This is a genomic window from Microbacterium sp. CFBP9023, from assembly GCF_034045055.1.
Lineage (GTDB): Bacteria > Actinomycetota > Actinomycetes > Actinomycetales > Microbacteriaceae > Microbacterium.
This window is the reverse complement of sequence record NZ_JAXCWI010000001.1, coordinates 904119-1018935: the sequence shown is the minus strand read 5'-3', so window position 1 is coordinate 1018935 and position 114817 is coordinate 904119. Positions and strand designations below refer to the sequence as shown.

The 114817-nt window shown below is 66.9% G+C and carries 107 protein-coding genes, 3 tRNA genes and 1 pseudogene (1 of these 111 running past the window's edge); 83 read left to right on the top strand and 28 right to left on the bottom strand.

The window, feature by feature from the left end; translation table 11 throughout:
- The first annotated feature begins 133 nt into the window (after positions 1-133).
- Both trpD and SOM10_RS05000 read left to right on the top strand, forming a co-directional pair.
- The gene (gene trpD / locus SOM10_RS05005; protein WP_053096699.1) at positions 134-1198 is read left to right on the top strand and encodes an anthranilate phosphoribosyltransferase; all 1065 of its coding nucleotides are present in this window, start codon (positions 134-136) and stop codon (positions 1196-1198) included.
- A gap of 8 nt (positions 1199-1206) precedes the next feature.
- Entirely contained in the window at positions 1207-2193 is a 987-nt protein-coding gene (locus tag SOM10_RS05000) for a PHP domain-containing protein (protein WP_320488731.1), read from the top strand.
- A gap of 1 nt (position 2194) precedes the next feature.
- Here SOM10_RS05000 and SOM10_RS04995 read toward each other — a convergent pair whose 3' ends face one another.
- Positions 2195-3130 carry a 5'-3' exonuclease gene (locus SOM10_RS04995; RefSeq protein ID WP_320488730.1) on the bottom strand — a complete coding sequence of 312 codons (936 nt, stop codon included), beginning with the start codon at positions 3128-3130 and terminating at the stop codon, positions 2195-2197.
- A gap of 203 nt (positions 3131-3333) precedes the next feature.
- Between SOM10_RS04995 and rpsA the strand changes: the two genes are divergently transcribed.
- The 12 genes from rpsA (at position 3334) to SOM10_RS04935 (ending at position 16747) form a co-directional block, all read left to right on the top strand.
- Complete coding sequence (gene rpsA / locus SOM10_RS04990; protein WP_053096692.1) at positions 3334-4788, top strand: 30S ribosomal protein S1; 1455 nt, start codon at positions 3334-3336, stop codon at positions 4786-4788.
- A gap of 133 nt (positions 4789-4921) precedes the next feature.
- Positions 4922-5773: an ABC transporter ATP-binding protein gene (locus tag SOM10_RS04985; protein WP_320488729.1), complete on the top strand. Its 852-nt coding sequence runs from the start codon at positions 4922-4924 to the stop codon at positions 5771-5773.
- A complete protein-coding gene (locus SOM10_RS04980; protein WP_056278943.1) occupies positions 5770-6816 on the top strand; it encodes an aliphatic sulfonate ABC transporter substrate-binding protein in 1047 nt (348 codons plus the stop codon). Before SOM10_RS04985 ends, SOM10_RS04980 begins: the two co-directional genes overlap by 4 nt.
- Positions 6813-7673, top strand: coding sequence for an ABC transporter permease (locus tag SOM10_RS04975; protein ID WP_414683565.1), 861 nt, complete (start codon positions 6813-6815; stop codon positions 7671-7673). Before SOM10_RS04980 ends, SOM10_RS04975 begins: the two co-directional genes overlap by 4 nt.
- A 2-nt stretch (positions 7674-7675) precedes the next feature.
- On the top strand, positions 7676-9676 hold the full coding sequence (gene acs, locus SOM10_RS04970) for an acetate--CoA ligase (RefSeq protein ID WP_320488728.1): 2001 nt from the start codon (positions 7676-7678) through the stop codon (positions 9674-9676).
- Positions 9673-10977, top strand: coding sequence for an O-acetylhomoserine aminocarboxypropyltransferase/cysteine synthase family protein (locus SOM10_RS04965; RefSeq protein WP_320488727.1), 1305 nt, complete (start codon positions 9673-9675; stop codon positions 10975-10977). The genes acs and SOM10_RS04965 overlap by 4 nt, the downstream gene beginning before the upstream one ends.
- Complete coding sequence (locus SOM10_RS04960) at positions 10974-11564, top strand: CoA-binding protein (protein WP_320488726.1); 591 nt, start codon at positions 10974-10976, stop codon at positions 11562-11564. The genes SOM10_RS04965 and SOM10_RS04960 overlap by 4 nt, the downstream gene beginning before the upstream one ends.
- A 32-nt stretch (positions 11565-11596) precedes the next feature.
- On the top strand, positions 11597-12196 hold the full coding sequence (gene coaE, locus SOM10_RS04955) for a dephospho-CoA kinase (RefSeq protein ID WP_056278940.1): 600 nt from the start codon (positions 11597-11599) through the stop codon (positions 12194-12196).
- Positions 12193-13404 (top strand): MFS transporter, encoded by a 1212-nt coding sequence (locus tag SOM10_RS04950; RefSeq protein ID WP_082298029.1) that lies wholly within the window; start codon positions 12193-12195, stop codon positions 13402-13404. Before coaE ends, SOM10_RS04950 begins: the two co-directional genes overlap by 4 nt.
- A gap of 67 nt (positions 13405-13471) precedes the next feature.
- Entirely contained in the window at positions 13472-14257 is a 786-nt protein-coding gene (locus tag SOM10_RS04945) for a GNAT family N-acetyltransferase (protein WP_320488725.1), read from the top strand.
- Between the two features lie 65 nt (positions 14258-14322).
- Positions 14323-16395, top strand: a complete 2073-nt coding sequence (gene uvrB / locus SOM10_RS04940) for an excinuclease ABC subunit UvrB (RefSeq protein WP_053096678.1) — start codon at positions 14323-14325, stop codon at positions 16393-16395.
- Between the two features lie 19 nt (positions 16396-16414).
- On the top strand, positions 16415-16747 hold the full coding sequence (locus tag SOM10_RS04935) for a TfoX/Sxy family protein (protein ID WP_320488724.1): 333 nt from the start codon (positions 16415-16417) through the stop codon (positions 16745-16747).
- A gap of 59 nt (positions 16748-16806) precedes the next feature.
- On the opposite strand, the gene SOM10_RS04930 is transcribed toward SOM10_RS04935, so the two are convergent.
- Positions 16807-17049, bottom strand: coding sequence for a hypothetical protein (locus tag SOM10_RS04930; protein ID WP_320488723.1), 243 nt, complete (start codon positions 17047-17049; stop codon positions 16807-16809).
- Between the two features lie 45 nt (positions 17050-17094).
- On the opposite strand from SOM10_RS04930, the gene SOM10_RS04925 reads away from it, so the two are divergent.
- From SOM10_RS04925 to SOM10_RS04850, 16 genes are all read left to right on the top strand, one after another.
- Positions 17095-17538, top strand: coding sequence for a MarR family winged helix-turn-helix transcriptional regulator (locus SOM10_RS04925; protein ID WP_053096674.1), 444 nt, complete (start codon positions 17095-17097; stop codon positions 17536-17538).
- A gap of 20 nt (positions 17539-17558) precedes the next feature.
- Positions 17559-18290, top strand: a complete 732-nt coding sequence (locus tag SOM10_RS04920; protein ID WP_072591434.1) for a DUF4129 domain-containing protein — start codon at positions 17559-17561, stop codon at positions 18288-18290.
- The gene (locus SOM10_RS04915) at positions 18287-18814 is read left to right on the top strand and encodes a hypothetical protein (protein ID WP_157538214.1); all 528 of its coding nucleotides are present in this window, start codon (positions 18287-18289) and stop codon (positions 18812-18814) included. The genes SOM10_RS04920 and SOM10_RS04915 overlap by 4 nt, the downstream gene beginning before the upstream one ends.
- A 10-nt stretch (positions 18815-18824) precedes the next feature.
- A complete protein-coding gene (locus SOM10_RS04910; RefSeq protein ID WP_056278936.1) occupies positions 18825-19790 on the top strand; it encodes an AAA family ATPase in 966 nt (321 codons plus the stop codon).
- On the top strand, positions 19787-21046 hold the full coding sequence (locus tag SOM10_RS04905; RefSeq protein ID WP_320488722.1) for a DUF58 domain-containing protein: 1260 nt from the start codon (positions 19787-19789) through the stop codon (positions 21044-21046). The genes SOM10_RS04910 and SOM10_RS04905 overlap by 4 nt, the downstream gene beginning before the upstream one ends.
- Positions 21043-21573, top strand: coding sequence for a hypothetical protein (locus SOM10_RS04900; RefSeq protein WP_320488721.1), 531 nt, complete (start codon positions 21043-21045; stop codon positions 21571-21573). Before SOM10_RS04905 ends, SOM10_RS04900 begins: the two co-directional genes overlap by 4 nt.
- Positions 21574-21631: 58 nt before the next feature.
- Entirely contained in the window at positions 21632-24520 is a 2889-nt protein-coding gene (gene uvrA / locus SOM10_RS04895) for an excinuclease ABC subunit UvrA (protein WP_053096663.1), read from the top strand.
- Positions 24520-26433: an excinuclease ABC subunit UvrC gene (uvrC, locus tag SOM10_RS04890; protein WP_053096661.1), complete on the top strand. Its 1914-nt coding sequence runs from the start codon at positions 24520-24522 to the stop codon at positions 26431-26433. Before uvrA ends, uvrC begins: the two co-directional genes overlap by 1 nt.
- Positions 26434-26463: 30 nt before the next feature.
- Positions 26464-27336 (top strand): RNase adapter RapZ, encoded by an 873-nt coding sequence (gene rapZ, locus SOM10_RS04885; protein WP_053096659.1) that lies wholly within the window; start codon positions 26464-26466, stop codon positions 27334-27336.
- A gap of 68 nt (positions 27337-27404) precedes the next feature.
- Positions 27405-28382 (top strand): DNA-binding protein WhiA, encoded by a 978-nt coding sequence (gene whiA / locus SOM10_RS04880; RefSeq protein WP_042540784.1) that lies wholly within the window; start codon positions 27405-27407, stop codon positions 28380-28382.
- A 187-nt stretch (positions 28383-28569) separates the two neighbouring features.
- Positions 28570-29196 carry a superoxide dismutase gene (locus SOM10_RS04875; protein ID WP_042540783.1) on the top strand — a complete coding sequence of 209 codons (627 nt, stop codon included), beginning with the start codon at positions 28570-28572 and terminating at the stop codon, positions 29194-29196.
- Between the two features lie 115 nt (positions 29197-29311).
- Positions 29312-30322, top strand: coding sequence for a type I glyceraldehyde-3-phosphate dehydrogenase (gap, locus tag SOM10_RS04870; RefSeq protein ID WP_053096657.1), 1011 nt, complete (start codon positions 29312-29314; stop codon positions 30320-30322).
- A 10-nt stretch (positions 30323-30332) separates the two neighbouring features.
- A complete protein-coding gene (locus SOM10_RS04865; RefSeq protein WP_320488720.1) occupies positions 30333-31547 on the top strand; it encodes a phosphoglycerate kinase in 1215 nt (404 codons plus the stop codon).
- Complete coding sequence (gene tpiA / locus SOM10_RS04860) at positions 31538-32329, top strand: triose-phosphate isomerase (RefSeq protein WP_320488719.1); 792 nt, start codon at positions 31538-31540, stop codon at positions 32327-32329. The genes SOM10_RS04865 and tpiA overlap by 10 nt, the downstream gene beginning before the upstream one ends.
- An 81-nt stretch (positions 32330-32410) precedes the next feature.
- The gene (gene secG / locus SOM10_RS04855) at positions 32411-32659 is read left to right on the top strand and encodes a preprotein translocase subunit SecG (RefSeq protein ID WP_053096652.1); all 249 of its coding nucleotides are present in this window, start codon (positions 32411-32413) and stop codon (positions 32657-32659) included.
- Entirely contained in the window at positions 32659-33012 is a 354-nt protein-coding gene (locus SOM10_RS04850; RefSeq protein WP_042540778.1) for an RNA polymerase-binding protein RbpA, read from the top strand. The genes secG and SOM10_RS04850 overlap by 1 nt, the downstream gene beginning before the upstream one ends.
- A 73-nt stretch (positions 33013-33085) precedes the next feature.
- Here the strand turns inward: SOM10_RS04850 and SOM10_RS04845 are convergent, their stop codons facing one another.
- Both SOM10_RS04845 and SOM10_RS04840 read right to left on the bottom strand, forming a co-directional pair.
- Entirely contained in the window at positions 33086-34288 is a 1203-nt protein-coding gene (locus SOM10_RS04845; RefSeq protein ID WP_320488718.1) for a hypothetical protein, read from the bottom strand.
- Between the two features lie 113 nt (positions 34289-34401).
- A tRNA-Gly gene (locus SOM10_RS04840) sits at positions 34402-34475 on the bottom strand.
- Between the two features lie 109 nt (positions 34476-34584).
- Here SOM10_RS04840 and SOM10_RS04835 point away from each other — a divergent pair.
- From SOM10_RS04835 to SOM10_RS04785, 11 genes are all read left to right on the top strand, one after another.
- Positions 34585-34658, top strand: a tRNA-Pro gene (locus tag SOM10_RS04835).
- Between the two features lie 62 nt (positions 34659-34720).
- Positions 34721-36241, top strand: a complete 1521-nt coding sequence (gene tig, locus SOM10_RS04830) for a trigger factor (RefSeq protein WP_320488717.1) — start codon at positions 34721-34723, stop codon at positions 36239-36241.
- Between the two features lie 67 nt (positions 36242-36308).
- Entirely contained in the window at positions 36309-36818 is a 510-nt protein-coding gene (locus SOM10_RS04825) for a tetratricopeptide repeat protein (RefSeq protein WP_315985294.1), read from the top strand.
- An 81-nt stretch (positions 36819-36899) separates the two neighbouring features.
- Positions 36900-37496, top strand: a complete 597-nt coding sequence (locus SOM10_RS04820) for an ATP-dependent Clp protease proteolytic subunit (protein WP_053096644.1) — start codon at positions 36900-36902, stop codon at positions 37494-37496.
- Positions 37497-37516: 20 nt separating this feature from the next.
- Positions 37517-38158, top strand: a complete 642-nt coding sequence (locus SOM10_RS04815; RefSeq protein WP_320488715.1) for an ATP-dependent Clp protease proteolytic subunit — start codon at positions 37517-37519, stop codon at positions 38156-38158.
- A gap of 157 nt (positions 38159-38315) precedes the next feature.
- Positions 38316-39251 (top strand): sugar-binding transcriptional regulator, encoded by a 936-nt coding sequence (locus SOM10_RS04810; protein ID WP_056278928.1) that lies wholly within the window; start codon positions 38316-38318, stop codon positions 39249-39251.
- Positions 39248-40249, top strand: a complete 1002-nt coding sequence (gene deoC / locus SOM10_RS04805; protein ID WP_187249797.1) for a deoxyribose-phosphate aldolase — start codon at positions 39248-39250, stop codon at positions 40247-40249. The genes SOM10_RS04810 and deoC overlap by 4 nt, the downstream gene beginning before the upstream one ends.
- A gap of 10 nt (positions 40250-40259) precedes the next feature.
- Positions 40260-41702, top strand: coding sequence for an aldehyde dehydrogenase family protein (locus tag SOM10_RS04800; protein WP_320488711.1), 1443 nt, complete (start codon positions 40260-40262; stop codon positions 41700-41702).
- Positions 41699-42550 (top strand): aldehyde dehydrogenase family protein, encoded by an 852-nt coding sequence (locus SOM10_RS04795; protein ID WP_320488709.1) that lies wholly within the window; start codon positions 41699-41701, stop codon positions 42548-42550. The genes SOM10_RS04800 and SOM10_RS04795 overlap by 4 nt, the downstream gene beginning before the upstream one ends.
- A gap of 173 nt (positions 42551-42723) precedes the next feature.
- Positions 42724-43992, top strand: a complete 1269-nt coding sequence (gene clpX / locus SOM10_RS04790; protein ID WP_053096617.1) for an ATP-dependent Clp protease ATP-binding subunit ClpX — start codon at positions 42724-42726, stop codon at positions 43990-43992.
- Positions 43989-44525: an NUDIX hydrolase gene (locus SOM10_RS04785; RefSeq protein ID WP_320488706.1), complete on the top strand. Its 537-nt coding sequence runs from the start codon at positions 43989-43991 to the stop codon at positions 44523-44525. Before clpX ends, SOM10_RS04785 begins: the two co-directional genes overlap by 4 nt.
- A 22-nt stretch (positions 44526-44547) precedes the next feature.
- Here SOM10_RS04785 and SOM10_RS04780 read toward each other — a convergent pair whose 3' ends face one another.
- On the bottom strand, positions 44548-46599 hold the full coding sequence (locus tag SOM10_RS04780; RefSeq protein ID WP_320488704.1) for a M3 family metallopeptidase: 2052 nt from the start codon (positions 46597-46599) through the stop codon (positions 44548-44550).
- Between the two features lie 155 nt (positions 46600-46754).
- Here SOM10_RS04780 and SOM10_RS04775 point away from each other — a divergent pair, with 155 nt between their 5' ends.
- Both SOM10_RS04775 and SOM10_RS04770 read left to right on the top strand, forming a co-directional pair.
- Positions 46755-47378, top strand: a complete 624-nt coding sequence (locus SOM10_RS04775) for an ArsR/SmtB family transcription factor (RefSeq protein ID WP_053096611.1) — start codon at positions 46755-46757, stop codon at positions 47376-47378.
- The gene (locus SOM10_RS04770) at positions 47375-47593 is read left to right on the top strand and encodes a hypothetical protein (protein WP_072591421.1); all 219 of its coding nucleotides are present in this window, start codon (positions 47375-47377) and stop codon (positions 47591-47593) included. Before SOM10_RS04775 ends, SOM10_RS04770 begins: the two co-directional genes overlap by 4 nt.
- 65 nt (positions 47594-47658) lie before the next feature.
- On the opposite strand, the gene SOM10_RS04765 is transcribed toward SOM10_RS04770, so the two are convergent.
- Complete coding sequence (locus SOM10_RS04765) at positions 47659-47874, bottom strand: hypothetical protein (protein ID WP_320488703.1); 216 nt, start codon at positions 47872-47874, stop codon at positions 47659-47661.
- Positions 47874-50468: a valine--tRNA ligase gene (valS, locus tag SOM10_RS04760; protein WP_320488702.1), complete on the bottom strand. Its 2595-nt coding sequence runs from the start codon at positions 50466-50468 to the stop codon at positions 47874-47876. The genes SOM10_RS04765 and valS overlap by 1 nt, the downstream gene beginning before the upstream one ends.
- 200 nt (positions 50469-50668) lie before the next feature.
- On the opposite strand from valS, the gene SOM10_RS04755 reads away from it, so the two are divergent.
- The 4 genes from SOM10_RS04755 (at position 50669) to SOM10_RS04740 (ending at position 55638) form a co-directional block, all read left to right on the top strand.
- The gene (locus SOM10_RS04755; protein WP_320488701.1) at positions 50669-52279 is read left to right on the top strand and encodes an ABC transporter substrate-binding protein; all 1611 of its coding nucleotides are present in this window, start codon (positions 50669-50671) and stop codon (positions 52277-52279) included.
- A gap of 103 nt (positions 52280-52382) precedes the next feature.
- On the top strand, positions 52383-53324 hold the full coding sequence (locus SOM10_RS04750; RefSeq protein WP_320488700.1) for an ABC transporter permease: 942 nt from the start codon (positions 52383-52385) through the stop codon (positions 53322-53324).
- On the top strand, positions 53321-54133 hold the full coding sequence (locus tag SOM10_RS04745; RefSeq protein WP_053096602.1) for an ABC transporter permease: 813 nt from the start codon (positions 53321-53323) through the stop codon (positions 54131-54133). The genes SOM10_RS04750 and SOM10_RS04745 overlap by 4 nt, the downstream gene beginning before the upstream one ends.
- A complete protein-coding gene (locus tag SOM10_RS04740; RefSeq protein WP_320488699.1) occupies positions 54130-55638 on the top strand; it encodes an ABC transporter ATP-binding protein in 1509 nt (502 codons plus the stop codon). The genes SOM10_RS04745 and SOM10_RS04740 overlap by 4 nt, the downstream gene beginning before the upstream one ends.
- Here the strand turns inward: SOM10_RS04740 and SOM10_RS04735 are convergent.
- Positions 55628-56278, bottom strand: a complete 651-nt coding sequence (locus tag SOM10_RS04735; protein ID WP_187249786.1) for a pentapeptide repeat-containing protein — start codon at positions 56276-56278, stop codon at positions 55628-55630. The two genes, SOM10_RS04740 and SOM10_RS04735, sit on opposite strands and share 11 nt — an antisense overlap.
- Before the next feature lie 316 nt (positions 56279-56594).
- Here SOM10_RS04735 and SOM10_RS04730 point away from each other — a divergent pair, with 316 nt between their 5' ends.
- The 5 genes from SOM10_RS04730 to ndk all read left to right on the top strand — a co-directional run bounded on the left by SOM10_RS04730 (position 56595) and on the right by ndk (position 63367).
- Complete coding sequence (locus SOM10_RS04730; RefSeq protein ID WP_320488697.1) at positions 56595-57404, top strand: endonuclease domain-containing protein; 810 nt, start codon at positions 56595-56597, stop codon at positions 57402-57404.
- Between the two features lie 420 nt (positions 57405-57824).
- Positions 57825-61190 (top strand): isoleucine--tRNA ligase, encoded by a 3366-nt coding sequence (gene ileS, locus SOM10_RS04725; RefSeq protein WP_320488696.1) that lies wholly within the window; start codon positions 57825-57827, stop codon positions 61188-61190.
- Positions 61187-62539 carry a folylpolyglutamate synthase/dihydrofolate synthase family protein gene (locus SOM10_RS04720; RefSeq protein ID WP_320488695.1) on the top strand — a complete coding sequence of 451 codons (1353 nt, stop codon included), beginning with the start codon at positions 61187-61189 and terminating at the stop codon, positions 62537-62539. Before ileS ends, SOM10_RS04720 begins: the two co-directional genes overlap by 4 nt.
- Entirely contained in the window at positions 62527-62949 is a 423-nt protein-coding gene (locus tag SOM10_RS04715; RefSeq protein ID WP_053096593.1) for a DUF4233 domain-containing protein, read from the top strand. The genes SOM10_RS04720 and SOM10_RS04715 overlap by 13 nt, the downstream gene beginning before the upstream one ends.
- 1 nt (position 62950) lies before the next feature.
- Positions 62951-63367, top strand: a complete 417-nt coding sequence (ndk, locus tag SOM10_RS04710; protein ID WP_029261664.1) for a nucleoside-diphosphate kinase — start codon at positions 62951-62953, stop codon at positions 63365-63367.
- A 67-nt stretch (positions 63368-63434) separates the two neighbouring features.
- Here ndk and SOM10_RS04705 read toward each other — a convergent pair whose 3' ends face one another.
- Positions 63435-64052: a vitamin K epoxide reductase family protein gene (locus tag SOM10_RS04705; protein WP_053096588.1), complete on the bottom strand. Its 618-nt coding sequence runs from the start codon at positions 64050-64052 to the stop codon at positions 63435-63437.
- Between the two features lie 281 nt (positions 64053-64333).
- Here SOM10_RS04705 and SOM10_RS04700 point away from each other — a divergent pair, with 281 nt between their 5' ends.
- Positions 64334-66934, top strand: a complete 2601-nt coding sequence (locus SOM10_RS04700; RefSeq protein ID WP_320488693.1) for an Rne/Rng family ribonuclease — start codon at positions 64334-64336, stop codon at positions 66932-66934.
- On the opposite strand, the gene SOM10_RS04695 is transcribed toward SOM10_RS04700, so the two are convergent.
- Positions 66899-67165: a DUF4031 domain-containing protein gene (locus SOM10_RS04695; protein ID WP_320488691.1), complete on the bottom strand. Its 267-nt coding sequence runs from the start codon at positions 67163-67165 to the stop codon at positions 66899-66901. The two genes, SOM10_RS04700 and SOM10_RS04695, sit on opposite strands and share 36 nt — an antisense overlap.
- 211 nt (positions 67166-67376) lie before the next feature.
- Between SOM10_RS04695 and rplU the strand changes: the two genes are divergently transcribed.
- The 11 genes from rplU to SOM10_RS04640 all read left to right on the top strand — a co-directional run bounded on the left by rplU (position 67377) and on the right by SOM10_RS04640 (position 75165).
- Entirely contained in the window at positions 67377-67685 is a 309-nt protein-coding gene (gene rplU / locus SOM10_RS04690) for a 50S ribosomal protein L21 (RefSeq protein WP_072591411.1), read from the top strand.
- A gap of 18 nt (positions 67686-67703) precedes the next feature.
- The gene (gene rpmA / locus SOM10_RS04685; RefSeq protein ID WP_028501603.1) at positions 67704-67961 is read left to right on the top strand and encodes a 50S ribosomal protein L27; all 258 of its coding nucleotides are present in this window, start codon (positions 67704-67706) and stop codon (positions 67959-67961) included.
- Positions 67962-68068: 107 nt separating this feature from the next.
- Complete coding sequence (obgE, locus tag SOM10_RS04680; RefSeq protein ID WP_053096582.1) at positions 68069-69571, top strand: GTPase ObgE; 1503 nt, start codon at positions 68069-68071, stop codon at positions 69569-69571.
- Positions 69568-70353: a glutamate 5-kinase gene (proB, locus tag SOM10_RS04675; RefSeq protein ID WP_053096581.1), complete on the top strand. Its 786-nt coding sequence runs from the start codon at positions 69568-69570 to the stop codon at positions 70351-70353. The genes obgE and proB overlap by 4 nt, the downstream gene beginning before the upstream one ends.
- Before the next feature lie 9 nt (positions 70354-70362).
- A complete protein-coding gene (locus tag SOM10_RS04670) occupies positions 70363-71616 on the top strand; it encodes a glutamate-5-semialdehyde dehydrogenase (RefSeq protein WP_320488676.1) in 1254 nt (417 codons plus the stop codon).
- Between the two features lie 66 nt (positions 71617-71682).
- Complete coding sequence (locus SOM10_RS04665) at positions 71683-71907, top strand: hypothetical protein (protein ID WP_053096577.1); 225 nt, start codon at positions 71683-71685, stop codon at positions 71905-71907.
- Between the two features lie 6 nt (positions 71908-71913).
- Complete coding sequence (gene nadD / locus SOM10_RS04660) at positions 71914-72516, top strand: nicotinate-nucleotide adenylyltransferase (protein WP_053096575.1); 603 nt, start codon at positions 71914-71916, stop codon at positions 72514-72516.
- A complete protein-coding gene (locus SOM10_RS04655; RefSeq protein WP_320488674.1) occupies positions 72513-73709 on the top strand; it encodes a hypothetical protein in 1197 nt (398 codons plus the stop codon). The genes nadD and SOM10_RS04655 overlap by 4 nt, the downstream gene beginning before the upstream one ends.
- The gene (gene rsfS / locus SOM10_RS04650; RefSeq protein WP_042537705.1) at positions 73709-74092 is read left to right on the top strand and encodes a ribosome silencing factor; all 384 of its coding nucleotides are present in this window, start codon (positions 73709-73711) and stop codon (positions 74090-74092) included. The genes SOM10_RS04655 and rsfS overlap by 1 nt, the downstream gene beginning before the upstream one ends.
- A gap of 1 nt (position 74093) precedes the next feature.
- Positions 74094-74783 carry an SDR family oxidoreductase gene (locus SOM10_RS04645; RefSeq protein WP_320488668.1) on the top strand — a complete coding sequence of 230 codons (690 nt, stop codon included), beginning with the start codon at positions 74094-74096 and terminating at the stop codon, positions 74781-74783.
- 97 nt (positions 74784-74880) lie between these two features.
- A complete protein-coding gene (locus tag SOM10_RS04640; RefSeq protein ID WP_053096570.1) occupies positions 74881-75165 on the top strand; it encodes a hypothetical protein in 285 nt (94 codons plus the stop codon).
- Between the two features lie 61 nt (positions 75166-75226).
- Here the strand turns inward: SOM10_RS04640 and SOM10_RS04635 are convergent, their stop codons facing one another.
- The 3 genes from SOM10_RS04635 to SOM10_RS04625 all read right to left on the bottom strand — a co-directional run bounded on the left by SOM10_RS04635 (position 75227) and on the right by SOM10_RS04625 (position 76959).
- The gene (locus tag SOM10_RS04635; RefSeq protein WP_053099155.1) at positions 75227-75409 is read right to left on the bottom strand and encodes a hypothetical protein; all 183 of its coding nucleotides are present in this window, start codon (positions 75407-75409) and stop codon (positions 75227-75229) included.
- Between the two features lie 133 nt (positions 75410-75542).
- Positions 75543-76625 carry an AI-2E family transporter gene (locus tag SOM10_RS04630; protein WP_230100734.1) on the bottom strand — a complete coding sequence of 361 codons (1083 nt, stop codon included), beginning with the start codon at positions 76623-76625 and terminating at the stop codon, positions 75543-75545.
- A 261-nt stretch (positions 76626-76886) separates the two neighbouring features.
- Positions 76887-76959, bottom strand: a tRNA-Ala gene (locus SOM10_RS04625).
- A gap of 107 nt (positions 76960-77066) precedes the next feature.
- Between SOM10_RS04625 and SOM10_RS04620 the strand changes: the two genes are divergently transcribed.
- Genes SOM10_RS04620 through SOM10_RS04605 form a run of 4 tightly spaced genes read left to right on the top strand, consistent with a single transcriptional unit; the run spans position 77067 to position 80519 of the window.
- On the top strand, positions 77067-77507 hold the full coding sequence (locus SOM10_RS04620; protein WP_320488664.1) for a GNAT family N-acetyltransferase: 441 nt from the start codon (positions 77067-77069) through the stop codon (positions 77505-77507).
- A 41-nt stretch (positions 77508-77548) separates the two neighbouring features.
- Positions 77549-78613, top strand: a complete 1065-nt coding sequence (locus tag SOM10_RS04615) for an NAD(P)-binding domain-containing protein (protein WP_320488662.1) — start codon at positions 77549-77551, stop codon at positions 78611-78613.
- 57 nt (positions 78614-78670) lie between these two features.
- Positions 78671-79327, top strand: coding sequence for an SDR family oxidoreductase (locus SOM10_RS04610; RefSeq protein ID WP_320488660.1), 657 nt, complete (start codon positions 78671-78673; stop codon positions 79325-79327).
- Positions 79328-79331: 4 nt separating this feature from the next.
- The gene (locus tag SOM10_RS04605) at positions 79332-80519 is read left to right on the top strand and encodes a glycoside hydrolase family 3 N-terminal domain-containing protein (protein ID WP_320488658.1); all 1188 of its coding nucleotides are present in this window, start codon (positions 79332-79334) and stop codon (positions 80517-80519) included.
- A 22-nt stretch (positions 80520-80541) separates the two neighbouring features.
- Here the strand turns inward: SOM10_RS04605 and SOM10_RS04600 are convergent, their stop codons facing one another.
- The 3 genes from SOM10_RS04600 to SOM10_RS04590 are packed head-to-tail and all read right to left on the bottom strand — an operon-like array spanning position 80542 to position 83123.
- Positions 80542-81414: a 3-methyladenine DNA glycosylase gene (locus tag SOM10_RS04600; protein ID WP_320488656.1), complete on the bottom strand. Its 873-nt coding sequence runs from the start codon at positions 81412-81414 to the stop codon at positions 80542-80544.
- A 7-nt stretch (positions 81415-81421) separates the two neighbouring features.
- The gene (locus SOM10_RS04595; RefSeq protein WP_056278907.1) at positions 81422-82447 is read right to left on the bottom strand and encodes an App1 family protein; all 1026 of its coding nucleotides are present in this window, start codon (positions 82445-82447) and stop codon (positions 81422-81424) included.
- Between the two features lie 4 nt (positions 82448-82451).
- Positions 82452-83123, bottom strand: coding sequence for a DedA family protein (locus tag SOM10_RS04590; RefSeq protein ID WP_320488655.1), 672 nt, complete (start codon positions 83121-83123; stop codon positions 82452-82454).
- A gap of 41 nt (positions 83124-83164) precedes the next feature.
- Here SOM10_RS04590 and SOM10_RS04585 point away from each other — a divergent pair, with 41 nt between their 5' ends.
- The 3 genes from SOM10_RS04585 to SOM10_RS04575 all read left to right on the top strand — a co-directional run bounded on the left by SOM10_RS04585 (position 83165) and on the right by SOM10_RS04575 (position 87813).
- Complete coding sequence (locus SOM10_RS04585) at positions 83165-84490, top strand: anthranilate synthase component I family protein (RefSeq protein WP_320488654.1); 1326 nt, start codon at positions 83165-83167, stop codon at positions 84488-84490.
- A gap of 33 nt (positions 84491-84523) precedes the next feature.
- Complete coding sequence (gene leuS, locus SOM10_RS04580; RefSeq protein WP_320489759.1) at positions 84524-87100, top strand: leucine--tRNA ligase; 2577 nt, start codon at positions 84524-84526, stop codon at positions 87098-87100.
- A 107-nt stretch (positions 87101-87207) separates the two neighbouring features.
- A complete protein-coding gene (locus SOM10_RS04575) occupies positions 87208-87813 on the top strand; it encodes a ComEA family DNA-binding protein (RefSeq protein WP_320488653.1) in 606 nt (201 codons plus the stop codon).
- 48 nt (positions 87814-87861) lie between these two features.
- Here SOM10_RS04575 and SOM10_RS04570 read toward each other — a convergent pair whose 3' ends face one another.
- Positions 87862-89136 (bottom strand): FAD-dependent oxidoreductase, encoded by a 1275-nt coding sequence (locus tag SOM10_RS04570; protein WP_320488651.1) that lies wholly within the window; start codon positions 89134-89136, stop codon positions 87862-87864.
- 464 nt (positions 89137-89600) lie between these two features.
- On the opposite strand from SOM10_RS04570, the gene SOM10_RS04565 reads away from it, so the two are divergent.
- The 3 genes from SOM10_RS04565 to SOM10_RS04555 all read left to right on the top strand — a co-directional run bounded on the left by SOM10_RS04565 (position 89601) and on the right by SOM10_RS04555 (position 92439).
- The gene (locus tag SOM10_RS04565; protein ID WP_320488650.1) at positions 89601-90314 is read left to right on the top strand and encodes a ComEC/Rec2 family competence protein; all 714 of its coding nucleotides are present in this window, start codon (positions 89601-89603) and stop codon (positions 90312-90314) included.
- Positions 90315-90381: 67 nt separating this feature from the next.
- On the top strand, positions 90382-91749 hold the full coding sequence (locus SOM10_RS04560) for an AAA family ATPase (protein WP_320488649.1): 1368 nt from the start codon (positions 90382-90384) through the stop codon (positions 91747-91749).
- 3 nt (positions 91750-91752) lie between these two features.
- The gene (locus SOM10_RS04555) at positions 91753-92439 is read left to right on the top strand and encodes a retron system putative HNH endonuclease (protein ID WP_320488648.1); all 687 of its coding nucleotides are present in this window, start codon (positions 91753-91755) and stop codon (positions 92437-92439) included.
- A 401-nt stretch (positions 92440-92840) separates the two neighbouring features.
- Here the strand turns inward: SOM10_RS04555 and SOM10_RS04550 are convergent, their stop codons facing one another.
- From SOM10_RS04550 to SOM10_RS04540, 3 genes are all read right to left on the bottom strand, one after another.
- Complete coding sequence (locus SOM10_RS04550; protein WP_320488647.1) at positions 92841-93845, bottom strand: type I glyceraldehyde-3-phosphate dehydrogenase; 1005 nt, start codon at positions 93843-93845, stop codon at positions 92841-92843.
- Positions 93842-94321, bottom strand: a complete 480-nt coding sequence (locus SOM10_RS04545; RefSeq protein ID WP_341850235.1) for a GNAT family N-acetyltransferase — start codon at positions 94319-94321, stop codon at positions 93842-93844. The genes SOM10_RS04550 and SOM10_RS04545 overlap by 4 nt, the downstream gene beginning before the upstream one ends.
- Before the next feature lie 80 nt (positions 94322-94401).
- The gene (locus tag SOM10_RS04540) at positions 94402-94974 is read right to left on the bottom strand and encodes a diguanylate cyclase (RefSeq protein WP_320488645.1); all 573 of its coding nucleotides are present in this window, start codon (positions 94972-94974) and stop codon (positions 94402-94404) included.
- Between the two features lie 276 nt (positions 94975-95250).
- Between SOM10_RS04540 and SOM10_RS04535 the strand changes: the two genes are divergently transcribed.
- Positions 95251-95649, top strand: a complete 399-nt coding sequence (locus SOM10_RS04535) for a nuclear transport factor 2 family protein (RefSeq protein WP_320488644.1) — start codon at positions 95251-95253, stop codon at positions 95647-95649.
- 131 nt (positions 95650-95780) lie between these two features.
- Positions 95781-98498, top strand: coding sequence for an HAD-IC family P-type ATPase (locus SOM10_RS04530; protein ID WP_320488643.1), 2718 nt, complete (start codon positions 95781-95783; stop codon positions 98496-98498).
- A gap of 33 nt (positions 98499-98531) precedes the next feature.
- Here the strand turns inward: SOM10_RS04530 and SOM10_RS04525 are convergent, their stop codons facing one another.
- The 7 genes from SOM10_RS04525 to SOM10_RS04495 all read right to left on the bottom strand — a co-directional run bounded on the left by SOM10_RS04525 (position 98532) and on the right by SOM10_RS04495 (position 105946).
- Positions 98532-99467, bottom strand: coding sequence for an aldo/keto reductase (locus SOM10_RS04525; RefSeq protein WP_320488642.1), 936 nt, complete (start codon positions 99465-99467; stop codon positions 98532-98534).
- A 40-nt stretch (positions 99468-99507) separates the two neighbouring features.
- On the bottom strand, positions 99508-100290 hold the full coding sequence (locus SOM10_RS04520; protein WP_320488641.1) for a ribonuclease activity regulator RraA: 783 nt from the start codon (positions 100288-100290) through the stop codon (positions 99508-99510).
- Positions 100290-102212 carry a hypothetical protein gene (locus SOM10_RS04515; protein ID WP_320488640.1) on the bottom strand — a complete coding sequence of 641 codons (1923 nt, stop codon included), beginning with the start codon at positions 102210-102212 and terminating at the stop codon, positions 100290-100292. The genes SOM10_RS04520 and SOM10_RS04515 overlap by 1 nt, the downstream gene beginning before the upstream one ends.
- On the bottom strand, positions 102209-103039 hold the full coding sequence (locus SOM10_RS04510) for a carbohydrate ABC transporter permease (protein ID WP_320488639.1): 831 nt from the start codon (positions 103037-103039) through the stop codon (positions 102209-102211). Before SOM10_RS04510 ends, SOM10_RS04515 begins: the two co-directional genes overlap by 4 nt.
- Complete coding sequence (locus SOM10_RS04505; protein ID WP_320488638.1) at positions 103036-103968, bottom strand: sugar ABC transporter permease; 933 nt, start codon at positions 103966-103968, stop codon at positions 103036-103038. The genes SOM10_RS04510 and SOM10_RS04505 overlap by 4 nt, the downstream gene beginning before the upstream one ends.
- Before the next feature lie 4 nt (positions 103969-103972).
- Positions 103973-105223, bottom strand: coding sequence for an ABC transporter substrate-binding protein (locus SOM10_RS04500; RefSeq protein WP_320488637.1), 1251 nt, complete (start codon positions 105221-105223; stop codon positions 103973-103975).
- A gap of 75 nt (positions 105224-105298) precedes the next feature.
- Positions 105299-105946: a GntR family transcriptional regulator gene (locus tag SOM10_RS04495; RefSeq protein ID WP_320488635.1), complete on the bottom strand. Its 648-nt coding sequence runs from the start codon at positions 105944-105946 to the stop codon at positions 105299-105301.
- 63 nt (positions 105947-106009) lie between these two features.
- Between SOM10_RS04495 and SOM10_RS04490 the strand changes: the two genes are divergently transcribed.
- The 6 genes from SOM10_RS04490 to SOM10_RS04465 all read left to right on the top strand — a co-directional run bounded on the left by SOM10_RS04490 (position 106010) and on the right by SOM10_RS04465 (position 112131).
- Positions 106010-106330 (top strand): L-rhamnose mutarotase, encoded by a 321-nt coding sequence (locus SOM10_RS04490; RefSeq protein WP_320488633.1) that lies wholly within the window; start codon positions 106010-106012, stop codon positions 106328-106330.
- Positions 106331-106710: 380 nt separating this feature from the next.
- Positions 106711-109179: a carbohydrate-binding protein gene (locus SOM10_RS04485; protein ID WP_320488631.1), complete on the top strand. Its 2469-nt coding sequence runs from the start codon at positions 106711-106713 to the stop codon at positions 109177-109179.
- 152 nt (positions 109180-109331) lie between these two features.
- A complete protein-coding gene (locus SOM10_RS04480) occupies positions 109332-109682 on the top strand; it encodes a UBP-type zinc finger domain-containing protein (RefSeq protein WP_320488629.1) in 351 nt (116 codons plus the stop codon).
- A gap of 86 nt (positions 109683-109768) precedes the next feature.
- Entirely contained in the window at positions 109769-110575 is an 807-nt protein-coding gene (locus SOM10_RS04475) for an SDR family oxidoreductase (RefSeq protein ID WP_320488627.1), read from the top strand.
- Positions 110576-110603: 28 nt separating this feature from the next.
- Positions 110604-111122 carry a universal stress protein gene (locus SOM10_RS04470; RefSeq protein WP_320488625.1) on the top strand — a complete coding sequence of 173 codons (519 nt, stop codon included), beginning with the start codon at positions 110604-110606 and terminating at the stop codon, positions 111120-111122.
- 34 nt (positions 111123-111156) lie between these two features.
- On the top strand, positions 111157-112131 hold the full coding sequence (locus tag SOM10_RS04465) for a DUF5996 family protein (protein ID WP_320488623.1): 975 nt from the start codon (positions 111157-111159) through the stop codon (positions 112129-112131).
- A 53-nt stretch (positions 112132-112184) separates the two neighbouring features.
- Here SOM10_RS04465 and SOM10_RS04460 read toward each other — a convergent pair.
- Positions 112185-112376, bottom strand: a pseudogene (locus SOM10_RS04460) (LuxR C-terminal-related transcriptional regulator); the annotation flags it as partial.
- A 1830-nt stretch (positions 112377-114206) separates the two neighbouring features.
- Between SOM10_RS04460 and SOM10_RS04455 the strand changes: the two are divergent.
- A protein-coding gene (locus tag SOM10_RS04455; RefSeq protein WP_320488621.1) for an AAA family ATPase crosses the window boundary here: on the top strand, positions 114207-114817 show its beginning. The gene runs 2233 nt beyond the window's last position; only the first 611 of its 2844 coding nucleotides appear in the window; it begins with the start codon at positions 114207-114209; its stop codon lies off the right edge, out of view.

Here is a 114817-nt window from a genome sequence, read left to right as displayed (position 1 = left end):
GCGAACGACTTAGGGGACCCTAAGAAAACGCTGCGAATCCTCGGTGAATACGCGGGAAACGAGGGATGATCGACGTCCGGCGCCCGTTCCGCAAGAGTCTGCACGTTTTCCCTGCGCCGATAGGATCGCACACATGGCTGATTCCCTGACCTGGTCCGACGTGCTCACCACTCTTCTGGAGCGTCGCGACCTCAGCGTCTGGGAATCGACGTGGGCGATGCGTCAGATCATGCGGGGCGACGTCACGCAGGCGCAGCTCGCCGGTTTCCTCGTCGCCCTCCGCGCCAAGGGAGAGACGATCGATGAGATCGTCGGATTCCGTGATGCGATCCTCGAGGCGGCGGTGCCGCTGCCCGTGTCGCCCGACGTCCTCGACATCGTCGGCACCGGCGGTGATCGTGTCGGCACGGTCAACGTGTCGACCACCGCGGCGGTCATCATCGGGGCGACCGGCATCCCGGTGGTCAAGCACGGCAACCGCGCAGCCAGCTCCGCCTCCGGCTCATCCGACGTGCTGAGCGCGCTCGGGCTGGAGCTCACCCTCGATCCCGCGGCGGTGTCGTCGATCCTCGACCGCACGGGCATCACGTTCGCCTGGGCGGGCGCCTTCCACCCCGGGTTCAAGCACGCGGGCGCCGTCCGTGCCGAGCTCGGCGTCCCCACCGTCTTCAACATGCTCGGCCCCCTCTGCAACCCGGCTCGGGCCGAGGCGAACGCCGTCGGGGTGGCGCAGCTCGAGCGCGTCCCCCTCATCACGGGAGTGTTCCGGACGCGGGGCGCCACGGCCCTGGTGTTCCGCGGAGACGACGGCCTCGACGAGCTGACGACCACGGGGCACAGCCGCATCTGGGAGGTCACGCGCGGTGACATCCACGAGCACGATCTCGATCCTCGAGATCTCGGGATCCCGATCGCGGACCTCGCGGATCTGATCGGCGGAACGCCCGACCACAACGCGGCGGTGCTGCGCCGGACGCTCGAGGGGGAGACGGGCGCGGTGCGAGACATCGTGCTCCTCAACGCGGCGGCCGGGATCGTCGCCTTCGAGCTGTCCCAGGACGCGACTCAGGTACAGCGACCGATCCTCGAGCGTCTCCGCGAGGGCTACGAGCGGGCAGCCGCGGCGGTCGACGACGGTCGCGCCATAGCGAAGCTCGACGAATGGATCGGCGTCAGCCGCGAGCTGGCATCCGCATAGGAGATGTGATGGACCCGATCGCCGCCCTGCTCGAGATCGCCTCGCTGCTGGAGCGGGAACGCGCGTCGCGGTACCGGGCGAAGGCCTTCCGTCAGGCAGCTGCGACCCTGCAGCAGCTGCCTGAGGACGTGCGCTCGGATCCGACGAGGCTGCGCGCGGCGAAAGGGATCGGCGAATCGACCTTCGGAGTCATCCGACAGGCGCAGAGCGGAGAGGTTCCCGACTATCTCGTGGAGCTCCGAGGCGACGTGGAGCCCGAGCGCGTGTCGGCCCTGAGAGCGAAGCTCCGAGGGGACCTGCACGCGCACACCGACTGGTCGGACGGAACCACGCCTATCGGCGTGATGGCGTCAGCGGCGCGGGCTCTCGGTCACGAGTATCAGGCGATCACAGATCATTCCCCGCGTCTGCGGGTCGCCCGCGGACTCTCCGCGGAGCGGCTGCGCGAGCAGATGCCGCTGGTGAGGGCGGAATCGGGTGACGGGTTCACGCTGCTGGCGGGGATCGAGGTCGACATCCTCGAAGACGGCGCGCTGGATCAGGAGGACGCCCTCCTCGGGGAGCTCGACATCGTGGTCGCATCCGTCCATTCGAAGCTGCGGATGGACGCCCGGCCCATGACCGCACGGATGATCGCCGCCGTGAGCCACCCGCGCGTGAACGTGCTCGGGCATTGCACCGGACGGCTGGTGCAGGGGGACCGAGGCACTCGTCCGGAATCGCAGTTCGATGCCCGTGCCGTCTTCTCCGCATGCGCCGAGAACGGCGTCGCGGTCGAGATCAACTCCCGGCCGGAGCGTCAGGACCCGCCCGACGATCTGATCGCGATCGCCCTCGAGGCCGGCTGCCTCTTCTCGATCGACTCGGATGCGCACGCACCGGGTCAGCTCTCGCTCCTCGATCACGGTGCCGAGCGTGCCGAGAAGGCGGGGGTGCCTGCCTCCCGCATCATCACGACCTGGGGTCTCGACCGAGTGCTGGCCTGGGCGAGCTGAGTCAGGCGTCGATCGTCGCGATCGCGGCGACGGCCCTGGTCATCGAGCCGCCCAGGTTCCACCGCTCAGCCAGTGCGGTCGCAGCATCAGCCTCGGACGGGTCGAGCGGACGCAGCGGGTCGCTCGGCGAGCTGATCGGGAGGTCGGTCGCGACGGCGACGACGGTGGGGGCGACCTCGAGGTACGTCGCGGCGGCGAGCACCTTCGCCCGGACCCCGGCGCTCATCCCCTCACCCGCCTCAGCAGCCGCGCGGATGCCGGCGAGATCGCCATGGGCCTGCAGGAGCGTGGCCGCGGTCTTCTCGCCGACGCCGGCCACGCCGGGAAGTCCGTCCGATGCGTCGCCGCGCATCGTCGCGAAGTCGGCGTACTGGCTCGGCAGCACGCCGTACTTCGCGACGACCACGGCATCCGTGACGATCTCGAGATTGCTCATGCCTCGTGCGGTATAGATGACGCGCACGTTCCTCGCGTCGTCGACGAGCTGGAACAGGTCTCTATCGCCCGTGACGATGTCGACCGGCATGGTGGCGTGCGTCGCGAGCGTGCCGATCACGTCGTCCGCTTCGTGCTCCGCGACGCCGATGATCGGGATGCCGAGCAGGGCGAGAGTCTCGCGGATGAGGGGGATCTGCGCCTCGAGGGGGTCGGGGACCTCCTCGACGTCGGGCCCCGCGGGCACGACCTCGACGACACGGTGCGCCTTGTAGCTGGGGATCAGGTCGACTCGCCACTGGGGTCGCCAGTCGTCGTCCCAGCACGCGACCACATGGGTCGGCTCGTACAGCGTCACCAGCTTCGCGATGATGTCGAGGAGTCCTCGTGCGGCGTTGATCGGGGAGCCATCCGGCGCCGTGACCTTGTCGGGCACCCCGTAGAACGCACGGAAGTAGAGGCTTGCGGTGTCGAGCAGGAGAAGCTTGTCGGCGCGGGGCATGCAGACAGTCTGTCAGCGCGCCGAACGCGGATGGTATCGAGTCCGTCATATCGTCTCGGGATCTGATAACCTTGACTGTCACTCGTGGCGTGCCTATGCATGCCCGGGAGGCAGAAACCAATCAATCGCTGCAGAGCTCATGATCGGCCGTGCGCGGCCGGAGCCCTCAGCCCGAGTCTCCATTCACAAGGACAACCCACTACATGACTACCGCAACGACCGCCCCGGCCACCAAGCAGGTCGCCATCAACGACATCGGATCTGCTGAGGACTTCCTGGCCGCGGTCGAGAAGACCCTGAAGTTCTTCAACGACGGCGACATCATCGAAGGCACGATCGTCAAGATCGACCGCGATGAGGTCCTCCTCGATGTCGGATACAAGACCGAGGGCGTCATCCCCTCGCGCGAGCTCTCTATCAAGCACGACGTCGACCCGAACGAGGTCGTCAAGGTCGGCGACGAGGTCGAGGCCCTGGTTCTCCAGAAGGAGGACAAGGAAGGCCGTCTGATCCTCTCCAAGAAGCGTGCTCAGTACGAGCGTGCCTGGGGAGACGTCGAGAAGATCAAGGAGAACGACGGCGTCGTCACCGGTACGGTCATCGAGGTCGTCAAGGGTGGACTCATCGTCGACATCGGCCTCCGCGGCTTCCTGCCGGCCTCGCTCATCGAGCTGCGCCGCGTCCGCGACCTCACGCCGTACCTCGGCCAGGAGATCGAGGCCAAGATCCTCGAGCTCGACAAGAACCGCAACAACGTCGTGCTCAGCCGCCGTGCGCTGCTCGAGCAGACGCAGTCGGAGTCGCGCACCACGTTCCTGAACAACCTGCACAAGGGTCAGGTCCGCAAGGGTGTCGTGTCGTCGATCGTCAACTTCGGTGCATTCGTCGACCTGGGCGGCGTGGACGGCCTCGTGCACGTCTCCGAGCTGTCCTGGAAGCACATCGAGCACGCCTCCGAGGTCGTCGAGGTTGGCCAGGAGGTCACCGTCGAGATCCTCGAGGTCGACCTCGACCGCGAGCGCGTCTCCCTGTCGCTGAAGGCTACGCAGGAGGACCCGTGGCAGGTCTTCGCCCGTACCCACGCGATCGGACAGGTCACGCCGGGTAAGGTCACCAAGCTCGTTCCGTTCGGTGCGTTCGTTCGCGTCGCAGACGGCATCGAGGGCCTCGTCCACATCTCCGAGCTCTCCAGCAAGCACGTCGAGCTGGCCGAGCAGGTCGTGTCGGTCGGCGAAGAGGTCTTCGTCAAGGTCATCGACATCGACCTCGAGCGTCGTCGCATCTCGCTCTCGCTGAAGCAGGCGAACGAGGCAGTCGACGTCAACGGCACCGAGTTCGACCCGGCGCTCTACGGAATGCTCGCCGAGTACGACGAGGCCGGCGAGTACAAGTACCCGGAGGGCTTCGACCCCGAGACCGGTGCGTGGAAGGAAGGCTTCGACACCCAGCGCGAGGCATGGGAGCAGGAGTACGCTGCAGCCCAGGCTCGCTGGGAGGCGCACAAGGCTCAGGTTGCCAAGGCAGCCGAGGCCGAGGCGGCCGCTGGCGACGACTTCGGTGGTCAGGTCTTCTCGAGCGAGGCCGCAGGCGCGGGCACGCTCGCGGATGACGAGGCTCTCGCGGCTCTCCGCGAGAAGCTCTCGGGCGGCAACGCTTAAGCATCACGCTCTGAACGGGCCGTCATCCTTCGGGATGGCGGCCCGTTCTGCGTCTCGACGCGTCCTCGGATCTCCATGACCGATCATTACGCTCGCATTCGTCACATTCCGGCGGGTTGGACAGCATGGGGACATGACCTCTCTGCTCTCCGCGCCCTCGACGGCCGGCGCGTCGGCGATCGCCGGCACCGCACAGCCGGTGCGCCTGCAGGGGGTGGAGCGCAGCTTCACGCTCTCCCGCGGCCGGCGCGACGTCCTCCGCGACGTCGACGTCGACGTCGCCGCCGGTGAGATCGTCGCCATCGTCGGTCCCTCCGGGTGCGGCAAGTCGACGTTGCTGCGGCTCGTCGGGGGACTGGATGCGCCGACCGGCGGCAGCATCCGCATCCAGGACACGCGCGTGGCCGACGTCGACGAGCGCACCGCCGTCGCGTTCCAGGAGCCCCGCCTGCTGCCATGGCGGACCATCGCCCAGAACATCGAACTCGGTCTGCCCCGTGGCACCGCGCGCCGCGAAGGCCGGGAACGTGTTCGGGAGCTCATCGAGCTCGTCGGCCTCGAGAAGGCCGCTGATCAGCGGCCACGCGAAGTGTCGGGTGGCATGGCGCAGCGCGCCTCGCTCGCACGCGCCCTCGCTCGCAATCCCGGCGTGCTGCTGCTCGACGAGCCGTTCGGTGCGCTCGATGCGCTCACCCGCCTGCGGATGCACGATCTGCTCCTCAAGATCCATGCGGCTGAGCCGACCACCGTCCTCCTCGTCACGCACGATGTCGAAGAAGCCCTCTATCTCGCCGATCGTGTGCTGCTGTTGCGCACGCTCGGCGACGCCGACACGGAAGCGCCGTCCATCGTGCGCGCGATCACCGTCCCCGGCATCCGACCCCGGGACCGCGCCGATCGCGGTCTCGCCGACCTCCGCGCAGAGCTCCTCGAAGGACTCGGCGTGGACACCCACCACCGCACCGCCACCGAGGAGACCCGATGAGCACCATCACCCGACGAATCATCCCCGCGATCACGATCGCAGGGACGATGATGCTCGTCGCCACCGGCTGCGTCGCCGGTGAGAACGCCACCGCCTCGGACTCGTCGTCCGACGATGCGGCAGCCTCGGGGGAGTGGTCGGCGGACACTCTGTCCATCGACTTCGCGACCTACAACCCGCTCAGCCTCGTGATCCGCGACCAGGGGATCCTCGAGGAGATCCTCGGCGACGACGTCGAGGTCGAGTGGGTGCAGTCCGCGGGATCCAACAAGGCGAACGAGCTGCTGCGCTCCGGCTCGATCGACGTCGGCTCCACGGCCGGCTCGGCGGCACTGTTCGCCCGATCGAACGGCTCACCGATCCAGGTCATCGACATCTTCTCGCAGCCCGAATGGTCGGCGATCGTCGTCGGCCCCGACAGCGACATCACCTCGGTCGAGGACCTCGCGGGCAAGTCGGTCGCGGCGACGAAGGGAACGGACCCCTATTTCTTCCTGCTCCAGTCTCTTGAGGAAGCAGGCCTCTCGGTCGACGACGTCGAGGTCCAGAACCTCCAGCACGCCGACGGCCGTGCCGCTCTCGACAGCGGCTCGGTAGACGCCTGGGCGGGCCTCGATCCCATCATGGCCGCGGCCGAGGTGGAATCGGGCGATGAGCTCATCTACCGCAACGTGGACTTCAACACCTACGGCTTCCTCAACGCCACCGAGGACTTCATCGAGAACCACGCGGACCTCGCGCAGGCGGTCGTCGACGCATACGAGCAGGCGCGCGAGTGGGCCCTCGAGAACCCCGACGAGACCGCGGCGCTGCTCGCCGAGGTCGCAGGAATCGACCCCGCGGTCGCGACGACCGTCATCGAGGAGCGGTCGAACCTCGACGTCAGCGGCATCCCCGGTGAGGCGCAGATCGCGGTGCTCGAGAAGATCGCGCCGGTGCTGGTCGAATCCGGAGATGTCCAGGGTGGCGAGGCTTCGGTCGAGAAGGCTCTCGACTCCCTCATCAACGCCACCTTCGCCGAGAAGGCGGTCGGCGGCGAGTGATCACTCCCGACCAGCGCGTGGTGGTGCCCGCGGATGCGCAGGACGCGATCGACGCGGCGCGCGGAGTCCGGCGTCGTGACGAGGCCGGTGCCCGTCATGCCTGGGATCGACCCGCGGTGCGTCTCGTCGGCGGACTGCTGCTTCCGCTCATCATCGTCGGTGCCTGGCAGCTGGTCACGACCACCGGGCTCGTCGCGCCCTACCTGCTCCCTTCGCCGGCATCCGTCTTCACCGCGGGGGTCGAGCTGGCCGAGCGCGGCACGCTGTGGACGCACGTCGTCATCTCGGTGCAACGGGTCCTGCTCGGGTTCGCGGTCGGTTCTGTCATCGGACTCGCGGTGGCCGGCATCGTCGGTCTGTCACGGGTCGGCGACGTGCTGCTCAGTCCGACGCTCTCCGCGATCCGAGCGGTGCCGTCGCTCGCCTGGGTGCCGCTGCTGATCCTGTGGATGCAGATCGGCGAGGAGTCCAAGGTGACGCTGATCGCCATCGGCGCCTTCTTCCCGGTCTACACGACTGTCGCGTCCGCACTCCGCCACGTCGACCCGCAGCTGGTAGAGGCGGGACGCTCGTTCAGTCTTCGCGGATGGTCTCTCTTCCGCACGGTGCAGCTGCCGGCCGTCGTGCCGTCGGTCGCCGCGGGGCTCCGGCTGGCGCTCGCGCAGGCGTGGCTGTTCCTCGTCGCCGCCGAGCTGATCGCGTCGTCGATGGGACTCGGCTTCCTGCTGACCGACTCGCAGAACAGCGGCCGCGTCGATCGGATCATCCTCTCGATCGTCCTGCTGGCGCTGCTCGGCACGATCACCAACGCGATCCTCGTGGTGGTCGAGAAGTACCTGCTCCGCCGGTGGATGTGACGATGGCCGAGGCGCGCCTGCACGAGACCCGTTCGTACCCGGCCCCTGCTGCGTTCGCCGCTCAGGCGAACGTCGCCGATGAGGCGTATGCGAGGGCCGCCGCGGATCCCACGGCCTTCTGGGAGCAGGCCGCGTCCCGACTCGACTGGGCAGAGCACTGGCACACGGCCCACGAGTGGGATCCGCCTGCGGGCGATGCCGTCCCGGCGGCGCGCTGGTTCGTGGGCGGGCGCCTGAACGTGGCGTACAACTGCGTCGAGCGTCATGTCGACGCCGGGCGCGGGGACAAGATCGCCCTCCACTTCGAAGGAGAGCCGGGGGACAGGGCTTCGGTCACGTACGCGGACCTCCAGCGTCGCGTCTCGCAGGCGGCGAACGCGCTGACCGCGCTCGGCATCGAACCGGGCGACCGGGTGGTCGTCTACCTGCCCGTGCTGATCGAGACGGTCGTGATCACGCTCGCATGCGCACGGATCGGCGCCGTGCACTCACTGGTGTTCGGCGGCTTCTCGGCCGAAGCGGTGCGCTTCCGTCTGATCGACACCGGCGCCAAGCTGCTCGTCACGAGCGACGGGCAGTTCCGCCGCGGCACCGCGACCGAGGTGAAGTCGACGGCCGACATCGCCGCAGCGGATCTGCCGGACCTCGAGCATGTGCTGGTCCTGCGGCGCACCGGCCAGGACGTGCCGTGGACAGACGGCAGAGACGTCTGGTGGCACGACACGGTCGGCGCAGCCTCGTCCGACCACATCGCGCAGGCGTTCGACTCCGAGCATCCGCTGTTCATCATCTACACATCGGGGACCACCGGAAAGCCCAAGGGCCTCGTGCACACCTCCGGTGGCTACCTGACGCATGCGAGCTGGGCACACTGGGCGCACTTCGACGCGAAGCCCGACGACGTGCACTGGTGCACGGCGGATCTCGCGTGGGTGACCGCTCACACCTACGAGATCTACGGGCCTCTCTCCAACGGGCTGACCCAGGTGATCTACGAGGGAACGCCGGACACCCCCGATCGCGAACGTCATCTCGAGATCATCGAGCGGTACGGCGTGACGGTGTACTACACGGCGCCGACGCTGATCCGCACCTTCATGACCTGGTTCGGGCCCGAACTCCGGTCGGGTCACGATCTCTCGACCCTCCGTCTGCTCGGGACCGTCGGCGAGGCGATCAATCCGGAGGCCTGGATCTGGTTCCGCCGGAACTTCGGACGCGATGAGCTGCCGGTCATCGACACCTGGTGGCAATCCGAGACCGGGGCGGCGATGATCGCGCCGCTGCCCGGAGTCACGACCCTCAAGCCGGGGTCCGCGTCCGTGCCGCTGCCCGGCATCGATGCGACGGTCGTCGACGCGGACGGCCACGAGGTCGCTCCCGGCCGGTCGGGCACGCTCGTGGTGCGCCGCCCGTGGCCGGGTATGGCGAGGACGGTGTGGGGCGACCCTCAGCGCTACCGCGATGCGTATTGGTCCGCCTACGCCGGGCACGGCGAACACGGCGGCTACTACGTGGCGGGCGACGGTGCGACGAGAGACGCCGACGGCTACATCTGGATCCTGGGGCGGCTCGATGACGTGGTGAACGTGTCGGGCCACCGGCTGTCCACGATCGAGATCGAGTCGGCGCTGGTGGCGCACGAGACGGTCGGCGAAGCGGGAACGGCCGGCGTCGCAGACCCCATCACAGGCCAGGCGGTGGTCGCCTTCGTGACTCCCTCCGGACGATCCGAGGTGTCGGTCGCCGCGCTGCGGTCGCAGGTGGCGGCTGCCATCGGTCCTGTCGCCAAGCCGAAGCACATCGTCGTGGTCGCCGACCTGCCGAAGACCCGCTCGGGGAAGATCATGCGCCGACTTCTCGCCCAGCTGTGGGAGGCCGAGCAGGATCGTCGCTCGGGACGAGCCCCGGCTCCGCTGGGAGACACGACATCGCTGCAGAATCCGTGGGCCGTCGGCGAGATCGCCGCCGTGCTCGAGAACGCTGAACTGAGGACATCATGACGGAAGAACATCGCTTCGGGTTTCGCACGAGGGCGCTGCATGCCGGCGGGACTCCCGACGCAGCGACCGGCGCCAGGGCCGTGCCGATCTACCAGACGACGTCGTTCGTGTTCGACGACGCGGCGGACGCCGGCAACCTCTTCGCCCTCCAGAAGTACGGGAACATCTACTCGCGCATCGGCAACCCCACCGTCGCCGCGCTCGAGGAACGTCTGGCCTCGCTCGAGGGCGGCATCGGCGCGGTCGCGACCGCCTCGGGGATGAGCGCGGAGTTCATCACGTTCGCGGCGCTCGTCGAAGCGGGCGACCATGTGGTCGCCGCGGCGCAGCTGTACGGGGGCACGGTGACCCAGCTCGACGTGACCCTGCGTCGTTTCGGCGTGGAGACGACGTTCGTCGCGTCGACCGATCCCGCCGACTACGCCGCCGCCATCCGTCCGGAGACCAAGGTCGTCTACGTGGAGATGATCGGCAATCCCTCGGGTGAGATCGCCGACATCGAGGGGCTGGCCGAGGTCGCTCATGCCGCAGGTGTGCCGCTGGTCGTGGACGCCACGCTCGCCACCCCGTACCTCGCGCGCCCTCTGGAGCACGGCGCGGACATCGTCATCCATTCGGTCACCAAGTTCCTGGGCGGACACGGGACGACGCTCGGCGGCGTCGTTATCGGGAAAGGCACCTTCGACTGGGGCAACGGCCGCTTCCCGCAGATGACAGAGCCGGTCGAGTCGTACGGCGGCATCAAGTGGTGGGACAACTTCGGCGAGTACGGCTTCCTCACCAAGCTCCGCACCGAGCAGCTGCGTGACATCGGCCCGGCGCTGAGCGCGCAGTCGGCGTTCAACCTCCTTCAGGGAGTCGAGACGCTGCCGCAGCGGATCGATGCGCACCTTGCGAACGCGCGGATCGTGGCCGAATGGCTCGACTCCGACCCCCGGGTGGAGTATGTGACGTGGGCGGGTCTCGAGCATCACCCGCACCACGAGCGCGCAGCGAAGTATCTGCCGCTCGGTCCTGGTTCGGTGTTCGCGTTCGGGGTCAAGGCCGACGACGGTCGCTCGGCGGGCGAGACGCTCATCGAGAATCTTCAGCTGGCATCGCACCTCGCGAACATCGGGGACGCGCGCACGCTCGTCATCCACCCGGCATCGACGACCCACCGTCAGCTCACGGAATCGCAGCTCGTCGCGGCGGGCGTGCGACCTGACCTCATCCGCATCTCGGTGGGCCTCGAGGACGCAGAAGACATCATCTGGGATCTTGACCAGGCCCTCACGACAGCGACAGGAGCCACTCGATGAGCGGAATCGAGACCACCGGCGCCGGCGCCGACGCCTGCGCGCTGCCGACCGCCCAGGATTCTGCGGCCTGCGCCCTGCCCGCATCCGCGCCGGCGCACCCGGATCGGACCTGGGAGGGCCCCAGCCAGCAGCAGCGCTTCGGCATATTGCGACGCGCGAAGTCGGTCGCCATCGTCGGCGCGTCGAACAATCCCGCGCGCGCCTCGTACTTCGTCGCGACGTACCTGCTCTCCAGCACCGCATACGACGTCTATCTCGTCAACCCGCGGGAATCGGAGATCCTCGGTCAGCCGGTCTACTCCTCACTGTCCGACCTGCCCGTGGTTCCGGACGTCGTCGACGTCTTCCGCCGCCATGACGACCTGCCCGGCGTCGCCCAGGAGGCGATCGAAGCCGGGGCGCAGACCCTGTGGCTGCAGCTGGGATCGTGGAACGAGGATGCCGCGGCGATCGCCGAAGGCTCAGGGCTCTCCGTGGTGATGGATCGCTGCATCAAGATCGAGCACGCCCGGTTCCACGGAGGCCTCCACCTGGCCGGTTTCGACACCGGCGTCATCAGCTCGCGACGGCAGCTGCTGGCCCGCTGATCCACGATCTCAGCCCCGTTTAGACTGGCGAGATGCCTCTCATCGCGCTCACCGGCGGCATCGCCTCGGGCAAGTCGACCATCGCACGACGACTCGCAGAGCTCGGCGCGGTGGTCGTCGACGCCGATCAGATCGTCCGCGACGTGCAGTCGCCCGGCTCCGAGGTTCTGGCTCGGATCGAGGATGCCTTCGGCGCGGACGTCATCTCGGCGGACGGCGCACTCGACCGCGCCGCCCTGGGGGCCAAGGTCTTCGCCGATCCGGAGCAGCTGGCACGACTGAACGCGATCGTGCATCCGGCCGTCCGTGCCGAGTCGCAGCGACGATTCGAGGCGGCAGCGGCCGCCGAACCGGGCGGTGTGGTCGTGTACGACGTGCCCCTTCTGGTCGAGGCGCGCGTCGATGACCCCTGGGACCTGATCGTCGTCGCCCATGCGCCTGCCCAGGAGCGCAGACGGAGGCTCGTGGAATTGCGCGGCATGGCGGAACAGGCTGCGCAGGAGCGGATCGATGCGCAGGTCTCGGACGAGCGTCGGCTGGCGATCGCCGATGAGGTCGTCGACACATCCGGATCCCTGGAGCAGACGATGCTGCAGACCGATGCCCTGTGGGAGCGGATCCGCTCGTCGTGACCTTCACCGGTCACGCACCCGGATCCCCTGCCTATCGGCGTCTCATCGTCGGGCTCTTCTTCGCCGGCATCGCGACATTCGCCCAGCTCTATTCGCCGCAGGCCGTTCTGCCGCAGCTCTCGTCCGATCTCGGGATCACGCCTGCCACCGCGGCACTCGCTGTATCGGCCGCGACGCTCGGTCTCGCGGCGGCGGTGATCCCGTGGTCGATGGTCGCGGATCGCATCGGCCGAGTGCCGGCGATGGGGACCGGCATCCTCGCCGCTACCGTTCTGGGTCTGGTCGCTCCGCTCAGCACCGGCATGGAGATGCTGCTGGCGCTGCGCCTGCTCGAGGGCATCGCACTGGGCGCCGTGCCGGCCGTAGCGCTCGCGTACCTCAGCGAGGAGGTGAGTGCGCGGCATGCCGCGGCGGCCGCGGGGAGCTACATCGCCGGGACGACCGTGGGTGGTCTGCTCGGTCGCGTCGTGTCCGGATTGGCCGGCGAGCAGTGGGGGTGGCGTGCGGGAATCTGGGTCGTGGCCGGTGTCTGCGCGATGGCGGCCGCTCTCTTCCTCTGGCTGACGCCGAAGGCCCGGGGGTTCGTGCCCGGTCGGCTTCGCCAGGGTGCGACAAGCGGGATGCTCGCGCGTCTCGTGTCGCCGATGCGCTCCGCACCGCAACTCGCCCTCTACGCGCAGGGCTTCCTTCTCATGGGGGCGTTCGTCGCGGTGTACAACTACCTCGGATTCCACCTCATCGACGCGCCGTTCTCCCTTCCGAGCTGGCTGGTGACCCTGCTCTTCCTCGCCTACCTCGCGGGCACCGTCTCGTCACCGACCGCCGGTGCTCTCGCATCTCGCTTCGGTCGGTACCCGGTGCTGCTGTGCTCGATCGCGGTGATGGGCATCGGAGCGCTCGCCATGCTCAGCCAGGCCGCGCTGCCGGTGGTCCTCGGGCTGCTGCTCTTCACTGGCGGCTTCTTCGGCGCACATGCGGTTGCGTCGGGGTGGGCTCCGGCCGCTGCCACGCCGGACAGTCGTGCGCAGGCATCGTCGCTCTACTACTTCGGCTACTACGCGGGCTCGAGCCTGTTCGGATGGGCGCTGGGCATCGTGTTCGGCAGGGCGGACTGGGCGTGGTTCGTGGGCGCGATCATCACGATGTGCGCGGTGTCGGCGGCACTCGCGGCGCGCGCGCTCCGGTCGTCGCCGACAGGACGCATATGATCGCGAGGCGGCACCGCCGCGCAGCCGCTCGCCGGCGCGACCGACCCGAAGGACCAGCACCATGCGCATGAGGCATCTTGCAGCGTACGACCACGAGCTGCGCACGGATGCGGGAGTGGTGCATGCCCTCGATGTGGCGATGCACGGACCGCTGCGTCTCGCCGTTTTTCCGGGCGGGCGCGGTTTCGTGTCCTACGCCGATCTCGGCGGGGTCGATCAGGGCGGCATCGAGGCGCTCGTCGATGCCGCGCTCGCGCACTTCGGGAGGCGGAGCGAGATCGACTCGATCGAGTGGAAGACGCGCGGGCATGACCGGGCACCGGGTCTCGGCGGGACTCTCGAAAGCCGAGGCTTCGTGCCGGAGGAGACGGAGTCGGTGATGATCGGCGAGGCGGAGCTGCTCGCCCAGCCGGTGTCGCTCCCCGCCGGAGTCGAGCTTCGGCGCGCGCGAACGGAGACCGAGGTGTTCGCGATGGAGAAGATGCAGGGCAGGGTGTTCGGCGATCCCCGGTGGCGGGTGCGGGTCGAGACGACGCTGCAGCGCATCCGCGAGGACGACACGGTGGAGCTGTGGACCGCCGTCGCCGGAGACGAGGTGATCAGCGCTGGACGGCTCGAACCGGTCACGGGCACGCGATTCGCCGGTCTGTGGGGAGGTGCGACGCTGCACGAGTGGCGGGGCCGCGGCGTCTATCGGGCTCTGACGGCCCAGCGGGCGCGATCCGCCCTCGCCCTCGGCAAGGTGTATCTGCACTCGGATTCCACGGAGTTCTCGCGGCCGATCCTCGAGCGGGCCGGGCTCGTCACGGTCACGACCACCACTCCCTACGTGTGGACGCGGTCGACTGACTGACGGGCAGGGATTCCGCTGGGGGCTCTCGTGGCCCCGATGTCGGTGGCCCGGCATACGCTGGAGGTATGCAAACCACGCGCAGCGTCCGTCCTTTCGAGGTCATCAGCGAATACGCGCCCGCCGGCGACCAGCCGAAGGCCATCGCCGAGCTCGCGTCGCGCATCAATGCCGGCGAGACAGACATCGTCCTGCTCGGTGCCACGGGTACCGGAAAGTCCGCGACGACCGCCTGGCTGGTCGAGCAGGTGCAGCGTCCGACGCTCGTCCTCGCGCACAACAAGACTCTCGCCGCGCAGCTCGCCAACGAGTTCCGCGAGCTGATGCCGAACAACGCCGTCGAGTACTTCGTCTCCTACTACGACTACTACCAGCCGGAGGCGTACGTCCCGCAGACGGACACCTTCATCGAGAAGGACTCGTCGATCAACTCCGAGGTCGAGCGTCTCCGCCACTCGACGACCAACTCGCTGCTGAGCCGTCGGGATGTGATCGTGGTCTCGACGGTCTCCTGCATCTACGGTCTCGGTGCGCCGGAGGAGTACCTCCGGGCGATGGTCGCGCTCCAGGTGGGGGAGCGCTACGACCGGGACGCGCTGATCCGACAGTTCATCTCGATGCAGTACAACCGGAATGACGTCGACTTCTCCCGAGGCAACTTCCGCGTGCGGGGAGACACCATCGAGATCATCCCCGTATACGAGGAGCACGCGATCCGCATCGAGCTGTTCGGCGATGAGATCGAAGCGCTCTATTCGCTGCATCCGCTCACCGGAGAGGTGATCGAGAAGCTCGACTCCGTGCCGATCTTCCCCGCCTCGCACTACGTCGCCGGCACCGACGTGATCCAGCGCTCCATCGGCACGATCGAGCACGAGCTCGAAGAGCGGCTCAAGGAGTTCGAGCGTCAGGGAAAGCTCCTCGAGGCCCAGCGCCTGAGGATGCGCACCACGTTCGACCTCGAGATGCTGCAGCAGCTCGGGTTCTGCTCGGGCATCGAGAACTACTCCCGGCACATGGACGGGCGCCAGCCGGGCGAGCCGCCGCACACGCTGCTCGACTTCTTCCCTGACGATTTCATGCTCGTGATCGACGAGTCGCACGTGACGGTGCCGCAGATCGGTGCGATGTACGAGGGCGACGCCTCTCGCAAGCGCACGCTCGTCGAGCACGGCTTCCGGCTTCCGAGCGCGATGGACAACCGGCCGCTGCGCTGGGACGAGTTCAAGAACCGAATCGGACAGACCGTCTATCTCTCTGCGACACCGGGCAAGTACGAGATGGGGATCGCCGACGGCGTGGTCGAGCAGATCATCCGCCCGACCGGACTCGTCGACCCGCACATCATCGTGAAGCCGTCGAAGGGGCAGATCGACGACCTCCTCGAGGAGATCCGGCTTCGGGTCGAACGCGACGAGCGTGTGCTCGTCACGACACTCACGAAGAAGATGTCCGAGGAGCTCACGGACTTCCTCGGCGAGCACGGCGTACGCGTGCGATACCTGCACTCGGACGTGGACACTCTGCGACGGGTCGAGCTGCTCAGTGAACTGCGTGCCGGGGTGTACGACGTCCTCGTGGGAATCAACCTGCTCCGAGAGGGGCTCGACCTGCCTGAGGTGTCCCTCGTCGCGATCCTCGACGCCGACAAGGAAGGCTTCCTCCGGTCAGGCACCTCGCTCATCCAGACGATCGGTCGCGCGGCGCGAAACGTCTCCGGCGAAGTGCACATGTACGCCGACAAGATCACCGACTCGATGGCGAAGGCGATCGAAGAGACCGATCGCCGCCGCGAGAAGCAGGTCGCGTACAACCTCGAGAACGGTATCGACCCTCAGCCGCTGCGTAAACGCATCGCCGACATCACCGAGGTGCTCGCGCGTGAGGGCGCCGACACCGCTGAGATGATGTCCGGGCGCGGGAGAGCGACCGGCAAGGGCAAGTCGCCGACGCCGAACCTGCGGCGCACCGGCATCGCCGCAGAAGGAGCTCAGCAGCTCGAAGCGGTGATCCAGGACCTCTCGGATCAGATGCTCGCGGCTGCCGCCGAGCTCAAGTTCGAGCTCGCCGGGCGGTTGCGCGACGAGGTGCAGGACATGAAGAAGGAACTGCGCGCGATGGAGAAGGCCGGCCACGCCTGAGAAGCTCGGAGGCACCAGGATGGATGCAGCGGGCGAGGAGCTCGCCGATCGAGTGCGAGCGCTCCTCACACTCGACGAGAACGTCGAGGAGAAGCGCATGTTCGGCACGCGCGCCTTCCTCCTCGATGGGCACATCCTCGTCGGAGCGCGCGCGGGCGGGGTTCTGCTCGTCCACGTCGATGGCGAACACGGTGACTCGCTGATCACCCGCCCCGGGGTGGCGGTCGCGGTCATGGGTGCGCGGACGATGGGCACCAGCTGGCTCGATGTGTCGCCGAGCGTGCTCGTCGACGACGACGATCTCGCCTCGTGGCTCGACGTCGCACGCCAAGACGCGCAGCACGACGACTGAGAGCGAGAGTCTCAGCTGACGCGCGAGAGCGAGTCTCAGCCGACGGGTGAGAGCCTGTGTCAGGGGCAGTGAACGAGGGTCTTCGGACCTGAACGGTCGATCTCGTGCTCGCTCATCGGTGCACCGCACAACGGGCAGGCGCGCTCTGCCCGCTCGGACGGGCTCGGCGGGGGAGTCTTCTCGTAGGGGCCGACGGAGGCGGGGCCCGCGAAGCGGATCAGATTCGAGTTGATCCACGCGTACAGTCCTCCGGCCTCGCGAATCCGAGTGCGGAGCGGAGGTCGATCGTCAGAACTGGACATGTTGCTTAGTGTACTAACTATTAGGGTCAATGTATATTCGAAGCCGTGACCGCATCGGACGACCTGCTCAAACTCGACAATCAGCTCTGCTTCGCCCTGGTGACCGCAGCGCGCAACGTCGTGGCGATCTACCGGCCGATCCTCGAGCCGCTCGGGCTCACGCATCCGCAGTATCTCGTGATGCTGGCGCTCTGGGAGCGTGCTCCGCGTCCCTTGAACGATCTTGCGGCTGACCTCGCTCTCGAGCCGGCGACGGCGTCTCCCCTGGTGAAGCGTCTGGAAGCCGACGGGCTGGTCGCCAGACAACGCAGCGTCGAGGACGAGCGCCGTCTCGACATCACCCTCACGGACACGGGTCGAGCTCTGCGAGATCGCGCTCTCGACGTTCCTCGACAGGTGATGGCCGCCGTGGGGATGGATCTCGAACAGGTAGCCACACTGCGCGACGGGTTGTCGGCATTCGCGGGTCGCCGCCCCGCCATGGAGTGACCGCACCGTAGGGTGTGGGCATGCCGAGCGAACCCCAGACGCGTCTTGCGCGCCGGAGCGTCGATCGCATGGTCCTCTCGACTCTCGTCGTGGGACTCTTCGTCGTGGCCATGATCGCTGCGGCGATCCAGGGCGCGCCGACGTTCCGCCCCGCCGCGCCGATTCCTCGGGGGACAGCGGAGCCGCTGCCGTCCAGCGATCCGGGTGCCACCGGGGTTCCCGAGCCGATGGAGATCGACTCCACCGCCGCCGCGGTCGTTCAGACGCTCGCCGTGATCCTCATGGCGCTGGTCGCTGCGGGGCTCATCGCGCTCCTCGTGATCGCCGCGAGAGCCCTGCTGCGAGCGTGGCGGGATCGCCCGCTGGGCCGTCGTGACGCGGCGGCGGTCGCATCCGAGGTCGATCACCTCACCTCGGCGCCGGAACCCGAGATCGCCGTCGCTGTGATGCAGCGCGGGATCGCCGGGGCGCTCATGCAGATAGACGAGCGCGCCCGAGCGTCTGATGCCATCGTCGCCGCGTGGATCGGCCTCGAAGAGAGTGCCGCAGACGCAGGGGTGAAGCGAGCGGCGACCGAGACTCCCGGCGAGTTCGTGGTGCGGATCATCACTCTGCGGCCCGGGGTGGCCGGGGACGCCGCGTCGCTGCTGCGTCTCTACGAGAGCGTCCGATTCGGAGCCGGGTCGGCCGACGAGGGCGACCGGGCCTCGGCGAGAGAGGCCCTGCGACGCATCGAGGAGGTGTGGCGGTGACTGTCCGCAGAACGCTGGTCGCAGCGGGGGCGGCGGTCCTCGTCGCTCTGGCGCTCCTCGGCTTCGGCTTCACCTGGCCGTTCGTGATCGCATGGGGTCTCCTGATCGGTGCGGTCGGTCTGCTCGCGCAGCTCGCGATGCCGCTCGAGCCGGGGTTCGACGCGCCGCGCATAGACGTGGAGCCGGATCGACGACCTACCGAGATCTCTCGCATGGCGTGGGCACTGAACACACACACCGGCATCGCGGGAGCGCAGATCACGCGCCGTGTCGGGGTGATCCTGCGTCAGCGGCTGATGCGCCACGGAGTGGATCCGGATGACCCTGCCCACCGCGACCGACTCCCGCGGCTGATCGACCCGGGAGTCTGGGAGCGCCTGACGGGACCGGAGACGACGATCGTCGACGTCGAGAGGGCGCTGGACGCGATCGATCGACTGGATCCCACCTCGCCGGACGAACCGTCACCCCGGTTGCACGTACCGACCCCCGACCACGGGCGGCCCTCGCCGCCGCGTCGATGAAGGAGATGCCATGACGAGCCCCGCAGAGATCGCCGCCACCGGAGCCCGGATCCTGGCCGCCGTGCGAACAGTCGTCGTGGGCATGGACGACCCGGTCGAGATCGCTCTGGCCTCGATCCTCGCCGGCGGTCACGTGCTATTCGAGGATGTGCCGGGCCTGGGGAAGACGCTCGCCGCGCGCAGCCTCGCCTCGGCGCTGGGGCTGTCGTTCCGGCGCTTGCAGTGCACTCCGGACATGCTCCCCGGCGATGTCACGGGGTCGTACGTCTACGCTCCGGACTCGGGGGACTTCGTCTTCCGGCCGGGGCCGATCTTCACCGGACTGCTGCTCGCCGACGAGATCAACAGGACCACGCCGAAGACGCAGTCGGCGATGCTCGAGGCGATGGCGGAGCGTCAGGTGACCGTCGAGGGCAACAGCTTCGCCCTGCCCGCGCCGTTCCATGTGATCGCGACGTCGAATCCGATCGAGTACGAGGGCACGTACGCGCTGCCCGAGGCACAGCTCGACAGGTTCATGGTGCGGCTGTCCGTCGGCTATCCGGCGGCGGAGAGCGAGGCCCGCATCCTGGAGAACCGCGTGAGCAGGCGCCAGGAGGCTGCTCACATCGCTCCGGTCATCGACGCCGCTCAGCTCATCTCCCTGCAGGAGGCCGTCGAGGCCATCCACGTCGACCCGGACATCTCGCGCTACTGCGTCGAGATCGCACGCGCCACCCGGACCGCGGCGAACGTCGAGGTCGGTGCGTCGCCGCGCGGTTCTCTGGGGCTGCTGCTGCTGGGACGAGCGCTCGCGGCTCTGGATGGCCGCGACTTCGTCCGTCCGGACGACATCAAGCGGATCGCCGTGCCCGTGCTGGCGCATCGTCTCACGCTCACACCCCAGGCGTGGGCTCAGGGCGCGTCGGCATCCGATGTGGTGCGCTCGGTCGTCGGACAGGTGGCTGTTCCGCCGACCGTCGGAGTGCTCGGATGACGGACGGGCCCGACGCGGGGCGTCGCGGTCCTGTGTTGTCCGTGGCGATCGGAGGCGCTGCCCTGCTCGCCGCGGTCGGCCTTCTCGCGGGAAGACCCGACGTGGTGGCGATGGGGCTTCCTCTGGCCATCTGGAGCGGTCTCGCGATCGCGCGGGGCACATCCGGCGCGGTGGCGAAGATCGCGATCGACCCGGTGCCCGGGCGCGATGGCGAGCTGCTCACGTCGATCGCGGTGGACAGCGATGCGGATGCCGTCGAGGTGGTGGTCGTGCAGTCGGAGCGTCGCAGCAGACGCGTGATCGTGCCCGGCGGTGGCTTCACATTCACTGCGCGGAGCAAGGTCCTGCACTCCGGTCCGACGATCCCGGTCCAGGCGGCAGCGAGGGGGTTCTCCTTCGAGGGAGCGGCGCTCTCGTCGACGTCGGACCTCGCCGCCATCAGGCGTCAGGTGGCCCCGCCCCGCCGATCACTCGACGCGCTCCCGCTGCCGCGACGACTGACGGGGTCGCACGGCGCGCACGAGGGGCGCCGGGCGGGTCAGGGCGGCGACTTCCGGGACATCCACCCCTTCGCGCCCGGCGACGAACTCCGCCGCGTGGACTGGCGGGCGACGGCGCGGATGTCCCGCCGGCCAGGCGATCTGCTGGTCCGTCGGACCAACACGCTCAGCGACTCGTCGGTCGTGGTCGCCATGGACACGTCTGAGGATCTGGGTGAGGTCGTCGCCTCGTGGGGGAGCGGCGACCGCGAACGCAGCGGCGTGACCTCCCTCGACCTCGCGAGGGAGGCTGCGCGAGCCATCGCCGACTCGGCCATAGGCGAGGGCGACCGCGTCGCACTTCACGTGCTCGTGCACGGCGGCCGGTCGTTGAGGAGCGGCGGCGGCTCGAGGCACCTGGCACGAATCGTGGCGGCCATCGCCGCGACGGGCCAGGCGAGAGACGACGCGACTTTCCGTCGCACTCCTCCCGTGCCGCACGGCTCGGTGGTCTTCGTGCTGTCGACCTTCTTCGAGGGCGCCGCCGCTCGGACCGCGCTGATGTGGAGGGCCAGCGGCCACAAGGTCGTCGCCGTCGATGTCCTCCCTCCGCTCGACCGTGCTCGGCTCACCCGTGCGCAGCTGATCGGCTTGCGCACCGTGCTCGCAGAGAGGGGGAACGTGTTCGCGGATCTCCACGGCGCCGGAGTCGACGTGGTCTCGTGGGCCTCGGACCCGTCCTCGGCGATGCGTGCGATCGCGAGGGCCAGGCGATGAGAGCGAACGACACGCTACGGACGGGTCCTTCCGTCCCGGGACTCGTCGTGAGGGGCGCGCTCGTCGTCGCCGTCGCCGCGGGTGCTGCGATGCTGTGCCCGTTGCTCGGATGGCAGGTGGCGGCAGTCGTCCTGGCGATCATCGCCGCCGCTCTTCCGCAGACCTTCGCGGCCTGGGGGTCGATCGGATGCCTCGTGATCGGGATGCTGATCTCGGAGCCCGACGTCGGGCGCGCGATGATCGCTGTGCTCGCGGTGCAGGTGATCCATGTCCTCATGTCGCTCTCCCTCGTGATCCCGGCCGGCTCCCGCGTGATCGTGGCCGCCCTCCGTCCGAGCCTGGTGAGGCTGATCGTCGTGCAGGCGATCGCCCAGCCGATCACCGTGGCCGTCATGGTGGTCATGCGCATCGACACCCCCGCGTCGCTGCCGACAGTGCCCTGGGCCGCTGTCGCCGGGGCCGGAGCCGTGGTCGCACTCGTCGCGACCCTGCTCACGCGGGCGAACCGCGGTACTCGGGAGCGCTGATCGCTTCCCTGTGAGCCCTCACGGAGCCAATGTCGGTGGCCACTCGTAGACTTGATCAGTGCCTATCGTCCCGGTTGCAACCCCAGGAAAACTCAGTGTCCGCGGTGCCCGCGTACACAATCTCAAGAACGTCGACATCGACATCCCACGCGACTCCCTCGTCGTGTTCACCGGCCTGTCCGGATCGGGAAAGTCCAGTCTGGCCTTCGACACGATCTTCGCTGAAGGACAGCGTCGCTACGTCGAGTCGCTGAGCGCCTACGCGCGTCAGTTCCTCGGTCAGGTCGACCGACCGGACGTCGACTTCATCGAGGGTCTCAGCCCTGCGGTGTCGATCGACCAGAAGTCGACCAACCGCAACCCGCGGTCCACGGTCGGAACCATCACCGAGATCTACGACTACATGCGTCTGCTGTGGGCACGGATCGGGATTCCGCACTGCCCCGAGTGCGGTGCGCGCATCCAACGTCAGACCGTCCAGCAGATCGCCGACCAGCTCATGGAGCTGCCCGAGCGCACCCGCTACCAGATCGTCGCGCCCATCGTCTCGCAGAAGAAGGGCGAGTTCGTCGACCTGTTCCGCGAGCTGGGGGCCAAGGGCTATTCGCGCGCGATCGTCGACGGCGACCTCATCCAGCTCGCCGAGCCGCCCACGCTCAAGAAGAGCTACAAGCATGACATCGCCGTCGTCGTCGACCGCCTCGTCGCGGCAGACGACATCCTCGGCCGAGTCACGGACTCGGTCGAGACCGCGCTCGGGCTCGCCGGCGGCGTGGTGCAGATCAACTACGTCGACGCAGAGGGCGACGACGCGTGGCAGTCCTTCTCCGAGAAGCTCGCCTGCCCGAACGGCCACGCGCTCACCCTCACCGAGATCGAACCACGCACATTCTCGTTCAACGCGCCCTTCGGTGCCTGTCCGGCCTGCTCGGGTCTCGGCACCCGCATGTCCGTCGACATCGACCTGATGCTCGGCGACGAGGAGCTCTCCATCCGCGAGGGCGCGATCATCCCGTGGACCACTCAGGGCAAGGGACTCTTCCAGTACTACGAGCGGCTGCTCGAGGGATTGGCCGACGACCTCAACTTCTCTCTCGACACCCCGTGGCAGGATCTGCGCGTCGACGTTCAGGACGCGATCCTGCGCGGCGACAACTACAAGGTCACCGTCAAGTTCAAGAACCGCTATGGGCGCGAGATGCGCTATGCATCGGGGTTCGAAGGCGTCGTGCCGTACATCGAGCGGCAGTACGCCCAGGCCGAGTCCGACACGCAGCGCTCGCGCTGGGGCGAGTACCTCCGCGAGGTCCCCTGCCCGGTGTGCGACGGCAACCGACTCAAGCCCGAGGTGCTCGCGGTGCAGGTGCACGGGCATTCGATCGCCGAGGTGTCGCACCTGAGCCTTGCCGACGCGCGGTCGTTCATGGAGACCCTCACCCTCACCGATCGTGAGGCGAAGATCGCGGCTCAGGTGCTGCGTGAGATCCGCCTGCGACTCGACTTCCTCCTGCAGGTCGGGCTCTCCTACCTCAACCTCAGCCGGTCCGCCGGGTCCCTCTCCGGTGGAGAAGCGCAGCGCATCCGGCTGGCGACGCAGATCGGCTCCGGGCTCACCGGCGTCCTCTACGTCCTCGACGAGCCGTCGATCGGTCTGCACCAGCGTGACAACCGTCGTCTGATCGACACCCTTCTGAAACTTCGCGACCTCGGGAACACGCTCATCGTCGTCGAGCACGACGAAGAGACGATCGAAGCCGCTGACTGGGTCGTCGACATCGGACCGGGTGCCGGCGTGAACGGTGGAGAGGTCGTGCATTCCGGTCCGTATTCGGCTCTGTTGAACGAGCCGAACTCGATGACGGGCGAATACCTCTCGGGTGCGCGCGAGATCCCCACTCCGGCGAAGCGTCGCAAGCTCGACAAGAAACGCATGCTGAGCGTGGTCGGCGCCCGCGAGAACAACCTCAAGAACGTCAGCGTGAACTTCCCGCTGGGCGTTCTCACGGCGGTGACCGGCGTGTCGGGTTCGGGCAAGTCGTCGCTCGTCAACGACATCCTGTACCAGGTGCTGGCCTCGCGGCTCAACGGCGCCCGCACGGTTCCCGGAAAGCACACGCGTGTGTCAGGGCTCGACAACCTCGACAAGGTCGTGCACGTCGATCAGGCACCGATCGGCCGCACGCCGCGGTCCAACCCGGCCACCTACACCGGCGTGTTCGACCGCATCCGCTCGCTGTTCAGCGAGACCCCCGAGGCGAAGGTCCGTGGCTATCAGCCAGGGCGATTCAGCTTCAACGTCAAGGGCGGTCGCTGCGAGGCGTGCTCGGGCGACGGCACGATCAAGATCGAGATGAACTTCCTGCCCGACGTGTACGTCGACTGCGAGGTCTGCCACGGCAAGCGCTACAACCGCGACACGCTGTCGGTGCACTACAAGGGCAAGAACATCGCCGAGGTCCTCGAGATGCCGATCGCGGAAGCGGCCGAGTTCTTCGAGCCCATTCAGGCGATCCACCGCTACATGAAGACCCTCGTCGACGTCGGGCTCGGGTATGTGCGCCTCGGTCAGTCGGCGACGACTCTCTCCGGCGGCGAGGCGCAGCGCGTCAAGTTGGCCACCGAGCTCCAGCGGCGCAGCAACGGTCGCAGCATCTACGTCCTCGACGAGCCGACCACCGGTCTGCACTTCGAGGACGTGCGCAAGCTCCTCGAGGTACTGAACGGACTCGTCGACAAGGGCAACACGGTGATCGTCATCGAGCACAACCTCGATGTGATCAAGTCCGCGGACTGGGTGATCGACCTCGGGCCCGAGGGCGGCTCGGGCGGCGGCGAGATCCTGGCGACCGGCACTCCCGAGCAGATCGCGCGAGTCGAGGACAGCCACACGGGTCAGTTCCTCGCCGAGATCCTGGGTGAGGGGCGCTCTGCGCGGAAGGCCAGCTGATGGCCGACGTCCTGCCGTACAAGCCGCGGGCTGGTGAGATCCCCACCAACCCCGGCGTGTACCGCTTCCGCGATGCTGATGGACGCGTGCTGTACGTCGGCAAGGCCAAGAACCTGCGCCAGCGACTGTCGAACTACTTCGCTCCGCTGCGCACGCTCCACGAACGCACGCGGCGGATGGTCACCACGGCGTCGTCCGTCGAGTGGACCGTCGTCTCGACGGACGTGGACTCGCTTCAGCTGGAGTACATGTGGATCAAGGAGTTCGATCCGCCCTTCAACGTCCGCTACAAGGACGACAAGTCCTACCCGTTCATGGCCGTGACCCTGGGTGATGAGGCGCCGCGCGTGATCGTGACCAGGAACCGCAAGATTCCCGGTGCCCGATACTTCGGTCCTTATCCCAAGGTCTGGGCGGTGCACGAGACGATCGACCTAATGGTCAAGGCATTCCCGATCCGCACCTGCAGCGACTCCAGCTACAAACGCGCGATGCAGACCGGCCGGCCGTGCTTTCCCGGGCAGATCGGCAAGTGCGGCGGGCCGTGCTCGATGACGGTGACGATCGAGGAGCACCGTGCCATGGTTGATGACTTCGTCGCCTTCATGGCGGGCGGCGATGAGCGCTTCACCCGAGAGCTGACCAAGCGGATGCTGGCGGCGTCGGCCGCGATGGATTATGAGGCCGCCGCCAGATACCGTGACAAGCTCACCGCGATCGAGGCCGTGCTCGGCAAGAGCGCGCTCGTGCTCGCGACCGACGAGGATGCCGACCTCTTCGGCATCGCGGAAGACGAGCTGGCTGCCGCCGTGCAGCACTTCGTGATCCGCGGCGGGCGCGTCCGCGGTGTCCGCGCGATGACGATCGAGAAGGAGATCGACATCTCGACAGCCGATCTCGTCGACCAGGTGCTGCAGCGCGCGTACGGCGATGCGCAGGATGTGCCCCGGCGGATCATCGTGCCGACCCTTCCCGACGACGCGGCCGAGCTCGAGGTCTGGCTGCGCGAGCGGCGAGGCAAGAAGGTCGAGATCGCCATCGCCCAACGGGGGCAACGCGCTGATCTCATGCGCACGGCGACCCTCAACGCGCAGCAGGCCCTGATCAGGTACAAGACCCGTCGTACGAGCGACTACGTCGCACGAACCCAGGCTCTGACCGATCTGCAGGAGGCGTTGGGGATGTCGGAGGCGCCGCTTCGCATCGAGTGCTTCGACATCTCGCACCTCGGTGGCACGAACGTCGTCGCCTCGATGGTGGTCTTCGAAGACGGACTTCCGCGCAAAGACCAGTACCGGTCGTTCAACATCGCCGAGACCACCGACGATACGGACTCGATGTACCAGGTGCTGCGTCGTCGACTCGCCTACCTCGATCGTCCGGAAGAGATCGATGAGCCCGCATCCGCAGCGGTCCCCGTGGAGGCGGGAGACGAGTCCGAGGACGTCGTCGTGGAGGTCAAGCGCAAACCGCGCTTCGCCTATCCGCCTCAGCTGCTGCTGGTCGACGGTGGACAGCCCCAGGTCGAAGCGGCGGCACGTGCACTGCGAGACGCCGGGCACACCGAGATCGCCGTGTGCGGCATCGCCAAACGGCTCGAGGAGATCTGGCTCCCGGGGGAGGACTTCCCGGTGATCCTGCCGCGCACCAGCGAGTCGCTCTACCTGCTGCAGCGGCTGAGAGACGAGGCCCACCGGTTCGCGATCACGCACCAGCGCAAACGACGCAAGAACGACATCACGTCGATCCTGGCCGAGGTGCCAGGCCTCGGCTCCTCGAGGATCAAGGTCCTCCTGAAGCACTTCGGCTCCGTCACCGCGCTGCGCTCCGCGCCTCTGGAGGCGATCCAGGAGGTGCAGGGGATCGGTCCTGTCCTCGCACAGAACATCCATACGCATCTCTCCACTCGCTAGGCTGGAGCCAGCGGGGGAGAAGGAGTAACCATGACTGACGGGGACAAAGGCGAGTTCCTCATCGTCACGGGCATGTCGGGCGCAGGGCGCACGACGGTAGCCAACGCACTCGAGGACCTCGGCTGGTACGTGGTCGACAACCTGCCGCCGCAGATCCTCCGACCGCTGCTCGACCTCACGGACATGGGCGGTGACGCTCTGCCGAAGGTCGCAGCGGTGGTCGACGTTCGCGGGCGCAACCTCTTCGACGACTTCCCGGGCGTCGCGAGGGCGCTGAGATCGCGTGGTTCCGTCCGCGTGCTGTTCCTGGACGCGTCGGACGATGTGCTCGTGCGTCGGTTCGAGGCGGTTCGCCGACCCCACCCGCTGCAGGGGGACGGCACTCTGCTCGACGGCATCCGCGTCGAGCGCCAGCGACTGGCGCCGATCCGCGAATCGGCCGATCTCGTGGTCGACACCTCCGCACTCAACATCCATCAGCTCGCCACCCAGGTCTCCGACCTCTTCTCGGAAGCGGGCGCAGCGAGGCATCGTGTGACGCTCATGAGCTTCGGTTTCAAGTACGGTCTCCCGACCGACGTCGACCTGGTCGCGGATATGCGCTTCCTCCCGAACCCGTTCTGGAACGAAGAGCTGCGGGGCCTGACCGGTCAGGACGAGTCCGTCAGGGACTACGTGCTGTCACGCGAGGGCGCCGCCGAGTTCCTCGATTCGTATTCGGCGGCACTCACTCCGGTGCTCGAGGGGTATCAGCGCGAGAACAAGAGCCATTCGACCGTCGCGATCGGCTGCACCGGCGGAAAGCACCGCTCCGTGGCCATGGCGGAGGAGCTGGCCCGTCGGCTCGCCTCCGTGCCGGGAGTGGCCGTCAACGTGCGTCACCGGGACCTCGGCAGGGAATAGCAAGAGCCTCCGTCAGAGTAGGCTGGAGGTTTGCGCCGCGATCCGGCGCGTGAGCGTAGAGGAGTGTCGTGGCACTAACGACCGACGTCAAGGCTGAGCTGGTCAGCATCCGTAATGCACCCCCGACGGTGCGTGTCGCGGAGGTCACCTCGATCCTCCGGTTCGCCGGCGGACTGCACTCCATCGCCGGGCGGGTCGCCGTCGAGGCGGAGGTGGATGCCGAGATCCTCGCGCAGCGTGTCGCGCGCGACCTCGCCGAGATCTACGGAGTCCGACCGGAGATCGCACAGGTGCAGTCGAGCACGGCGAATGACGGCGCGCGATGGGCTGTCCGGGTCATCGCCTCGGGGGAGACCCTCGCACGCCAGACCGGTCTGCTCGACCAGCGTCGGCGTCCGGTCCGCGGACTCCCCAACCGTCTCACCACTGGCTCTCGCGCTGAAGTGGCCGGTCTCTGGCGGGGTGCGTTCCTCGCCGCGGGAACGCTGAGCGAACCCGGCCGATCGGCCATGCTCGAGGTCGCCTGCCCGTCATCCGAGGCCGCCATGGCACTCGTGGGCGCGGCGCATCGCCTGGGTGTCGCCGCCAAGGCGCGCGAGGTGAGAGGCATGCCGCGCGTCGTCGTGCGTGAGGGCGAGGCGATCCGCACCATCCTCAGCGAGATGGGTGCTCAGAAGACCGCGGTCGCCTGGGAGGAGATGCGCCAGCGTCGCGAGGTGCGTGCGGGCGTCAACCGTCTCGTCAACTTCGACGATGCCAACCTCCGTCGCTCCGCGCAGGCCGCCGTCGCCGCCTGCGCGCGCGTCGAGCGGGCCCTGGAGATCCTCGCCGACGAGGTGCCCGACCACCTCAAGGTCGCGGGCGAGCTGCGTCTCGCGCACCGCGACGCGAGCCTCGACGAGCTGGGCCACCACGCCGATCCGCCCATGACCAAGGACGCCGTCGCCGGCCGCATCCGCCGTCTTCTGGCGATGGCGGACAAGCGTGCCCAGCAGGAGGGCATCCCGGGAACGGAAGCAGCCGTGCCCGCGGGTCTCGACGTCTGACCACAGCGAACGACATCAGCGAGGCGATCCCTGTCAAGGGGTCGCCTCGCTTCGTCATATGGGGGAAGGATCAGGGTCGGCGACGCGTTGTCGTCACTAGGATGAGTTACGTCCGCTCTACGTCGCACATCGGCGGCGCAGAGGATCGGCAAGCGCCGCGGCGCGGCGCGGATTGGATGAAAGCGACATGGCGACCTACACGCTCCCCGACCTTCCCTACGACTTCGCAGCCCTCGAGCCGCACATCAGCGGCAAGATCATGGAGCTGCACCATGACAAGCACCACGCGACCTACGTCGCCGGCGCCAACACCGCCCTCGAGCAGCTCGCCGAGGCGCGCGACAGCGGCAACCTGGCGAACGTGAACAAGCTCGAGAAGGACCTCGCGTTCAACCTCGGCGGTCACGTCAACCACTCCATCTTCTGGACCAACCTCTCGCCGACCGGCGGCGGACAGCCCGAGGGCGAGCTCAAGGCAGCCATCGACGAGTTCTTCGGTTCCTTCGAGAAGTTCCAGGCGCACTTCACCGCGAACGCCCTCGGAATCCAGGGCTCCGGATGGTCCGTCCTCAGCTGGGACTCGATCGGCCAGCGACTGATCATCCAGCAGCTGTTCGACCAGCAGTCGAACACGGCACAGGGCACCGTGCCGCTGTTCCAGCTCGACATGTGGGAGCACGCCTTCTACCTCGACTACCTCAACGTCAAGGCCGACTACGTGAAGGCCGCGTGGAACATCGCCAATTGGGAGAACGTCGCCCAGCGCTTCGAGGTCGCCCGCGAGAAGACGAACGGCCTGCTGGTACTGTCGTAATCGGGTCGCGTCCCGACGGGCCAAGTCTCGTCGGGACGCCATCTCAGCCAAAAACCCCCGCGCACCGCGCACGCACGATTGCTGCGCACAGCGCACGAGAAACAGGGAGACCTGAGTGTCTGTCAAGATCGGTATCAACGGCTTCGGCCGTATCGGACGCAACTACTTCCGCGCGGCTCTCGCGCAGGGAGCGGACATCGAGATCGTCGCTGTCAACGACCTCACCGACAACAAGACCCTTGCCCACCTTCTGAAGTACGACTCCGTGGGCGGCGTCCTCGATGCTGACATCAGCTACGACGACGAGAGCATCACGGTCAACGGCAAGGCCATCAAGGCGTTCGCCGAGCGCGACCCCGCCGGCCTCCCGTGGGGCGAGCTGGGCGTCGACATCGTCATCGAGTCGACCGGCTTCTTCACCAAGGCCGAGCTGGCCAAGAAGCACATCGAGGCAGGGGCCAAGAAGGTCCTCATCTCGGCTCCCGGCACCGGCGTCGACGGCACGTTCGTCATGGGCGTGAACGAGGACACGTACAACCCGGAGACGGATCACATCATCTCCAACGCCTCCTGCACGACCAACTGCCTCGCCCCGCTGGCCCAGGTCTTCAACGACGCCTTCGGCATCGACCGTGGCTTCATGATGACGGCTCACGCCTACACGGCAGACCAGAACCTGCAGGACGGTCCGCACAGCGACCTGCGTCGCGCACGCGCCGCAGCGATCAACATCACCCCGGCGTCGACCGGTGCCGCGAAGGCGATCGGCGAGGTTCTGCCCGAGCTCCAGGGCAAGCTGAGCGGCTCGTCGTACCGCGTTCCGGTTCCCACCGGCTCGATCGTCGACCTCACGCTGATCACCGACCGCGAGAACCTCACGGTCGAAGAGGTCAACGAGGCGTACAAGAAGGCCGCTGCCGACGGACGCCTCGCCGGTTTCCTGCAGTACAACGAAGACCAGATCGTGTCGAGCGACATCGTGCACAACCCGCACTCGTCGATCTTCGACGCCACGCTGACCAACGTCAGCGGCAACCTGGTCAAGGTCTCCAGCTGGTACGACAACGAGTGGGGCTACTCCAACCGTCTCGTCGACCTGACCGAGTACGTGGCAGAGCGTCTCTGAGACATCTCCCATGACTCTGCGCACCCTGGATTCACTGGGTTCGCTCGAGGGCAAGCGCGTCATCGTCCGTTGTGATCTCAACGTCCCCCTGCGGGATGGGATCATCACGGACGATGGCCGTGTCCGCGCCTCGTTGCCTACCCTCAACGCACTGATCAACGCGGGCGCCCGCGTCATCGTGTGCTCGCACCTCGGCCGCCCCGACGGTGCGCCCGACCCGCAGTACAGTCTCGCGCCGGTCGCCCAGCGGCTGTCCGAGCTGCTCGGCAAGCCGGTGGCGTTCGCTCGCGACACCGTCGGCGAGTCGGCGCAGGAGGCCGTGGCCTCGCTCGAGGACGGCGGCATCGTCGTCATCGAGAACCTGCGGTTCAACCCGGGGGAGACCTCGAAGGACGACGCCGAGCGCGGCGCCTTCGCGGCTCAGCTGGCAGAGCTCGGAGACGTCCTCGTCTCCGACGGCTTCGGTGTCGTGCACCGCAAGCAGGCGAGCGTCTACGACCTCGCCGAGCTGCTGCCGTCGGCCGCCGGTCTGCTCATCGCAGCCGAGCTGGACGTGCTCGACCGTCTCACCGAGAACCCCGAGCGCCCGTACGCGGTCGTCCTCGGCGGGTCCAAGGTCAGCGACAAGCTCGGAGTCATCTCGCACCTGCTGCCGCGCGTGGATCGCATCCTCGTGGGCGGCGGCATGCTGTTCACCTTCCTGAAGGCGCAGGGCCACGCGGTGGCGTCCAGCCTCCTCGAAGAGGACCAGCTCGAGACGGTCCGCGGCTACATCGCCGAGGCCGAGAAGCGCGGTGTGGAGCTGGTGCTCCCGACCGATGTCGTCGTCGCATCGTCGTTCTCCGCTGATGCGGAGCACGAGGTCACCGCTGCCGACGCCATCGAGCGCACCGCGTTCGGCTCCTCGGGCATCGGCCTGGACATCGGCCCGGAGACGGCTGCGCGGTTCGCGGAGGTCATCCGTGGGTCGAAGACGGTGTTCTGGAACGGCCCGATGGGCGTGTTCGAGTTCCCGGCCTTCGCCGGCGGCACCAAGGCCGTTGCGCAGGCGCTCACCGAGGTCGACGGCCTCAGCGTCGTCGGCGGCGGGGACTCGGCCGCGGCCGTGCGTCAGCTCGGCTTCACCGACGACCAGTTCGGTCACATCTCGACCGGCGGCGGCGCAAGCCTCGAGTTCCTCGAGGGCAAGAAACTACCCGGCCTGGAGGTGCTCGGATGGGTGTGAACACCCGTACCCCGCTGATCGCGGGAAACTGGAAGATGAATCTCGACCATCTGCAGGCGGTCGCCTTCGTGCAGAAGCTGCACTGGACGCTCAAGGACGCCAAGCACGAGGACGGCTCCGTCGAGGTTGCGGTCTTCCCGCCCTTCACCGACATCCGCAGCGTGCAGACGCTCATCGACGCCGACAAGATCCCGTTCGCCCTCGGCGCGCAGGACCTCTCGGCTCACGACTCCGGCGCCTACACCGGGGAGATCTCGGGAGACTTCCTGGCGAAGCTCGATGCGAAGTACGTGATCATCGGTCACTCGGAGCGCCGTGAATACCACGCGGAGTCCGATGACGTCGTCGCGGCCAAGACGAAGGCCGCGCTGAAGCACGGTCTGTCGCCCGTCATCTGCGTCGGGGAGACGGCTGAGGACCTCGAGAAGTTCGGGGCCAGCGCAGTGCCCGCGGGGCAGCTCGAGGCCGCTCTCCAGGGTCTGTCGAAGGATGCGGACATCGTCGTGGCGTACGAGCCGGTCTGGGCCATCGGCTCCGGGCAGGCAGCGACGCCGCAGCAGGCGCAGGATGTCTGCGCTGCGCTGCGCACGGTGATCGCCAAGGTTCTCGGTGACGACGCTGCGGCGCGCACCCGGATTCTGTACGGCGGATCGGTCAAGGCGGCCAACATCGCCAGCTTCATGCGCGAGCCTGATGTCGATGGCGCACTCCTCGGAGGCGCGAGCCTCGTGGTCGACGAGTTCGCGGCGATCATCCGCTTCGAGAAGCACGTCGGCGTGTGAGTGTGGCGGGGCTCCGGCCCCGCCGCACCGTATACTTGACCGTTACCGGGGCAATCCTGCCCCAGCGAAAGGCTCTTCCTCGTGGAAATTCTCGAGTTCGTCCTGCAGGTGGTGCTGGGCATAACCAGCGTCCTGCTGACTCTCCTCATCCTCCTCCACAAGGGTCGCGGTGGCGGCCTCTCCGACATGTTCGGTGGAGGCATGACGTCAGCTGTCGGCTCGTCGGGTCTCGCTGAGCGCAATCTCAATCGCTTCACGGTCATCCTCGCTCTGGCGTGGTTCGTGTCGATCGTGGCGCTCGGTCTCATCACGAAGTTCGAGGTGATCTGATGGCTACCGGCGGCAATGCGATCCGAGGGACCCGAGTGGGTTCCGGCCCCATGGGCGAGCAGGACCACGGCTACCACGCCGACCGCATCGCGGTCTCGTACTGGGACGGTCTCGGCAACGAGACGGTCCGCTACTTCGCCGCGGGGCTCCCTGAAGAGGAGATCCCCGAGACGATCGACCACCCGCAGTCCGGTCTTCCGGCGGGTCGCGACAAGGCCAACCCGCCTGCCCTCGCGAAGCCGGAGCCCTACAAGACGCATCTCGCGTATGTGAAGGAGCGTCGCACCGACGCAGAAGCCGTCCAGCTTCTCGAAGATGCGCTCACCCAGCTGCGTGAGCGTCGGGGTCAGTGACCTCGATCTGATCTCCTGACAGAAGCCGCCGCGATCCGATCGCGGCGGCTTCTCTCGTACCAGGCGGACGTGCTCACCGGCACCCGTACGCGGCGTCGATGTAGGACTGAGGTGGGTAGCCGTACGCCCAGACGCCGTTGGCATCGTCGGTGAAGCCCATGCTGATCGCCCACGCCGTGGCCCACTTCTCGATGCTGTCCTGCGTCGACGAGTCGTACATGTCCTCGCACTTCACGCTGATCGCGTGGCCGACCTCGTGGGCGATGAGAGCCTTGCTCCGGTCCGCCGGCCACTGCTCGGCGACCGAGTTCGACAGCTCGATGGCGGCGCGGTCGGGATCGTCCCACCACCAGGTCGTGAGGCCTCCCATGCTGCCGTTGGAACCGGCGTTGTTGACGATCCGGTTCCAGTCGAACTCGAGCAGCACCCCGGGTGCGAGCGACCGGGCGAACGCCTCGATCTCGAGGCGATCGCCCTGCAGCGGTCCCGCCTTCTCGGCGAGTTCGGCCTGTTCGGTCGCCACGACCTGTCCTGCGGCGTCCTGCATGGACACCAGTGATTCGACCGCCGTCACATCGAGGAGCATGGTGTCGGGTACTCGCGACGCCGCATCGCGCAGGGCGATGACGGCGTCGTTCTTGGCCGAGAGGTGTGCCGACTCGAAAGCCGGGGCTGCGTCGGCCGCCGAGCGCAGGAGGGCCACGCCGGCCTCGGTCACTTCGGCACTGGCGGCAGTCATCGCAGGTGTCGCCGCGTCGAGGTCGGCAGCCAGCTCGTCCAGGTCGCCGGCGTCGACGGCGAGCTGATCGGATGCTGCGAAGAGCTCCCAGAACGCCGACGGCTTGGAATCCGCCGAAGCCAGCGGTTCGGTGAGCAGTTCCTCCGCCGGGCCGGCGGCTTCTTCGGCATCCGTCGACGCCGTCGTGAGCGCGTCCCTCGCGGAGGGCACGGTGAGAACGCCGGTATCGGCCGTCTTCAGCAGATCAGCGACATCGATGACGGACGTGAGCGTGTCGAGCTCCTGCTGGACCGTCGTCGCGCTGTCGCGAGCCGAGGCCGCTGCTGCGTCGAACTCGGCGCGTGCCCCGTCGTATCCGAGGTTGGCGGTGACCTGGAGCACGCCGACGGCCGCCGCGACCAGGACTCCCGCAGCGCCCAGCATGAACCCGATGCGCCGTCCTCGGCGATTCGGTGCTGCGCCGTCGGTGCTGGCGAAGTGCGGGGGGAGTGCGTGGCCTCCGGCGGGGGAGGTGGCCACGTCGACGGATGCAGTCATGCGGGGGGACCTCCGTGGGGAACCGGCTCATGATGACTCTAATCAGTGAGCCGTCCGGTGCGAGAACCCCCGGGGACGAGAAAGGCCCCCGCATCGCGGGGGCCTTTCTCGAGTGGAGGGGCTGACGAGAATCGAACTCGCATCATCTGTTTGGAAGACAGAGGCTTTACCACTAAGCTACAGCCCCGTTGTCAGCTGCATCCGGGAGGACTGTGCCGACTCATCGATCATAGCGGACTGACGGAGGTGCTCGTGTCCGTTAGACTCGGTGGGGCTGAATCTGCATGCGGATTCCCCGGGGCGTAGCTCAGTTTGGTAGAGCGCCCGCTTTGGGAGCGGGAGGTCGCAGGTTCAACTCCTGTCGCCCCGACATGGCTTCAACGGCCTGACAGCCGCGATTCAGCGCGGAAATCACAAGGAGAGCACACCAGAATGGCGAACAGCACCGTCGAGAAGCTGACCCCGACCCGGGTCAAGCTCAGCATCACGGTCACCCCTGACGACCTCAAGCCCAGCATCGCGCACGCCTACGAGCACATCGCTCAGGACGTCCAGATCCCCGGCTTCCGCAAGGGCAAGGTCCCCGCTCCGATCATCGATCAGCGCATCGGTCGTGGCGCGGTCATCGAGCACGCGGTCAACGAGGGCCTCGACAAGTTCTTCCGCGACGCGACCGTCGAGCACAAGCTCCGCGTCGTCGGACGTCCGGCCGCCGACATCACCCAGTGGCCGAACGAGAAGGACTTCTCGGGCGACCTCCTGGTCGACATCGAGGTGGACGTGCGTCCCGAGATCGAGGTCCCGGCATTCGACGGCATCACCCTGACGGTCGACGCCGTCGAGGCCGATGACGCCGCGCTCGACGCAGAGCTCGAGAACCTGCGCGCGCGCTTCGGAACGCTCGTTCCCGTCGACCGTCCCGCCGCGAAGGGCGACTTCGTCGAGCTCGACCTGGTCGCCACGATCGACGGTGCGGAGATCGACCGCGCCGAGGGCGTCTCCTACGAGGTCGGCTCGGGTGAGCTGCTCGAGGGCATCGACGACGCGATCGAATCCCTCACCGCCGGTGAGGACACCACGTTCCGCTCTGCGCTCGTGGGCGGCGACCACGCCGGCTCCGAGGCTGAGGTCTCCGTCACCGTCAAGGCGGTCAAGGAGCGCGAGCTCCCCGAGGCCGATGACGACTTCGCGCAGATCGCGAGCGAGTTCGACACGATCGCCGAGCTCCGCGCGAGCCTCGCCGAGCGCGTCTCGCAGCAGGGCGTCTTCACTCAGGGTTCCGCGGCTCGCGACAAGCTCGTCGAGACGCTGCTCGAGCAGATCGAGATCCCCGTGCCGCCGAAGCTCATCGAGGACGAGGTGCACAACCACCTCGAGGGTGAGAACCGCCTCGAGGACGACGTGCACCGCGCCGAGGTCACCGAGGCCAGCGAGAAGCAGTTCCGCACGCAGGTTCTGCTCGACACGATCGCCGAGCAGGCTGACGTGCAGGTCTCGCAGGAGGAGCTCTCGCAGTACCTCATCCAGTCCGCCTCGCAGTACGGCATGGCTCCCCAGGAGTTCGTCGAGGCTCTGCAGTCGTCGAACCAGCTTCCGGCGCTCGTCGGAGAGGTCGCCCGCAACAAGGCCCTCGCGATCGCCCTGGGCAAGGTCAAGGTCGTCGACACGAACGGCAAGCCCGTCGATCTGTCCGACTTCGTCGTGACCGACGACGAGGCCGAGTCCGAGACGGCTGCCGACGAGAAGCCGGCCAAGAAGGCTCCCGCGAAGAAGGCTGCCGCGAAGAAGGCCGACGACGCCGACACCGCTGAGAAGCCGGCCGCGAAGAAGCCCGCTGCGAAGAAGGCGCCCGCGAAGAAGGCCGACGACGCGGAGGCCGCTGAGAAGCCCGCCGCGAAGAAGCCCGCAGCCAAGAAGGCTCCGGCCAAGAAGGCTGCCGACAAGGCGGAGTGATCGGACACGATCTCATGAGGGGCGGATGCTGCGGCATCCGCCCCTTTCGCGTCAGCGGGGAGAGCAGATGAACGAGGAGACCATGAAGACCTGGGACGAACGCATCGACGAGGTGTGGGACGACGCGTCCGGCGAAGAGGTCGGAGACCAGACGATCGCCCGGATCGACGCGCTGGCCGCCGAGCGCGGCGTCGATGACGCCCGCGCGGAGTTCGAGCGCGCCGGGGCACGTGATTCGGCCGGCCGCCCCGCCGAGGCAGTCGAACTCTACCGGCGTGCGCTCGCACTGGGTCTCGACGACGAGCACCGCCCGCAGTGCGTGATCCAGCTGGCGAGTTCACTGCGCAATCTGGGCGAGTACGACGATGCCCTCGCCGTCATCCGTGCGGAGGAGGAGCTCTCGGCGGACGGCCCCTACCGGGATGCCGTGGCGACGGTCCACGCGCTGATCCTGGCGAGTTCCGGACGCCCGGCGCGGGGCCTGTCGGTCGCTCTCCTCGCACTCGTGCCGCACCTGCCGCGGTACCACCGCTCGATGACCGCGTACGCACACGAGATCGCGGAACTCGACGCCTGATATGCCGACGGCGAACACGGCCTGAGCGCTGCGTTGTCGCCGGTAGATTCGAATCACTGAAACACGGAATCAGGAGCTGACATGGCTGCAGAACCCCTCCTCGCTACGAGCGTCTTCGACCGACTGTTGAAAGACCGCATCATCTGGCTGGGATCGGAGGTGCGCGACGACAATGCGAACGAGATCTGCGCGAAGATCCTCCTTCTCGCCGCAGAGGACTCCGAGAAGGACATCTACCTCTACATCAACTCGCCCGGTGGATCGATCACCGCGGGCATGGCGATCTACGACACGATGCAGTTCGTCCCGAACGACATCGTCACCGTGGGCATCGGCATGGCCGCATCGATGGGTCAGCTGCTGCTGACCGCGGGCACGAAGGGCAAGCGCTACATCACGCCCAACGCCCGCGTGCTGCTGCACCAGCCGCACGGTGGCTTCGGCGGAACGTCGAGCGACATCCAGACGCAGGCGCAGCTGATCACCTCGATGAAGAACCGCCTCGCCGAGATCACCGCGGCGCAGACCGGCAAGTCGGTCGAGCAGATCAACGAAGACGGTGACCGCGACCGCTGGTTCACCGCCGACGAGGCGCTCGAGTACGGCTTCGTCGATCACATCCGCGACTCGGCCACCGACGTCATCGGTGGCGGCGGAACCGACCAGGACATCAAGTAACGGAAAGCGAAAGGACTCTCATGTACGCACCCACCTTCCGCTCTGCCGGCGATCTGCCCTCCAGCCGCTACGTGCTTCCTCAGTTCGAGGAGCGCACGGCATACGGCTTCAAGCGCCAGGACCCCTACAACAAGCTGTTCGAAGATCGAGTGATCTTCCTCGGCGTCCAGGTCGACGATGCGTCGGCCGACGACGTGATGGCGCAGCTGCTCGTTCTCGAGAGCCAGGACTCGGAGCGTGACATCACCATGTACATCAACTCGCCCGGTGGTTCGTTCACCGCGATGACGGCGATCTACGACACGATGCAGTACGTCGCGCCGCAGATCCAGACCGTGGTGCTCGGCCAGGCGGCTTCGGCCGCATCGGTGCTGCTCGCAGGCGGTCACCCCGGCAAGCGCCTGGCTCTGCCCAACGCCCGTGTGCTCATGCACCAGCCGGCGATGGGCGAGGCGGGGCACGGGCAGGCATCCGACATCGAGATCCAGGCGGCCGAGATCCTGCGCATGCGCACCTGGCTCGAGGAGACCATGGCTCGTCACACGGGCAGGTCGGTTGAGCAGGTCAACCGCGACATCGACCGTGACAAGATCCTGTCCGCCGCTGAGGCGCTGGACTACGGCATCGTCGACCAGGTGCTCACCTCGCGCAAGCGCATGTGATCGCATCTCCATGGTGAGAGGACGTCGGCCCTTCAGGGTCGGCGTCCTTTCGTCGTCTCCGGCGAATGTGCGACCACTGGAAGCGTCAATGCTCATATGAGCATCAAGGTGCGCGAACGGTGCCACGGACGTATGCTGGAGACGGAAGGAGGATGCCATGGAAGAAGAACTGATCATGGTCCGCGTCGCCGAGCTGTACTACGACGAGGACAAGACGCAGGACGAGATCGGCGCCCTCCTCAAGCTGTCCCGCTGGAAGGTGGGGCGCCTTCTCACACAGGCCAGAGAACGTGGCATCGTCCGCATCGAGATCGTGCACCCGCGTGCGCGCCGACTCGGACTCGAGCGCCAGCTCGTCGAACGCCATGGCCTCACGGCTGCCGTCGTCGTTCCCTCCCCGGACGGCGATGACGGGACCCTCGAGCGGGTCGCCCAGGCCGCGGCCGACTACCTCACTGCGATGCGGCCGGTGCCCCGCACGCTAGGCGTCAGCTGGGGGCGTACGTTGCGCGCCGTCGCAGAGTCGCTGCCCGAAGGATGGGCGACCGGCGTCACCGTCGTGCAGCTCAACGGGGGAGTGAGCCTCAACCGCCGTTCGGGCGGAGCCGCGGGCCTCGCCGTCACCATCGCCCAGCGTGCATCCGGACACGTCTCCCTCCTGCCGAGCCCGGCGATCCTCGAACGCGTCGAGACCAAGCAGGCGATCGAAGCCGACCGCACCGTCGCGGCCGTCCTCGTCGAAGCGGCCGAGGCGCAGGCGTTCCTGTTCACCGCGGGGCCCTGCGATGCGACCTCCGCGCATGTCGAGAACGGCTACCTCTCGGCATCCGATGTCGAAGAGCTCGCGCGCCGTGGTGCCGTGGGCGACGTCCTCGGACGGTACATCGACGCCGACGGCAACATCGTCGACCCGCAGCTCGACGCCCGGACGGTCGGAGTCGACCTCGGGCGCCTGCGCGCCGCGAAGCGCTCGATCTTCGTCACCGCCGGTGACGCCAAGCATGACATCGCGCGCACAGTCGTGACCAGCGGCCTGTGCAGCGTTCTGGTGACAGATGAGACCACAGCACGAGCATTGTTGGAGGAACGATGACGACCCAAGAACTCAGCCGCAGATCGGCGGTGGACGTTCTCGGCGGTGAGCCGGATGACGCCACGCTCCGCCGGTTCCTGCACGGACTCCCGGGGGTCGACGCCGTCGGCCTGGAGCAGCGCGCGGCCGCACTCGGCACGCGTTCGATCAAGACCACGTCGAAGGCCTGGGCACTCGACACGATCATCAAGCTGATCGACCTCACCACCCTCGAAGGCTCCGACACGCCGGGCAAGGTGCGCTCGCTGGTCGCCAAGGCGAAGAATCCGGATGCCGCCGACCCGACGACCCCCCGGGTCGCCGCCGTCTGCGTGTACGGCGACATGGTCGGCGACGCCGTCGAGGCGCTCGGAGCTCTGCACGGCGATCCGGACGAGGGACTCATCTCGGTCGCCGCGGTCGCCACCGCGTTCCCCAGCGGACGTTCCTCGCTGGCCATCAAGCTGGCCGACACCGCCGAAGCGGTCGCGGCCGGCGCCGACGAGATCGACATGGTCATCGACCGAGGAGCGTTCCTCTCGGGCCGATACGGACTCGTGTACGACCAGATCGCCCAGGTGAAAGAGGCATGCCGTCGTGCCGACGGTTCATACGCCTCGCTCAAGGTGATCCTCGAGACCGGCGAGCTCAACACCTACGACAACATCAAGCGCGCATCGTGGCTCGGCATCCTCGCCGGTGGCGACTTCATCAAGACCTCCACCGGGAAGGTGCAGCCGGCGGCGACGCTGCCGACGACGCTGCTCATGCTCGAAACGGTGCGCGACTGGCACCGGGGTACGGGAGAGCGCATCGGCGTCAAGCCCGCCGGCGGGATCCGCGCGTCGAAGGATGCGGTGAAGTACCTCGTGACGGTCGCCGAGACCGTGGGGGAGGAATGGCTCCAGCCGCACCTGTTCCGCTTCGGTGCCTCGAGCCTGCTGAACGACGTGCTGCTGCAGCGCCAGAAGCTCACCACCGGCCACTACTCCGGCCCCGACTACGTCACGATCGACTAGGAGCCCGCATATGTCATTCCTGGAATACGCTCCGGCACCGGAGTCGAAAGCAGTACTCAACCTCAAGGACAGCTACGGACTGTTCATCGACGGCGAGTTCGTCGACGGATCGGGCTCGAGCTTCGCGACGATCTCGCCGGCTGACGAGAGCCACATCGCCGAGATCGCCTCGGCGAGCGACGCGGACGTCGACCGGGCGGTCGCCGCCGCGCGTCGCGCCTACGAGAAGACCTGGTCGAAGATGAGCGGCCGCGATCGCGGCAAGTACCTCTTCCGCATCGCACGTCTCGTGCAGGAGCGGGCTCGCGAGCTCGCGGTCGCCGAGAGCCTCGACAACGGGAAGCCGATCAAGGAGAGCCGCGATGTCGACGTGCCTCTCGTCGCCTCCTGGTTCTTCTACTACGCGGGGTGGGCTGACAAGCTCGACTACGCCGGACTCGGCGCCAACCCGCGTGCGCTCGGCGTGGCCGGGCAGATCATCCCCTGGAACTTCCCGCTGCTGATGCTCGCGTGGAAGCTCGCTCCTGCTCTGGCGGCAGGCAACACCGTGGTGCTCAAGCCTGCGGAGACCACGCCGCTGACGGCGCTGATCTTCGCAGAGATCCTGCAGCAGGCGGATCTGCCGGCCGGTGTCGTCAACATCATCACGGGTGCCGGTTCCACGGGGGCCTCGCTCGTGCGTCACCCCGACGTCGACAAGGTCGCCTTCACGGGTTCGACCGGTGTCGGCCGCGACATCGCACGGGCCGTCGCGGGGACCGACAAGAAGGTCACGCTCGAGCTCGGCGGCAAGGCCGCCAACATCGTGTTCGATGATGCGCCGATCGACCAGGCCGTCGAGGGCATCGTGAACGGCATCTTCTTCAATCAGGGGCATGTGTGCTGCGCCGGAAGCCGACTGCTCGTGCAGGAGTCGATCCATGACGAGGTCATCGATCGCCTGAAGAGCCGCCTGTCGACGCTGCGCCTCGGCGACCCGCTCGACAAGAACACCGACATCGGCGCGATCAACTCGGCGGCACAGCTCGCCCGCATCCGTGAGCTGAGCGACATCGGCGAGGCCGAGGGCGCAGAGCGCTGGACCGCGGACTGCGCGATCCCCGACAAGGGGTTCTGGTTCGCTCCGACGATCTTCACCGGTGTCGAGGCGTCGCATCGCATCGCCCGCGACGAGGTCTTCGGCCCCGTCCTGTCGGTGCTGACGTTCCGTACGCCGGCCGAGGCGATCGCCAAGGCGAACAACACGCCGTACGGCCTCTCCGCCGGCATCTGGTCGGACAAGGGCTCGCGCATCCTCGCGGTCGCCGACCGTCTGCGTGCCGGTGTCATCTGGGCGAACACGTTCAACCGATTCGACCCGTCGAGTCCGTTCGGCGGCTACAAGGAGTCCGGATACGGCCGTGAAGGCGGACGTCAGGGTCTCACCGCATACCTGAAGGGGGCCTCCGCATGAGCAAGCGATTGACCGTTCCGAAGACTTACAAGCTGGCGATCGGCGGCGCCTTCCCGCGCAGCGAGTCCGGCCGCACCTACGAGGTGCTGTCGGCGAAGGGGGCATTCCTCGCGAACGCCGCCCAGGGCTCGCGCAAGGACGCACGGGACGCCGTCGTGGCCGCACGTGCCGCCGTGAAGGGGTGGTCCGGCGCCACCGCATACAACCGCGGGCAGGTGCTGTACCGGGTCGCCGAGGTCCTCGAGGGTCGCCGCGCGCAGTTCATCGACGAGATCGCCGCGCAGGAGGGCGTCTCCACGTCCGCCGCCGCCGCGCAGGTCGACGAGGCGATCGACCTCTGGGTCTGGTACGCCGGCTGGTGCGACAAGTACGCGCAGGTCGCGGGCAACGCGAACCCGGTCTCGGGTCCGTACTTCAACATCTCGGTGCCGGAGCCGACCGGCGTGGTCGCGATCGTCGCACCGCAGGACTCCGCGCTGCTCGGTCTTGTCTCGGTCGTGGCTCCTGCGCTCGTCGCAGGCAACACGGTCGTCGTGATCGCGAGCGAGCGGTTCCCGCTGTCGGCCATCAGCCTCGCTGAGGTGCTCGCCACGAGCGATGTGCCCGGGGGCGTCGTCAACGTGCTCACCGGGTCTCCCGCCGAGATGGCGCCCTGGCTCGCCTCGCACCAGGACGTCAATGCGCTCGATCTGGCCGGTGCCGGCGATCTCGAGTGGATCGACATGCAGATCGCCGCCGCCGAGACGCTCAAGCGCGTGCTGACTCCCGGCGCGGTCACCGTGTCTCCGGAGCGCATCGGCGCCTTCACCGAGGTCAAGACCGTCTGGCACACCAAGAGCCTCGTCTGACGTTCGAGCATCACGAAGCCCGTCTCCCCGCACCGAGGAGGCGGGCTTCGTCGTGCAGACGCGGACGGGCGATACGGACTCGAGATGTACGACGCCGCGCCAATGCGTCCCGGTGTCGGATGCAGCGGTTAGGCTCAGTAGACGATCTCAGGATCCCCCCTAGGAGGACGCGCATGGCCCGTATCGGCGAAAGCGCTGACCTGTTCAAGTGCTCATTCTGCGGAAAGAGCCAGAAGCAGGTGCAGCAGCTCATCGCAGGACCCGGTGTGTACATCTGCGACGAGTGCGTCGAGCTGTGCAACGAGATCATCGAGGAGCGGATGGCCGAGTCCTCCGCCGACGGCACGGCGGACTTCGAACTCCCCAAGCCGCGCGAGATCTTCTCTTTCCTCGAGGAGTACGTCGTCGGACAGGAGCCAGCCAAGAAGGCACTGGCCGTCGCGGTGTACAACCACTACAAGCGGATCCGCGCGCACGGCACCCTCCAGACGGCCGAGCAGAAGGCCGAGAGCGTCGAGATCGCGAAGAGCAACATCCTGCTCATCGGGCCGACCGGATGCGGCAAGACCTACCTCGCCCAGACCCTCGCGAAGAAGCTCAACGTGCCGTTCGCTGTCGCGGACGCCACGGCGCTCACCGAGGCCGGCTACGTCGGCGAGGATGTCGAGAACATCCTGCTCAAGCTCATCCAGGCGGCGGACTACGACGTCAAGCGCGCAGAGCAGGGCATCATCTACATCGACGAGGTCGACAAGATCGCCCGCAAGGCGGAGAACCCCTCGATCACCCGCGATGTCTCAGGTGAGGGCGTTCAGCAGGCCCTGCTGAAGATCATCGAGGGAACGGTCGCATCGGTGCCCCCGCAGGGCGGGCGCAAGCACCCGCACCAGGAGTTCCTCCAGATCGACACGTCCAACGTGCTGTTCATCGTCGCGGGCGCTTTCGCGGGCCTCGAGGACATCGTGTCGGCACGCGTCGGCAAGCACGGAATCGGCTTCGGTGCTCCGCTGCACGACAAGGGCAAGGACCTCGACCTGTTCAGCGAGGTGCTTCCGGAGGACCTGCACAAGTTCGGTCTGATTCCCGAGTTCATCGGTCGTCTTCCGGTCGTGACATCGGTGTCTCCGCTCGACCAGGATGCGCTCATCGACATCCTCACGGGTCCGCGCAACGCACTCGTCAAGCAGTACCAGCGCATGTTCGAACTCGACGGCGTTCAGCTCGAATTCGAAGAGGGCGCGCTCCGTTCGATCGCCGACCTCGCCGTCGAGCGCAAGACCGGCGCTCGCGGACTGCGGGCCATCCTCGAAGACGTGCTCGGTCCGATCATGTTCGAGATCCCCTCGGCCGAAGACGTCGCCAAGGTCATCGTCACCCAGGCGGCCGTCGACGAGGGCGCTCCGCCGACGATCGTGATGGAGCGCAAGCGCAAGAGCGCGTGAGTTCCGCTCCCTCGCCCTGGCGGGTGGTCGACAGCAAGCTGGTGCATGCAGACCGCTGGATCCGCGTGCGCGCGGATGACTGCGTCGACGAGCGAGGACACTCGATCGCTCCGTACTACGTGCTCGAATACGGCGACTGGATCTCGGTGCTCGCCGTCGATCGGGATGGCCACGCGATCGTCGTCGACGAGTATCGCCATGGTGCAGGAATCGTCGCGGTCGGGACGATCGGTGGCGGTGTGGAGGCCGGCGAGTCACCGGAAGTGGCCGCGATCCGCGAGCTGCGCGAGGAGACCGGGTACGAGCCCGACGAGATGATCGACCTCGGTCCCACCTGGGCCAACTTCGGCAGCCACACCAACCGGGTGCATCACTTCCTCGCGCGGGGCTGCGTGCGAGTCACCGAGCAGTCGCTCGATGAGAGCGAGGCGATCGCCGTGCACGTCGTGTCTCTCGACGGCCTCGGCGATCACCTCGCGCAGAGCTACCACCAGCTCACCTGGTACAAGGCGATGGAGCTGCTCGACCGCTGAGGTCACGTGGCGTGCGACCTGATCACGCCTCGAGTCCGCGCCGCTTCAGGAGCGGTGCGATCTCTGCATCGCGCCCGCGGAAATCGCGGTAGGCGTCGAGCGGATCCTTGGACCCTCCGACGCCGAGGAGACGGGAGCGGAACCGGTCGCCGTTCTCGCGGGTGAGTCCGCCGTTCTCGCGGAACCACTCGACGGTGTCCGCGTCGAGAACCTCACTCCAGATGTAGGAGTAGTAGCCGGCGCTGTATCCGCCCGAGAAGACGTGTGCGAAATAGGTCGACGAGTAGCGGGTCGGCACGGCAGGATCGTCGAGTCCGATGTCGGCGAGGGCGGCGGCCTCGAAGTCGGCCACGTCGAGGATCTCCGTCTGCGTGCTCACGCGATGCCATGCCTGGTCAAGCCAGGCGGCTGCGAGGTATTCGCTCGTGTCGTGGCCCTGGTTGAACGTCTCCGTCGCGCGCAGTCGTTCGACGATCGCGGGGTCGAGCGGCTCTCCCGTCTCATGATGCCGGGCATAGTTGTCGAGGACCTCGGGCCACAGGATCCACATCTCGTTCACCTGACTCGGGAACTCCACGAAGTCGCGGAAGACGTTCGTTCCGGCGAAGTGCGGGTAGGTGACGACGGCGAAAAGGCCATGCAGAGCGTGGCCGAACTCGTGGAAGAGCGTCGTGACCTCGTCGAGGGTGAGCAGCGTGGGCTCTCCCTCTCCGGGGAGCGCCACGTTGAGGTTGTTGACCACCACGGGCAGCGTCCCGCGCAGGCGCGACTGGCTCACGATCGGATTCATCCAGGCGCCACCGCGCTTCGAGTCGCGGGTATAGAGATCGAGCACGTACAGTCCGACCGCGCTCCCGTCCGCGTCCCTCACCTCGAACACACGCGCACCCGGGTGGTAGGCCCGGAGGTCCCGGCGCTCTGCGAACGTCACCCCGTAGAGCTTCGTCGCAGCGAAGAACACGCCGTCCTTCAGGACCCGCTCGGCCTCGAACCACGGACGGAGCGCGCTCGTGTCGATCGCGTATCGGGCGGTCCGCACCTTCTCCGTGTAGAAAGCCCAGTCGTGCGCCTCGACCGCGAAGGGCGTCGCCTCGGTCTCGTCGACGATCGCCTGCAGGGCTTCCTTCTCGGCTCGTGCGTTGCGTGCAGATGGCGCCGCGAGATCGCGCAGCATCCGCTCGACCGCGTCCGGCGTGCCGGCCGTCTCATCTGCCGTCACGTACGCGGCGTGCGAGGCATAGCCGAGCAGTGCCGCGCGCTCGGCGCGGAGGCGCACGATCTCGGCGAGCACGGGACGATTGTCGTTCCCGTTGTAACGCGACGCGCGCGACTGCGAGGCCGCCAGGATGCGGCGACGCGACTCGCGATCGCGGAGCTGCGCCAGGTACGGATGCCCGGTGAACAGCGGGAGGGAGATGACGAAGCGTCCGTCGAGGCCGCGATCCGCCGCCGAGCGAGCCGCTGCGGAGAGCTCACCGCTGCTGAGGCCCGCGAGCTCCTCGGGCGAGTCGAACACCACCGCGAGGTCGTTCGTGTCGTTGAGGAGGTTGCGCTCGAAGGTGTTGTTCAGCGTCGACAGCTGCTGGTTCAGGGCGGTGAGTCTGCTCTTCGCCTCGTCGCCGAGGGCCGCGCCCGCGTGGGTCATCTCGCGGTGGTGCCGTTCGACGAGGTACCGCTGCTCATCATCGAGCTCGAGATCGTCGAGGTGCGAGTGCACCTGCTGGACGCGCCAGTACAGCGCAGCGTCGAGAGTGATGGCATCCTGATGGGCCGCCATGAGAGGAGCGAGCTGTTCGTCGATCTCCTGGATCTCCGGCGTCGCATCGGCCGAGGTCACGGTGTAGAACGCGTGCGCGACGCGGTCGAGCAGCTCTCCTGAGCGCTCCAGCGCCTCGATCGTGTTCTCGAAGGTGGGCATCGAGCGCACCATCGTGATCCGGGCGATCTCTCGGAGGTGCTCGTCGAACGCGGCCTGCAATGCCGGCAGGTAGTGCTCGGGCCTGATGGCAGCGAAGTCGGGAAGACCGTAGGGGAGCGTGGACGGCTGAAGCAGGGGATTCGCGACGTCGGTCATCCTCTGAGCCTAGCCATCACCCGCAACAGGGACTCGCTTCCCGGCGGCGGCGTCCGTGACGGCACGGGCTCTGGCCGTATGACGCAGACGCGTGCAAAGTTTAATTTGCAAAGATTAGTTTGCAAAGAAGTCTTTGCAAGAGTACCGTCGACGGTATGGAAGACGAACTGCAGTTGCGACGCCTCGACGCGGGGGCGCTCAAAGCCCTCGCTCACCCGCTGCGTGTGAGGATCTTCGACCTGCTCAGCACTCACGGGCCGCAGACGGCGAGTTCGCTCGCCTCGATGCTGGGTGAGACGTCCGGGTCGACCAGCTATCACCTGCGAACGCTCTCGGCGCACGACCTCATCCACGAGGTCGAGGGCCGCGGCACGGCCCGAGAGCGCTGGTGGGAGCTTCCCGAAGGACGCATCGACATCCCCGGTCCCAGTCAGAGCATGTCACCGGCGAATCGAGCCGCGGCGCAGATCGTCTCGTCCGAGTTCTTCCGACTTCGCCACGAGACCCTGATGTCCTACGTGAATCGGCCGGACACGGACGTGCCCGAGGGCTGGAAGGACACCGGGTTGATCGCCACGACTCTGCTCGAGATGACCCCCTCGCAGATGGCGGGTCTCAAGGATGAGCTCATGGCGGTGGTCGACAGCGCGGTCGAGCGATTCCGCGGCCAGACCGGGCCGGATGTGCGCCGGGTGTCGCTGCGCACCGAGCTCTTCGACCTGCCGGCCTCCGGTGCTGTGCTCGCGGATGCCGCCGACTCGAAGACGGAGGAATCATGACCAGCGCGACCATCCGACTCGTCGCCCCGACGCGCACTGAGCGCAGGCTGCTCGGCCTCGCCGGTCTGCTCACGGCCTTCGTGGAACGTCGCATCGAACGTCGGGCCGAGAAGCGGACGCTCGCGCTGGATCTCCTGCGCGAGCAGCAGACCAGACGCCAGGATCCCCACGCCGTCGACCACATGCTCGCGCAGCTCGGCCTGCCGCGTCGATGACATCGCCACACGCAGCGAAGCCCCCTGTCTGGAGTTCCGGACAGGGGGCTTTCTGATCAGATTCGTCAGTCCTCGAAGGGGCGGGCGATCACGTCGCCGGCCCCGGTCTGCACGACCTCCCAGCCCGCATCGAGCTCGGCGATCGCACGGCCCTCGAGCCATGTGAGCGTCCAGTGTCCGGTGAGGCCGCGGGATTCGACCTCGACGATCGCCGGCCGGAGCGCGGCGGGAACGGATGCCGGCGGCTCCGAGCCGGTGGCCCACCGCGTACCCAGCTGCATCATGCCCCCTCGACCGGAGCGAGCTCGATCGCGGTGACCGCGAACTCGTCGGCCTCGGTGAACTCGAGGTCGGCGATGCGGCCGACGGCCTTGAGATCTTCGGCTGCGGCGCGGAGTGCGTCGAGCTTGGCGGCGGGCGCCGCGATCGCGGCACGAGATACCGGAGTCTTCTGCGATGCCTTCGCCTCGGTCTTGGCGCGGCGGATGCCGATCAGTGCCTCACTCGCGGCCGACAGCACCGCCGTGTCACCGTCGATGCCGAGAGGCTCCGGCCACGCGGCGGTGTGGACCGAGCCTTCTTCGAACCACGACCACACCTCTTCGGTCGCGAACGAGAGGATCGGCGCGAGAAGGCGCAGCAGCGTGGACAGCGCCAGGCGCAGTGCGAGTGCCGCGGAGGCCTGGCCCACGTCGTTCTGGTTGTAGGCGCGCTCCTTGACGAGCTCGAGGTAGTCGTCGCAGAACGTCCAGAAGAACCCCTCGGTGACCTCCAGCGCCTTGGCCTGGTCGTAGTTCTCGAACGCCTTGGTCGCCTCGGCGATCACGGCGTCGAGGCCTGTCAGCATCGAGGCGTCGAGGGCGTGCGTCACCTGGGCGCCTTCGGGCACCGGGAACGACAGCACGAACTTCGCCGCGTTGAGCACCTTGATCGACAGTCGGCGGCCGATCTTGACCTGCGTCGGGTTCTGCGGGTCGAAGGCGGCATCCATTCCCAGGCGGCTGGAGGCGGCCCAGTAGCGCACCGCATCCGATCCGTGGGTCTCGAGGATGTCCGCCGGCGTGACGACGTTGCCCTTCGACTTCGACATCTTCTTGCGGTCGGGGTCGACGATGAAGCCCGAGATCGCGGCGTTGCGCCACGGCGAGCGCCCGTCTTCGAGGGTCGAGCGCAACATGGTCGAGAAGAGCCAGGTGCGGATGATGTCCTGTCCCTGCGGGCGCAGGTCGAACGGTGCCGTGAGCTGCCACAGCTCCTCGTCGCGCTGCCATCCACCGGCGAGCTGCGGAGTGAGCGACGAGGTGGCCCAGGTGTCGAGGATGTCGGCCTCGGCCTCGAAACCACCGGCCACGCCGCGCTGATCCTCGGTGTATCCCTCCGGCACGTCGGTCGTCGGGTCGATGGGGAGACTGGCGTGATCGGGAGCGATCACGCGGTCGTAGTCGCGCTCGCCGTTCTCGTCGAGGCCGTACCAGAGCGGGATCGGCACGCCGAAGAAGCGCTGACGCGACACGAGCCAGTCTCCGGTCAGACCTCCGACCCAGTTCTCGTAGCGAACCCGCATGAAGTCCGGGTGCCACGCCAGCTGCGTTCCGCGCTCGAGCAGCTCGTCGCGCAGGTTCGCGTCGCGTGCGCCGTTGCGGATGTACCACTGGCGGGTCGAGACGATCTCGAGAGGGCGGTCACCCTTCTCGAAGAACTTCACGGCGTGGTTGAACGGCTTGCCGACGGCCGTCATGTCTCCGGTCTCCTGCAGCTTCTCGACGATGGCCTTGCGCGCGGAGAACACCGTCTTGCCCGCGAGCTCGGCGGTGTACCAGTCGATCGCGTCGGCGTCGGCGACGATCGACGGCGCCGTCGGGAGGAAACGTCCGTCGAGGCCGATCGTGGTCATGTTCGGGAGGTGGTCGCCCGCCGCCGTGCGCAGCTCGCGCCACCAGATGATGTCGGTCACATCGCCGAAGGTGCAGACCATCGCGGCGCCGGTGCCCTTGTCGGGCTGTGCGAGGTGGTGGCCGTGGATCTCGATCTCGGCGCCGAAGAAGGGCGTGCGCACCTTTGTGCCGATCAGGTGCTTGTGCGGGCCCTCGGGATGGGTCACGATCGCGATGCACGCGGGAAGCAGCTCGGGGCGGGTGGTCTCGATCGTGATCGAGCCGGATCCGTCGGCGAACGGGAAGTCGATGGTGTGGTACGCGGCCTGCTGGTCGCGATCCTCGAGTTCGGCCTGGGCGATCGCCGAGCGGAAGTCGATGTCCCACAGCGTCGGAGCGAGCGACTGATAGGCCTCGCCGCGCTCGAGGTTGCGCAGGAATGCGAGCTGGCTCTGACGGATCGTGTCGTCGGAGATGGTGCGGTAGGTCTGCGTCCAGTCGACCGAGAGGCCGAGCTGGCGGAACAGCGCCTCGAACTGCTTCTCGTCCTCGATCGTCAGACGTTCGCAGAGCTCGATGAAGTTGCGGCGGCTGATGGGCACCTGGTCGGCAGCGCGGCTGGACTTGTTGTCGCCGCCTTCGAACGGCGGGGTGAAGTCGCTCTGGTAGGGGAGCGTCGGGTCGCACCGCACGCCGTAGTAGTTCTGCACGCGGCGCTCGGTGGGCAGTCCGTTGTCGTCCCACCCCATCGGGTAGAACACGTTCTTGCCGCGCATGCGCTCGAAGCGCGCCTTGACGTCGGTGTGCGTGTACGAGAAGACGTGCCCGATGTGCAGGCTTCCGGATGCGGTCGGCGGGGGAGTGTCGATCGAGTAGACGCCCTCGCGGCCGGACTCCGCGGCGCGGATGCGGTCGAACAGGTACGTGCCCCGCTCGGACCAGGTCTCACCCCACTTCGCTTCGAGACCTTCGAGTGCGGGCTTGTCGGGAATAGCGGACATGAAGGTTCTCCTCGAGCGATGTATGCGGCACTGTGTGAGCGTGCCTGAGTGTGGATTGTGTCCCACAGTCTAATCGCCCGCGGCGGTGCAGAGTTCCGGTCCTGCCGCGCAGCGCCGGGGCGGAGAGGACGCTCTAGAATTGGATCCAGTCCAACAAACGACGCGTCCGCGTCCCTTCGCCTTCCCTCCCGAGGAACAGCATGCCCATCACCTTCCTGCGCCGCGCGATCCCGCTCGGTGCCACCGTCGCCGTGAGCGCCCTCCTGCTCAGCTCCTGCGCCGCGCCGTCCTCCGAGTCCGACGGCGGAGAGCTCGTCTGGTCGATCGAGGGCGCGAACCTCTCTGCCGGGCACATGGATCCGCAGGTGAGCCAGCTCGACGTCTCCGGCATGGTGCAGCGGACAGTGCTCGACTCGCTGGTCTTCCAGGAGGACGACGGCTCCTTCAGTCCCTGGCTGGCGAAGGAGTGGACCGTCTCCGACGACAGCACGGAGTACACCTTCGTCCTCCGTGACGACGTGACGTTCACCGACGGCGAGGTCTTCGACGCCGAGGCGGTCAAGGCAAACTTCGACCGCATCGTCGACCCCGAGACGGAGTCGGCGCAGGCGGCGTCGATGCTCGGAGCAGACTTCTACGCGGGTACGGAGGTCGTCGACGAGCACACCGTCACGGTCAGCTTCACCCAGCCGTACGCGCCGTTCCTGCAGGCGGCCAGCACGCCGCAGCTCGGGTTCTACTCACCGGCCGTGCTGGCGGAGTCCGCCGACCAGCTGAAGGCCGGAGGGCCCGATGTCACGGTCGGCACCGGTCCGTTCGTGCTCACCGAGTACACGCCCGATCAGGAGCTGGTGTACACCCGGAACGATGACTACGCCTGGGGGCCGCACGGCGAGGATGCGGCGGAGGTCGAGACGCTGCGCGTCGAGATCCAGCCGGAGGCCTCCGTGCGCACCGGCGTCGTGCAGAGCGGCGAGGCGGACCTCGCGAGCAACATCCCCCCGAACCTCGCGGGAGATCTCGGCGACGGCATCACCGTGGACTCGGTCGAGTACCCCGGCCTGCCGTACTCGCTGTACCTCAACGAGAAGTACGGTGTCTTCGCCGACGAGAAGGTGCGCCAGGCATTCGCTCGGGGCATCGACGTCGACGCCGCCGTCGAGGAGATCTTCTTCGGGCAGTTCCCACGAGCATGGAGCGTGCTCGGCTCGACGACTCCCGGGTACGACGCCTCCCTCGAGGACAGCTGGCCTTTCGATGCAGCAGCGGCGAACGCTCTCCTCGACGAGGCCGGCTGGACGGAGCGCGACAGCGACGGCATCCGCATGAAGGACGGTAAGCGCCTGTCTGCGCGGTGGATCGCATGGACCCCGGTGCCGGACGACCGGGCCGCCCTGGCGAACGCCATCCAGTCGGATCTCAAGGGGATCGGGTTCGAGGTCGTGCGCGAGGTGCTGGAGCCCGGCGCCTACAACGAGCAGTACGGTCCGAAGACCTTCGACCTGACGGACTGGGGATTCTCCGGCGTCGACCCCGACTTCCTCCGTGCGCACCTGCACACAGAGGGGTTCCAGAACGCCTCCCAGGTCACCGATCCGGAGATCGACGCTCTGCTCGACCAGGCCGTCGCCTCCAGCGACCAGGACGAGCGCAACAGCATCTACACGCAGCTGCAGGAGTGGAATGCGGAGTACACGGCCATCGTCCCGCTCTACAGCCCCTCGGCGATCACCGCCGTCGGCGAGCGGGTCAGCGGTCTCGACTACGACCTGTACGGACGTCCGCTGTTCTACGACGTGAGCGTCGGCTGACCGCTGAGCCGTCGAGCACCCTTGGGCATATCGCTGCGGTATCGTTCGTGAGCGAGCGCCGCGTGCCGAAGGGTGCTCAGAGATCGTCGAGAGGGCGCCAACGGTGAAGGCAGCGCTCATCCGGATCGCCGGTCTCGCGGCATCCGTCGTGATCGTGCTCTGGGGTGCGGCGACACTCGTCTTCCTGGCGTTCCGCGTCATCCCGGGCGATCCGGTCTCGGTGATGCTCGGGCCGCAGGCTCAGGTGAGCGACGCGGTCAAGGACGGCATCCGTGCGGAGCTCGGCCTCGATCGACCCCCGCTCGAGCAGTATCTGACCTTCATCGGTCAGCTCGCCCGGGGAGACCTGGGCGAGTCGTATCAGCTGCGGATGCCGGTGACCGAGGTCATCGGCCGTCAGCTCGGATCGACGCTGCAGCTCTCGGCGCTGGCTCTCGTGATCGCCGTGCTGCTCGCGCTCGCCGTCGCCCTGCTGGTGCGAGGCCAGGCAGGACGAGCCGTCGCCGCGGGCATCGAGCTCGTCATCCTGTCGTCGCCCGTGTTCTGGATCGGACTGATCCTGCTCAGCGTCTTCGCATTCGGACTGGGGTGGTTCCCTGTCTCGGGTGCCCGCAATCCGGCGACGATCGTGCTGCCGGCCATCACGCTCGCGCTTCCCGTGGCGGCGCTGCTCAGCCAGGTGCTGCGGGATGGACTCGTGCAGGCCGAGCGGATGCCGTTCGCCGAGACCGTGCGGGCGCGGGGTGCGAGCCCGTCCTGGTTCACGCTGCGTCACGGACTGAGACACGGTGCCGCGAATGCCGTGACCCTGGCGGCCTACCTGACCGGATCGGTGCTCGGAGGAGCGGTGCTCGTAGAGACCGTGTTCGCCAGGGCGGGCCTCGGCCGGGTCACCCTCGCGGCCATCACGAACCGCGATCTGCCGGTGATCACCGGGATCATCCTGCTCAGTGCCCTCGTCTTCGTGATCGTGAACCTCGTGATCGAGCTGCTGCATCCGCTCATCGATCCTCGGCTGCGCACCGGGCGGGGAGGAAGGCGATGAAGCGCGCGCAGACCGTGCTGCTCTGGTGCGCCGTGGCCGTGCTGCTGGTGCTCGCATTCGCTGCGGCCTTCCCCGCTGTCCTCGCCACGCACGACCCTCTTCAGACCGACGTGCGCGCATCGCTTCTGCCGCCCAGCGCCGAGCATCTGTTCGGCACCGATCAGAGCGGGCGTGACGTCTACTCGCGCGTGCTCTACGGGGCCGGGCGCTCGATCGGCATCGGCCTGCTCGCCACGGGCATCGCGCTCGCCGTGGGGCTGCTCATCGGTGCGCTCGCGGGCCTCGCCCCGCGGGGAGTCGACGCGGCACTCATGCGGGTGAACGATGTGCTCATGGCCTTCCCCGAGTTCCTGGTCGCGCTCGTGGTCGTGGCGGTGCTCGGGCCCGGACCGGTCAACATCGCGATCGCCGTGACGCTCGCCGCCGTCCCCGTCTACATCCGGCTGGCGAGGGTGCAGACCCGCACCCTCCGCAGCGCCGAGCACGTCGAGGCCGCCCGGATCCTCGGCGTCCCCCCTGTGCCCGCGTTCGTCCGGCATGTCGTGCCGGGTGTGCTCGGGTCGCTGAGCGTGCTCGCGACGATCGGCATCGGCTCGAGCATCCTCGCGGCCGCCGGACTCAGCTTCCTCGGTCTCGGCCCGTCGGAGCCCACTCCCGAGTGGGGCCTCATGCTCGCCGGAGGACGCAACGTGCTCGGACAGGCCTGGTGGATCGCCGTGTTCCCCGGCATCGCGATCACCGTCACCGTGATCGCGGCGACGATCGTCGGCCGCGTGCTGCGTGCCAGAGCAGAGGGGCGGACGTCGTGACGGAAGCGCTCGAGCTGCAGGGGTTGCGCATCGACTTCGGTGGGACGCCCGTCGTCGACGGGGTGTCGCTGTCGGTGGCGCGAGGGGAGTGCGTCGCCATCGTCGGTGAGTCGGGCGCGGGCAAGTCGCTCACCGCGCGGGCACTTCTCGGACTGACGCCCGCAGACGCACGGGTGCGGTTCGAACGGTTCATCATCGACGGGACGGATGTCGCGCGGTTCGGCGAGCGGCGTTGGCGGTCTCTGCGCGGCGCGGGCATCGCGCTCGTCTCGCAGGATGCCCTCGTCTCGCTCGATCCGCTGCAACGGGTGGGATCGGAGATCGCCGAACCCCTGCGTCTCCACGGCCTCAGGTCCGGACGAGCGGCGCTGCGCGAAAGAGTGCAGGAGCTGCTGCACCGCGTCTGGATGCCGGACGCCGCCCGCCGAGCGCGGCAGTACCCGCACGAGCTCTCCGGCGGACTCAGGCAGCGGGCACTGATCGCCTCGGCCATCGCGGCCGAACCCGCGATCCTCGTCGCGGACGAGCCGACCACGGCTCTCGATGCGACGGTGCAGGCGAGGATCCTCGGACTCCTCCGCGACATCGCCGACGCCGGCACCGCGATCGTGTTCATCAGCCACGACTTCGCGGCCGTCCGTCGCATCGCCGATCGCGTGCTGGTCATGCGCAACGGCGTGGTCGTCGAGTCCGGGCCCGTCGGCGAGGTTCTCGAGAAGCCGCAGCACGCGTACACCCGACAGCTGATCGCCGCGACGATGCACGAGCCGCGTGTGACCTCTACCGACGACGTGACACCCGTGCTCGTCGCCACAGGCGTCACAGGGACATACGAGGAGATCGCCGCCGTGAACGACGCGTCGTTCGCCGTGCATCAGGGACGCACACTCGGCATCGTCGGGGAATCGGGGTCGGGCAAGACGACGCTCGCCCGGATGATCGTCGGTGTCGAGCAGCCGGACGACGGCGGCCTGCGCTGGATCGGCGAGCACCGCGTGCAGCTCGTGCACCAGAATCCGCTCGGCGCATTCGATCCTCGATGGAGCATCGGGCGGTCGCTGAGGGAGGCGCTCGCCGCGGGCGGCGTGCCTCGGGCGCTGCGGGCCGCGCGGGTGTCCGAGCTTCTCGCCGAGGTCGACCTCGACCCCGTTTTGGCGACCCGGCGGCCGTCCGCGCTGTCGGGTGGGCAACGACAGCGTGCCGCCATCGCTCGGGCACTGGCTGCCGAGCCCGAGGTGCTCGTGCTGGACGAGCCGGTGTCGGCTCTGGATCCGTCGGTGCGTGAGCGCGTGATCCAGCTGCTACTGAGGCTGCAGCGCGAGCGTCGGCTGACCATGATCTTCGTGTCGCACGATCTCGATGTCGTCGGGGCGGTCGCCGACGACGTGCTGGTGATGCAGGACGGCGTCATCGTCGAACAGGGTGCAGTCACGGACGTGTTCGAATCGCCGCAGCATCCGTTCACTCAGGAGCTGCTCGACGCGAACCGGCCCGTCAGTCCCTGACCTGGATGCCGATCCCCGCCGCGAGTACCGGTGCGAGCTGCTGCACCTGGAAGCTGCTCAGGGTCGTGCCGCGGAGGCTGTTCGCATCGAGGAACGCCGAGGCGTCGAGCCCGCGCAGGTCGACGTGCGCGGCGCGCATGCCGCGGGAGTCCACCTCGTCGCAGCGCGTGTCGGTGAAGCGCACGCGGGTGAGCTCGGCCTGGGGCATGTCGATCGTCCGGATGCTGCACGCGGTGATCTCGACGTCCGTGGCCTTCGACGCCCCCAGGTTCAGATAGTCGATCCGCACGTCGCGGAGCTCCAGCTCGTCGATTCGGGCGCTGCTCAGATCGAGCGTGCCGATGCGTCCGCCGCTGATGCGCACGCGACGGATGCCGGCATCCCGCATCTTGAGCGAGGCGATGCGGACACCCGTCATGTCGACGTCGATGAGGGTGGCTCCGGTCAGATCGACGCTGTCGGCGTCGGCCGTGATCGTGCACTGCTCGAGTGAGGCGTGGGCGAGATCGGCTGCGACCTCGAGATCGAGCTGTGCCGCCAGCAGGTCTGCGCTGCGCCGAGCCGTCGCGGACTCGAACTCGAGGGGAAGGTCGGGAGGCGAAACGCGGGGAGCCGCAGGGGATTCGGGGGAGCGGGCCATGCTTCGAGGGTAGGGGGTGGGTGAGACACTCCTCGGTTCGGCCGCGCCTTCCTCGGTTCGGCTGCTCCTTCCTCGGTTCGGATGCGCTTCACTCGGCCTATCGCGCTGAATCGGACCGAGGGAGGTGGATTCGGCCGAGCGAGAGCGGGAGCACGAGAGTGGCGAGCGAGCGACGTCTGCGGACGCCTCGACCGGTCCTGCACAGAACGCCACGAGACGCCGTTGTGCGCACAAGCCTGGAACGGGGGGGCGACGCGCACGCGATACGTCCCACACTGGCTGGGTGCGGAGAACGTCAGAGGACTTGCTTGCGACGATGACGGAGCTCGGCGGCGTCGTGCGTGTCACCGTCATCCAAGAGCGCGGATTCGCTCGGAGCCTGGTCGCGTCGGCGGTCGAAGGCGGTGTGCTGATCCGGCCGCGACGAGGATGGCTCGCGGTGCCTTCCGCCGACGGGATGCTGATCAGCGCGGCGCGCCGAGGCGTCGTGCTGACCTGCCGTACTCAAGCCGCTCGGCTCGGTCTCTGGCTGCACGACGATTCGGGCAAGCCACACGTCGCCGTCGGGCCGAACGCCGCGGGGAGGCGACGTGTCGACGCGCAGGTGCACTGGGGCAGTCCGATCGTGCCGCGTCATCCGGATGTGCTCGTCGATCCGATCGAGAATGTGCTGGCGTACATCGCTGAGTGCGAGCCTTTCGAGCGGGCGCTCGCGACCTGGGAGTCAGCGCTCAACAAGTCGCTCGTCACGATGGAAGCTCTGCGCGGATACTCGTGGAAGCCGGCGGCGCGGCTGATTCTCGAACGGGCCACTCCTTTCGCCGACGCGGGGCTGGAGACCTACCTTCGTGCGCGACTGCGGTGGTTGAGAGAGCCGATCCGCGTGCAGATCTGGATCGCGGGCCACCGCGTCGACGCTCTGATCGGCGACCGATTCGTCGTACAGATCGACGGGGCCCACCACGTCGGTGCGCAGCGATCCGAAGACATCCGGCACGATGCCGAACTGCGGCTGATGGGGTATCACGTGATGCGCGTGTCGTACACGCACGTCGTGTTCGACTGGCACATCGTGCAGGACCTGATCATGCGCGCGGTCGCGCAGGGACTGCACCGCGCGGGGTGAGTGACCCGCCGTTCAGACGCTTCGCACCGTCGGACAGATGGTCGTACCTCGGCCGAATTCCCGGAGACTGGCCGACGGAGGTGCATTCGGCCGACGGGGGCGCGGGCTCCGAAGACAGAACCGACATCGGAAGCGCGCACGGACTTCGGCCGCTCTCAGGAGGCAGGAGGCGCACGCGCCGCACCGCGCGTACAATGGGAGACAAGAGCTGTGATCCGGACATCACCGGGGAGCTCTCGGAAGAACGGTCGGCTCGCGAGGGCGGACTCAGTAGAACCGAGCGGGGCAGGCCCGTCACAGCCGCAGTGAGAGTGGCTCCGCCGTGAGGCGCGGCACGCGAGGTGGTACCGCGGTCCCCGGAACGACAAGCCGGACGGATCGTCCTCGCAGCAGCATCCGCCACGACTCCTGCGAGACGACATGACCTACCCGCGTTCCTCCTTCGGCCCCGCCGCCGACCAGGCTGCCTCCGTCGCCCCGAGCCCTCGGTTCCCTCAGATCGAGCGCGAGGTGCTCGACTTCTGGGAGACCGATCAGACCTTCCGCGCCTCGATCGAGCAGCGCGAGGGCGAAGACGAGTGGGTCTTCTACGACGGCCCGCCGTTCGCCAACGGCCTGCCGCACTACGGGCACCTGCTCACGGGCTACGCCAAGGACGTCTTCCCGCGATTCCAGACCATGATCGGCAAGAAGGTCGATCGTGTCTTCGGCTGGGACACCCACGGTCTGCCCGCCGAGCTCGAGGCCATGAAGCAGCTCGGCATCACCGAGAAGAGCCAGATCGAGGAGATGGGCATCGACGTCTTCAACGCGAAGGCGAAGGACTCGGTGCTCAAGTACACCCATGAGTGGCAGGACTACGTCACGCGTCAGGCTCGCTGGGTCGACTTCGAGCGCGGATACAAGACGCTCGACCTCGGTTACATGGAGAGCGTGCTCTGGGCGTTCAAGACCCTGTTCGACAAGGGACTCGCCTACGAGGGATACCGCGTGCTGCCGTACTGCTGGCGCGACGAGACCCCGCTGTCGGCGCACGAGCTGCGCATGGACGACGATGTGTACCAGAACCGTCAGGACCCGTCGGTCACCGTCACGTTCCCGCTGACCGGTGCGAAGGCTGAGGCCCTCGGTCTCACCGCCGTGCGGGCACTCGCCTGGACGACCACCCCCTGGACCCTCCCCACCAACCTCGCGCTCGCCGTCGGCCCCGACATCGAGTACGTCGTGCTGCCCGCCGGTCCAGGAGGAGCCGCCGACGTGCACCAGGTCGCGGGAACGACGGATGCCGCCGTCGAGGCCTCGCCCCACCGCTACCTTCTGGCGCGTGAGCTGCTCGGCGGCTACGTCAAGGAGCTCGGATACGAGAGCCTCGACGAGGCGCTCGCCGCGGTCGACGCGACGGTGCGCGGAGCCGAGCTCGAGGGCGTCACCTACGACCGGCTCTTCGACTACTACGCCGACGCCGAGACCTACGGCACGGAGAACGCCTGGCGCATCCTCGTCGACGATTACGTCACGGTCAGCGACGGCACCGGCATCGTCCACCAGGCTCCTGCCTACGGTGAGGACGACCAGCGGGTGGCCGGTGCTGCCGGCATCCCGACGATCCTGTCGCTCGACGATGGCGGACGATTCCTGCCGAACGTCACCGACGTCGCCGGGCAGCTGTGGATGGACGCGAACACGCCGCTCATCCGCCTGCTGCGCACCGAGGGGCGCCTCCTGCGCGAGCAGAGCTACGTGCACTCGTACCCGCACTGCTGGCGGTGCCGGAATCCCCTGATCTACAAGGCCGTGTCCAGCTGGTTCATCCGCGTCACCGACATCAAGGACGACCTGCTCGCGAACAACGAGCAGATCACCTGGGTGCCCGAGAACGTGAAGCACGGCCAGTTCGGCAAGTGGCTCGAAGGCGCGCGCGACTGGTCGATCAGCCGCAACCGCTACTGGGGCTCGCCGATCCCGATCTGGAAGAGCGACGACCCCGAGTACCCGCGCGTCGACGCCTACGGCTCGCTCGAGGAGATGGAGCGCGACTTCGGCACGCTCCCGCGCAACCCCGAGGGCGAGATCGACCTGCACCGTCCGTACATCGACGACCTCACCCGTCCGAACCCCGATGACCCGACCGGCCGGAGCACGATGCGCCGCATCGAGGACGTCTTCGACGTGTGGTTCGACTCCGGCTCGATGCCGTACGCGCAGGTGCACTATCCGTTCGAGAACCAGGAGTGGTTCGACACGCATGCGCCCGCCGACTTCATCGTCGAGTACATCGGGCAGACGCGTGGCTGGTTCTACGTCATGCACGTGCTCTCGACGGCGCTGTTCGATCGACCGGCGTTCACGGGCGTCAGCTGCCACGGCATCGTCCTGGGCAACGACGGCTACAAGATGTCGAAGTCGCTGCGCAACTATCCGGACGTCTCCGAGGTGCTCGACCGCGACGGCTCCGACGCGATGCGCTGGTTCCTCATGTCGAGCTCGGTGCTGCGCGGCGGCAACCTCGCAGTGACCGAAGAGGGCATCCGCTCGGGCGTGCGCGAGTTCCTGCTCCCGCTGTGGAACTCGTGGTACTTCTTCGCGACGTACGCCAACGCGGCGAAGCCCGGCGGATACGAGGCGACCTGGCGCACTGATTCGACCGACGTCCTCGACCGCTACATCCTCGCTCGTCTCGGCGACCTGGTGCGCGAGGTGCGTGCGGACCTCGAGGGTCTCGACTCCACGACCGCGTCCGCGCGTCTGCGCGACTTCGCCGAGGTGCTCACCAACTGGTACATCCGTCGCTCGCGCGACCGGTTCTGGGAGGGGTCGAGCACAGACGCCTTCGACACGCTCTACACGGTGCTCGAGACGCTGACCCGGGTCGGCGCGCCTCTCGTGCCGCTCATCAGCGAGCGCGTGTGGCAGGGGCTCACGGGCGGACGCAGCGTGCACCTGCAGGACTGGCCGGATGACACCGCGTTCCCCGCGGCGGACGAGATCCGCGACGCGATGGATGCCGTTCGCGAGCTGTCGAGCGTCGGCAACGCCCTGCGCAAGAAGGAGAAGCTCCGTGTGCGGCTGCCACTCGCACGCCTCACGGTGGTGTCACCTCTGGCGGCCACGCTCGGCCAGTTCGAGGACATCCTGCGCGAGGAGCTCAACGTCAAGTCGGTCGAGCTCGTCCAGCAGTCGGACACGACCGCCGGCGGATACGGGATCAGCCACCGGCTGAGCGTGAACGCCCGTGCGGCGGGTCCGCGTCTGGGCAAGAACGTGCAGACGGTGATCAAGGCCGCGAAGTCCGGCGACTGGTCGGAGGTCGACGGCGTCGTGACCGCGGGCGGCATCGTGCTCGAGCCGAGCGAGTACGACCTCGTGCTCGAGACCACCGGCCGCCCCGAGGGGGAGGCGCTCGCGATCGTGCCGAGCGGCGGATTCGTCTTGCTCGACACGACGACGACTCCTGAGCTCGAAGCCGAGGGACTGGCGAGAGACGCCATCCGCGTCGTGCAGGAGGCCCGCAAGAATGCGGACCTCGATGTGAGCGACCGCATCGTTCTGGCACTGAACGTGGGCCCGGCCGATGCCGAGGCGCTGCAGGCGCATGCGGACCTGATCGCGGGGGAGACCCTGGCCATCGCGTTCGCGGTGCAGGCGACCGACGACATGGACACCCTCGTGCAGGAGGTCGCCAGCCCCGGCGACGGCGTCTTCCGCAGTGGTGCGACCGCCCTGGGCGCCGACAAGCGTCCGATCATCGTCACGATCGACGTCACGACGAAGGAGCCCGCCGCATGAGCGCACGCGACAAGGCCGATGCCGTCTACGACAAGCTGCTGAGTCGTGCGGGGGAGCGTTGGGTGCAGCCGCGCAAGGAGCGCACAGCGCGCATCCTCGCGTATCTCGACGATCCGCAGCGCACGTATCGCGTCGTCCACATCACGGGTACGAACGGCAAGACCTCGACCGCTCGCATGATCGAGACCCTGCTGCGCGCGCACGGGCTGCGCACGGGCCTCTTCACCAGTCCGCACCTCGAGCGCTTCACCGAGCGCATCGTGATCGATGGAGAGCCGATCGAGGATGCCGCCGTCGTCGACGCCTGGAACGAGATCGAACCGTTCGTCGAGATCGTCGACGCCGAGCTCGAGGCAACGGGTGAGGAGCCGCTCACGTTCTTCGAGCTGCTCACCGTGCTCGCCTTCGTGGCGGTGGCGGATGCCCCGGTCGACGTGCTCGTCCTCGAAGTGGGAATGGGCGGCCAGTGGGACTCGACCAACACGGCCGACGGTGATGTGGCGGTGTTCGCGCCCATCGACATCGACCATGCCGATCGTCTCGGCGGCACGATCGCCGAGATCGCGACCGTGAAGGCGGGAATCATCAAGGAGGGCGCTGCCGTCGTGTCGGCCCAGCAGCCGGCGGAGGCCGCCGAGGTGCTGCGCCGTGTCGCTGCCGAGAGGAACGCCACGATCGCCTTCGAAGGGGAGGAGTTCGGACTCGCCGAGCAGAAGCTCGCCGTCGGCGGACAGCTGCTGACCATCCGCGGTCTCGCCGGAGCGTATGTCGAGGAGTACCTGCCCCAGTACGGAGCGCACCAGGGACACAACGCGGCCCTCGCGGTCGCAGCCGTGGAGTCGCTCATCGGCGGGGCGCAGCAGCCGATCGCCGCCGACATCATCTCGGAGGGCCTGCAGGGCTCGACCTCGCCGGGGCGACTTCAGCTGTTGGGCGTCGCTCCCACGGTGATCGTGGATGCTGCGCACAACCCGCACGGCGCAGCCGCGCTCGTGCAGGCGATGGATGACAGCTTCGACTTCGACGAGTGGGGTGTGGTGCTCGGCGTGCTCGCTGACAAGGATGCCGCCGGTATCGTCTCGAAGCTCGCGCCCGCGGCGGCCCATGTGTTCGCCACGGCGCCCGAGTCCGACCGTGCGAGCGACGCGGATCTCATCGCCGATCTCGTCGAGTCGACGGGACAGCGCGCGACGGTGCACCCGACGCTCGCCGAGGCAGCGGACGCCGCCCGCGAGTGGGCGGCGTCATCGGATCGCCGGGCCGTCGTGATCGCCGGCTCGGTCGTGCTCGCCGGCGAGGCGATCGCTCTCGCCGAGGAAGAGGACTGGAAGTCGGGATGGCGCGCGTGACCGCTGCATCCCGCCCGGCCCGTCCGCCGCGTCCCCCACGCACTCTGGTGCAGAAGCTGGCGCCGATCGTGCTCGGTTTCGAGTCCATCGTCGTCTTCCTCGCGGGGCTCACGGTCTTCGGTCTGAAGACGCTGCCCGCGGGCATCCCGCAATGGTGGGGGATCGTCGGCGGTGCCGTCGTCGGGCTCGCCTGCCTCGCCCTCGCCGGCATGATCACGAAGCCGTGGGCGATCACGGCGGGCTGGGTCCTGCAGGTCGTCATCGCTCTGGCGGCTATCCTGGTCCCCGCGATCCTGCTCGTCGTCGTGGTTTTCGGCGGCATGTGGGGGTATGCGACGATCATGGGGGCCCGATTGGACGCACGACGTCCCGACGGGCCCACGACTGAGACTCAGACAGAGAGTGAATGACATGGCCACCGAAGAAACCCTCGTCCTCGTCAAGCCCGATGGTGTCGCCCGCGGCCTCACCGGCACGATCCTGGCGCGCATCGAAGCGAAGGGCTACGCCCTCGTCGACATCCGCCTGGTCGAGCCCGACCGCGACCTGCTCGCCGAGCACTACGCGGAGCATGAGGGCAAGCCCTTCTACGAGCCGCTCCTGGAGTTCATGCTCTCGGGCCCGTCGGTCGCCATCCGCCTCGCCGGCAACCGTGTGATCGAGGGCTTCCGCTCGCTCGCCGGCACGACCGACCCCACCACCGCCGCGCCCGGCACGATCCGTGGCGACTTCGGCCGCGACTGGGGTCTCAAAGTGCAGCAGAACCTCGTACACGGCTCGGACAGCCCCGAGTCGGCCGCACGCGAGCTCGGCATCTGGTTCGACTGACCGATCCGCACACGACGAAGCCCGCCGCACGAGATCGTGCGGCGGGCTTCGTCATGTCCGGGCGGGGTCAGAAGATGATGCGCGCCATCTCGCCGAGGAAGTCCAGGCCCTGCAGCTGCGCCATCATGATGATGACCGCGTAGGCCAGGATGGTGGCCAGCGGAACCCAGACCATCAGCTTGTCGGCGCGTTCCCGGGTCTTCTCGTTGCGTGTGAAGGTGCCGTTGCGGGTCAGATGCAGCATCGTCGCGAAGAAGGTCGGGATGGTCACTGCCCACGTCACCATGCACCACGGGCACAGAACCCCGAGGTTCGCGGCGTAAAGGCTCTGGCCGATGAGCCAGCAGACGAGTCCGAAGGCGAAGGTGATCCCCGCGCCGAAGGCCGCCCAGAACCACCGCGGGAACCTCGCCCCGGCGAGGATCGCGACGCCGATCACCAACGGAGCCATCCAGCCGGTCAGTCCGAGCAGCGGGTTGGGGAAGCCGAAGATCTCACCCTGCCAGGACCCGAGGTTCTTGCTGCACTGGATGAAGGGGCTCACATCGCAGGCGAGCGCATCGGTCGGGTTCTCCAGAAGCACGAACTTCTCGACCGTCAGCTGGAAGGCGGCGAACCAGCCGATGACGCTCGCGATGATCAACCACACGGCATAGACGACGGGGCGGGTGCGCTGCTCGCTCATGTGTGGATTCTCTCAGCGATCGCTATGTATCGGGCGTGAGCGCGCCGGAGAAAACGACCCGGAGTCGCGAGGATGCCGCGAACCGGGGCACTTGGTGCGATAATGGCCTGTGATGCATCGCTCGACCCCGTCGTGGCGCGCATCGACGCAGACTTCGGGGCCGTATGCCCCTCGTGATCAGAGCCATGGGCCGGTCGCACACCGAATGAGTTCGCGACACCTGCGGGTGTCGCATGAGAGTTAGCGGAACACGAAGTGTCCGCGCGAGGAGCAAGCCAGAGATGGCCGATGAGAACAATGACTACGACGCCCCTACCCTCGACTTCACTGCGGATGCTGACGCGCCCGCAGAGGTAGTCGCCGACGCTCCGGAGGCTGAAGCATCCGACGCTCCGGCCGACGGCGAGGGTTCGACGAGCGAGACCGCCTCGGCCGAGGAGACTCCTGCGGAGGAGGCTCCTGCTGAGGGGGCTCCTGCTGAAGAGGCTCCTGCTGAAGAGGCTCCCGTCGAGGAGACTCCTGTCGAGGATGCCCCGGCTGAGGATGCCGCTGCTGCGGAGGCTCCGTCGCAGGACGCGCCCGACGCCGCTGCAGAGCAGCCCGACGCCGCTGCAGAGCAGCCCGACACCGCTGCAGAGCAGCCCGACGCCGCTGCAGAGCAGCTCGCTGTCGAAGCCGCACCCGAGCAGCCCGCTGCCGAGAAGCCCGCTGCCGAGACCGCACCCGAGAAGCCGGAGGAGCCCAAGCCCCTCACCGCCGTCTCGCTGGGGCTGCTCCCCGAGGTCTTCGTCTCGCAGGTCTCGACCCAGCTGCACTTCTACGCACCCGAGGTCCTGCCGCTTCCTGCGCGCACGGGTCGCGAGCGTGTGTTCGACCGCATCGCCGACCGCGAGCAGGACGAGCCGGCCGGTCGTCGCGGCCGCCGTCGTCGCGGCGGTTCGGACGACCTCGACACTCGCGATCAGCGTGAGCCGCGGGAGCAGCGCGATGAACCGCGCCAGCCCCGTCAGCGCGTCGTGGAGTACATCACCGAGCCGAAGGCCATCAAGGGCTCCACGCGCCTGGAGGCGAAGAAGCAGCGCCGCCGCGACGGACGTGACGCAGGTCGTCGTCGCCCGGTCGTGACCGAGGCGGAGTTCCTCGCGCGTCGCGAGTCGGTCGACCGCAAGATGGTCGTCCGCTCCAAGAACGGCCGCACGCAGATCGGCGTCCTCGAAGACGGCGTGCTCGTCGAGCACTACGTCGCTCGCAACCAGGACGCATCGCTGATCGGCAACGTCTACCTCGGTCGCGTGCAGAACGTGCTGCCGAGCATGGAGGCAGCGTTCGTCGACATCGGCCGCGGCCGCAACGCCGTGCTGTACTCCGGTGAGGTCGACTGGGACGGCGTCGAGACCGGCAACCAGCCGCGTCGCATCGAGCTCGCGCTGAAGGCGGGCGACCGCGTCCTCGTGCAGGTCACCAAGGATCCGGTGGGCCACAAGGGCGCGCGTCTGACCAGCCAGATCTCGCTCCCGGGCCGCTACCTCGTGTACGTGCCGGGCGGATCGATGAACGGCATCAGCCGCAAGCTTCCCGACAACGAGCGCACGCGCCTGAAGCGCATCCTCAAGGAGGTCCTGCCCGAATCCTCCGGCGTGATCGTCCGCACGGCGGCCGAAGGCGCCACCGAGGACCAGCTCACGCGTGACGTCCAGCGGCTCACCAGTCAGTGGGAGCACATCCGCAAGCAGGTCGAGAACCAGCAGGCACCCGCACTGCTGCACGCCGAGCCCGACCTCCTCGTCAAGATCGTCCGCGACGTCTTCAACGAGGACTTCACGAAGATGCTCATCCAGGGCGAGGACGCGCAGCGCACGATCCGCGCCTACCTCGAGAGCGTCGCACCCGACCTCCTCGAGCGCGTCGAGTCGTATGAGGACGAGACCGACCCGTTCGACGCTTTCCGGATCACGGAGCAGATCGAGAAGGCGCTCGACCGCAAGGTGTGGCTGCCCTCGGGTGGTTCGCTGGTCATCGACCGCACCGAGGCGATGACCGTCGTCGACGTGAACACCGGCAAGTTCGTCGGGTCGGGCGGAAACCTCGAGGAGACCGTCACCAAGAACAACCTCGAGGCGGCCGAGGAGATCGTCCGCCAGCTGAGGCTGCGTGACATCGGCGGCATCATCGTCGTCGACTTCATCGACATGGTGCTCGAGTCCAATCGCGACCTGGTTCTGCGTCGCCTGATCGAGTGCCTCAGCCGGGACCGGACGAAGCACCAGGTCGCCGAGGTCACCTCGCTCGGCCTCGTGCAGATGACCCGCAAGAAGCTGGGCCTCGGCCTGCTCGAGACGTTCAGCGAGGCGTGCGACGTATGCGCCGGCCGCGGCGTCATCGTCCACCACGACCCCGTCGTCAAGCACCGCTCCAGCAGCAACGGGAACGGCAACGGCAACGGGAACGGCAGCTCTCAGTCCAACCGTCGCCAGCGCGGCGGCAACGGTCAGTCGCAGAGCGCTGCTCCGGCCGCGGTGACGACGCACAGCATCCCCGAGGGAGCGAAGTCGGCACTCGCGCAGATCGCAGCCTCGACGCGCACTCCGAACGCCGACGAGCCGGCAGAGGCCGTCGCTCCCGTGGCTGAGCCGACGGAAGCGACCGCACCGCAGGAGCGCGCCAAGAAGCCTCGCAAGAAGCGTGGATCCGACCGCAAGTCGTCGCCGAAGTCCCCGGCGGAGGCGCTGCTCGATTCGGTGCTCGATGCTCTTCCCGAGCCGAAGGCGCCCGGTCAGGGTCGCGGTCGTCGCCGCGTCTCGACGGCTGCCCTCACAGGCACGCCCGTCTCGGTGAACTCCGAGCCGTCAGCGCCGGTCGCGAGCGGGGATTCGCAGTCCTGAGGCGATCAGCCGCCTGACCAGCTCCTTGCCGCCGACATGCTGTGCGCCGGCGGCGAGGAGCCGGGGGATGATCTCTTCCGGAACGTCGTAGTGGTCGAGATCGAACGCGCGCGCGGGCACGTCCTGCGCCCTCGCGAAGTCGTGCAGCTCCTGCAGGGTGTCATCGCTGACGAGATGAGCCCACAGGCGCCCGTGCGCAGGCCACAGGGGGTCATCGACGAGAACGGTCATCCCTTCAGCCTATGACCGGACACACCGGGCGGCACGTTTTGCCACAGTGTCCCGCATCCGGTAAAGTAGTCCCTTGGTGCGTATGCCGCGTCGTCCTGGACGGTCGGAGCGGAGAGTCTTGCGTTCGTGCCCGTCGCCCCGCGATGCATGCAAGCAACAGTCTTCCCGTGAGATCTCGGAGCCGCGAGCTCCCCAACGAAACAGGTATGAAGTGGTTTACGCAGTAGTGCGCGCCGGTGGGCGGCAGGAGAAGGTCGAGGTCGGCACGATCGTTCAGCTCGACCGTGTCAAGGCTGCACAGGGCGAGAAGATCGAGCTGGCCGCAGTGCTGCTCGTCGACGGCGCCTCGGTGACCACCGACGCTGATTCGCTGGCGAAGGTCAAGGTCACGGCAGAGGTCATCGGCAACCTCCGCGGCCCGAAGATCATCATCCAGAAGTACAAGAACAAGACCGGCTACAAGAAGCGTCAGGGCCACCGCCAGGAGCTCACGCGCGTCAAGATCACCGGCATCAAGTAAGACCGAGGAGACCAGGACATGGCACATAAAAAGGGCGCAAGCTCCACCCGTAACGGTCGTGACTCCAACGCTCAGCGACTTGGCGTCAAGCGCTTCGGTGGACAGCAGGTTCTCGCCGGCGAGATCATCGTCCGCCAGCGCGGCACGCACTTCCACCCCGGCGTGAACGTCGGCCGTGGTGGCGACGACACTCTGTTCGCTCTGGCCGCCGGTGCGGTCCAGTTCGGCGCGAAGGGCGGCCGCAAGGTCGTCAACATCGTCGCCGCTGCTGAGTGATCACAGCACGACACTAGTCATCCGATTCGGGGCGGGCTTCGGCCCGTCCCGAATCTGCGTTTCCGGCCGAGTCCACATCTCAGGCCGCATCAATTGAGGAGAGAGACATGGTCAGCTTCGTCGACACCGTGACGCTGCATCTGCGCGCGGGCAAGGGCGGCAACGGCTGTGTCTCGGTGCACCGCGAGAAGTTCAAGCCGCTCGGCGGCCCCGACGGCGGCAACGGCGGTGATGGCGGCGACGTCGTGCTCGTCGCCGACACGCAGACGGGAACGCTCCTCTCGTACCACCACTCTCCGCATCGCAGCTCCGGAAACGGCGGCCCCGGAATGGGCGACCACCGTGCGGGGTTCATGGGCGAGGATCTCGAGCTTCCCGTTCCCGTCGGCACCGTGGTAAAGAACCCGGCCGGCGAGGTGCTCATCGACATGATCGAGCCCGGTGAGCGCTACGTCGTCGCCAAGGGCGGGCATGGCGGACTCGGCAACGCCGCACTCGCCACCCCGAAGCGCAAGGCTCCCGGGTTCGCGCTGCTCGGGACCCCCGGGTACGAGGGCGATGTCATCCTCGAGCTCAAGACCGTGGCAGACGTCGCTCTGGTCGGCTACCCCTCGGCGGGCAAGTCCAGCCTGATCGGCGCGATCTCGGCCGCACGCCCCAAGATCGCCGACTACCCCTTCACCACGCTGCACCCCAATCTCGGTGTCGTGCAGGCAGGGGACTCGCGATACACGGTCGCTGACGTCCCCGGACTCATCGAAGGAGCGAGCGAGGGACGCGGTCTCGGACTGGAGTTCCTCCGTCACGTCGAGCGCTGCACCGCACTGCTGCATGTGCTCGACTGCGCAACGCTCGAGCCCGGTCGCGACCCGATCTCCGACCTCGATGTCATCCTGGGGGAGCTCGCCGCATACGAGGTTCCCGAGGGGCAGACCCCTCTGCTCGAGCGCCCGCAGCTCATCGCCCTGAACAAGATCGACGTGCCGGAGGCCCGCGACCTCGCAGACCTCGTGCGCCCCGACCTCGAGGCTCGCGGATTCCGTGTCTTCGACATCTCCACGATCTCGCACGAGGGTCTGCGCCCGCTGACCTACGCGCTCGGCGAGATCGTCGACCAGCACCGTGCCGAGCTCGCCGCGACCGAGGTCCCGCGTGAGCGCGTCATCCTTCGCCCGCGTGGCCCGAAGAAGGGCTTCGAGATCCGCGTCGAGGGCGGCAGCTACGGCAACGTCTACCGCATCCTCGGCGAGAAGCCGGTGCGCTGGGTCCAGCAGACCGATTTCCAGAACGAAGAGGCGGTGGGCTACCTCGCCGACCGTCTCGAGAAGCTGGGCGTCGAGGACGAGCTCTTCCGCCTCGGTGCCGTGCAGGGGTCGACGGTCGTCATCGGCGAGGGCGACAGCATCGTCTTCGACTGGGAGCCCACCATGACGTCTGCGGCCGAGCTGATGACCGCACCCCGTGGCACCGACCCGCGTCTCGCCCCCAACGGGCGTCGCACCACCTCCGAGCGTCGTGAGAACTACTACGAGCGCATGGATGCCAAGGCCGAGGCTCGCGCCGAGGTCGAGGCTCAGCGGCTCGCGGCCTACCGCGAGGACGGGGAGTGACCGCCCGCACGAGGGCGGATCTCGCCACAGCCTCACGGATCGTCGTCAAGGTCGGGTCCTCCTCGATCAGCGGGGAGTCCTCCTGGCGCATCCCCGTTCTGGTGGAGGCACTGGCGGCAGCGCACGCGCGCGGGGCCGAGGTGATCCTCGTCTCCTCCGGAGCGATCGCCACGGGCATCCCGTTCCTGCGTCTCGATGCTCGCCCCACGGACCTGGCCACTCAGCAGGCCGCAGCCGCCGTCGGACAGAACATCCTCGTGTACCGCTACCAGGAGTCGCTGCGTCCTTTCGACATCGTCGCGGGACAGGTGCTGCTCACGACCGGTGATCTCGAGAATCCGACCTCGCGCAGCAACGCGCGACGGGCGATGGAGCGACTTCTCGGTCTTCGCATCCTGCCGATCGTGAACGAGAACGACACGGTCGCGACGCAGGAGATCCGATTCGGCGACAACGACCGCCTCGGCGCGCTCGTGGCCCAGCTGATCGAGGCGGATGCGCTCGTGCTTCTCAGCGACATCGAGTCGCTGTACACCAAGCCGCCGTCCGACCCGACCGCTGAGCCCATCGACGTCGTCGCTCCGGACGCCGATCTCTCAGGCCTCGAGTTCGGCTCGACGGTCGTCAACAGTGTCGGCACCGGGGGAGCGGCGACGAAGGTGTCCGCCGCCCGACTGGCGGCCGCGTCCGGAATCGGTGTGCTCGTGACCAGCGCCGACCTCGTCGACAAGGCCCTCGCGGGCGCCGACATAGGGACCTGGTTCGAGCCCGCGCTCTCCTAGACTGGGCGGATGACCGACCAGACCCCGCAGGTGCGGCTCGAGCGTGCCAAAGAGGCGTCCCGCGCCACGGCCAGACTGACCAGCGACGACAAGTCCCGCGCGCTCGAAGCCATCGCGGTGGCTCTCGAGGGGAATGCAGCCGCGATCATCGAGGCCAACGGCCGAGACATCGAGCGCGGTCGATGTGACGGCATCGGCGAGTCGCTCATCGACCGACTGCGCCTCGATGAGAAGCGCGTCGCCTCCCTCGCCGCTGCGGTCCGTCAGGTGGCGGCTCTTCCCGACCCTGTCGGTCGGGTCGTCGGAGGGCACCGGATGCCGAACGGCGTCGCTCTCGAGCAGGTGCGGGTGCCGTTCGGGGTAGTCGGGGCGATCTACGAGGCGCGCCCCAATGTCACGGTCGACATCGCGGCGCTCGCGCTGCGCTCGGGGAACGCCGTGATCCTGCGCGGTGGCAGCGCCGCACGAGACTCCAACGCGGTGCTCGTCGAGATCATGCGCCAGGCACTCGAGGAGGCAGGCGTCACCGCGGAAGCGGTGCAGACCGTCGACGACTTCGGTCGCGACGGCGCCAACGCCCTCATGCACGGACGGGGTTACATCGACGTGCTGGTGCCTCGCGGCAGTGCGGGGCTGATTGAGACCGTCGTGACCGAGGCGACCGTGCCCGTGATCGAGACCGGCGCCGGCAACGTGCACATCGTCCTCGACGAGAGCGCCCCTGACGACTGGGCGCAGGACATCGTCGTGAACGCGAAGGTGCAGCGCCCCAGCGTCTGCAATGCGGTCGAGACGGTCCTCGTGCTCCGTCAGGCCGCGCCACGGCTCGTCCCGCTGGTCGCGAGTGCGCTGCAGAGCGAGGGCGTGGCCATTCACGGCGACGACATGGTGGTCGGCCTCGTCTCGAACGTGATCCCGGCGACCGAGGAGGACTGGGCGACGGAGTATCTGAGCCTCGACATCGCGATCAAGGTCGTCGACACGCTCGATGACGCTCTCGACCACATCCGTCGCTACAGCACGGGCCACACGGAGTCGATCATCACGACGGATTCGCGCAACGCGGAACGGTTCCTGGCCGAGGTCGACTCGGCGGTCGTGATGGTGAACACCTCCACGCGGTTCACCGACGGCGGGGAGTTCGGGTTCGGTGCCGAGGTCGGGATCTCGACGCAGAAGCTGCACGCGAGGGGCCCGATGGGGCTTTCCGAGCTGACCAGCACGAAATGGCTGGCGCGTGGGGCAGGGCAGACGCGCGGCTGAGGGCTAGACTAGGGGGCGCTGTGGCTCTTCGTGAGCCACGCCCGCCAGCCACGAAACGGAGTCAGGATGAACCTCGTCGCACAGATCGCGATGGTCGCTGCCGAAACCGAGCACCACGGCAATGTCCAGCTCGAGACGCTGATCTTCGGCGTCATCGCGATCATCGTCTTCGCCTTCCTCGGCCTGGTCACGCTGTCATACAAGAACGTCGCCAACCGTCACTCCGCCAAGGCTGACGCCTGGGCCGCGAGGCACGGCAAGGACGGCCACGAGGCAGGGCACGGCCACTAGGCCCATATGAACGACACGACCTCGCGTCCGGCGCGCATCGGTGTGATGGGCGGCACGTTCGACCCCATCCACCACGGGCACCTGGTCGCCGCGAGCGAGGTCGCGCACTCCTTCGATCTCGACGAGGTCGTCTTCGTGCCCACCGGACACCCGTGGCAGAAGTCGGATGTCACCCCCAGTGAGCACCGCTACCTGATGACCGTGATCGCGACGGCGTCCAACCCGCAGTTCACGGTGAGCAGAGTCGATATCGACCGTGAAGGGCCGACGTACACGATCGACACCCTCCGCGACCTGAAGGAGAAGCGGCCCGACGCCGAGCTGTTCTTCATCACGGGTGCCGATGCCGTGGCGCAAATTCTCAGTTGGAGGGACCATGATGAACTGTGGGAGTTGGCCCACTTCGTCGCGGTCTCACGTCCAGGACACGTCCTGAGCACTGACGGCCTCCCGAGCGACAACGTCAGCCAACTGGAGGTGCCGGCGCTGTCCATCTCGTCGACGGCCTGCCGGGCGCGGGTCCGTGACGACGAGCCGGTCTGGTACCTCGTCCCCGACGGAGTCGTTCAATACATCGCGAAGCATCATCTGTATCGGAGCAAGGCATGAGTACATCGGATCGGCAGGAACAGGGTCCGCTGACGCGAAAGCAGTTGCGTGAGATCCGGTTGACCGGCTCCACACCGGTCATCTCGGCGGAGGAGGCTGCTGCTGCCGCTGCGGTCGCGACTCCGCCCGCCGCAACGCCGCCCGAGGAGCAGGACGCCGCCGAGACCGAACCCGCTGCACCGTCGGCACCGGCCGTCCGCGGCGAGACCGAGCCGGGGAACACGCCGCTGACGCGTCGCCAGGTTCGCGAGCGCGAACGCTCCATGACCGGATCCGTTCCCGTCGGCGACGCCGACGAGTCCGACGCGCCGGACAGTGCGGATGATGCGGACTCGACCGACGAGGTTCCGCTCGTCGAGGTCCCCGCGGCCGAGGCGGCCGAGGCCCCCGACTCCGACGTCCACGACTCCGATGTCCACGACTCCGATGTCCACGACTCCGATGTCGTTGACGACGATGACCAGGAAGACGAGGACTCGGCTGCGGCGGATCTGCCCGCACCGGTCAGCGCCTCGACGAACCTCGACACGACGGACGACGACCGCGAGCCGGTCACCTCCGGCGCGAGCGACACGAGTGCCGCCGTCGCGGAGCTCGGAATCGATGCAGAAGCGACCGACGAGGTCGACGCAGGCGACGTTCTGGCGGATGTGGACGACGCTGACGACGACATCGCGGACGGGGAGCGCCCCGTGGTCAACTCCGCCTTCGGTCAGGATCTGCTCAGCGACGACGCGGAGACACGGAAGCCCTTCTCGCCGTCGTTCGACGAGCTGCTGACCGTCGGCGACTCGACCGGTTCCCAGCATCTCGCTCCGAACACCCTCATCTTCAACCCCTCCCCGGGAGAGGGGTCGCTCTCAGGCCCCGTCGCCTCCACGGGGGAGATCCTCGTGACCGGTTCCTACGAACTTCCCAAGGGACTCGGCTCACAGGGCCACGCGCACGGCACCACGGACGGCAAGGACGTGGACGCCGTGCTCATCGACGGCGAACTGCCCCCGGCATCCTCGCCCACGCCGATCGCCGCCAGCGCGGCCGTCAGCACCATCAAGCCCGCCGGCGAGGTCATCCGCCCGCCCGCCCCCGAAAAGGGCAACAAACTCATGCTCATCCTCGCGATCGTGGCGGGTGGTCTCGCGCTCGCGCTGGGCGTGTCCCTGATCGTCGCCTTCACCACGAATGTGTTCTGATGCAGTCACCTGAAACCGCCGAAGAGATGCTCCAGCTCGCGGCCGACGCCGCCGTCTCGAAGGGCGGTGAGGATCTCGTCGCGCTCAACGTCTCGGAGCCTCTGCCGCTCGTCGACATCTTCCTGCTCGTCACCGGAAACAGCGAGCGCAACGTCGCCGCCATCGCCGATGAGATCGAGGACAAGCTCATCGAAGCCGGTCACAAGCGGGTCCGCCGCGAAGGTCGCGCGGAGGCCCGATGGGTTCTCCTCGACTTCGGCGATCTGATCGTCCACGTCTTCCACCAGGAAGAGCGCGTCTACTACGGCCTCGAGCGTCTGTGGAAGGACTGCCCCGTCGTGCCGTTCGAGCTCGCAGACTCCGCCGCAGCAGACCGCGACTGACGTGACCGTCCACCTGATCACCGGTGCCGGATCCGGCATCGGCGCGGTCGTCGCGCGCCGCCTCCTCGATCGGGGCGATCAGGTCGTGGTGCTCGCCCGCGATGCCGGGCGCGCCAAGGAGATCACCGCGGCACTGCCTGGAGCCTCGGCCGTGGTCGGCGACCTCGCGCAACCCGGCAGGCTGTCGTGGGCACTGTCGAAGCAGGCGCTTCCCGAGCGCATCGACTCGCTGGTGCACGCGGCGGGCGTCGTCGACCTCGGAACCGTGGCCGACCTTCCGGCGAATCTCTGGGAGCGCCAGCTCGCGGTCAACCTCGTGGGGCCTGCCGAGCTCACCCGTCTGCTCCTGCCGGTGCTGCGCGTCTCTCGCGCTCGGATCGTGTTCGTCAACTCCGGTGCGGGATTGCACGCGCACGCCGGATGGTCGGCATATGCCGCATCGAAGCACGGACTCAAGGCTCTCGCCGACGCATTGCGGGCCGAGGAGAGCGAGCACGGTGTGCGGGTCACATCGATCTACCCCGGACGCACCGCGACCCCCATGCAGGAGCGAGTGCACCAGCAGGAAGGGCGGGATTACGATCCGGAGCGGTTCATCACGGCGGATTCCGTCGCGACGACGATCCTCACCGCGCTCGACCTGCCGGACGACGCCGCTCTCACCGATCTGACCATCCGCCCTCGGGCGTGACCCCCTGAAGTCTCTCGTCTCAGCTGTCAAGCCCCTGTGACCTTTCGGTCGGAGCGGGGATGATCTTGAGTGGGGAGAGAGTCTTGGAGGGAATCACATGTCCGGAGATCCAGATCCTAGATACGTGCTGCATCGCGTCACACCGTCGGAGTGGGTGATCAACGACCGACGATACGAGACGAACGATCCGCGGCACGTGGTGGCATGCGTCTACGAGTACGCGGACACCGAGGTCGAGGTCGTGTGGCTTCGCGACCTGCCTCTGGCAGTGCGATACACGACCGCGTACGAAGTTCTCGAAGAGGTGACGCGAGTGCAGGATTCGAGCCGGGCGACGAGGCCCATCGCGATTCCGCACCTGCCCCCTCTTCTCGCGACCTGAACAGGCTGCGCGGCAGGACCCGGGGAGGGGCCTGCCGCGCAGGGGCGTGCTGGGCGAGGATTCAGGAGTCCTCGCCCAGCGGCTTCTCCGACGCCAGGCGGTCGGCCGCGGCGCCGTCGACCTGGTCGGCATCCGCATCCGTGTCGAGAACGGGCTCGCCGTCGACGTCGCGGTGAGGCACGCCGTCGATCTCTCCTTCGTCGTCCGGGCGGGGGACCAGCGGCGGTATCGGGTTGTTGGTCATCATCGACTCCTCTCGTGAGATGTGCGCGCCACGATAGGTCGGGCGTGCACCGACAGGGAGTGGGTTGACGACCGAGGTCCGGAGGAGTATCCGGCGGTGCGACGATTCTGCGGCACTCGATGGGTCGGCGGCGTCACACCGTTTCGGGGCGCTTCTTGCGGAACGGCTTCGCGGGGGTGTGCGGGCCGTCCCACACCGTGATGATGCCCCAGGCGACAGCGGCGATCGGCACCGAGAGCACCGCGCCGACGATGCCGCCGAGGATGGTGCCCGTGGTCAGGGCGAGGAGGATCACGAGAGCGTGGAGCTTGAGGGAGCGGGCCATCACGACCGGCTGAAGGAAGTTGCCCTCGAGCTGATTCACGAGCACGACGATGCCGACGACGATGAGGGCTGCCACCGGGCCGTGCGTGACGAGCGCCACGAGAGCCGCGAGGATCCCGGCGGCGGTTGCGCCGACCAGGGGGATGAACGCCGTCAGGAAGACGATCACGGCGAGGGGGAGTGCAAGAGGGATCTGCAGGATCGCCAAGCCGATGCCGATGCCGAGAGCATCGGCGGCGGCGACGATCGACGTGCCGCGGATGTAGCCTCCGAAGACGTCGACGGTCTTGTCGCCGATGCGGCGCGCACGCTCATAGCTGTTCCCGGTGAAGGGACGGAGCAGGAACTCCCAGATGCGCGGTCCGTCCTTGAGGAAGAAGAACAGCACGACGATCATCAGCGCGAGACCCGTGAAGAAGCTCGCAGTGGCCGAGACCCCCGCGAGAGCTCCGCGACCGAACGAGGCGCTGGTCAGGAAGTCGCCGACTCCTGCCCACACCTCGTCGAGATCGATCGATGCGATGTCGAAAGGCAGGGTGTCGAGCCAGGCCGTCACCTGCGTCACGCCGTCGGTGGCCGACTCGATCAGATCGTCCCACTGGGAACGGACCGTCAGCACGATCACCCAGACGATGCCGCCGAGGATCGCGAGGATGCCGATCAGCGCGATCCAGGTGGCGAGGATCGACGGCACTCCGCGACGCCGCATGAACGCGACGAGCGGGTGGATGGCCGAGGCGAGGATCAGCGCGATCGTCACGGGGATGAACACGAGAGAGAGCTGCGTGATCACCAGCACGCCGATGGCGACCAGGGCGAGCACCGAGAGGGTCTGCAGACTCCGTGTGGCGGCGAGGCCGAATCCCCGCGACCACAGTCGCGTCTCCGTCATCGGGGTCGATGCGTCTGACAGAGACGATGACATGGTCTCCGGTCGTCGGAACAGTCCCAGCACGTGCGTCCTCCACCTCGTCGAAGACCGTCTCGGTGACGAAGACGGCCTGGCCTTTCTATCCGTCGCAGCGGACGATGGCAAGTCCCTGGCATTCTGCCGTGGGCGACCCTTCGCCGATGACGAGGGCGCCCGCGCGCGCCGGTGTGCCGGATGAACGAGAAGAAGGCCCCGCGATCTCTCGCGGGGCCTTCTATCGGGTGGACCTGGGGGGACTCGAACCCCCGACCCCCTGCATGCCATGCAGGTGCGCTACCAGCTGCGCCACAGGCCCAGAACTGCTTCCTCACTGCTCGAAGCAACTTGAACAGAGTACTACACGGATCGCGCGCAACACCAATCGGCGCGGGGCCCCCGGGCGCGTCGCATTAGGCTGACCGCATGACGACGATCACCGCCACCGTAGAGGCCGACTTCGACGAATGGGCCGGTCTGTGGCGCGGGTATCTGACCTTCTACGGCACGGAGCTCCCTGACGAGATCACGACAGAGTCGTTTCGGCGGATCGTCGAGGGGCGGGATCTGCACGGAGCGGTCGCGCGCGACGGCGACGGGCGCGCGATCGGCATCGTGCACTGGCTCACGCACCCGGCGACGTGGAGCACGTCGCCCTACTGCTACCTGGAGGACCTCTATGTCGACGGCGAGTCCCGAGGCTCCGGGGTGGGGCGGCTGCTGATCGCTCACGTGCGTGCCTGGGCTGTCGAGAACGGGTGCGAGAAGGTCTACTGGCTGACGCAGGAGACCAACATGACAGCCCGCGCGCTCTACGACAGCGTGGCGACGCACACCGGGTACACGCACTACCAGATCGCCCTCTGACGCCCCGGAACAACCGCGTGATCGCGGGTGTTGTCATCATCGTGAGCATCCTGGACAGCGTCGTGATCGGCGCCGGTCAGGCCGGTCTGTCGGCCTCCTTTCATCTGACCCGTCTGGGCATCGGTCATGTCGTGCTCGACTCGGACTCCGAGCCCGGAGGCGCATGGCGGCACCGGTGGGATGCTCTGACGATGCGCGACGTGCACGGCGTGGCGGAACTGCCGGGGGATTCTCCACCGCCGCGAGACGGGCAGCGCGCCAATATGGCCGTCCCGGCATACTTCGCGGCGTATGAGCGCGCTCATCGCCTGCCGGTGATCCGGCCCGTGGGAGTCGACCGGGTGGTCGACGAGAACGGCCTCCTGGTCGTGCGCGCGGGGGAACAGGAATGGCGCAGTCGGACGCTCGTCAACGCGACCGGGACGTGGACGCATCCGTTCCTGCCGCACTACCCGGGGATGGAGACGTTCCTCGGCGAGCAGCTGCACACGGTCGACTATCCGGGACCAGAGCACTTCGTGGGCAAGCGCGTCCTCGTCGTCGGCGGGGGCGCGTCGGCTGTCCAGTTCCTCGGAGCTCTGGCGCCGATCACCGACACGCTCTGGGTGACGCGGCGTGAGCCGGTGTGGCGCAGCGACGACTTCACGCCCGAAGCAGGAGCAGCCGCTGTCGCGCTCGTCGAGCGACGGGTCGCCCAGGGGCTGCCTCCCGAGAGCGTGGTGAGCGTCACAGGGCTCATGCTGCGGCCGCAGGAACGGGAGGCGGAGAGGCTCGGCGCCTACGCTGCTCGCCGCCCGATGTTCTCGCGCATCGAGCCGGACGGCGTCCGCTGGGCCGACGGCACCTTCGAGCGGGTCGACGTCATCCTCTGGGCGACGGGGTTCCGCCCGGCGATCGCGCACCTCGCGCCGCTGCACCTCCGCAGTGCGGCCGGGGGCATCCAGCTCGACCGCGGCGGGCGGGGGACGACCGCGGTGCAGGACCCGCGGATCCAGCTCGTCGGCTACGGTCCGTCGGCGAGCACGATCGGTGCGAACAGGGCGGGACGCTCAGCGGCGAAGGGCGTCCAGCGGGCGCTGACCGTCGCATCGGTCCGGAGCCCCTGAGCGATCTCGGCCCGTTCGTCCCGAGCCGACGTCAGCGAGGGCGCGTAGGGTGAAGACATGTCGCGAATCATCGTCTTCGGCGGCCACGGCCGCATCGCACTGCTTCTCGCTCCTCTTCTCGTCGAGCGGGGTGACGAGGTCACCTCGGTCATCCGCAATCCCGACCACGTCTCGGAGGTCGAGGCGACAGGGGCGCATGCGCTCGTCGCCGACGTCGAGACCCTCGACACGTCTGAACTCGCGGAGATCATCCGCGGTCACGATGCCGTCGTCTGGTCGGCCGGGGCCGGTGGGGGTTCCGCGGATCGCACGTACGCCGTCGATCGTGACGCGGCGATCCGCACCATGGATGCCGCAGAGGCGGCGGGCGTCATGCGCTATGTCATGGTCTCGTGGCTCGGTTCGAAGGCCGATCACGGAGTGGCTGAGGACGACGGGTTCTTCGCCTACGCGGATGCGAAGTGGGCGGCGGACGAGCACCTGCGATCGACGGACCTCGACGGCACGATCCTCGGCCCCGGCACGCTCACGTTCGATGAGCCGACGGGCCGTATCCTGCTCGACCCGGACGGCAAGGGCGAGGTCGCGCGCGCCGATGTGGCGGCTGTGATCGCGGAATCTCTCGGCAACCCCTCGACGTTCGGTCGCACCATTCGATTCGGAAACGGCACGGCCGACTCCGGCGTGCCCATCGCCGACGCTCTCACCACCTGACCTCATGCTGCGACGTCGCTTCGGAGCGGTCAGTGCCGCGGCGTTCGTCGCCCTCGCGACGGCGGCCGCACCGGACTCTGCCGCGGCTGTCGGCTCGGTGCAGGGCGGTCTCGCCCATGCGCAGATTTCCTCACCAGCAATCGGCGAGCACGCCGAGGCTCTCGTCGCCGAGATGACGACGGTCGAGCAGGCGGCGAGCGTCGTGATGGGGCACATCCCGACGACGGATGCCGGAGCGCTCCGCGCCTACATGCAGCAGGGCCTGGGCGGTTTCATCCTGATGGGAGCGAACATCCCGGCGACCGACGACGAGCTCCAGACCCTCACGTCTGCTCTCACGGTCGACCCCGCGCTGCCTCCGCTCGTGGCGGTCGATCAGGAGGGCGGGATCGTGTCGCGCCTCGTCGGCGATGGTTTCCCCGCCTCGACCGTCTTGAAATCGCAGCCGGTCTCCGACACGTCGTCGGCCTTCTCCGCCCGCGCGGCGCTGGTGGCGAGAGCGGGGATCACCGTGAACTTCGGCACGGTCGCAGACGTGACGTCCGATCCGTCGTCATTCATCTACGGCAGGGCACTCGGCACCGACCCCCAGACGGCCGCCGAGCGAGTCGCTGCCGCCACCACGGCGCAAGAGCAGATCATCGCCTCCACGCTGAAGCACTTCCCCGGTCATGGGGCGGCGCCGGGCGACTCCCACAGTGCTGTCCCTGCCACAGCCGAGACCATCGATGAGTGGCGTTCCACGGACGCGGTGCCTTTCGTTGCAGGTATCGAGGCCGGTGCCTCTCTGCTGATGTTCGGCCACCTGGCCTACACCTCGATCGATCCTGCTCCCGCGTCTCTGTCGGCGCGCTGGCACGAGATCGCCCGTGAACAACTGGGATTCGACGGCGTGATCGTGACCGATGACCTCGGGATGCTGCAGTCCTCGGGGATACCCGAGTACGCCGACCCTGTGACGAACGCCGTGTCGGCGGTCGTCGCCGGGAGCGACCTCGTGCTGATGATCGCCGGTTCGACTCCCGACACGGCCGGCCAGATCGTCCGCGGGCTCGCGGATGCGGTCGATGCGGGGGTGCTGCCCGCCGATCGGCTCGCCGACGCGGCCACCCGTGTGATGACGCTGCGCCTGCAGTCGACGTCGGCGACCACCGACTGGGCACCGTGCCCGGAGTGCGAGCCGGCGGACTGATCGCTCAGCCCGCTCACGCCGGTCAACCCGCGAGCGTGGCGGCGGCGGCGGTGGAGCCGAGCCAGGCATGCAGCAGCTCGCCGCGCAGATGCCCACCGCGCTCTGCGAACACGCGCTGCCGGCGGACGTACTCCGCCTTGCCCTCGGTCGTCTCGATCGGTACGGGCTCGACACCCCACGGTGCCAGGTCGTACGGCGCGGCCTGCATGTCGAGAAGGCGGATGTCTCTTGCGAGCTCGAAGGTGTCGAGCAGAAGTTCGCCGGGCACGAGGGGGCCCAGCTTGACCGCCCATTTGTACAGGTCCATGCCGGCATGAAGGCATCCCGGCTGCTCGAACAGGGGCTGCTCGTCGCGGGTCAGTTCCGTGCGGTTGCGAGGCACGGCCGCGGGTGTGAAGAACCGGAAGGCATCGAAGTGGGTGCATCTGAGGTCATGGCTCTCGACGACCAGATCCGTTGCGTCCTGCCCAAGACGCAGGGGCACCGCGTGTCTGTGCTCATCCGCTCGATAGACCATCGCCCACTCATGCAGTCCGAAGCATCCGAACTGCCCGGGTCGAGAGGCGGTGCGACGCAGCATCCGCTCGATGAGGCCGGCGAGGTCTGCCTTCTCGCGCGCGAAGGCAGCGGCATCCGGCACCGCACCGGCTTCGGTCGCGCCGGGGGAGTACCACCGCCAGGTCAGCCGCTCGTCGGCCTCCTCGAGCTCGACCCCGGCGCCGGGGTGCCACCGACGCAGCTGCGCGGGCTTGTAACCGTAATAGGTGAACAGGAAGTCCCATACCGGGTGCTTCTCGCCCCGCGCGGCTCGTTCCCGATGCTCAGCCGTGAGGGCGTCGGCTCTCGTCTGGTGCGCTCGTTCGCGTTCCAGCCAGTCGGTCCGCGCCAGCGTCATGGTCACCTCAGCGGAGGATGCCGGCTTTGCCGAGCAGGTCACGGAGCCCCGCGCCGTCCTCGGCACTGACCCAGGGGGCGACGTCGTCGGAGTGCGGCTCGTGGCCCGCGCGACCACCGGCGAGCACGGCCTCGGCCGGGAGCAGCCGACGGATGGCGACGCCGGCGACGGAGTCCGGGTGCTCATCCATGAACTCGGAGTAGATCGCCTCGTCGTGCTGGCCGTCGTCGCCGATCAGCAGCCATTTCACGTGCGGGAACTCCGTGGCCAGGCGACGCAGGTTGGTGAGCTTGTGCTCGCGCCCGCTGCGGAACCATCGGTCATGCGTGGGGCCCCAGTCGGTGAGGAGCATGGAGCCTGCGGGGAACAGGTGGCGCCCGAGGAACCGGCGGAGAGTCGGGGCGACGTTCCAGGCTCCGGTCGAGAGGTAGACCATGGGAGCACCGGGATATTCGCGGAGCACCTGATCGAGCAGCACGGCCATGCCCGGCACGGGGATGCGCGCGTGCTCGTCGACGACGAAAGAGTTCCAGGCGGCGATGAAAGGTCGGGGGAGGGCGGTGACCATCACGGTGTCGTCGACGTCGGAGACGACCCCGAAATGGGTCGACTCGGCCACGATGAATGCGGTCGTCTCGACCGGGTCCTGACCCTCGACGGAGAACGTGAAGGTCTGCCATCCTGGCTCGAGCTCGGCGTGCACGACCGAGTCGATCACACCGCCCCGGTCGGCGACGACATAGTGCACCGAGTCGCCGATCTGCACGGCGACCTTCGCGAAGCTCACGGGGATGCCCACGAAGCTCCGCCAGCCGCGGACGCTGGCCGGCTCGCCGTCCTTCGTGCTCCGTGCGGGAGGGACGATGAGAACGCGACCGACGACACGCACCCAGCCGGGCCCGCCGTAACCGGGGAACGGGAGGATGGTCGCGGTGCGGCCGCGACGGCGCGCTCGCCCCTCGCGCCACACGTGGAGGCGGTGTTCGAGGCGCGCGAACCAGTGGATCCGGGGCGCCGGAGGTGACGAAGCCATTGCTTCAGTCTTTCACGTCGGTCGCGTCCTTCGCGTCGGAGATGTCGAGATGGCGCGCCTCGAGGCGCGAGATCACCTTCTTGCCCACGAACACGGCGACGAGGAAGAGGGCGATGATGCCGACGAAGATGTATCCCGCGTAGTGCACCCGGTCGGCGAGCTCATCGAAGCTGCCGGCGGCGAGCGAGGTGATGCTCACGTAGGCCGTCGCCCAGAGCAGGCAGGCCGGCGCCGTCCACGCGAGGAAGCGCCGATAGGAGTAGTGGCTCATGCCCACGGTCAGCGGCACGAGGGAGTGCAGCACCGGCAGGAACCGCGAGAGGAAGATGGCGATGCCGCCGCGGCGGGCGAGGTAACGCTCCGCCCGTACCCAGTTCTCCTCGCCGACGCGGCGGCCGACCCAGGAGGCACGGATGTGCGGGCCGATCCACCGCCCGAGCCAGAAGCCGATGCTCTCGCCGATCAGCGCGCCGACGACGACCGAGACGACCATCGCCACGGCCTGAGGGACGCTGGTGATGCCGATGGACGCGACGAGCACGACAGTGTCACCGGGGAATACCAGCCCGATCAAGACGCTCGTCTCCAGCATCACGGCGAGCCCCGCGACGAGGGTGCGAGTGATCGGGTCGATGGACCGCATGAAGTCGATCAGCCACGGCACCAAGTCGTCCACCCCTTGAGAATACGGGAGTGCGCGCCGCTTAGGCTGAGAACGTGCCCGAACCTCTGAGCGCCCGCGTCCTGCCCGATCGGGTGACGCCTGACGCGCTCTTCCTCGCCCTCGAGCGGTCGTGCGCCGACCTGTTCTGGCTCGACGCCGGGGCGGAGGCGACGGAGGGATGGAGCTTCGTCGGGACGGGCGATCCGGCGTCGTTCCCCGGTGAAGTGCGGATGGATGCCCGCACGGCCGCCGCGCATCCCGGTCCTCCGCTGCGGGGCGGGTGGGTCGGCTGGTACGACTACGAGACCGGCGCCCGAGCAGCGGGAGCATCCGTATCGGAAGCCGCTGACGAGCCCGGCGGCGCCTGGTTGCGGGTCTCCCGGCTGGCGGCGTTCGATCATGCGACCGGCACCGTATGGGTTGCCGCAGCCCATGCCGATCTCGACGAGTGGAGCGCCGTCGTCGCTCGCGTCACCCCCTCCGCCGTGCCGCGAGGGGAGACGGTGTTCAGTGCTGCCTCGTCCGTACGCAGCGAGGCGCGACACACTCCGACGGAGTACGCAGGACTCATCGAGCGCTGCCGCGAGCTCATCAGAGCGGGGATCGCCTACCAGCTCTGCCTCACCACCCGGTTCACCGTTCCGGGGGAGCACGACGGAGTCGCGGTGTACCGACGCCTCCGTGCCGCAACTCCGGCGCACCATGGCGGCTTCATCCGGATCGGCGGCCGCTCCTTGCTCAGTGCGAGCCCCGAGCAGTTCCTCCACGCTGACGGCGGCGTCATCCGCACGCGGCCGATCAAGGGGACGCGGCCCCGCGGCGCGGACGCCGCGCACGATGCCGAGCTCGCCGCCGAGCTCGCCGCGGACCCGAAAGAACGTGCTGAGAACGTCATGATCGTCGATCTGATGCGCAACGATCTGTCGAGGGTGTGCCGACCCGGGTCGATCAGGGTCGAGGCGCTGTGGGCCGTGGAGACGTATCCGGCGGTGCACCAGCTCGTCAGTACCGTCAGCGGCACGGCGGCCGCGGGCACGACGGCGAGCGAACTTCTCGCAGCGACCTTCCCGGCGGGCAGCATGACAGGCGCGCCGAAGCTCTCGGCGATGACGCGCCTGCATGAGCTGGAGGGAGGGCCTCGCGGTATCTACGCCGGGTGCTTCGGTTACATCGGCGATGAGGGGTCGCTCGACCTCGCGATGGTCATCCGCAGCATCGTGATCGACGGTGCGGGCGCTGTGGTCGGCGCAGGCGGGGGGATCACCTGGCGATCGGTCGCCGCCTCGGAGGTCGCCGAGGTCGCGACGAAGGCTCGGGCGCCGCTCGCTGCGCTGGGAGTGGAAATGCCCGCGGCCTGGGCTTCCGATATCCTGAACTGATCCCCTTTTCCCTTCAGATTGGTCGTGCGTTCGTTGTCTGAGAACCTGTCCACCTCTCCCGTCGCCGAGGAGACCTCCTCGGCGCACGCTATCCAGGCCAAGTGGCAGAAGTACTGGGCGGAGAACGAGACGTTCCTCACCGGCGGCGACGATGACAAGCGGCCCCGCCGCTACGTGCTGGCGATGTTCCCCTACCCCTCCGGCGACCTGCACATGGGGCACGCGGAGAACTACCTGTATTCGGACATCGTGGCCCGGTTCTGGCGCCACCGCGGGCACAACGTGCTGAACCCGATCGGCTGGGACTCCTTCGGTCTGCCTGCGGAGAACGCGGCGATCCGTCAGGGTGCGGATCCCCGTGAGTGGACCTACCAGAACATCGCTCAGCAGAAGCAGGCGTTCCAGAACTACGGCGTCTCGTTCGACTGGTCGCGAGTGCTGCACACCTCCGACCCCGAGTACTACCGCTGGAACCAGTGGCTGTTCCTGAAGCTGCACGAGCGCGGTCTGGCGTACCGCAAGAAGAGCGCGGTCAACTGGTGCCCGAACGACCAGACCGTGCTCGCGAACGAGCAGGTCGTCGACGGCCGTTGCGATCGCTGCGGTGCCGAGGTCGTGAAGAAGAAGCTGACTCAGTGGTACTTCAAGATCACGGACTACGCCGACCGGCTGCTCGATGATCTGAACCAGCTCGAGGGCTTCTGGCCGCACAAGGTGCTGCAGATGCAGCGCAACTGGATCGGACGCTCGATCGGCGCCGACGTCGACTTCCGCATCGAGGGGCGCGACGAGCCCGTCACCGTGTTCTCGACGCGTCCTGATACCCTGCACGGAGCGACGTTCTTCGTCGTGGCCCCTGACTCCGACCTGGCTTCGGAGCTCGCAGCGGATGCTCCGGCCGACGTGCGCGAGCGATTCCAGAAGTACCTGGCCGATGTGCAGAAGACCACCGACGTCGACCGACAGGCCACCGATCGCCCGAAGACCGGGGTCTTCCTCGAGCGGTACGCGATCAACCCGGTCAACGGCGAGAAGCTGCCGGTCTGGGCGGCGGACTACGTGCTGGCCGATTACGGTCACGGAGCGGTCATGGCCGTGCCGGCGCACGACCAGCGAGACCTGGACTTCGCCCGCGCCTTCGACCTGCCCGTGAAGGTCGTCGTCGACACGACGGCGCCGGTCACCGGTGCGATGCCGGTCATCGAGGTCGATGAAGAGGGCGTGCCGATCGACACCGGCGCGGCGCTCGACGAGCAGAACCCCGCCTCCACCGGCATCGCTCTGACGGGAGAGGGCCGGATGATCAACTCCGGACCGCTCAACGGTCTGTCGAAGCGCAATGCGATCGCCCGTGCGATCGAGCAGCTCGAGGCGTCCGGCACCGGGCGCGCCGCCAAGAACTACCGTCTGCGGGACTGGCTGATCTCGCGTCAGCGCTTCTGGGGCACGCCGATCCCGATGCTGCACGCGGAGGACGGCCGGATCATCCCCGTTCCCGAGGAGCAGCTGCCGGTGAAGCTGCCCAGCGTCGAGGGGCTCGACCTCAAGCCCAAGGGATCGTCGCCGCTCGGCGCCGCTGAGAGCTGGGTCCGCACGGTGGATGCCGCCAGCGGTGACCCCGTGCTGCGCGATCCGGACACGATGGACACGTTCGTCGACAGCTCGTGGTACTTCCTGCGATTCCTGTCGCCGAACAGCGACACGGTCGCGTTCGACCCGGCTCAGGCCGCCCGCTGGTCGCCGGTCGACTCCTACATCGGCGGCGTCGAGCACGCCATCCTGCACCTGCTGTACGCGCGATTCATCACCAAGGTGCTGTTCGACATGGGGCTGATCGACTTCACCGAGCCCTTCTCGAACCTCATCAACCAGGGCATGGTCCTGCTCGACGGCGCCAAGATGTCGAAGAGCAAGGGCAACCTGGTGCTCTTCGAAGAGGAGCTCGACGCCTACGGCGCCGATGCGCTGCGCGTGGGTCTCGCGTTCGCCGGACCGGTCGAAGACGACAAGGACTGGGCCGACGTCTCGACGACCGGTGCGCAGAAGTTCCTGGCCCGCGCGTTGCGCATCGCCCACGAGGTGTCCTCTCCTGTCGACGTCGTGTTCGCGGGCGGAGATGCGGCGCTGCGTCGAGCCACGCACAAGCTGCTGGCAGATGCTCCTGGGCTCGTCGAGCAGACGAAGTTCAACGTCCTGGTCGCGCGCCTGATGGAGCTGGTCAACGTCACCCGCAAGACGATCGACGGTGCCGCAGGCGCCGCTGATCCGGCGGTGCGTGAGGCGGCCGAGACCGTCGCCGTGATGCTCGATCTGATCGCCCCGCACACCGCGGAGGAGATGTGGGAGATCCTCGGACACAAGCCGTCCGTCGGGCTCGTCACCTGGCGCTCCGCCGACCCGGCGCTGCTCGTCGAGGACACAGTGACCGCCGTCGTGCAGGTGGGCGGCAAGGTCCGCGCTCAGCTCGAGGTGCCCGCGCGCATCGGCGAGGCCGAGCTCGAATCGCTCGCCCGTGCCGACGAGCGGGTCATTCGCTCGATCGGCGACCGCGAGATCGTCAAGGTCGTCGTGCGCGCCCCGAAGATCGTCAGCATCGTCGTGAAGGGCTGACCGACCGCGTAGCCAGCCGCTCTGCACATCCGGCCGCCCACGGGGGTTCTCCCCGACGGGCGGCCGGATGCATGAGAGGCGTCCGTTCGCGGGCATAGCGTTGCGGAATGCCCGAATCCGCCGCTTCCTCACCGGCGCCGCGCCGGTTGCGGCTGGGGGTCGGCGCCGCCATCGTGCTGGCGCTCGTCGTGCTGTCCGCGGCCGTCGGGCTCGGGCTGATGCGGGGGCAGGCCGTGCCGACCGAATCGGTGCCGTTGGCTACCGAGGCCGCCGAGAGCGGCGGATCGACGGGAGAGCTCTACGTGCACGTGCTGGGCGCGGTCGAGCATCCGGGACTCTATGTCCTCGATCTCGACTCCCGGCTGGTCGATGCGGTGGCGGCGGCCGGCGGGACCACTGACGATGCCGACCTGACCGCGGTCAATCTCGCCCGCGTGCTCTCGGACGGCGAACAGATCAGCGTGCCGGTCGTGGGTGCCGCAGCCGCGGAGGGGCCGCCGGGAGCAGGCGCGCCCGCGGACGATCTGGTGGATCTGAACACCGCAGATCAGGCGGCGCTCGAGACTCTGCCGCGCATCGGCCCTGCCCTGGCCGAGCGGATCATCGCCTGGCGTGACGAGAACGGTCGGTTCACATCGGTCGATGACCTGCTGTCGGTCCCCGGCATCGGAGAGAAGCTGCTCGCCGGCATCCGCGACGGTGTGCGGGTGTGATGCGCGGTCTGCGGGCGCTGTCTCTCTCTCGCCTGAGTCCGAGCGTCGTCAGCTGTGCAGCGACGTGCCGCTTCTCGAAGCCCCCGAGTCGGTCAGGACGGCACGTGCGGCACGCTCGCCGGAAGCGAGGGCGCCTTGGATCGACGCGGTGTCTCTGTGATCCCCGGCTGCATACAGCCGCTCGGCGTAGCGCGGCGATCGCGGTGGGCCGAGCGGTGCCGGTTGGGTAGGCAACGCGTCGACGATGTCGTCGCGCCGGATCAGCTGCCACGCGCTGATGTCCGTACCCCAGACCTCTTCGAGGTGGCGGCGCACGTCGAACTCGTCGGCGGGTGCGCCGACACGCGGCAGCAGGCAGGTCGCGGCGATGAGGTGACGTCCGGCCGGCGCATACGAGGGCACGGTGTGCGTCATCACGACGGTGTTCACGACGGGGCCTCCACCTCGGCCGTCGACGGTGAGCAGTGCGGATCCGCTGGGAGGTTCAGTGGCGGCGAACCACCACGTCTGCAGACCTCTCGTGACCGGACGGGCGAGACCGGTGAGGTCGCTGACGGCATCGGCGCCGACTGCGACCACCGCCCGAGCCGCTCGCACGGAGTCGCCGTCGCTCAGCCCCACCGTGATCTCCTCTCCTCCTGCTGAGATGCCTCCCGCGCGCGCGCCGAGACGGATGTCAGTACCCGCCGCGCGCGCGTGCGCGGCGAGCTGCTCGGGGACAGCGGCGATCCCCTGTGCGGGAAGCCCGGGTCGGCCGAGCGCGAAGTAGCGTACGAGCAGTCGCGCGAAGGCGTTCGATGTCTCGCCGCCTCTCTCCGCCAGAACGCCGGCGAGAAACGGCTCGAGTACAGCGGTGCGAAGCGGGCCACGAAGCCCCGCGGCATCCCATCCCTCGCGCATGGTGGCATCGTTCCGAGCCAGATGCGAGAGCGGACTCACCAGTGCCGGCGCGGCCCAGCGTGCCAGCGCGACGGCATCCCGACCGCTCACCAGGCCTCTGCGCAGAGACGTGACGATCGACAGCGGATGCCGAAGCGGATGCCGCAGCTCAGCCACCCCGTCCGTCGTGCGCACCCGCACGCCCACAGGGAAGCTCCCGAGCGCGAGTGCGTCGAGATCGACGCTGCGCCGAAGTGCCGGGTAGGCCGGGTTGAGGACCTGGAACCCGCGGTCCAGCCGGAAGCCGTCGATGATGTCGGTGCGCTGGCGTCCGCCGACCGCATCCGCGGCCTCGAGGACGACGACGTCGAGTCCGTGAGCGGAGAGCAGTCCCGCGCAGCGGAGCCCTGCGAGGCCGGCGCCGATCACGATCACGTCATGCATTCGCGATGACCTCTCCTCGGCGCGTCAGAAAGTCTCGCACCAGAGTCAGGCGAATGGGCTGGTGCTCTGCGATGTCGCGTACGTCGACCATTCCCCGAGTATGCCTGAGTCGCTCGGTGTGGTGGACGGTATCGGCTGTCGGAACGACTCGCGGTCGGTGAATCGAAGTGCCCGCGGTCCTCACTCAGAGATCATCGCTTCGCATTCGGCGCTCCTGCACGCCGCGTCGGCATCGATGTGTTGTCCACCGACCGGGGCGCGGTTGCGCTGCGAGGTGGTCGCACGCCCCTACGTTGTCCTGATGCACCGGCTGCCGATGAGATGCGACCCGCGGGTTCGACCGCGCGATGACGCGCGGTATGAGCCGGGATCTGCGTCTGCTGCCGATCGCGGGCGGAGTGTGGGCGTTCGCCCTGGTCTGCGTGTTCGTGCCTCCAGCTGCGCAGTGGTGACTTCTCGGTGGCGTGCTGGGGGCGGCGGCGTCGCTGTTGTGGATGCTGCGGCGGTCGTCCGCCGCGGCGTCCATGGCCGGGGTGGTGCTCGTGATGCTCGCCGCGATCGCCGCTGTCTCCGTCACTGCTCTTGCCGCGACACCGGCGCGCGAGGGCGCCGCGTCGTGGGACGGACGTGTGGTCGAGGCGACGGGGGAGGTCAGCACCTCGGCGTCGGTCGGTCGGGATGGGCGCCTGTGGATGGAGGTGCAGCTCACGGGCATCGGGTCGCCGGGGTCGGTGCGGGCGGCATCGGCTCCGGTGCGGGTCGGCTTCGATCCGGCCGAGGGGTTCGATCTCGGCGCCACAGTCCGGGTGAAGGGCGAGGCGGCGGCGACGGATCCGGGGGAGAGGGCAGCGCTCGTCGTGTTCGCGAGCGAGGCGTCGGTCGAGGAGCCGGCATCCGGGGTCTTCGCGGTCGCGGCCGGATTGCGCAGCGCTTTCATCGACCGGGCGCAGCGACTTCCCGAGCCCGGAGCGGGTCTGCTTCCCGGACTCGCAGTCGGCGACACCCGCGCGGTGTCGACCGAGCTGAACGATGACATGCGCACCAGCGGTCTCAGCCACCTGACGGCGGTCTCCGGAGACATCATTCACTTAGGAGGTGGGTGTGCTAATCGGCTTGCCATTCGAGACTCCACATTCTCTAGGGTTGTGTCGAACGCTTGCCGTGTTCGCGGTCACTAGAGTTGAACCATGACCACCTGACGGTGGCCGGCGGGTCGTGCCCGTCGCAGAGCGCGGAGGAGCGGTCTTGTATATCTCTCACCTCGATCTTCGCGCCTACCGGCGCTTCGAAACATTCACTATCGATTTCGACAGGTCTCTTACGGTCATCGCCGCGCGGAACGGTCAGGGCAAGACCACGGTGCTGGAGGCGATCGCTTCCGCGCTCGGGCCATTCGTCGGCGCATTCGACGATGCGCGCGGTCAGCACCTCCTTCGCACCGACGCTCACAGGCGCGTCGTCGGAACCTGGCCGACGAACGAGCCGGTTTATCCCGTAGTCGTCGCAGCGGAACTAATCGATGACAGCGGCTCCTCAATTTCGTGGAGCAGACGCCTCAACAGCGGGAAGAAGAGCGCAAAGACAACGATCAAAGAAGCCGCGCCCCTAGCGCAGTGGGGAAAGCAGCTTCAGGAGGAGGTACGCGCTGGATCGAGGGTTGATCTGCCTGTCATCGCGTACTACAGCTCGAAGCGTCTCTGGCTCAGCCACAAGAATCACGGGCTTCGCAGTAGTGGAATCCTGGTGCAGAGCCGGACGGCAGCGTATAGCGAATGCCTCAGTTCGACTGTGTCAAGCTTCGCGCAGATCGAATTATGGATGCAGCGCGCGACTCTAGCGTCGATGCAGGCGCGAACCGAGGCGGGTGCCGCAGGTGAGTTTGAGAGCCAGCTCGCGGGGATCTCGCGCACCGTCGACATGGTTATGTCGAATGAGGGCTGGAGTGATTTTCGTTACAGTTTCGCGCTTGACGAGCTCTCTCTGACTCACCGCGACCACGGCGAGCTGCCGGTGAGCATTCTGAGCGACGGGGTGCGGGCCGTGGTCTCGCTGGTCGCTGATCTAGCATTGCGCTGCGTGCGGTTGAACCCGCACTTGGGGGAGAGAGCCTCAGGTGAGGGCCGCGGAGTCGTCATGATAGACGAGGTAGACCTACATCTTCATCCGGCGTGGCAGCAGCGAATAGTGGCTCGTCTGCGTGAAGCGTTCCCAAATATCCAGTTCATCCTCACGACGCACAGTCCGCAGGTGCTTTCGACCGTAGAACGAAAGAGCATTCGCATCGTGTCTCGAGATGGAGAGGGGCGCTGGTTCGCAGCAACGCCCGGAGCGGAGGTGAAAGGCCTGGAGAGTTCCGTCGCACTGAACGACGTGATGGGCGTAGATCCGGTGCCCGCTGTCGCACAATCGAAGCTCATCAGCGACTACACGGTTGCCATAGAACGTGGGGAGCAGGAAAGCGACGAAGGCCGTCGTCTACGAGGTGAGCTTGAGGATTTCTATGGATCGACTCATCGTGTCCTGCGCGATGCTGACCGCTTGACTCGGTTCCAGCAGATGAAGCTAAGAGCTGAGGGTAAGAAAGGCTCCGCGGGAGATCGGCAAGAAGGCTGATCCGTGCATCTTCTAGATCGTGGGGGTGTCCGCGCACCCGATTGTTTGGACGACTATGACTATTCCGATCACACGTGGAAACAATTCGGCAAAGCGTGTAAGAGAGAAGTCAGAGCCCGCCTAGTGGAGATGCAGGGCATACCGGGCGTCAGCGCCGCTTCTGGCGCGAACGAGTATGGCGTCCGTTGCGCGTACTGTGAAGGTCCCATTTACGTCGACGGCCATATTGAACACTTTCGACGCAAGAACCCCGCGCATTTTCCGGAATTAACGTTCGAATGGAGTAACCTCTTTCTCGCATGTCGTTCCGTCTCCCACTGTGGACACTTCAAGGATCGACGCTCCTCAGATTCGTACTCGCCGGCCGATCTAGTCAAGCCGGACGAGCGTGATCCTGAGGCGTTCCTGTTCTTCTCATCGAACGGACGGGTCTATCCCAAGGATGGTCTCGACTCGGTCAACATGCACATTGCCACGGAGACGATCAGGGTCTTCAATCTCAACGATGACGCCCTCGCGGCACGGCGCCGGAGTGCCCTGAAGCCATACTTCGAGCAGATCTCTGAATTTCTCGATCTCGGGATTGAACTTGACCCCCACGAGCTTTTCGACGACCTGGCCAGCGAGATCCTGCGCACCCAATACGAAGCCTACGCAACTACAATCAAGCACTTTCTTCGGCCGCACTAAGGGTGGGTCATCCGCGCGGTGACGACGTGGCTGCGTTCAATCGATGATTTGTGCTCGTAGCATGCAAACTCATGCTGGTGGCGTGGGCATGCTCGCCCACTGCACTGAGCTCTAACGTCCGCACTCACCGCACGGGTGGTTGCCGCGAGTGTGCCCATTGCAGCCAGCCGCGAGCATCATCATCCCGAGGAAGCGGGTTCGCGCCGATAGTCGGGATAAGTGGTCTTATCGTGGCCAATGGGCCAGACGTTGAAGTGAGATGAGGCTGAGTAGGTGCCGGGCGCCTAGGCAGTGCTCGAGCGGGATCGCGGGAGTGCGTGCGTCTGCAAAGAGCAGTGCCGCGGAGCTCGATGCACGGCCTCCGCGACTCAGCCAGTCACAGCGATGCAGGTGCGTTCCGCTCAGATTTCGGTGGACGCCAAGCGGGCTGCTGTCTCAGCAAGACGCATCGAGAATCCGGCCTCGTTGTCATACCAAGCCGCCACGGAAACCATGCCGTTGAATGACTGGGTCAGCGGAAGGTCCACGATCGAGGAATGCGGATCTCCGACGATGCGGGCCGAGGTCCACTCGTCTTCGAACACATCAAGGATGCCGCGGAGGGGGCCCGCGGTCGCAGCTCTGCGGAACGCGTCGCGAAGATCCTCCGTCGCGATCTCGTGCTCCGGAATCACGTTGAGCTCCACGATGCTGCCGGTGCGGACGGGCACCCGATAGGCCTTGCCGGTGATCTGCAGATCCGGCCAGATGAATCCCAGGGCCTTCGCAGCGCCGGAAGAGGAAGGGGTGATGTTCTCCGCGCCGGCCCAGGAGTCTCTCCTGGACTTCATCGGCTGGTCCGTCAGCGACTGAGTGTTCGTGTAGGCATGGACAGTCGAGAAGACACCGAAGCGGATGCCCGTGGACTCGAGGAGAACCTTGACAACGGCCGCAAGTGCGTTGGTGGTGCAACTGGCCATGCTGATGATCTTGTGCGCACCGCTGTCGTAGTCGTCCAGGTTGATGCCCGGTAGCAGCACGGCGTCGCAATCCGCAGCAGTCTTGCTCGGGCCGCTGATCAGCACGCGCTCGGCTCCGTTTGCGAGATGCCGCTCAGCCGCTTCCCGGGTGACGCCGCGGCCGGTGCAATCGACGACCAGATCGATGCCGAGCGCGTTCCAGTCCGGCATGCCCTCGCGGGAGTTGATGTATGTGATTCGTCTACCGTCGATGGAGATGGACGCGTCGTCGTCTGAGGCGACACCTGGCCACCGCCCGTAGTTCGTGTCCACCTCAAGGAGCGCGGCGAGGTCACCGGCCGAAGCAATGTCACAGACGACGCTCGGGAGGAAGAGGTCGTTCTGCACGGCGCTGCGCACAAGCTGGCGGCCGATACGTCCGAAACCGTAGACGGCGATGTTCTTCATGATGTGATCCTTCGAGTGAGGAGGTGGTCGCTGGGTGTATGTCCCGGATGTTTCGCGTCGACCAGGTCCCCATATTCCGGATTCTGGTTGATGTAGGCAGAAACCAGGGGACAGTAGATGGTGACGAGCAGACCGCGATCGCGCACGTCGTCAAGGGCGTAAGCGATGAGCTCTACAGCGATACCTCGCCCTCGGAACTCCGGAACAACCGTCGTTGAGAGGATCACGACCCGGTTACCCATCTGCTTGAACGCGATCGACGCGACCTCGAGCTCGTCGAGGCTGGCCACGTAGTGACGTCGAACGTCGTCGCGGTGCACGACCATCTCGAACTCCGCGTCCACCGAGGGCAGATCGACGTCGCGAAGACTGTCCCTGCGAAGGTCCGCCAGGCCGTCCCGAAGGAACCTGTCCTCGGCTGTGTGGACTGCGGATTCGGAGCCTTCGCTCTCGCCGCTGTTCTGTTGCGTGCTCATCATTCGCGTCCATTCTTCAGGGGATCGGTTTCAATCGACCGCGCATCGTGGATGTCGACCGCCGGTCATGAGGCAGCGGGTCACCCGATGAAGACGAATCCGCCCTCGGTGGCATTGGCTTCAGAGAAGGTGATCGCCATCTGGAGGTAGCACAACGCCTCCTGTGCCTCGGCGCGGTCAAGGCTGCCGACGTCAAATGTCTCTGCCCCAGCACGGCTCGCCATATCGAGGACAAATGCCGCGGCATCGCGGTCATCGGATGAAGCAAGCACCGTGAGCGGCTGGTCGTCGATACCTGCGGCCTTCAGATGACCGGCGTAGTTGGTGTTGAATGCCTTGACGATCCGGCTGTCGGGCAGCGCCTCAGCGAGAGCGGCAGCCGCGCTCCCTTGCGGGGCGCGTACCCGAGCAAGCGGGTCGAAGGTGACGGGGTTGCTGATGTCGATGACGATCTTGCCCGCGAGAGCTTCGCTGTGATCTCTGATGATGTGTTCGTGCGCGGTGTGGGGAACAGCCAGGAGGACAGCATCGAAGCCTGAAGCATCCCACTCCTCGCCACGGCCGACGGCCTTGGTTTCGACAGACGCTCTCGCCAGAAACTCGCTGATGGCGCTGGCCATGTTTCCGTTGCCAAGAATCAGGATCGATGTCATGAGCTTTCTCCTTCTGTAGGCATCATCGCTTCGCGCATGTCGACAGCGAGGGCTGGGCAAACTGCGCTGCTCACAGACTGCTTCAGTCGATGAGAGAAGCGAAGAGTCATTCGACCCAGAACTACTCAAGTCATCGCCCGGTGTTGTGAGTGAGTGCCCTGATTGCGCCGGTCAGTGAAGACGAGTGAGTAGCGCGCTGGGTCGACTTCGAGTCATCTGACTGCTGACTTCGCACGCCGCGGACGCGAGCCTGAATGCCTAACGGAAGGGGTCGAAGTGGATCCGACGAGAGAGCCAGACGGCGGGGCGATCTGCCGACTGGAGCGTGAACTAATCGTCAGGGATTTCCTGGCGACATTCAACGCTGCACCTCGCGATGCTGAAGGCACGGCTTCGATCGCTGCCTTCCTGCACCCCGATGTGGTGTACCGTCCTTCCCTGTGTCATGGGGCTGTCGGTCGCGACGCCGTCGCGCGCGTCTGTGAGCAGGTGCGCGGTGCGTTCGAGACATTCGTGATCGAAGTCGAGTCGCTACTGGTGGGGGAGGGGGTGATTCTCGTCGAGCACGCGATGCGCATAGGTCTCATCGGGGTTCCCGTGCAGAACCTGATGGGCTTCTCCAGCTTCCAGATCAGCGGCGAGCTCATCAGCGAGTGGCATCAGGTGCATGTATGACCCCTCGCGCATGAACAGCGCGCGTTGCGCAACGGGCAATCGATGAGTCATGTGACCCGAAGACGCATGCGCGTTTTTCGTCCAAAGTGAGTGGTGTCCACTACTGAGTGGGCTGCGGTCGAGGAGAGATGATGGCAACCCAGCACGAATCCCAGGATCAGTCGTACGCTCGCTCTCCTGAGGAGGTGCTCCGAGTCCTCGAGGTCTCTCGCGATGGGCTCCGCCAGGACGAAGTGATTGCGAGACAGCGGAGCTTCGGGCCGAACCGGCTTCCTGAGGCCAGAAGACGAAGCCCTGTCCTGCGATTCCTCGGCCACTTCAACAACATTCTCATCTACATCCTGCTCGCATCGGCTGTCGTGAAGGCGGTCTACCGGGATTGGATCGATTTCTGGGTGATCTTCGTCGTCGCCCTCGCCACGGGGCTCATCGGTTTCCTTCAGGAGGGCCAGGCCGAGCGCGCACTCGCCGGTATCCGACGGATGCTCTCCTTGCATGCGACAGTGCTGCGAGATGGTGAATGGTCGGACGTAGTCGCCGAGGAACTTGTGCCGGGAGACATAGTGCGTCTTCGCCCGGGCGATCGCGTGCCCGCCGATCTGCGCCTTTTGACCGTCGAAGGCTTGGAGATCGATGAGTCCCCCCTCACCGGCGAATCGGTACTCGCGGTCAAGGGGACGGGGGCTGTGCCTATCGGAGCGGTGATCGGTGATCGCGTCGGGATGGCGTTCTCTGGAACGGTTGTGGGCGCCGGTACAGGAATCGGCATGGTTGCGGCTACGGGAAGCGACACGGAGCTCGGTCGGATCCAAACTCTCATCGACGAAGCGGATCCCCTCGGGACTCCTCTGACGGGGCAGCTCGATCGCCTCGGCAAACGGATCGCAGCGTTTATCCTGGTGCTGGCGGGAGTGATGACGGTTGTCGGTTTGCTGCTGCACGGTGACGGGCCGGAACAGCTGCTCGACTCTGCGATCACTTTCGCCGTAGCTGCAGTCCCGGAAGGGCTGCCGGCGATCGTCACGATCACACTCGCTCTCGGCGTGCGGCAGATGGCCCAGCGCAACGCGATCACGCGGAAACTCACGGCTGTCGAGACGCTCGGCGAGGTGACGACGATCTGCTCGGATAAGACCGGAACTCTGACGTACAACGAGATGACAGTGCGCTCGCTCGTCACATCGGTGGGTCGGTACTCGATCACAGGGGTCGGGTACAGCCCCGAAGGCCACGCGGTCTCAGAGCACTCGGGGGAGGCCGCTTCCTTCCATGAGCGTCGCGACCTGCACGAACTCGTGATCGCTCTTTCCCGCTGCACGGACGCAGCCGTCCAGAAGACTGACGATGGCTGGTCAGTCGTCGGTGCGCCCACAGAAGGAAGCTTGGTGGTGCTCGCGCGCAAAGCGGAGTTCACGGGGGAGGGATACCAACGGACGGCCGAGCTACCGTTCAACTCCAAGAACAAGCTCATGGCTGTGCTCGACCGCTCTCCGGACGGCAGCGTGCACCTGATAGCGAAGGGGGCGCCCGATCGACTCCTCGATCGATGCGCGTACCAACTCGACGCGAATGGGGGGAAGACGCCTCTCCGACGAGAAGAGTGGGACGACGCGGTGGACTCGTTGGGTCGTCAGGGGTTGAGAGTCCTCGCTGCTGCTGCTGCTCCCTCATACGGAGCGTCGACCATAGAGCTTGGGGACGTGCACAGTCTCACACTGTTGGGACTTGTCGCGATCGCGGATCCACCACGCGCCGAGGCGATCGAGGCGATCCGTCGCTGCCGAGAGGCAGGCATTCGGGTCACGATGATCACCGGAGACCACGCATCAACTGCATCCGCGATCGCGGCGGAGCTCGGTATCGCGGGGCGGTCTTTTCCGCGGGTGGTGACCGGCGCCGAGCTGCAGGGGATGTCGGATGTTGATCTTGCAGATATCGCACCGACCGTGGATGTCTTCGCTCGTACGAATCCGGAGCACAAGATACGAATCGTTCGTGCGTTGCAGTCGCGACGTCAGGTGGTTGCGATGACGGGGGACGGTGTGAACGATGCCCCTGCTCTCACCCGTGCTGACATTGGCATCGCGATGGGCATCAACGGGACCGAAGCAACGAAAGAGGCGGCAGACATCGTCCTCGCCGACGACGACTTCGCCACGATCGAGCGGGCGGTAGCCGAGGGGCGGCGCATCTTCGACAACATCCAGAAGTCACTGATGTTCATCCTGCCGACGACTTTCGCCCAAGCGCTGATAGTTCTGACAGCGGTCATCATCGGGTTCGTTCCGCCGCTTCAGCCGACTCAGGTGCTGTGGGTGAATCTTGTGACCGCCATTACTCTCTCCCTGGCTCTCGCATACGAGCCGGCCGAACAAGGGCTGATGTCCCGGCCGCCTCGAGCCGTCACATCCTCGATGATCGACGGAATCCTCATCGCGCGGATCACGGTCGTGACGCTACTGATCACAGCGGCGTCGATCGGCATCTTCTTCGTGGAGTTGGGGTCTGGGTCGTCGTTCGCCATTGCGCAGACCAGCGCGGTGACCGTGCTCGTTCTCGGACAGGTTGCGTACCTGTTCAACTCACGATTCTTGCGCGTCTCGAGCTTCTCCCTTCGTGCGCTCCGCGGCAACCCAGTCGTCTGGGTATCTGTCGGTATCCTGCTCCTGCTTCAGCTCGCTTTCACGTACGTGCCAGCTATGCAGGAGTGGTTTCACACGGCACCACTCACATGGCGAGAATGGGGCATCGCCCTCTCGCTCGCTGTAGCGATCTTCCTGATTGTGGAAGTGGAGAAGGCGATCGCTCGGGCGGCCCGGAGACACCGGGCGCCTCGCACATACCGTTGATGGCAACGCGCGGCAGCCAGGCTGACCTGACGATCAGCCTTCCCTGGCGAACAAGTCGTCGAGCTCAGCGAAAAGGCCCTCTGCGTCACCATCGCAGGTGAGCAGCGCCGCATTGGACGGAACCTGCGCAGCTGCGTCGACGCCAACCACGACGGAAACAACGGGAGGTGCCGGTCGGCGCGCGAACGCCACAGCTGCTTCCGGGAGCGTAAATCCGTGGCGAGCGGCAATCGATGCCAGCTTGCGAGCTCGCGTCACGATTGCATGAGAGGGCTTCGCGTATTCGAAATGCGACGATCGGTCGGGGGTGGGTGAGGCAAGAATGCCGCTGTTGAAGACGCCCGCCGACATGACGGCGACTCCGCGGGCAAGGCACTCAGGAATCAGTTCGTCGAGTGCGGTTCGATCCAACAGCGTCAGTCGGCCTGCCACCATGACGACGTCGATGTCGCTCTCGCGCACGAACCGCAGGAGTGTGGCGACATCCTTGGTTCCCACCCCGATGGCGCCCACCTCTCCAGAAGCGCGCTTTCGCTCGAGAGCCGGTGCTGCCTCTGAGATTGCTTGATCGACGTGTTCGTCCGGGTCATGAATGAAGGCGATGTCGATGTCATCCAATCGGAGGCGATCTCGCGAGGAATCGAGCGATCGTGACACTCCGTCCGAAGTGAAGTCCCACCGGCGATAGGCTGCGGCTCCGACGCCTTCGATGATGCGGCCGACTTTGGTGCTCACAACGATCTCGGCCCTGTCCACTCCCACCAGCGCTCGACCGAGCCGGCATTCCGACAGCCCGAGTCCGTAGTGGGGGGCGGTGTCGAAATGGCGGATACCGTTGCTCAGAGCACTCTGCACGATGGCGTCCGCCTCGTCCTGGTCGAACGAGTCGTAGAGGTCTCCGAATTGAGCCGTCCCGAGCCCCATCTCAGTGACCGCGACGCCGGTAACGCCGATCGCATTCGACTTCATTGGTTCTCGCCCCCCAGGCGCGTCGTCACGGCGAACCCGCTCAAGCAGTGCGGCTGTCTCGCCAAGCCTCGTACTCCGCGCGGCTGTTGGCAGACAACGGATAGTAGTCCGAGAGCCGGGCGCCCTGTTCGAGACGCATCCGGCTGAAGACCTCCCAGTTCTCGTGATCCTCGGCTGACTTCACCAGTTCGAGGGCTTTTCCCTGTGGCACGATCACAGCGCCGTCGTCGTCGGCGACCACGACGTCGCCGGGGAGAGCGAGTACCCCACCCACTGCGACAGGAACGTCGTATGCCCATGGGAACAGGTCTGTCTGCGACGCATAGTGTGGGGTCGTTCCCGTGCACCAGATGGGCACGCCCAGCTCGCGGACGCGTGCTGCGTCTCGGATTCGGCCGTCGACGACGATCCCCGCTCCTCCGCGACGCTTGAAGTAGCGGACGAGCATGTCACCGAAGCAGCCAGTGAACGCGCTGCCGTATGCCTGGACAACCAGCACGTCGCCCTCCTGCACGGTTTCAAGGACTTCCCACAGTGCAGTGTGGCGTTCGATGTACTCCTGATCGACACCGCTCGCGATGTCCTCGCGCTGGGGCATGAACTGCAAGGTGAGCGCGGAGCCGACGACACGGCTCCCGCGTTCAAACGGCATCGGTCCCTGCACGGCGGTTCGGGTGATGCCCATGCCGTTGAGCTTCGCGCAGGCTGTCGCCGCGCTGATGATGTTCATACGGTCGATGATGTCGGCGTCCGCGCGGTCGAAAGTATCGCCCCGGACAGGCAGCGGCCAGACGTTCGAGAGGTTCTCGGTTGCGGTGTTCATTAGTTCTCCTGTGTCGAGCGGATGAGCTGGTGGGTGGCGCGATATACGCGGCGTGCGATCGCGAGTTCGAGGGTGATACGCGTACGAGGGGGCAGCGAGACGGTCAGGCGAGGGCCATCTATCTGGCGAACGTCGTAAGAGATGGAAGGGCGCGGAATTGTGTAGTCGTGCGGATCGCCGGGGTAGTTCCCTCCCCGATCGAACGCGACCGAGGCGATGTGGTCTTCGCCGAACGACCCGGCGGTCACCTCGACCTCGCGGTCGTAGTCGCCGACATTCACAAGTTCGAGCGAGACCGAATCTTCGCCGGCGCGGCGGACGAGGGCCGCAACATCCTCCGGTAGTCCCGGTCTCCCGCGCTGCGCGTCTGCAATGATCACCCGAGCGAAGGGAAGTCCGCCGTAATAGACAGCTGGCGGTGCTCCGGTCACGAGTTGGGTGAGGACCTCAGTTACGACCGGGTTGAGCCTTTGCCAGAAATGGATGTCACCGTCGGCCGGCGTTTCGTCGGCTCGATCGATCAGCGCGAGCCGGCGCAGGACCTGACCGATCGCCATGTCCAGCGCTTTTTCGGGGTAGTCCTCGTTGCGGCCGTCGAGGAACTCGAGCCAGGGCGCCTCGTGCCCCTGCTCCTCCTTGTCGTGGAACCACCGCACCTCGCGCCAGTCGGTGCTGGACGACGTGCGGATGCGATCGAGCAGATCGCGGGCCTCGGCCGCGTGACCGATCCAGTCAAGCCACATCGCCGTTTCGATCGGCACGGGGTGGTGGTCGAACCAGCCGTGCGGTCCATAGCGGTAGGGGACGAGGAGTTCGGTGGCGTCGTCGTCGGCGCCCAGACGTTCAGCCCAGCCGGGACCGAGGCTACCCCGCGTGGCGATTCGATCCCATGTCACGGCGTGAGCCAGCACTGTGTCCAGCAGTCCTTGGGCAAGGTCTAGCCGCCCCGTTTCTCCGGACAGCACGACGCTGTTGAGTGCCGCGACCGTGGCGGCACTGGCGATGGTGTGAAGACCGTGGGGCCATGACCAGCCGTAGTGCCCGCCGTACCAGGCTCCGCCGTGGAGCTCTCCGACCTGACCGCTGGGCCCCACGTTGTCGGGGAGCACGCCGTCGTTCGCCGCGGCTCGTTCGCGCCACGCGTCGATGTAGTCGAGCGCCCAATCGCGGTACCGGTCGTCGTGGTCGTAGAGCCAGGCGTTGGTGGCGAGCGTCGTCGCGGTGAGGTTGACGGCGGTGTCACCGCGCCCCATTCGCTCTTGCATGGAGGCGCCCATCCGTGCGGCGGCGCCCGGCGCACGGAGATCGTCCCAAGAGCTAACACCCTCAACGTCCAGCAGGGGCAGTCCGTAGATCTCCATCCCCGGCTGGTCCGCGCTGTACTCCGCCCAGTCTTCGCCTACGCCCCAGCGTGGGCCGCCGGCTCCGGTGTGGGGAGCCACGATCATCCGTGAGGCGGAATCGTAGTTTCCGGTGGGGGAGTCGGGGAGGTAGTACCCGGCAAATCTTCTCGCTCGCTCGCGGAACAACAAGTCAGCCGGGTCGGCGGCGCAGATGCCGAGGAACAAGGACAGTGACTCGCCCTGATGGAACCAGTCATAGCCGACCTCGTATTCGTCTCGGACAAAGCCGAACGCGGTCATCTGGGACGTGATTCCCTCCCAGTGCCGCTTCGCTGCGTCGAGGAGATCATCTGCTCCGCCAAGTCGGTACAGCGCCGGCCAGTTGAAGAACGGCTCGTAGAAGTCATCTACGCCATCGCGGCCGTACATGCTCCCGTTGTAGCGGAGGCTGCCGTCGGGCTCGCAGAAGCGCTCCTCGAACCGACGCCAACCGAGATCGAGGAGGCGTAGGAGCTCGCGCTCAAGGAGGGCCCATCGCGGTATGCCGCGAAGCGGGACGGATGCCGTGATGCGCGTCATCCCTTCACCGCCCCTGAAGTGAGGCCGCCGATGATGCGCTTTTGCAGGACTACGTAGAACACAATGACCGGCACGACGGCGAGGAGCATGTTGGAGTACACGAGCGTGTAGTCGGTGGAGTATTTGCTGATCGCGGCGAAGACGCCGGTCGTCACCGTGTACAGTCCGGATCCCGGTCCAAGGATGATCCGCGGATTGACGAAGTCTGCCCAGACACCCACCGCATTCAGCACCACTGCGGTGGCGATCGCGGGCGCCATCAAGGGGAAGATCACCCGCCAGAATGTCCCAATTCTCGATGCCCCGTCGATGCGCGCGGCCTCGTCGAGCTCGCGCGGGATGCTCTGCACGTATGCCGTGAACAAGAACAGTGTCGTCGGGATCGTGAGTGCAGTCTGGAAAAGGATGAGCCCGGGCATGGTGCCCATGAGCCCCACGGTCTTGAGGACATAGATAACCGGGATCACGATGGTCTGGCTCGGAATAAAGAGACCGGCGAGCATCACGAGCATGACGGTGCGGTGGATGCGCCGGGTGCCCCGTGCGATCGCGTAGGCAGCCGGCCCGGTGACGAGAATGGAGAGGACATTCACGATCACAACGAGGAACGCGGTCGTGCCGTATGCGGCGATCACGTTGAAGTCCGTCGACGTTGCTGCGGCAAGCAAGTTGTCTATCGTGAAGCCCTGGGCTGGCGGTGCGAAGGGTGCACCGAGGATGTCGTCCTCTGTCTTGAATGCGTTCGAGATGAGCAGATAGAGCGGGGCGCCCATGAGGGCGACGAGGGCGAGGACGGCGACGAGCCAGGCAATGCGACGGGCCATCATGCGGACACCGCCTCCTCGCTCCGACGGCGTAGCTGCGTGAGCGCCACGGTGACAACGATGATGACCATCATGAGGACGACCGACTGGGCTGCACCGTATCCGAGCTGGGAGCGACTGAACGACGTGGTGAGAATCGTGAAGACCACGGTCTGGGTCGTGCCCGCGGGCCCGCCGGCCGTGAGCGCGAGCACGATCTCGTAAACGCGGAGCAGACCGATGGCTGCCAGCACGATGTTGAGGGTCACGGTGGGGGCGAGCACCGGGAGCTTGACCCGCCAGAACGTTGCCCAGGGGCCGGCGCCGTCGATCGTCGCGGCTTCGAGTAGCGACGCATCGAGGGTCTGAAGACCCGCAAGGTAGAGGATGACGTTGAGACCAAAGCTCGCCCAGATGATGACGAGGACTGTCGTGACCATTGCCCACGTCGGATCCGCGAGAAATGGCACCCGGTCGACGCCGAGGGACGTCAACAGGGAATTGACGGCACCGTTGGTGCCAAGGATCGAGGCCCAGAGAAAGCCCAGAATGATGGGGCCGATCACATACGGCGAGAAGACGAGAACCCGCATCACTGTGTTCACCCGCGAGTTGCGGTTGAGGAGCAACGCGATGCCGAGGCCAAGTGCATTGCACGCGAGAGTGCCGACGACGGCGATCACGCCGGTGTACGTCGCCGCGTGGAAGACCTCAGGGTCCTGCAGGAGCCGTTCATAGTTGCGAGTACCGATCCAGGACGGCGGGATCGTGAATCCGTCCCAGTCGGTGAAACTCAGGTAGGCGGCGATTGCGATAGGAATGAGCACGAAGAGGGCGACCAGCGCAAGCGCCGGTCCAATCATCACCGCGTCCGTCAACAACTCCATCCGTTCACGGCGCCGCCTCCGCGCGGCCGAGGCCGACGAGGAGATCCCCTCGTCGACCTCGGTCAATACGTCATTGCGTGGCATTGAGGCCCCACCACGCGTCAAGGGCGGCGGCAGCATCGGCAGGGGTCGTGCCCACATAAAGCGCCTGAACCTGCTTGTTCAGCTCGTCGCCAAAACCTCCGGGAATGCCGGGACCAGAGGTGCCGATCACAAGGCCAGGTGCAGCGTCGAGGATCGCTCCGACCTCCTGGTTCAGCGGACTGCCTTCGTAGGTGTACCCCTGACGGAAGTTGCCCTCCGACTCGAGGGAGGTTGTCACGGCCTTTTCGTCGGTGACCAGATACTCAACGAGCGAAAGTGCGAGCTCCTTGTTCTCGGACCCCTCAAGGATCGAGTACGGCTGCGCGGGCCCGCTCATCTGGGGAGCTGTGTCTCCCGTGAGCGACGGGGCGGCAAACACGCCGACCTCGAAGTCGACGCCAGCCTCGTCGATCGAAGGGACAAGCCAGTTGCCCATGACGATTGAGGCCGAGGTTCCGCTCGTGAAAGCATCGATCGAGTCCTGGTACTTCAGACCGAGGGCTGCGGGATCGACCATGCCGTCAGCGATCCAACCGGAGTACGCCTCCAGGAAGTCAGCGTAGGGGCTGTCCGCGAAGGACGCGTCGCCGTCGGTCACCTCAGTGTAGAAGTCACCCGATTCGAGCAATGCCGGGTTCGACATCATCGCAAACTGTGCGCCGGTGACCCACTCTCCAGCGGTGCCCAGCGGGGTGACACCGCCCGCGGCCTTGACAGCCTTCAGCGCCGCCGTGAAGTCATCGACGCTGGTCGGGGCTTCGGTGACTCCTGCGGCGGCGAACAGGTCCTTGTTGTAGAAGACGAGTGACTGGATCTGCGCGCCTGTAGCGACCTGCCAGATCTTGCCGTCAATCGCGTTCTCCTGTGCGAGCGGGGTGTCGAGCACCCATGATTCCTCGGGGAAGGCGAGCAGTTGAGGTGCGACCACCGGGTCGAGGTTGCTCGCGACGATGTCGGGGATATCGCCGGACGCCAACTCCTGCTGCAGCGTGGACTGAACGTTCTCGCCGCTGGGGACCTCGATCGTGACGGTCACTCCCTCGTGCTCGTCGACCCAGGGCTGGACGAGTTTCTCGTAGTACTCCTTGGTCAGCACGGGTGTGATGTTCGCCAGAATGCGCAGTTCGGTCTCACTGCTGTCGCCGCCACCGCCACTCGTCGAGCAGCCCGCCAAGAGCCCGGCTCCGAGAGCCGAGGTGGCGATCAGCGCGACGACACTTCGGGTGTTGTGTCGCATGAATCCTCCTTGATCAGATGCAATCGCCTATCGATAGGCGATTGCAATGTAGCGCGAAACCACAAGCGATGGCAACTACGCGCTCGGATGGTCGAGCGCACCGGATGCGTGCTCCGCGAAGGCTGCAGCTGCCGCGTCTGCATCTCCGTCGACCAGCGTCTGGATCAGGTCGCTGTGCCAGGACACCACACGACTGCGGTCGCCAAGATATCCGGGGTCGCCGATCGCACGCTGACTCACAAGCATCGGCTCGAGCGTGTCCCAGAGGCGGGCGAGTACAGCTCGGCCTGTTGACGCGATCACGCTGCGGTGAAACTCGACGTCGAGCGCGCGAAAGGCCGCACGGTCGTCGGCGTCGATCGCCTGCTGCATCCGAGAGACCACCCCGCGCAACTGCTCGAGCTCGGTGTTTGTGGCCACCTCGGTGGCGATCCTTGCTGCCTCGCGCTCGATGGATGCGCGCATAGTCCGCGCTAACTCGAACTCGTGGGGGGAGATCTCGGTCACAAAGCTCCCGTGGCGCGGCACGGATTCAACGAGGCCCGCATGGACCAGGCGCTTTACAGCTTCGCGGACGGGAGCCTGGCTGATGCTGAGCTGCCGGGCGATTTCCGACTCCACGACCCGGGTTCCGGGTGCGCGGCTGCCATCGAGGATCGAGGCGAGGATGATCTCGTATACCTGGTCGGACAACAGTCCTCTGCTGATCATCGTTTCGGGCATTGTTGCTCCCTCTCATCGTGCGCGGTCCTGCAACACTAGCGATAGTCGATCAGGAGGTACGGCATGGGCGCGGTGGTCGAGGGCTATCGGACACGACTGCGCGCGGGGGTGGCTGCGGAGTACCTGCGCGTGCACTCTCGGATCCCTGAGGAACTTCACGCTGCCTTGAGCGCGTGCGGGCTGGTTCGGTGGCGGATCTGGGTGGACGGCGAGACTCTGTTCCACGTGATCGAAACCCGCGGCGGCCGCGATCGGATGGTCGAGCGGATGGAATCCCGCGAGCTCGTGGACCCTGCATGGGATGCGGCTATCGCAGCCTTGGTCGACGACGCCGACGGCAGCTCGTCGACGCTGCCACCGGTGTGGGATTCCCTCCTCGGGTGAGCTTGTAGCGCCCGACACGTACTGGCACAGTGCAGAGCGCCTCCCTGTGCGGTGAAGGCTTGGGGCATTGACGACGATGCCTCGACGTGGTTTGATCTCGATCAGCCATAATCGACTATCGATTGGAAAGATCAATGAAGATCCGACGGATGGTTGCCTTCGCAGCCGCGGGTGCTGTCGCAGCCGGCGCTCTCTTGGGCGGAGTCATCGCTCCCGCAGCGAGTGCCGGCGTACTCGGGAGCTCGCTCCACGTATCGACATCGGGGGATGATGCAGGGGACGGCTCCTCGTCGTCCCCGTTTCGCACGATCCAGCACTGCGCCGATGTCGCCCGTGCGGGTGACACCTGTGTGATCCGCGAGGGCACTTATCGAGAGACGGTGACACCGCAGCGAAGCGGCACCGCGATGTTGCCGATCACCTTCCAAGCTGCGGAGGGTGCCCGTGTCGTGATCGACGGCTCTGAACAGCTCGACGGATGGGAGCCGGTGACCGCATCGGACCTCGCGGATCTTGTCGTGGCCGATCCGAGTCTCGAAGGCTCGGAGTTCGCGAGCTCCGTTGAAGGGGGCACCGTGTTCCGCGTGGACGTGGACTTGCCCGCGGGTCTTCCAGGTCAGCAGATCTTCATCGATGACGCTATGGCACCGGAGGCTGCCTGGCCGCACGCCGGCGATGACCCGGCGCACGCGGCGAAAGCACACGCCGACTGGGGTACGCAGACGCAGCTTGGCGATGATGCTCTGTCGCAGCCCGAGGGCTACTGGGTCGGTGCACGGCTGCTGTCGCACAACTGGTTCGTGAGCGAGACGGGACGAGTGACATCGTCATCGCCGGGCTCCGTGACCGTCAACACTCTGCCAGCCTGCGTAGGCCTGAGCCCGAACACGACGAACTACTACGCACTTTCGGGCAAGCTCTCCCTCATCGGGCGTGACCGGGAATGGCACTACGACGATCAGGCAGATGCTCTTTACGTGCGAGTTCCCGGTGGCGACCCCGCCTCCGTCAAGATTGAGGCGAAGCAACGTGAGTTCGGATTCGACCTCTCTGCACGCTCCCACATAAACGTCATCGGTCTCAGCCTGAAAGGCACGAGTATTCTCACTTCGTCAACGACGTCCCACGTCGTGCTCGACGGACTCTCCGCGCGGTATGTCTCTGAGTACGCCGACCTCGTGATCGACCCCAACACGGTCACTCCCTCGGACCCCTGCGATGTCTTGACCGCCGGAGAGACAACTAGCGGCATCCAGCTTCACGGCTCGGACAACGTCCTGCGCAACTCTTCGATCGCGTACAGCGCCGGTAACGGCGTCGTCGTGACGGGGGAGCGCAACAGCGTCCTGAACAACGTCATCACCGATACCGACTACATGGGCAGCTACGCGGGCGGCGTCAACGTGTTGGGTACCGATAACACGGTGATGCATAACACCATCGCCGGCACGGGGCGCAGCAGCATCAACATCGACAACAAGGTTGCGGGCTACGACGCCTCTGGCCACCGCATCGCGTACAACGACATGAGCCACTACGGAAAGCTCGTGCACGACGTGGGCGCGGTTTACGTGTGCTGCCGGGTGGACCTCGGCGACACTCTCATCGACCACAACACCATGCGCGATGCGGCGCCCGTGTCGACTGTTGCTCCCGCCCCAGGGGTCTACCTCGATCTGGAGACCATCAACGGAGTGGTTGCCGACAACGTGACGTGGAACCGAACCACCTACGGGGTCGTGTTGATCAATCCGAACGGCGGTCACGCCTCAGGCACGAAGGTCATCAATAACACCAGCGGCACCGACCGCAAGGCGCTGAGTCTCTTCGGCGGCACGTACGAGGGCATCGAGGTCACGAACAACCTCGGCGACGTCGACAACGCAGCAGGTGTGACCCTGACAACCAACCTGCCCAACCAGGAGGCCGAATTCACGAACCCGGCGACGCATGACTTCACCGTGGGTGAAGGATCCTCCGCACGCAACGGCGCAACCCCGCGCCCTCCCTACTCGGACGGGTCCACAGACACCGCGCCGACAGTGGGCGCGTACCAGTTCGGAGCGCCAACCTGGCGGTCCGGGGCGACGCTCGTAGGCGGCACGGTCGAGGCTGAGTCCTACACAGCGTCATCAGGCACGTCGACGAGGGCCGGTGCGAGCGGCACGGTCGTCGGTAGCTTCGACGGGGGCGACTGGGTGTCCTACAGCGGAATCGACTTTGGCGCCGGGCGCGACCTCATGCGCCTCAACGTCGCGACCGACGACCCATACGAGAACCAGACCTTCGAGGTCCGAATCGATGCAGCGGATGGTCCTGTGATCGCGAACTTCCGTGTCGATTCGACAGGTGGTTTCGACCGATTCTCGGAGCAGTACACGAGTATCGTTCCGACCTCTGGAGTGCATGATGTCTACATCCGCTCGATCGGCTGGGCAGGCATCGGCGATGTCGATGCCTTCTCATTCCTCAACACAGGTACGCAGCTCGAGGCGGAGAGTGCGGCCCTCAGGATAGGGACTTCGACGGACCGCGGGGGAAGCGGCGTCGTGGTCACGAGGATCGACCGTGCGAACGTGCTGCTGTTCCGCGACGTCGACTTCGGAGCTGGCCGCACGGAGTTCGCTGCGTCCCTCGCAACAGATGCCGCGGGGGCGAAGTACGCGATCCGGCTCGACTCGCCTCTGGGGACGAAGATCGGCACCCTGAGCGCAACGTCCACCGGATCCACGGTCCGGTTCGAGACGCAGGAGGTCGCGGTCACAGCGACCACCGGAGTCCACGACGTCTACCTCATTCCATCGGGCGGGCGAAAGCTGGGTTCACTCGATTGGATCGCGTTGCGCTAGTCGAGGTGACGCGGCCGCAGGACCTAGGGGTTCGGGGGCTGCCTTCGACGCCGGGCTCATCGGTGCCGTCGACTGGCTCGAAGCTGATTGTGAGCCGCTCTCGAGTCGAATGACTTATCGCCGACCGCACCCGACATGGCTACGGTTTCCGGATGAGAGATATCGACCCGAAGGCGGTCCCAAGCGGCACGGGGTGCGTGGACTGCGACGATGTGGGCTCGTGGTGGGTGCACCTCCGCCGCTGCGCGGCATGCGGCCACGTGGGATGCTGCGATAACTCCCCGAATCGCCATGCGACAGCTCATGCCGCGACCACGGGCCACCCACTGATCCAGAGCTTCGAGCCGGGGGAGGAGTGGTTCTGGAATTACGACAGTGAGCAGTACGTCGACGGACCGGTCCTTGCTCCGCCCCAAAGTCATCCCGATGACCAGCCCGCCCCGGGGCCCGCCGGTCGAGTGCCCGCTGACTGGAGGCAGATCCTGAGGGCCCAGGGCACGTGAATCGTCATTGACGGTGAGCGGGTGAGAGCACCGAATCGAGTCGATTGACCTACGCCGACAATCAGCGGCTGCGGGATAGTCAGATCATGGAGCACAAGAAGAAGATCGTCGTTGTCGGCGGCACCGGACTGGCTGGGTCTGCAGTGGTAAGGACGCTCTCCGAGCAGCCCGTCGACCTCGTCGTAGCGTCTCGGGCCACTGGGGTGAACTCATTCACGCGCGCGGGTCTTGAGGAAGCGCTTGATGGAGCGGACGTCGTCATCGATGCCACCAACTCCTCCTACACCGATGAAGAGGCAGCTCTCGAATTTTTCGAGGTGTCGAGCTTGAACCTGGTGAATGACGGACGTGCAGCGGGAGTCTCGCATCACATCGTGCTCTCCATCGTCGGGGTCGAGAAACTCGCGAACTCCGAGGGCGGCTATTTCCGAGCGAAGGCTCTCCAGGAGCGAATCGTCGCAGAATCTGGAGTGCCCTACACGATCATTCACTCCACACAGTTCTTCGAGTATCTCCGCAGCATCGCAGCGTTCGCGACGCGTCAAGGTCGGGTGACTGTCCCCGATGCGCTGGTCCAACCAGTGGCGGTCGAGGAAGCCGCGAAGGTGATCTCAACGGTCGCCTTGTCTGAACCTCGCAACGGGGTGCTCGAAGTCGCAGGTCCGCAACGCGGCCGGCTGAAAGACTTCATCCGCTTCGATCTCGCCTCGGTTCTCGACGATAGGCAGGTCGTCGCCGACGCCTCCGCCACGTACTTCGGAGAACTTCCGACGGACGATCTATTCCTTCCGGGGCCGTCCGCTCAGCTGTCCGACGTGACGATCTCGGAGTGGCTCGAAACTGCGCGCGCGGCTCAACCAGACCTGTTGCATGTGAGCTGGCCGTTCCCGTGAGATTGAACCCCCAGAGATCGGAAGAATGATGTCCACACAACATGAGGCCCCTCTTCCGGAGGACGTGGAGCAGGGCGTCCTGATTGCCGGCGCGATCCCCGGAGGCGACCCCGCGGTACTCCATCACGCAAGCGCTCTCGCTCAGGCGATGGATGTGCCATTGCTGGTCGTGCATGTCGATACCACCATCGAAATCGACTTGCCCGATCCTGATGGCTACGTCCGTCCTGTACTCGAGGCGCTTCGGCGCGGCGAAGCGGATCTTGAGATCGTTCGCAGAGAGGCGAAGTCAGTTCTCGAGCAGACAAGTGTCGAGTGGACCGTGGTCCAGGTGGCCGGTGATCCGGCGATGGCTTTGCATCATCTTGCTGAGCGCTACCACGCGTCGATGTTCATTGTCGGTACTCGGCGCGGCGACATCGGAGACGCCGTTCGTGAATTCTTGGACGGCTCCGTGGCGTTGCGCCTCACTCGCCATCAGTCCCGCCCGGTCGTCGTGATTCCGACAGGAGTCATCCACCCCTGGCATATCGAGCGCGACGGATGAGAAATGCCAGCGTGCGGCGCCGAAAGGGCCTGTGATGGAGACCCTGAATGAGGTGGTCCTCCCGTATGCGGAATGGCAACCCACGAAAGAGACGATCCACAGGTACCTGCAGATCGTAGGGAAGCTGCGCCTCGCCGTCAGCCCGAGGCGAAATCACTGGTGGAATGTACCGTTCCATGTGACGGCTTCGGGTATCACTACTCGCCCGATGGGCCGAGACCCGGTGTTTGCGATCGACTTCGACTTCATCGATCACCGCTTGATCGTGGCCACGAATCACGGGTCTCGAAGTTCCTTTTCTCTCCAGGGACTGAGCGTGGCAGAGTTTCACGATGCGCTCGTCCACGCGATGCTTGCGGTGGGTGCGGACCCGTTCCCCATATTGCTGTCCCGCCCGTTCGATCTCCCGGATAGCGACCGTCAGTTTCGAGTCGACGACGAACATCGCTCCTACGATCCTTCAGCTGCCGCAACTTACTGGCGGGTGCTCGCCGACGTGAACATCCTGTTGGAGGAGTTCTGCGGCCGATACTCCGGAAAGACGAGTCCGGTCCACCACTTCTGGCATACCTTCGACATCGCAGCGACACGGTTCTCGGACGCCATCGTTGAGCACGGCGGCGGCGTCGACCCCGTCACACGAGAGGCCTATTCGCGCGAGGTCATGAGTTCGGGCTTGTGGTTCGGTGACGCAGAGACACCGGAGCCGGCGTTCTACGCGTACACATCGCCGGAGCCAAACGGACTGTCTGACCAAGCGCTACCCGAGGGCGCGAACTGGCGGCCTCGAGGCGGCGAGCACCTTGCGGTGTTCCCGCTCTCCGCGGCGCAGCGCACTGGCGACGTCCGAATGGCTGCGTTGGAGTTCTGGGAGGTCGCTTACCGCGCCGGTGCGATGCTTGCCAACTGGGACATCGATCGGCTGTCCTGCCCCGATGGGGTGACTGATCCGTTACTGCGCATCTCGGGCGCTTCGACTGCGGCGCCGCTCAGGGCGTCCCGCAGCTGAGCCCTCGTCGTCACGCCTAGTTTCGGGAACAGCCGATACAGGTGCCCCGCTACGGTTCGCGGCGACAGGAACAATCGCCGGCCAATCTCCTTGTTCGAGAAGCCGGCGGCCGCCAACTCGGCGACGCGCGCTTCCTGCTCCGTGAGAACGGACACCACGTCGTCGAGTGGTTCCCTTGTGGTGGTGCGCAGTTCGCGCTGCACACGGTCGACCCAGGCCACCGCTCCGATGTTCTGGAAGTCCATTCTCACTCGTAGTAGCTGATGCCGCGCCTCAGTGATGCGTCGCACGCGGCGAAGGCGTTCTGCGTAGACGAGCCTTAGACGAGCGGCCTCGTACACAAACGGCAGACCTTCGGCCTCAAGAAGAAGCCCCTCCATACGTTCCAAGGCGTAGTCGTTGTCGAGGATCGCCTCGCACGCCTGGAGGACGAAGTCCGCACGAGTCGAGCGGAAGGTCTGCATCAAAACCGTCGACTCTTCCAGGCGCTTCTTCGCTTCCGAGATCATGTCGATCTTCGTGGCGAAGTCAACAAAGTCGAAGACCTCGATCGGACCGTAGGGGCCGACAGTGAGACTGAGGTGGTCTGGTCGACGCGTCAGTAAAAGAGCCAGGGCAACGTCGTAGTTCCCTCGTGACCCTTCGAGCAGAATGATCACCGATTCAGTTACGGCGCGGAGGCGGTGGGCACGGCGTATTCCTGGATCGGAGAGCACGCGTTCCACACGCTCACCCGCTCGATCGCGTTCGCCACGGAAGGCTTCGACAACGGCCAGCATGGTCTCCGCGTTTAGAGCCAGGAGATTGCTTTCGATTCGACGAGCGAGAGTGAGCGCGTCAGCAGCCGTCTCTTCTGCCGCCGTCCAGAACTGCGACTGGATCTGCACGTGCGAGAAGAAGGTGGTCCGGATCAATCCCGCAAGAGCGTTGGGTGAGGTCCTGCCGACCGGTTCTGAGGTCGCATGCCCGGCCAACCTCATCGTCTTGAATGCGTCAAGGACGTCCGCGATGCTTTCAACAACCTCCACCCAACTCCGTCTTCTGTCTGGCTGTGCGTCAGAGATGCGAGCGACATCGGGGGCGTTGACCGCTGACATCGTGGCTGCGATGCGGTTCAAGGTCGGATGTACTTCGTTGACCTCGGATGCGACCGTCTCGATGTACTCGCCCCACCCAGACTCCTGAGGGTCCACCATGCAGCGCAGCGCGAGAACCGTCAAGCATTGGTTGCGGATGTCTGGGTCGGTCACTTTGCTCAGCGTCGCATGAAGGGTGCGATGCGAAGCTTGCATGTCGTCCTCATGAAGAAGCTGAATGAGCGCACGGGCGGGCGCGGTCCAGTTCAACAGGCCGTCGCCCTCGCCGAGAGCCGCACCCCGTGCGATCAGCCGGCGGGCGAGGCCAAGGTCGCCTTCAAAGGCAGCGACGTTGGCGGCTCGAGCGACCAGCAGCGCAATCTCGATAGGTTCCGATCGCTGTTCCGCCGCGGCGAGCAGCCACGCCACCGCCCATGACGGGGCCCCCACTCGTTCGAGGTGCGCGCCAGGGTCGAGGGCAGTGAGACTCGCGCCCTCGAGCAGAGCGTCGCTGACCTCCGTCGGGTTCGCGGTGGCGAGTGCGACCACGCGGCGCGATGAATCCGCGGTATGGAGAGCGCCATCCTCCCGACGCAGGATGAAGCCGATCTGGACAGCTTCCTGCTCCTGCGCGGTCTCCACAGATGGGTGTGGAGCCGAAGTCGTCGCAACACGCAAGATGAGGGACCGCGCTTCCGGGCTCGCATCGCGGAAAGCGCGGACCGCCTGCTGATCAAGGTCGAAAGACGAGGGCTGCGGGATGTCACCGGTCCAGGCCGTGGAGATGAGCTCGTCCGGCGGAGATGCCGGAAGGGGGTGCTCGGAGCCGTAGAGGTCGAGCATAAGACGCACGGCGAGCGGTGACAGCTTCGGGAAGCGGCTGCCGATGGAAAGTATGTCGCTCATACAAGCAAAATAGAAAAGATTGATGTTCCGCACATCACACGTATTCCGGGCGCGTTAACATGCGTGCGGCACCAGCGAGCAACGGAGAGAAAAATGAGCGACGACGAAGCCGTAGTTGGCTCGGATGGTGTGGCAAAAAGCATCCGCGGCAGGGACACAGAACTCGCGCGGCTGCGGCACGCCGTGAGCGCGCTCCGCGAGGGAAAATCCGCGCACGTGCTCGTGCTCGGCGAGCCCGGGGCTGGTAAATCGACGCTGCTCGACTTTGTCTGCGACGCGGCGCGCGCGGCGTCCATACCTGTGGCACTCGTGCGGGCCGGAGGAATCCCATCGGCGGGCGTGGCGGCAACGCTCGCCGAGGCGCTTTCGGCACCGAACGTGGCGGCCATCGATACCGCTACCGCCACACAGATGGATTCGTCCGTCGAGCTTCGGTACTGGTGGGTTCAGGAACTCGAGGCCGCGATTGAGAGACTTGCGCAACCGGTTCTGGTCGTCATCGATGATCTGCAATTCGCTGACGAGCTCACACGCCTTGCGGCCCGTGCGCTGCCGTTGCGACTGGGACGCTCTCCGGTCGCTTGGGTAGTCGCTCAGCGCACCAGAGATTTCGAGCAACGCTCAACTCACAGCCGTGGCGGTAGCGCAGCTCTCGATGATGCCATTGTGCTTCCGCGGCTGGACGAGCATGCAGTGTTCGAGGT

Coding starts and splice junctions, on each gene's coding strand:
- SOM10_RS04490 (WP_320488633.1), top strand. CDS start 106,010: ATGGGCGCGGTGGTCGAGGGCTATCGGACACGACTGCGCGCGGGGGTG.
- SOM10_RS04695 (WP_320488691.1), bottom strand. CDS start 67,165: ATGACCGTTCTCGTCGATGACCCCCTGTGGCCTGCGCACGGGCGCCTG.
- SOM10_RS04620 (WP_320488664.1), top strand. CDS start 77,067: ATGACGACGATCACCGCCACCGTAGAGGCCGACTTCGACGAATGGGCC.
- SOM10_RS04905 (WP_320488722.1), top strand. CDS start 19,787: ATGACGGACGGGCCCGACGCGGGGCGTCGCGGTCCTGTGTTGTCCGTG.
- SOM10_RS04655 (WP_320488674.1), top strand. CDS start 72,513: ATGAGTACATCGGATCGGCAGGAACAGGGTCCGCTGACGCGAAAGCAG.
- SOM10_RS04665 (WP_053096577.1), top strand. CDS start 71,683: ATGAACCTCGTCGCACAGATCGCGATGGTCGCTGCCGAAACCGAGCAC.
- SOM10_RS04530 (WP_320488643.1), top strand. CDS start 95,781: ATGGCAACCCAGCACGAATCCCAGGATCAGTCGTACGCTCGCTCTCCT.
- SOM10_RS04745 (WP_053096602.1), top strand. CDS start 53,321: ATGAAGCGCGCGCAGACCGTGCTGCTCTGGTGCGCCGTGGCCGTGCTG.
- SOM10_RS04700 (WP_320488693.1), top strand. CDS start 64,334: ATGGCCGATGAGAACAATGACTACGACGCCCCTACCCTCGACTTCACT.
- SOM10_RS04765 (WP_320488703.1), bottom strand. CDS start 47,874: ATGCAGCTGGGTACGCGGTGGGCCACCGGCTCGGAGCCGCCGGCATCC.
- SOM10_RS04910 (WP_056278936.1), top strand. CDS start 18,825: ATGACGAGCCCCGCAGAGATCGCCGCCACCGGAGCCCGGATCCTGGCC.
- rpsA (WP_053096692.1), top strand. CDS start 3,334: ATGACTACCGCAACGACCGCCCCGGCCACCAAGCAGGTCGCCATCAAC.
- SOM10_RS04515 (WP_320488640.1), bottom strand. CDS start 102,212: ATGACGCGCATCACGGCATCCGTCCCGCTTCGCGGCATACCGCGATGG.
- clpX (WP_053096617.1), top strand. CDS start 42,724: ATGGCCCGTATCGGCGAAAGCGCTGACCTGTTCAAGTGCTCATTCTGC.
- SOM10_RS04800 (WP_320488711.1), top strand. CDS start 40,260: ATGTCATTCCTGGAATACGCTCCGGCACCGGAGTCGAAAGCAGTACTC.
- rapZ (WP_053096659.1), top strand. CDS start 26,464: ATGACTGACGGGGACAAAGGCGAGTTCCTCATCGTCACGGGCATGTCG.
- SOM10_RS04610 (WP_320488660.1), top strand. CDS start 78,671: ATGTCGCGAATCATCGTCTTCGGCGGCCACGGCCGCATCGCACTGCTT.
- SOM10_RS04845 (WP_320488718.1), bottom strand. CDS start 34,288: ATGACTGCATCCGTCGACGTGGCCACCTCCCCCGCCGGAGGCCACGCA.
- SOM10_RS04930 (WP_320488723.1), bottom strand. CDS start 17,049: ATGTCCAGTTCTGACGATCGACCTCCGCTCCGCACTCGGATTCGCGAG.
- SOM10_RS04995 (WP_320488730.1), bottom strand. CDS start 3,130: ATGCCCCGCGCCGACAAGCTTCTCCTGCTCGACACCGCAAGCCTCTAC.
- SOM10_RS04775 (WP_053096611.1), top strand. CDS start 46,755: ATGGAAGACGAACTGCAGTTGCGACGCCTCGACGCGGGGGCGCTCAAA.
- SOM10_RS04875 (WP_042540783.1), top strand. CDS start 28,570: ATGGCGACCTACACGCTCCCCGACCTTCCCTACGACTTCGCAGCCCTC.
- SOM10_RS04500 (WP_320488637.1), bottom strand. CDS start 105,223: ATGCGACACAACACCCGAAGTGTCGTCGCGCTGATCGCCACCTCGGCT.
- SOM10_RS04480 (WP_320488629.1), top strand. CDS start 109,332: ATGAGAGATATCGACCCGAAGGCGGTCCCAAGCGGCACGGGGTGCGTG.
- SOM10_RS04635 (WP_053099155.1), bottom strand. CDS start 75,409: ATGACCAACAACCCGATACCGCCGCTGGTCCCCCGCCCGGACGACGAA.
- SOM10_RS04965 (WP_320488727.1), top strand. CDS start 9,673: ATGACGGAAGAACATCGCTTCGGGTTTCGCACGAGGGCGCTGCATGCC.
- SOM10_RS04595 (WP_056278907.1), bottom strand. CDS start 82,447: ATGGCTTCGTCACCTCCGGCGCCCCGGATCCACTGGTTCGCGCGCCTC.
- SOM10_RS04605 (WP_320488658.1), top strand. CDS start 79,332: ATGCTGCGACGTCGCTTCGGAGCGGTCAGTGCCGCGGCGTTCGTCGCC.
- SOM10_RS04920 (WP_072591434.1), top strand. CDS start 17,559: ATGCCGAGCGAACCCCAGACGCGTCTTGCGCGCCGGAGCGTCGATCGC.
- SOM10_RS04780 (WP_320488704.1), bottom strand. CDS start 46,599: ATGACCGACGTCGCGAATCCCCTGCTTCAGCCGTCCACGCTCCCCTAC.
- SOM10_RS04825 (WP_315985294.1), top strand. CDS start 36,309: ATGAACGAGGAGACCATGAAGACCTGGGACGAACGCATCGACGAGGTG.
- SOM10_RS04525 (WP_320488642.1), bottom strand. CDS start 99,467: ATGAAGTCGAATGCGATCGGCGTTACCGGCGTCGCGGTCACTGAGATG.
- SOM10_RS04640 (WP_053096570.1), top strand. CDS start 74,881: ATGTCCGGAGATCCAGATCCTAGATACGTGCTGCATCGCGTCACACCG.
- tig (WP_320488717.1), top strand. CDS start 34,721: ATGGCGAACAGCACCGTCGAGAAGCTGACCCCGACCCGGGTCAAGCTC.
- SOM10_RS04520 (WP_320488641.1), bottom strand. CDS start 100,290: ATGAACACCGCAACCGAGAACCTCTCGAACGTCTGGCCGCTGCCTGTC.
- SOM10_RS04735 (WP_187249786.1), bottom strand. CDS start 56,278: ATGGCCCGCTCCCCCGAATCCCCTGCGGCTCCCCGCGTTTCGCCTCCC.
- obgE (WP_053096582.1), top strand. CDS start 68,069: ATGGTCAGCTTCGTCGACACCGTGACGCTGCATCTGCGCGCGGGCAAG.
- SOM10_RS04465 (WP_320488623.1), top strand. CDS start 111,157: ATGGAGACCCTGAATGAGGTGGTCCTCCCGTATGCGGAATGGCAACCC.
- SOM10_RS04715 (WP_053096593.1), top strand. CDS start 62,527: ATGGCGCGCGTGACCGCTGCATCCCGCCCGGCCCGTCCGCCGCGTCCC.
- SOM10_RS04575 (WP_320488653.1), top strand. CDS start 87,208: ATGCCCGAATCCGCCGCTTCCTCACCGGCGCCGCGCCGGTTGCGGCTG.
- SOM10_RS04670 (WP_320488676.1), top strand. CDS start 70,363: ATGACCGACCAGACCCCGCAGGTGCGGCTCGAGCGTGCCAAAGAGGCG.
- rpmA (WP_028501603.1), top strand. CDS start 67,704: ATGGCACATAAAAAGGGCGCAAGCTCCACCCGTAACGGTCGTGACTCC.
- SOM10_RS04865 (WP_320488720.1), top strand. CDS start 30,333: ATGACTCTGCGCACCCTGGATTCACTGGGTTCGCTCGAGGGCAAGCGC.
- SOM10_RS04850 (WP_042540778.1), top strand. CDS start 32,659: ATGGCTACCGGCGGCAATGCGATCCGAGGGACCCGAGTGGGTTCCGGC.
- SOM10_RS04475 (WP_320488627.1), top strand. CDS start 109,769: ATGGAGCACAAGAAGAAGATCGTCGTTGTCGGCGGCACCGGACTGGCT.
- SOM10_RS04630 (WP_230100734.1), bottom strand. CDS start 76,625: ATGACGGAGACGCGACTGTGGTCGCGGGGATTCGGCCTCGCCGCCACA.
- SOM10_RS04720 (WP_320488695.1), top strand. CDS start 61,187: ATGAGCGCACGCGACAAGGCCGATGCCGTCTACGACAAGCTGCTGAGT.
- SOM10_RS04935 (WP_320488724.1), top strand. CDS start 16,415: ATGGATGCAGCGGGCGAGGAGCTCGCCGATCGAGTGCGAGCGCTCCTC.
- SOM10_RS04705 (WP_053096588.1), bottom strand. CDS start 64,052: ATGAGCGAGCAGCGCACCCGCCCCGTCGTCTATGCCGTGTGGTTGATC.
- rsfS (WP_042537705.1), top strand. CDS start 73,709: ATGCAGTCACCTGAAACCGCCGAAGAGATGCTCCAGCTCGCGGCCGAC.
- SOM10_RS04510 (WP_320488639.1), bottom strand. CDS start 103,039: ATGATGGCCCGTCGCATTGCCTGGCTCGTCGCCGTCCTCGCCCTCGTC.
- SOM10_RS04985 (WP_320488729.1), top strand. CDS start 4,922: ATGACCTCTCTGCTCTCCGCGCCCTCGACGGCCGGCGCGTCGGCGATC.
- SOM10_RS04945 (WP_320488725.1), top strand. CDS start 13,472: ATGAGGCATCTTGCAGCGTACGACCACGAGCTGCGCACGGATGCGGGA.
- uvrC (WP_053096661.1), top strand. CDS start 24,520: ATGGCCGACGTCCTGCCGTACAAGCCGCGGGCTGGTGAGATCCCCACC.
- SOM10_RS04960 (WP_320488726.1), top strand. CDS start 10,974: ATGAGCGGAATCGAGACCACCGGCGCCGGCGCCGACGCCTGCGCGCTG.
- SOM10_RS04980 (WP_056278943.1), top strand. CDS start 5,770: ATGAGCACCATCACCCGACGAATCATCCCCGCGATCACGATCGCAGGG.
- ndk (WP_029261664.1), top strand. CDS start 62,951: ATGGCCACCGAAGAAACCCTCGTCCTCGTCAAGCCCGATGGTGTCGCC.
- SOM10_RS04545 (WP_341850235.1), bottom strand. CDS start 94,321: ATGAGCACGCAACAGAACAGCGGCGAGAGCGAAGGCTCCGAATCCGCA.
- coaE (WP_056278940.1), top strand. CDS start 11,597: ATGCCTCTCATCGCGCTCACCGGCGGCATCGCCTCGGGCAAGTCGACC.
- tpiA (WP_320488719.1), top strand. CDS start 31,538: ATGGGTGTGAACACCCGTACCCCGCTGATCGCGGGAAACTGGAAGATG.
- trpD (WP_053096699.1), top strand. CDS start 134: ATGGCTGATTCCCTGACCTGGTCCGACGTGCTCACCACTCTTCTGGAG.
- SOM10_RS04600 (WP_320488656.1), bottom strand. CDS start 81,414: ATGACGCTGGCGCGGACCGACTGGCTGGAACGCGAACGAGCGCACCAG.
- SOM10_RS04495 (WP_320488635.1), bottom strand. CDS start 105,946: ATGCCCGAAACGATGATCAGCAGAGGACTGTTGTCCGACCAGGTATAC.
- SOM10_RS04550 (WP_320488647.1), bottom strand. CDS start 93,845: ATGAAGAACATCGCCGTCTACGGTTTCGGACGTATCGGCCGCCAGCTT.
- SOM10_RS04570 (WP_320488651.1), bottom strand. CDS start 89,136: ATGCATGACGTGATCGTGATCGGCGCCGGCCTCGCAGGGCTCCGCTGC.
- SOM10_RS04795 (WP_320488709.1), top strand. CDS start 41,699: ATGAGCAAGCGATTGACCGTTCCGAAGACTTACAAGCTGGCGATCGGC.
- nadD (WP_053096575.1), top strand. CDS start 71,914: ATGAACGACACGACCTCGCGTCCGGCGCGCATCGGTGTGATGGGCGGC.
- SOM10_RS04810 (WP_056278928.1), top strand. CDS start 38,316: ATGGAAGAAGAACTGATCATGGTCCGCGTCGCCGAGCTGTACTACGAC.
- ileS (WP_320488696.1), top strand. CDS start 57,825: ATGACCTACCCGCGTTCCTCCTTCGGCCCCGCCGCCGACCAGGCTGCC.
- SOM10_RS04815 (WP_320488715.1), top strand. CDS start 37,517: ATGTACGCACCCACCTTCCGCTCTGCCGGCGATCTGCCCTCCAGCCGC.
- SOM10_RS04540 (WP_320488645.1), bottom strand. CDS start 94,974: ATGACATCGATCCTGATTCTTGGCAACGGAAACATGGCCAGCGCCATC.
- SOM10_RS04900 (WP_320488721.1), top strand. CDS start 21,043: ATGAGAGCGAACGACACGCTACGGACGGGTCCTTCCGTCCCGGGACTC.
- SOM10_RS04820 (WP_053096644.1), top strand. CDS start 36,900: ATGGCTGCAGAACCCCTCCTCGCTACGAGCGTCTTCGACCGACTGTTG.
- SOM10_RS04770 (WP_072591421.1), top strand. CDS start 47,375: ATGACCAGCGCGACCATCCGACTCGTCGCCCCGACGCGCACTGAGCGC.
- uvrB (WP_053096678.1), top strand. CDS start 14,323: ATGCAAACCACGCGCAGCGTCCGTCCTTTCGAGGTCATCAGCGAATAC.
- deoC (WP_187249797.1), top strand. CDS start 39,248: ATGACGACCCAAGAACTCAGCCGCAGATCGGCGGTGGACGTTCTCGGC.
- SOM10_RS04730 (WP_320488697.1), top strand. CDS start 56,595: ATGACGGAGCTCGGCGGCGTCGTGCGTGTCACCGTCATCCAAGAGCGC.
- SOM10_RS04755 (WP_320488701.1), top strand. CDS start 50,669: ATGCCCATCACCTTCCTGCGCCGCGCGATCCCGCTCGGTGCCACCGTC.
- acs (WP_320488728.1), top strand. CDS start 7,676: ATGGCCGAGGCGCGCCTGCACGAGACCCGTTCGTACCCGGCCCCTGCT.
- valS (WP_320488702.1), bottom strand. CDS start 50,468: ATGTCCGCTATTCCCGACAAGCCCGCACTCGAAGGTCTCGAAGCGAAG.
- SOM10_RS05000 (WP_320488731.1), top strand. CDS start 1,207: ATGGACCCGATCGCCGCCCTGCTCGAGATCGCCTCGCTGCTGGAGCGG.
- SOM10_RS04470 (WP_320488625.1), top strand. CDS start 110,604: ATGTCCACACAACATGAGGCCCCTCTTCCGGAGGACGTGGAGCAGGGC.